General features: G+C 36.0%; 81 protein-coding genes, 1 tRNA gene and 1 pseudogene. 50 read left to right on the top strand and 33 right to left on the bottom strand.

All coding sequences use genetic code 11. The features are described from left to right. The first annotated feature begins 235 nt into the window (after positions 1-235). Positions 236-961 (top strand): DUF4184 family protein, encoded by a 726-nt coding sequence (locus ACGH47_RS08370; RefSeq protein ID WP_411623191.1) that lies wholly within the window; start codon positions 236-238, stop codon positions 959-961. Positions 962-993: 32 nt separating this feature from the next. Here ACGH47_RS08370 and gmhB read toward each other — a convergent pair whose 3' ends face one another. After that, the gene (gene gmhB / locus ACGH47_RS08375) at positions 994-1,530 is read right to left on the bottom strand and encodes a D-glycero-beta-D-manno-heptose 1,7-bisphosphate 7-phosphatase (RefSeq protein WP_220216046.1); all 537 of its coding nucleotides are present in this window, start codon (positions 1,528-1,530) and stop codon (positions 994-996) included. Positions 1,531-1,647: 117 nt separating this feature from the next. On the opposite strand from gmhB, the gene metN reads away from it, so the two are divergent. The 4 genes from metN (at position 1,648) to tsaA (ending at position 5,191) form a co-directional block, all read left to right on the top strand. Then, positions 1,648-2,679 carry a methionine ABC transporter ATP-binding protein MetN gene (gene metN / locus ACGH47_RS08380; protein WP_220216047.1) on the top strand — a complete coding sequence of 344 codons (1,032 nt, stop codon included), beginning with the start codon at positions 1,648-1,650 and terminating at the stop codon, positions 2,677-2,679. A 112-nt stretch (positions 2,680-2,791) separates the two neighbouring features. Next, the gene (locus ACGH47_RS08385; protein WP_411623235.1) at positions 2,792-3,433 is read left to right on the top strand and encodes a methionine ABC transporter permease; all 642 of its coding nucleotides are present in this window, start codon (positions 2,792-2,794) and stop codon (positions 3,431-3,433) included. A 14-nt stretch (positions 3,434-3,447) separates the two neighbouring features. Beyond that, positions 3,448-4,350 carry a methionine ABC transporter substrate-binding lipoprotein MetQ gene (metQ, locus tag ACGH47_RS08390; RefSeq protein WP_411623192.1) on the top strand — a complete coding sequence of 301 codons (903 nt, stop codon included), beginning with the start codon at positions 3,448-3,450 and terminating at the stop codon, positions 4,348-4,350. 136 nt (positions 4,351-4,486) lie between these two features. Further along, positions 4,487-5,191, top strand: coding sequence for a tRNA (N6-threonylcarbamoyladenosine(37)-N6)-methyltransferase TrmO (tsaA, locus tag ACGH47_RS08395; protein WP_267378910.1), 705 nt, complete (start codon positions 4,487-4,489; stop codon positions 5,189-5,191). 214 nt (positions 5,192-5,405) lie between these two features. On the opposite strand, the gene hslO is transcribed toward tsaA, so the two are convergent. From hslO to ACGH47_RS08410, 3 genes are all read right to left on the bottom strand, one after another. Next, positions 5,406-6,269, bottom strand: coding sequence for an Hsp33 family molecular chaperone HslO (hslO, locus tag ACGH47_RS08400; protein WP_411623193.1), 864 nt, complete (start codon positions 6,267-6,269; stop codon positions 5,406-5,408). 1 nt (position 6,270) lies between these two features. After that, complete coding sequence (hslR, locus tag ACGH47_RS08405) at positions 6,271-6,669, bottom strand: ribosome-associated heat shock protein Hsp15 (RefSeq protein ID WP_411623194.1); 399 nt, start codon at positions 6,667-6,669, stop codon at positions 6,271-6,273. A gap of 91 nt (positions 6,670-6,760) precedes the next feature. Further along, a complete protein-coding gene (locus ACGH47_RS08410; protein ID WP_411623195.1) occupies positions 6,761-8,365 on the bottom strand; it encodes a hypothetical protein in 1,605 nt (534 codons plus the stop codon). 237 nt (positions 8,366-8,602) lie between these two features. Between ACGH47_RS08410 and greA the strand changes: the two genes are divergently transcribed. Continuing rightward, a complete protein-coding gene (greA, locus tag ACGH47_RS08415; RefSeq protein WP_065559646.1) occupies positions 8,603-9,079 on the top strand; it encodes a transcription elongation factor GreA in 477 nt (158 codons plus the stop codon). A 65-nt stretch (positions 9,080-9,144) separates the two neighbouring features. Here the strand turns inward: greA and yhbY are convergent, their stop codons facing one another. Next, on the bottom strand, positions 9,145-9,438 hold the full coding sequence (gene yhbY, locus ACGH47_RS08420; protein WP_065559637.1) for a ribosome assembly RNA-binding protein YhbY: 294 nt from the start codon (positions 9,436-9,438) through the stop codon (positions 9,145-9,147). Between the two features lie 98 nt (positions 9,439-9,536). Here yhbY and rlmE point away from each other — a divergent pair, with 98 nt between their 5' ends. The 3 genes from rlmE (at position 9,537) to folP (ending at position 13,122) form a co-directional block, all read left to right on the top strand. Next, entirely contained in the window at positions 9,537-10,163 is a 627-nt protein-coding gene (gene rlmE, locus ACGH47_RS08425) for a 23S rRNA (uridine(2552)-2'-O)-methyltransferase RlmE (RefSeq protein ID WP_220216054.1), read from the top strand. Between the two features lie 85 nt (positions 10,164-10,248). Further along, on the top strand, positions 10,249-12,117 hold the full coding sequence (gene ftsH / locus ACGH47_RS08430) for an ATP-dependent zinc metalloprotease FtsH (RefSeq protein WP_267351154.1): 1,869 nt from the start codon (positions 10,249-10,251) through the stop codon (positions 12,115-12,117). 168 nt (positions 12,118-12,285) lie between these two features. Beyond that, the gene (gene folP, locus ACGH47_RS08435; protein WP_065559634.1) at positions 12,286-13,122 is read left to right on the top strand and encodes a dihydropteroate synthase; all 837 of its coding nucleotides are present in this window, start codon (positions 12,286-12,288) and stop codon (positions 13,120-13,122) included. A gap of 132 nt (positions 13,123-13,254) precedes the next feature. Here the strand turns inward: folP and ubiA are convergent, their stop codons facing one another. The 5 genes from ubiA to ACGH47_RS08460 all read right to left on the bottom strand — a co-directional run bounded on the left by ubiA (position 13,255) and on the right by ACGH47_RS08460 (position 18,739). Beyond that, positions 13,255-14,085, bottom strand: a complete 831-nt coding sequence (ubiA, locus tag ACGH47_RS08440; RefSeq protein ID WP_411623196.1) for a 4-hydroxybenzoate octaprenyltransferase — start codon at positions 14,083-14,085, stop codon at positions 13,255-13,257. 108 nt (positions 14,086-14,193) lie between these two features. Beyond that, complete coding sequence (locus ACGH47_RS08445) at positions 14,194-14,754, bottom strand: molecular chaperone TorD family protein (protein WP_411623197.1); 561 nt, start codon at positions 14,752-14,754, stop codon at positions 14,194-14,196. Positions 14,755-14,815: 61 nt separating this feature from the next. Next, positions 14,816-15,655, bottom strand: a complete 840-nt coding sequence (locus ACGH47_RS08450) for a dimethyl sulfoxide reductase anchor subunit family protein (RefSeq protein WP_411623198.1) — start codon at positions 15,653-15,655, stop codon at positions 14,816-14,818. A gap of 1 nt (position 15,656) precedes the next feature. Further along, a complete protein-coding gene (locus tag ACGH47_RS08455) occupies positions 15,657-16,277 on the bottom strand; it encodes a DMSO/selenate family reductase complex B subunit (protein ID WP_267360597.1) in 621 nt (206 codons plus the stop codon). 14 nt (positions 16,278-16,291) lie between these two features. Further along, positions 16,292-18,739 carry a DMSO/selenate family reductase complex A subunit gene (locus tag ACGH47_RS08460; protein ID WP_267360599.1) on the bottom strand — a complete coding sequence of 816 codons (2,448 nt, stop codon included), beginning with the start codon at positions 18,737-18,739 and terminating at the stop codon, positions 16,292-16,294. A gap of 234 nt (positions 18,740-18,973) precedes the next feature. On the opposite strand from ACGH47_RS08460, the gene parE reads away from it, so the two are divergent. From parE to tuf, 10 genes are all read left to right on the top strand, one after another. Then, complete coding sequence (gene parE, locus ACGH47_RS08465; RefSeq protein WP_411623199.1) at positions 18,974-20,863, top strand: DNA topoisomerase 4 subunit B; 1,890 nt, start codon at positions 18,974-18,976, stop codon at positions 20,861-20,863. A 27-nt stretch (positions 20,864-20,890) separates the two neighbouring features. Continuing rightward, on the top strand, positions 20,891-23,119 hold the full coding sequence (gene parC, locus ACGH47_RS08470; RefSeq protein WP_411623200.1) for a DNA topoisomerase IV subunit A: 2,229 nt from the start codon (positions 20,891-20,893) through the stop codon (positions 23,117-23,119). Between the two features lies 1 nt (position 23,120). After that, positions 23,121-23,972 (top strand): co-chaperone DjlA, encoded by an 852-nt coding sequence (gene djlA / locus ACGH47_RS08475; RefSeq protein WP_411623201.1) that lies wholly within the window; start codon positions 23,121-23,123, stop codon positions 23,970-23,972. Between the two features lie 14 nt (positions 23,973-23,986). Beyond that, positions 23,987-25,429 carry a TrkH family potassium uptake protein gene (locus ACGH47_RS08480; RefSeq protein ID WP_411623236.1) on the top strand — a complete coding sequence of 481 codons (1,443 nt, stop codon included), beginning with the start codon at positions 23,987-23,989 and terminating at the stop codon, positions 25,427-25,429. A 142-nt stretch (positions 25,430-25,571) separates the two neighbouring features. Then, positions 25,572-27,140 (top strand): TerC family protein, encoded by a 1,569-nt coding sequence (locus ACGH47_RS08485; RefSeq protein WP_065559625.1) that lies wholly within the window; start codon positions 25,572-25,574, stop codon positions 27,138-27,140. A 543-nt stretch (positions 27,141-27,683) separates the two neighbouring features. Further along, the gene (locus tag ACGH47_RS08490; protein ID WP_411599797.1) at positions 27,684-28,994 is read left to right on the top strand and encodes an NCS2 family permease; all 1,311 of its coding nucleotides are present in this window, start codon (positions 27,684-27,686) and stop codon (positions 28,992-28,994) included. Between the two features lie 301 nt (positions 28,995-29,295). Beyond that, positions 29,296-29,670, top strand: a complete 375-nt coding sequence (rpsL, locus tag ACGH47_RS08495) for a 30S ribosomal protein S12 (protein ID WP_025316630.1) — start codon at positions 29,296-29,298, stop codon at positions 29,668-29,670. Positions 29,671-29,769: 99 nt separating this feature from the next. After that, positions 29,770-30,240, top strand: coding sequence for a 30S ribosomal protein S7 (gene rpsG, locus ACGH47_RS08500; RefSeq protein ID WP_065559623.1), 471 nt, complete (start codon positions 29,770-29,772; stop codon positions 30,238-30,240). Between the two features lie 109 nt (positions 30,241-30,349). Beyond that, a complete protein-coding gene (gene fusA / locus ACGH47_RS08505) occupies positions 30,350-32,455 on the top strand; it encodes an elongation factor G (protein ID WP_065559622.1) in 2,106 nt (701 codons plus the stop codon). A 68-nt stretch (positions 32,456-32,523) separates the two neighbouring features. Next, the gene (gene tuf / locus ACGH47_RS08510) at positions 32,524-33,708 is read left to right on the top strand and encodes an elongation factor Tu (protein WP_065558713.1); all 1,185 of its coding nucleotides are present in this window, start codon (positions 32,524-32,526) and stop codon (positions 33,706-33,708) included. Positions 33,709-33,909: 201 nt separating this feature from the next. Here the strand turns inward: tuf and ACGH47_RS08515 are convergent, their stop codons facing one another. The 5 genes from ACGH47_RS08515 to ACGH47_RS08535 all read right to left on the bottom strand — a co-directional run bounded on the left by ACGH47_RS08515 (position 33,910) and on the right by ACGH47_RS08535 (position 38,405). Then, a complete protein-coding gene (locus ACGH47_RS08515) occupies positions 33,910-35,049 on the bottom strand; it encodes a hypothetical protein (RefSeq protein WP_411623202.1) in 1,140 nt (379 codons plus the stop codon). Positions 35,050-35,051: 2 nt separating this feature from the next. Continuing rightward, positions 35,052-36,623: a DUF3696 domain-containing protein gene (locus tag ACGH47_RS08520; protein ID WP_411623203.1), complete on the bottom strand. Its 1,572-nt coding sequence runs from the start codon at positions 36,621-36,623 to the stop codon at positions 35,052-35,054. Between the two features lie 31 nt (positions 36,624-36,654). Next, complete coding sequence (locus ACGH47_RS08525; RefSeq protein WP_411623204.1) at positions 36,655-37,359, bottom strand: JAB domain-containing protein; 705 nt, start codon at positions 37,357-37,359, stop codon at positions 36,655-36,657. 290 nt (positions 37,360-37,649) lie between these two features. Further along, on the bottom strand, positions 37,650-38,087 hold the full coding sequence (locus tag ACGH47_RS08530; protein WP_411599490.1) for a hypothetical protein: 438 nt from the start codon (positions 38,085-38,087) through the stop codon (positions 37,650-37,652). Between the two features lie 192 nt (positions 38,088-38,279). Then, positions 38,280-38,405 carry a hypothetical protein gene (locus tag ACGH47_RS08535; protein ID WP_255556773.1) on the bottom strand — a complete coding sequence of 42 codons (126 nt, stop codon included), beginning with the start codon at positions 38,403-38,405 and terminating at the stop codon, positions 38,280-38,282. A 631-nt stretch (positions 38,406-39,036) separates the two neighbouring features. On the opposite strand from ACGH47_RS08535, the gene hsdR reads away from it, so the two are divergent. The 4 genes from hsdR (at position 39,037) to ACGH47_RS08555 (ending at position 46,514) form a co-directional block, all read left to right on the top strand. Next, positions 39,037-42,558: a type I restriction-modification system endonuclease gene (gene hsdR, locus ACGH47_RS08540; protein WP_411623205.1), complete on the top strand. Its 3,522-nt coding sequence runs from the start codon at positions 39,037-39,039 to the stop codon at positions 42,556-42,558. A gap of 111 nt (positions 42,559-42,669) precedes the next feature. Beyond that, positions 42,670-44,271, top strand: coding sequence for an N-6 DNA methylase (locus ACGH47_RS08545; RefSeq protein ID WP_411623206.1), 1,602 nt, complete (start codon positions 42,670-42,672; stop codon positions 44,269-44,271). Next, positions 44,271-45,653 (top strand): restriction endonuclease subunit S, encoded by a 1,383-nt coding sequence (locus ACGH47_RS08550; RefSeq protein WP_411623207.1) that lies wholly within the window; start codon positions 44,271-44,273, stop codon positions 45,651-45,653. Before ACGH47_RS08545 ends, ACGH47_RS08550 begins: the two co-directional genes overlap by 1 nt. 3 nt (positions 45,654-45,656) lie before the next feature. Continuing rightward, positions 45,657-46,514: a hypothetical protein gene (locus ACGH47_RS08555; RefSeq protein WP_411623208.1), complete on the top strand. Its 858-nt coding sequence runs from the start codon at positions 45,657-45,659 to the stop codon at positions 46,512-46,514. Here ACGH47_RS08555 and rtcR read toward each other — a convergent pair. Then, positions 46,501-48,114: an RNA repair transcriptional activator RtcR gene (gene rtcR, locus ACGH47_RS08560; RefSeq protein WP_411623209.1), complete on the bottom strand. Its 1,614-nt coding sequence runs from the start codon at positions 48,112-48,114 to the stop codon at positions 46,501-46,503. The two genes, ACGH47_RS08555 and rtcR, sit on opposite strands and share 14 nt — an antisense overlap. A 318-nt stretch (positions 48,115-48,432) precedes the next feature. On the opposite strand from rtcR, the gene ACGH47_RS08565 reads away from it, so the two are divergent. The 5 genes from ACGH47_RS08565 to ACGH47_RS08585 all read left to right on the top strand — a co-directional run bounded on the left by ACGH47_RS08565 (position 48,433) and on the right by ACGH47_RS08585 (position 53,788). Further along, positions 48,433-48,505 (top strand) — tRNA-Pro (locus ACGH47_RS08565). Between the two features lie 720 nt (positions 48,506-49,225). Further along, on the top strand, positions 49,226-50,368 hold the full coding sequence (locus ACGH47_RS08570; protein ID WP_411597057.1) for a slipin family protein: 1,143 nt from the start codon (positions 49,226-49,228) through the stop codon (positions 50,366-50,368). 56 nt (positions 50,369-50,424) lie between these two features. Then, positions 50,425-51,645 (top strand): RtcB family protein, encoded by a 1,221-nt coding sequence (locus ACGH47_RS08575; RefSeq protein WP_411623210.1) that lies wholly within the window; start codon positions 50,425-50,427, stop codon positions 51,643-51,645. A 42-nt stretch (positions 51,646-51,687) separates the two neighbouring features. Beyond that, positions 51,688-52,146, top strand: coding sequence for a hypothetical protein (locus ACGH47_RS08580; RefSeq protein ID WP_411597031.1), 459 nt, complete (start codon positions 51,688-51,690; stop codon positions 52,144-52,146). 40 nt (positions 52,147-52,186) lie between these two features. Then, positions 52,187-53,788, top strand: coding sequence for a hypothetical protein (locus ACGH47_RS08585; protein ID WP_411623211.1), 1,602 nt, complete (start codon positions 52,187-52,189; stop codon positions 53,786-53,788). 398 nt (positions 53,789-54,186) lie between these two features. Here ACGH47_RS08585 and ACGH47_RS08590 read toward each other — a convergent pair whose 3' ends face one another. The 4 genes from ACGH47_RS08590 to ACGH47_RS08605 all read right to left on the bottom strand — a co-directional run bounded on the left by ACGH47_RS08590 (position 54,187) and on the right by ACGH47_RS08605 (position 58,875). Continuing rightward, positions 54,187-54,648 (bottom strand): hypothetical protein, encoded by a 462-nt coding sequence (locus ACGH47_RS08590; RefSeq protein WP_411623212.1) that lies wholly within the window; start codon positions 54,646-54,648, stop codon positions 54,187-54,189. A gap of 2 nt (positions 54,649-54,650) precedes the next feature. After that, the gene (locus ACGH47_RS08595) at positions 54,651-56,366 is read right to left on the bottom strand and encodes a hypothetical protein (RefSeq protein WP_411623213.1); all 1,716 of its coding nucleotides are present in this window, start codon (positions 56,364-56,366) and stop codon (positions 54,651-54,653) included. Beyond that, complete coding sequence (locus ACGH47_RS08600) at positions 56,363-58,090, bottom strand: hypothetical protein (RefSeq protein ID WP_411623214.1); 1,728 nt, start codon at positions 58,088-58,090, stop codon at positions 56,363-56,365. The genes ACGH47_RS08595 and ACGH47_RS08600 overlap by 4 nt, the downstream gene beginning before the upstream one ends. Positions 58,091-58,179: 89 nt before the next feature. After that, positions 58,180-58,875: a JAB domain-containing protein gene (locus ACGH47_RS08605; protein ID WP_411623215.1), complete on the bottom strand. Its 696-nt coding sequence runs from the start codon at positions 58,873-58,875 to the stop codon at positions 58,180-58,182. Positions 58,876-59,144: 269 nt separating this feature from the next. On the opposite strand from ACGH47_RS08605, the gene ACGH47_RS08610 reads away from it, so the two are divergent. Further along, positions 59,145-59,900, top strand: a complete 756-nt coding sequence (locus ACGH47_RS08610) for a nucleotidyltransferase domain-containing protein (protein ID WP_294827599.1) — start codon at positions 59,145-59,147, stop codon at positions 59,898-59,900. Positions 59,901-59,915: 15 nt separating this feature from the next. Next, positions 59,916-60,977, top strand: a complete 1,062-nt coding sequence (locus tag ACGH47_RS08615; protein ID WP_267378560.1) for a DNA polymerase beta superfamily protein — start codon at positions 59,916-59,918, stop codon at positions 60,975-60,977. Between the two features lie 319 nt (positions 60,978-61,296). Here ACGH47_RS08615 and ACGH47_RS08620 read toward each other — a convergent pair whose 3' ends face one another. The 4 genes from ACGH47_RS08620 to treR form a co-directional block, all read right to left on the bottom strand. Continuing rightward, positions 61,297-61,848: a hypothetical protein gene (locus ACGH47_RS08620; protein ID WP_411599467.1), complete on the bottom strand. Its 552-nt coding sequence runs from the start codon at positions 61,846-61,848 to the stop codon at positions 61,297-61,299. A 578-nt stretch (positions 61,849-62,426) separates the two neighbouring features. Further along, on the bottom strand, positions 62,427-64,100 hold the full coding sequence (gene treC / locus ACGH47_RS08625) for an alpha,alpha-phosphotrehalase (protein WP_411623216.1): 1,674 nt from the start codon (positions 64,098-64,100) through the stop codon (positions 62,427-62,429). Between the two features lie 75 nt (positions 64,101-64,175). After that, positions 64,176-65,603 (bottom strand): PTS trehalose transporter subunit IIBC, encoded by a 1,428-nt coding sequence (gene treB, locus ACGH47_RS08630; RefSeq protein ID WP_411623217.1) that lies wholly within the window; start codon positions 65,601-65,603, stop codon positions 64,176-64,178. Positions 65,604-65,776: 173 nt separating this feature from the next. Further along, positions 65,777-66,745, bottom strand: a complete 969-nt coding sequence (treR, locus tag ACGH47_RS08635) for a trehalose operon repressor TreR (RefSeq protein WP_411623218.1) — start codon at positions 66,743-66,745, stop codon at positions 65,777-65,779. Between the two features lie 206 nt (positions 66,746-66,951). Between treR and ACGH47_RS08640 the strand changes: the two genes are divergently transcribed. Next, the gene (locus tag ACGH47_RS08640) at positions 66,952-67,500 is read left to right on the top strand and encodes a hypothetical protein (RefSeq protein WP_411623219.1); all 549 of its coding nucleotides are present in this window, start codon (positions 66,952-66,954) and stop codon (positions 67,498-67,500) included. Positions 67,501-67,648: 148 nt separating this feature from the next. Here the strand turns inward: ACGH47_RS08640 and ACGH47_RS08645 are convergent, their stop codons facing one another. The 4 genes from ACGH47_RS08645 to ACGH47_RS08660 all read right to left on the bottom strand — a co-directional run bounded on the left by ACGH47_RS08645 (position 67,649) and on the right by ACGH47_RS08660 (position 71,691). Beyond that, complete coding sequence (locus tag ACGH47_RS08645; protein ID WP_411623220.1) at positions 67,649-68,740, bottom strand: 5-methylcytosine restriction system specificity protein McrC; 1,092 nt, start codon at positions 68,738-68,740, stop codon at positions 67,649-67,651. A gap of 5 nt (positions 68,741-68,745) precedes the next feature. Beyond that, positions 68,746-69,552, bottom strand: coding sequence for an McrB family protein (locus ACGH47_RS08650; RefSeq protein ID WP_411623221.1), 807 nt, complete (start codon positions 69,550-69,552; stop codon positions 68,746-68,748). A 34-nt stretch (positions 69,553-69,586) separates the two neighbouring features. Continuing rightward, positions 69,587-71,152 carry a hypothetical protein gene (locus tag ACGH47_RS08655; RefSeq protein WP_411623222.1) on the bottom strand — a complete coding sequence of 522 codons (1,566 nt, stop codon included), beginning with the start codon at positions 71,150-71,152 and terminating at the stop codon, positions 69,587-69,589. Positions 71,153-71,355: 203 nt separating this feature from the next. Next, the gene (locus ACGH47_RS08660) at positions 71,356-71,691 is read right to left on the bottom strand and encodes a winged helix-turn-helix transcriptional regulator (protein ID WP_267349910.1); all 336 of its coding nucleotides are present in this window, start codon (positions 71,689-71,691) and stop codon (positions 71,356-71,358) included. 189 nt (positions 71,692-71,880) lie between these two features. Between ACGH47_RS08660 and ACGH47_RS08665 the strand changes: the two genes are divergently transcribed. Further along, entirely contained in the window at positions 71,881-72,516 is a 636-nt protein-coding gene (locus ACGH47_RS08665) for an NAD(P)-dependent oxidoreductase (protein WP_411599454.1), read from the top strand. Between the two features lie 107 nt (positions 72,517-72,623). Here the strand turns inward: ACGH47_RS08665 and flhA are convergent, their stop codons facing one another. The 5 genes from flhA to flgA form a co-directional block, all read right to left on the bottom strand. Next, positions 72,624-74,711 carry a flagellar biosynthesis protein FlhA gene (gene flhA, locus ACGH47_RS08670; RefSeq protein ID WP_411623223.1) on the bottom strand — a complete coding sequence of 696 codons (2,088 nt, stop codon included), beginning with the start codon at positions 74,709-74,711 and terminating at the stop codon, positions 72,624-72,626. A gap of 8 nt (positions 74,712-74,719) precedes the next feature. After that, on the bottom strand, positions 74,720-75,859 hold the full coding sequence (gene flhB / locus ACGH47_RS08675) for a flagellar biosynthesis protein FlhB (RefSeq protein ID WP_411623224.1): 1,140 nt from the start codon (positions 75,857-75,859) through the stop codon (positions 74,720-74,722). 142 nt (positions 75,860-76,001) lie between these two features. Next, the gene (locus tag ACGH47_RS08680; RefSeq protein WP_294827565.1) at positions 76,002-76,436 is read right to left on the bottom strand and encodes a flagella synthesis protein FlgN; all 435 of its coding nucleotides are present in this window, start codon (positions 76,434-76,436) and stop codon (positions 76,002-76,004) included. A gap of 26 nt (positions 76,437-76,462) precedes the next feature. After that, positions 76,463-76,759 carry a flagellar biosynthesis anti-sigma factor FlgM gene (gene flgM, locus ACGH47_RS08685; protein ID WP_220216098.1) on the bottom strand — a complete coding sequence of 99 codons (297 nt, stop codon included), beginning with the start codon at positions 76,757-76,759 and terminating at the stop codon, positions 76,463-76,465. Positions 76,760-76,831: 72 nt separating this feature from the next. Continuing rightward, positions 76,832-77,491: a flagellar basal body P-ring formation chaperone FlgA gene (gene flgA, locus ACGH47_RS08690; RefSeq protein ID WP_267349918.1), complete on the bottom strand. Its 660-nt coding sequence runs from the start codon at positions 77,489-77,491 to the stop codon at positions 76,832-76,834. Between the two features lie 153 nt (positions 77,492-77,644). Here flgA and flgB point away from each other — a divergent pair, with 153 nt between their 5' ends. From flgB to ACGH47_RS08780, 18 genes and pseudogenes are all read left to right on the top strand, one after another. Further along, a complete protein-coding gene (flgB, locus tag ACGH47_RS08695; protein WP_267349920.1) occupies positions 77,645-78,055 on the top strand; it encodes a flagellar basal body rod protein FlgB in 411 nt (136 codons plus the stop codon). A 5-nt stretch (positions 78,056-78,060) separates the two neighbouring features. Beyond that, complete coding sequence (gene flgC / locus ACGH47_RS08700) at positions 78,061-78,465, top strand: flagellar basal body rod protein FlgC (protein WP_220216101.1); 405 nt, start codon at positions 78,061-78,063, stop codon at positions 78,463-78,465. A gap of 13 nt (positions 78,466-78,478) precedes the next feature. After that, positions 78,479-79,198, top strand: a complete 720-nt coding sequence (locus tag ACGH47_RS08705; protein ID WP_220216102.1) for a flagellar hook assembly protein FlgD — start codon at positions 78,479-78,481, stop codon at positions 79,196-79,198. A 16-nt stretch (positions 79,199-79,214) separates the two neighbouring features. Continuing rightward, the gene (gene flgE, locus ACGH47_RS08710) at positions 79,215-80,426 is read left to right on the top strand and encodes a flagellar hook protein FlgE (protein WP_411623225.1); all 1,212 of its coding nucleotides are present in this window, start codon (positions 79,215-79,217) and stop codon (positions 80,424-80,426) included. Positions 80,427-80,440: 14 nt separating this feature from the next. Then, a complete protein-coding gene (locus ACGH47_RS08715) occupies positions 80,441-81,196 on the top strand; it encodes a flagellar basal body rod protein FlgF (protein WP_267378595.1) in 756 nt (251 codons plus the stop codon). Between the two features lie 15 nt (positions 81,197-81,211). Beyond that, on the top strand, positions 81,212-81,994 hold the full coding sequence (gene flgG / locus ACGH47_RS08720; RefSeq protein ID WP_267361001.1) for a flagellar basal-body rod protein FlgG: 783 nt from the start codon (positions 81,212-81,214) through the stop codon (positions 81,992-81,994). Positions 81,995-82,015: 21 nt separating this feature from the next. Then, positions 82,016-82,696, top strand: coding sequence for a flagellar basal body L-ring protein FlgH (locus ACGH47_RS08725; protein ID WP_267349928.1), 681 nt, complete (start codon positions 82,016-82,018; stop codon positions 82,694-82,696). Between the two features lie 11 nt (positions 82,697-82,707). Beyond that, on the top strand, positions 82,708-83,817 hold the full coding sequence (locus ACGH47_RS08730; RefSeq protein ID WP_267360999.1) for a flagellar basal body P-ring protein FlgI: 1,110 nt from the start codon (positions 82,708-82,710) through the stop codon (positions 83,815-83,817). A gap of 16 nt (positions 83,818-83,833) precedes the next feature. Next, positions 83,834-84,877: a flagellar assembly peptidoglycan hydrolase FlgJ gene (gene flgJ / locus ACGH47_RS08735; protein ID WP_411623226.1), complete on the top strand. Its 1,044-nt coding sequence runs from the start codon at positions 83,834-83,836 to the stop codon at positions 84,875-84,877. Positions 84,878-85,554: 677 nt separating this feature from the next. Then, complete coding sequence (locus tag ACGH47_RS08740; RefSeq protein ID WP_411623227.1) at positions 85,555-88,125, top strand: hypothetical protein; 2,571 nt, start codon at positions 85,555-85,557, stop codon at positions 88,123-88,125. Next, positions 88,122-88,877: a hypothetical protein gene (locus tag ACGH47_RS08745; protein WP_411623228.1), complete on the top strand. Its 756-nt coding sequence runs from the start codon at positions 88,122-88,124 to the stop codon at positions 88,875-88,877. Before ACGH47_RS08740 ends, ACGH47_RS08745 begins: the two co-directional genes overlap by 4 nt. Continuing rightward, positions 88,874-89,743 carry a hypothetical protein gene (locus tag ACGH47_RS08750; RefSeq protein ID WP_411623229.1) on the top strand — a complete coding sequence of 290 codons (870 nt, stop codon included), beginning with the start codon at positions 88,874-88,876 and terminating at the stop codon, positions 89,741-89,743. Before ACGH47_RS08745 ends, ACGH47_RS08750 begins: the two co-directional genes overlap by 4 nt. A 250-nt stretch (positions 89,744-89,993) precedes the next feature. Continuing rightward, positions 89,994-90,863 (top strand): hypothetical protein, encoded by an 870-nt coding sequence (locus tag ACGH47_RS08755; RefSeq protein ID WP_411623230.1) that lies wholly within the window; start codon positions 89,994-89,996, stop codon positions 90,861-90,863. Positions 90,864-91,099: 236 nt separating this feature from the next. After that, on the top strand, positions 91,100-91,354 hold the full coding sequence (locus ACGH47_RS08760; RefSeq protein ID WP_411623231.1) for a hypothetical protein: 255 nt from the start codon (positions 91,100-91,102) through the stop codon (positions 91,352-91,354). Positions 91,355-91,475: 121 nt separating this feature from the next. Then, a complete protein-coding gene (locus tag ACGH47_RS08765) occupies positions 91,476-94,073 on the top strand; it encodes a hypothetical protein (RefSeq protein ID WP_411623232.1) in 2,598 nt (865 codons plus the stop codon). A 1-nt stretch (position 94,074) separates the two neighbouring features. Continuing rightward, entirely contained in the window at positions 94,075-94,815 is a 741-nt protein-coding gene (locus tag ACGH47_RS08770; protein ID WP_411623233.1) for a hypothetical protein, read from the top strand. An 11-nt stretch (positions 94,816-94,826) separates the two neighbouring features. Then, positions 94,827-95,696 carry a hypothetical protein gene (locus tag ACGH47_RS08775; protein ID WP_411623234.1) on the top strand — a complete coding sequence of 290 codons (870 nt, stop codon included), beginning with the start codon at positions 94,827-94,829 and terminating at the stop codon, positions 95,694-95,696. 2 nt (positions 95,697-95,698) lie between these two features. Next, positions 95,699-96,204, top strand: a pseudogene (locus ACGH47_RS08780) (hypothetical protein); the annotation flags it as partial.

Raw genomic sequence — 96,204 nt, forward strand, 5'->3', positions numbered from 1 at the left:
ACCTCTTGTTCCGCCTGCTTTCGCTGACGCCGTGTCAGTGGATGCGCATTATAGAGCCTTAAAAAAATCATGCAAGCGTTTATTGCAATTTTATTTCTGTTTGTGTTTTTTTTACCCATGCCGTATTGAAAACAAACTGATCCTATACAAATTTTACAAACTTTCTTTATTATTATTTATCATGTCAGTTATGATATGTTTGCTTTAGGCTAATTTTTTAAGATGGATTTTTCATATGCCTTTTACTTTCGCACACCCAGCAATTGTTTTACCTTTTAATAAAAAGCCTCAATTTTTTTCCATGACAGCCTTAATTATAGGTAGCATGTCCCCTGACTTTGAATATTTTCTTAGAATGAAAATAAAAAGTGATATGAGCCATACTTTATTTGGTATTGTTTATTTTGATCTGCCAATAACATTAATGGTTGCTTTTATCTTTCATTCCATCATTCGTAATGAACTAATCAAAAATTTGCCTCATTTCCTTTATAAACGATTTGCTCATTATCTTACTTTTAATTGGAATCAGTATTGCTTGCATCATTGGTTTATTGTTTTGACATCAGCAGTAATAGGTATATTGTCTCATATTGGTTGGGACAGTTTTACTCACTTAACGGGTTTTGTAGTTAAACACATTCCTTTTTTACAACAGTCAATTTCCCTAAACAATATTGATATTCCTATCTACCAATTACTACAGCATGGCAGTACTTTGGTCGGAATGAGTTTAATATGCCTCTTTATTCTTAGATTACCGATCATGACTGATAAAAGGAATACGGTTAGTTTTCTATATTGGGGTTTGCTGATGATGATCGTTATAAGTGGTTTCTCTCTTTTTTTCGCCAATACTATCCATACTTTTGGTCAAAATGTGGTGAACTTTATTGATGCACTATTTTTAGGATTAATATTAGCACCACTTGTCATGAGAATTATACGGCGTTTATTTTAAACACCGTAATAGAATAGTATTGTTTTAGAACGTTAAGATTCTGCTTTTATTTTATTAGGTAAATCCGCCAAACTATCGATTACCCAATCGGCTTGAGCAACGACTTCTTCAGTGATTGGGTCGCCCGTTTTCACTAAAACGGTTTTTTTGACCCCAGCCCTTTTACCTGATAATAGATCTGAAAGCTTATCGCCCACCATATAGGAATTAGCAATATCAATGCCTAACTCTTTCGCTGCGGTTTGAATCATACCTGGGCTTGGTTTTCGGCATTCACAATGATCGACTAGTGGATCATGCGGACAATAATAGATACCATCTAAGTCAACACCTCTGTCTTGTAACGACCAATCCATCCATTCAGTTAAAGTATGAAATTGCTCTTCAGAAAATTTGTTTCTGGCAATTCCAGATTGATTGGTGGTAATAACTAATAAGAAACCCATTTTTTTGAGCTCTTGCATTGCCTCAATAACTCCGTCAATAAAGTGGAATTTATCAATTGTATGCACATAGTTATAATCGATGTTTATTGTACCATCACGATCTAAAAAAATAGCAGGCTTCATATTTACTCATTTTCCTTTTATTTAGGTATTTATCCTAATTTGCATAATATATTATTGATTGACTTAGATGTCTAGACGTCTTAATATTCAACTATTCGCATTTTGCTTTTATATATTATGATACAATTACAACATATTTCGAAAACTTTTGAACATAATAATACGTTAATCCACGCATTAAAGGATATTACTATTAATGTACCCAAAGGTAAAATTTATGGGGTTATCGGTAAATCAGGCGCTGGAAAAAGTACATTGATTCGCTGTGTCAATCTGTTAGAAAAGCCAACAAGTGGTAAAATTTTTTTAGATAATCAAGAGATAACTAATCTATCTAATCGACAATTAATTCCTGTTCGTCGAAAAATCAGCATGATTTTTCAACATTTTAATCTTCTCTCATCACGTACCGTATTTGATAATATTGCTTTTCCTCTTGAACTTAATCGGACACCCAAAGCTAAGATTAAGCAAAAAGTCGATGAACTAATCGCGTTAGTTGGTTTGACTGAAAAAGCAAATGTCTATCCAGCCAATTTATCTGGCGGACAAAAACAACGTGTTGCTATTGCACGAGCCTTGGCAAGTGACCCAAAAGTATTATTGTGTGATGAAGCTACCAGTGCCCTTGATCCAGAAACAACGCGTTCGATTTTAACTTTATTAAAAGAAATCAACCAGAAACTTGAATTAACAATCTTATTAATTACCCATGAAATGGATGTCGTTAAACAGATTTGCGATCAAGTTGCCGTTATTAGCAATGGAGAGTTAATTGAACAATCATCAGTAGGTGAAATGTTTTCCCATGCTAAAACCGATATTGCCCGTCAATTTATTCAATCTACTTTACATTTAAACATTCCTGATGACTATTTAACTAAGCTATCAAAAAAGTATAGAGAAGGACTTAATCCCCTAGTACGCCTAGAGTTTTCAGGTGTTTCGGTTGATTTACCGCTGTTATCGCAAATTGCTCAACAATTCAATATCGAAAGCAATATTATTAGCGCTCAGATGGATTACGCCGGTGGCGTTAAATTTGGTTTAATGCTAGCGGAAATGAAGGGAGAGACGAAAAGTATTGAATCCGCAATTGAATTTTTAGAAAAAAATAACACCAACGTAGAGGTGCTTGGTTATGTTTAGTTTTATTCCTTCTTTTAAACCTTTCGAAACCTTATTTCGATATTTAGCACACTACAATTTTTGGGGTGATTTCGTCGCTTTTTGCTCTTCTTTTAATGGTTTTAATGAAGCCATGTTATTTAAAATGGCACAAGCAACAGATGAAACACTTTATATGGTTATCTTATCTGGATTTTGGGGAACCGTTATTGGATTACCGATTGGTATACTTCTTTATACCACTCGTAAAGGACAAATTTTAGATTGTTATATCGCTAATAGTGTTATTTCATTTATAACGAATATATTTCGTTCAATACCTTTTATTATATTGATTGTTTGGATTATTCCTTGTACAACTTTCTTAATGGGAACGTTTATTGGTAAACAAGCTGCTGTTGTGCCACTAAGTATAGGTGTTTCACCATTAATCGCTCGCATGATTGAAAATGCATTATTAGATGTCCCAAAAGGTTTGATTGAAGCCGCTCGCTCAATGGGCGCAACGCCTTTTCAAATCATTTATAAAGTCTTATTACCTGAATCCTTACCGGTCATTGTTAATAGTATGACGATTACTTTAATTACGCTAACGGGTTATATTGCCATGGCAGGCGCTGTTGGTGCAGGTGGTCTTGGTCAATTGGCAATTCAATATGGTTACAATGGATACAAGCCTGCTATAATGAATACAGTTTTAGTTATCTTAATCATTATTGTATTTATTATTCAGTTTATAGGAAATGCCATTGTAAAACGCGTAACTCATCATTAAATTTGGAGAAACTTATGTCAATTAAACAGCTAGCATTAATTACCACCTTAGTAAGTGCCTTTTTTTTAACGGGTTGTGATAATAGTAAACAAACAGTATCGGAAAATAACAATTCAAATCAATCAGATAACATGACTACACTTAAAGTCGGTGTTATTTCAGGGCCCGAACAAGAAGTAGCCGAAGTGGTAAAACAACAAGCTAAGGAGCTTTATCATTTAGATGTTGAGTTGGTTATTTTCAATGATTATGTCACCCCTAATCAAGCATTAAATGATGGATTAATTGACGTTAATGCCTTCCAACATAAACCTTATTTAGATGAGCAAATGAAAGAGCGTGGTTACAAATTAGCTGTTGTCGGTAATTCATTTGTTTACCCAATTGCAAGTTATTCTCATAAACTTAAACCAATCGACAATGCTACGCCAACGGGTGAAGGCGTGAAAGTAACATCTCCACGTGGCGAAACTTTCTTTATTCCAGCTAACTCAACCATTGCGATTCCAAATGATCCAACTAATTTAGGTCGTGCACTACTGTTATTACAACATGAAGGATTAATTACCGTTGATAAATCAAAAGGTTTATTACCGACAGTTTTAGATATCACCAGTAATCCTAATAATTATAAAATTGTTGAGCTTGAAGCGCCTATGTTGCCACGCTCTTTAGACGATGCACAAGTTGACCTTGCTATTATCAATAATGCATTTGCCGGACAAGCAAATTTAACGCCAAGTAAAGATGGCATTTTTGTTGAAGATAAAGAATCCCCTTACGTTAATATTATCGTTGCCCGTGAAGCCGATAAAGATAACGAGAATATCAAAAATTTTGTGAAAGCTTACCAAACTGATGCTGTAGCGCAAAAGGCAGATCAAATTTTTAATGGTGGTGCTATTCGTGGTTGGTAATAACTTACCAAAAACATTAATAAATCAAAATTCCGCCGATTTAAGGTCGGCGGAAACAATTAAAGACAAAATAGATAGAGTTATTGAGTGATATACTGCAGACCATACATTAATTCAGCAAAGCATAATTAAGAGCATGACCTGGCAAATAGATCCCATTGGTATTATACATTCCCCTTATAGCGAAAAATTTGCTGTACCCAGACAACCGAATTTAGTTCCTGCTGGACATGGAGAACTTCATTTATTGGCACCTTATAACGATCCTAATAGTGTTAAAGGATTAGGGCAGTTTTCACATTTATGGTTGCTATTTCAATTCCACCATATAGATCAGAACAAGTGGCGCTTAACCGTTCGTCCTCCTCGTTTAGGTGGAAATAAAACGTTAGGCGTATTTGCAACTCGTTCCCCATTTAGACCCAATCATATCGGGCTTTCAGCAGTAGAATTAAAAGATATAGTCATTAAAAATAAACAAGTTATTTTAAAATTAGGAAGTTTAGATTTAGTTGATGGCACACCTATAATCGATATAAAACCCTATCTACCTTATTGTGATAGTTATCCAGATGCCACTGCTGGCTATGCACAAACGTCTCCAGAAAAAAAATTACACGTCGTGTTTTCAGATGAAGCTCAACTTTTTTTAACATCGCAAAAACAGAATTATCCAGAGTTAGCAGATTTAATTGCTCAAGTCATTTCACAAGATCCTAGACCTGCTTATAAACAAAATAACATCGCTGAACAAACATATGGATTAACGCTATACCATTTTAACATAAAATGGAAAATCAAAAATGAATGCGCAATAGTCGGCGATATCGAGGTTATCTAAAAAAATTTACTTAACTGAAAAGTAAATAATTTTCTTTTTCCAATAGGATAAAATAGCTTTGTAAATTTTCTTAACAAAATTATGGCAAAAAATTAATAAAAAAGGTTGGTGTATTTATACGATTCTGATACATTATGTACGGGTTTAATTCCCTATATTTCACTTTGCCACTAAAATTAGTTAATAATCTTAGTGGTATTTTTATGCCTAAAAATCAATGGATATTTGTTTTGTGTTTGCTTCGCATTTCATTGATATCTATCTCATCAAATATATAATGTTTACCACAATAATCACAAAGAATATCAATCTTTCCACCATCCTCTTTGAGGATTTCATCAATTTCATTTTGCGGTATTGTTGCTAAACTATCCTCAAAACGTTGCCGAGAACAACCACATTTAAATGTAACATTCTCAGTTTCAAACAATCGAACTTGTTCTTGATTATAAAGGCGATATAAAATTTCATCACTGGTGAGTTTAAATAATTCATCGTTCGTGATTGTTTCGGTTAAAGCGCATAGATGATCAAAAGACTCTTCAGTATTTTCATTAGCTGGTAACACTTGCAATAATATGCCGGCAGCCATTGGTTTATTATTGTAAACACCTGTTTTAACGAATAATCTAGTTGGCAACTGTTCAGACTGTATGAAGTAATTTTCAATACATCCTATTAGCGTCTCTTTTTCAAGTCCGACAATACCTTGATAGCGTTCTCCATTTTTGGGCGTAATGGTAATTACAATATAGCCATTACCCACCATATCTTTCAATGACGCATTATCAGCAATATCTCCATTAACTCGAGCAACCCCACGTAATTGTAGAAGATGATTGCCATTAACAACCGCTAAACGCAGAGGACCATCACCTTGTAATTGAACCGCAATATCGCCTTCAAATTTTAAGGTTGCGGTTAATAAACTCGTCGCAACCAGTAATTCACCCAATAAATTTTGTACTGCTATAGGATAATTATGGTTATCTAAAATTGCTTGGTAAGTTTGTTCTAAACGAGTTATTTCACCACGAACAGGGTGATTATCAAAGATAAATCGATTTAAAGTATCCATATCAATTATTGTCGCCTTGTTGTCTATCATATTTAAATTTTATTAAGTTACGCCGCTCTTTTTTATCCGGCTTTCTATCAGGATGTGGCATGGTTAATGCATTAAGCTTGCGTGCTTCAGCAATTTTTTCGCGTTTATCAATGCTCTCTTGTGTTTCTTGATAAAGTAATTGAGCTTCTTGCGCTGATCTCCGTTGTCCATTAATCGCCAGAATTTTAATTGTTTTTTGATCTGAACCTTGACGAAGAGTCAAAATTGCACCGACTTCCACCAATTTACTCGGTTTAATTCGTTGACCATTATAGTGAACTTTTCCCCCCTCAACCATTTCACGAGCAAGTGAACGCGTTTTATAAAATCGGGCAGCCCACAACCATTTATCTAGTCTGATTTGATCCATTTCACTCTCATATTAATTAATCAAAAACGTTATTTAAACACGAACAGGAGTTTTAGCATTTTAATAATATATAAGGCTAACTAAACCAATATCAATTGTCTGATTGAAGAAAATGATTGATCGCATTGACTTGTATTGTGCCAGCTAAACTAAATGGTGCAATTTTACCAACTAAATTAACGGTATAATTAGTTGACTCAGGATCGTAATTAACTAATTTCCAATCTTTTAATAAAGAACTTGGGATATTAGCAGCACCTAATTGAAAAGAGGTAAATTCTGTTTGATTAGCATTAAGCTTTGCTTTTATTTCAACAACACCCTTGTTAATTAAACTACTAAAGTTTAATAATGCATGCTGTTGTGAATCATATTTTAAGGTCAAATCTGGATAATTAATCTCAATTCCAATAATAGATCCTCTTTCAGCTTTAAAAAATAGGTTTCCGGCATCAAATCCTAAATATTTATCTTTGACTATAACAATATCTGAGCCCAGTGCTTCAAAATTAGTAAAAGCAAATGGATAGTTAGCATCAACATTAATTAATAGACTTGGTAAAATCGATAATTGAGTAATTTCAATTCGACTAAATTGTGTTGGTAATACTAATTGCTCTAAATGTTGAGGTAATTGATAAATGACACTAGCTATCGTGACTTGTTCTAACTGTAAAGTACTATCATGCCAGCTACCTGTAAGATTTACATTACCTTTATTCCAAGTGGCTATCGCTTTTTCAATTTCAATATTATTATCATTAAGATTGAGTTGAAGTAATACTGAGGAAAATAGATTATCTAACCATACAACGTTATCGGCATTGAAAACAAGAGAGCTTTCATCAAAATACCATCCATTATCAAAACAAATATTTTTGACTTCAAGATTCCCTTTTTCAACGAGAAAAGAGGGTAACTGTATACTACTTTCAAATATCGACAATTGTCGTAAAGAGAATTTCGGTAAATAGGAAATATATTTTTCCCAAAAATCGTCTGTTTGAGATTGTAGATGAATATTGCTTAATTTAAGTTGTTCAATATCCCAACTTTTATCAGCTAATATCTTTAACTTACTTACAAAAAATCCATTTTCAATATTCCCACCTAAATTGGTTAAGTAGGTAATATTATCACGGTGAAATCCTTGAACGATTACTGATTTTATAGCAACCTCATTGATCAATACTTCGTTAGAAGTGAAATCAAACTGGGCATTATTTAAACTTGATGAAGAATAAGATTTAATTCCGCCATTTACCTGTTTAAATAGAATTTTATCTTCATTATTATTTATTGAAACAGTAATGGTAGAATTAATGAATTTTAACGTATCAGTCGAAAAATCATAATGTTTAATTTTGCTATCAGCCAATATTCCATCAATCACAGTAACATAGCTAAAATGATTGAATTGCCACAGTTCATGTTTATCTAGCCCTATAACCATTTTAGGAATATTAGCTATCTGTTGCTGACCATCGCTGATGACAACATCATCCAAGACAACTTCATAAACATTTGAAAAAGAATGGTGAACATGCCCAATTGAGATAGTATAGGGACTTAATTTTGATAATTGCTCACTTACAAATTTTGCCCCAAACGCCGTCTGTACTATAAAATAAGAGAGTAACACTAACAACCAAGCAATTGCTAAAAGAGTAAGTAAGTAGAATCGTATCCGTCGCATAAAAGAATAAAATTGTTATAATAAGCCGTTCACAATGACATTACGATAAACGATTTTAAATGAAATAGCATCTTATTTTACTATAAATGATTTGTCGTTAAGTCAGTTTTACAGTTAATATATAGAAATACACAATCATATCTTTGAAATACCAAATGGAATCGATCACTCTTCCTTTATTTAAAGTAAGATGAGGGATTGTTTTTATTTAATTTAAATAAAGCGGGAGACACACAAATGAAACAAATCCCAATGACAGTAAAGGGAGCTGAATTATTACGTGCTGAACTTGAAGAGCTAAAAAATGTCAAAAGACCTCAAATTACAGCAGCGATAGCCGAAGCAAGAGCACACGGTGATTTAAAAGAAAATGCAGAGTATCATGCAGCAAGAGAACAACAAGGTTTTTGTGAAGGTCGTATTCAAGAAATTGAAGGAAAGTTATCACAAGCACAAATTATAGACATTACCAAAGTCAAAAACACTGGCAGAATTATTTTTGGTGCCACCGTCACTGTTATCAATGTGGATACTGATGAAGAAACCACTTATCGAATTGTAGGTGATGATGAAGCTGACTATCGACAAAATCTCATTTCGGTTAATTCCCCTATTGCCAGAGGATTAATTGGTAAAGAAGATGGCGACACAGTACAAATCAAAACGCCTGGTGGCGATGTAGAGTTTGATATTGTTAAAGTAGAATATATTTAAAAGGTGAATTCTACTTGGTCATTTGATAATGATAAACAGGGCGAATACCCTGTTTATTAATCGTATTATTTAGGTAAAGTGATTTTTTTCTCTTCACTTGGTCTAAAAATGGTAAAAATAGAACCAACTTGTTGTACTGCAAGGGCATGCGTTTCACGTATAATAGCCTCACAAATAAGCTTTTTTGTCTCTCTATCTTCAGCAGACACCTTGATCTTAATTAACTCATGAAAGTTTAACGCATTTTCAATCTCTGCAAGCACACCTTCAGTAAACCCATTAGCGCCGATCATGACAATCGGTTTTAAATGATGAGCTTCACCTTTTAAATACTGTTTTTGTTTATTTGATAAATTCATTATTTTTTTATCACATTAAGTTGCAATTTTGTTATTCTACCCTTATATATATTTGTAATCAATTGAAGTGAACTCTTTACTATAAGGATTTATTCCCTGTGAGTAACAAAAAACGCTCAGCAAGCTCGACTCGTTGGCTTAATGAACATTTTAATGATCGCTTTGTGCAACAAGCACAAAAAAAAGGTTTACGATCGCGAGCATGGTTCAAATTAGAAGAAATTCAAAAAAGTGACAAATTATTTAAACCCGGCATAACCGTTGTTGATCTAGGCGCAGCGCCTGGTGGATGGTCACAATATGTGGCGTCTGTTATTGGTAGCAAAGGACGAATTATCGCTTGCGATTTATTACCAATGGATCCGATTGTCGGTGTTGATTTTCTACAAGGTGATTTCCGAGACGAAGCCGTGCTTAAAGCATTACTTGACCGTGTTGGTGAAGAAAAAGTACAAGTCGTCATGTCAGATATGGCTCCTAACATGAGTGGTCAACCTGCTGTTGATATTCCCAGAGCAATGTATTTAGTTGAACTTGCTTTAGATATGTGTCGAGATGTCCTTGCCCCAAATGGCAATTTTATTGTCAAAGTATTTCAAGGTGAGGGATTTGAAGATTATTTAAAACAAGTTAGAACGATGTTTAAAACGGTCAAAATTCGCAAACCTGAAGCATCCAGATCGCGATCGAGAGAAGTTTATATCGTTGCAATGGGTATGAAGTAGCCAGTAGCACAATTTTGTAGTACCATTACTTCCTAATTTTAGTCGTAACTGTTAATTTTTATGAGAGGTTTTTCTTTTGAACGACATGGTAAAGAATTTACTGATCTGGGGAATTATTGCCGTAGTATTGATAGCTGTATTTAATCAATTCAGCTCAATATCAAATAGCGGTCCTCAAATCAATTATACTCAATTTAATTCCGATATCACCAGTGGTAAAATCCAAGAAGTGCATATTAATGGGCGCGAAATTATTGCCACGACAAAAGATAATCGTAACTATGTAACTTACATCCCTTATTTTGATGAAAAATTAATGGATGACTTAGTTTTAAATAAAGTTGCCGTTTATGGTAGTCCAGATGAAAAACCAAGTTTGTTAGCAAGTATTTTAATCTCTTGGTTCCCCATTATTTTATTAATCGGATTTTGGATCTTTGTCATGCGTCAAATGCAAGGCGGTGGTAAAGGCGGACCAATGTCGGTGGGTAAAAGTAAAGCTAGGATGTTAGCGCCAGATCAAGTAAAAACTAAATTTACCGATGTCGCAGGCAGTGAAGAAGCCAAGCAAGAAGTAACAGAAGTAGTCGATTTTTTACGTGATCCGGGGAAATACCAAAAATTAGGTGGACGCATACCAAAAGGTATTTTGATGGTTGGGCCACCGGGTACCGGTAAAACATTATTAGCTAGAGCGATTGCCGGTGAAGCCAATGTGCCTTTCTTTAGTATTTCAGGTTCCGACTTTGTTGAAATGTTTGTTGGTGTTGGCGCATCACGTGTACGTGATCTCTTTGAACAAGCCCGTAAACATTCACCTTGTATTATCTTTATTGATGAAATTGATGCTGTTGGTCGCAAACGTGGAGCGGGTTCAATGGGCGGTCATGACGAACGCGAACAAACCCTAAACCAAATGTTAGTTGAAATGGATGGTTTTGAAGCTAACAGTGGCATTATTATGATTGCAGCAACAAACCGTGCTGATATTCTCGATCCTGCATTACTTCGTCCAGGTCGTTTTGACCGTCAAGTTCAAATTGATTTACCTGACTTAAAAAGTCGTGAGCAAATTCTGGCAGTACATGTACGTAAAGTGCCTTTAGGGTCTGATGTTAATCTAGCAGTGCTAGCCCGCGGAACACCAAATTATTCGGGTGCTCAATTAGCTAATTTAGTTAACGAAGCAGCGCTATTTGCCGCTCGCCGTAATAAACGTTTAGTCACGATGGATGAGTTTGAAGAAGCCAAAGATAAAATCGATATGGGTACTCAACGTCGTTCATTATCCATGACAAAAGAGCAATTAACCAATACGGCTTATCATGAAGCGGGACACGCAATTGTGGGTTATTTAATGCCAGATCATGATCCGCTCCATAAAGTCACGATTATTCCTCGTGGAGGGGCGTTAGGTGTCGCCTTCTTCTTACCGGAAGGTGATCAAATTAGTCAAACTCGTACTCAGTTAGAATCAAAAATTTCAACAGCTTATGCAGGACGAATTGCCGAAGGCTTAATTTATGGCGAAGATAAAATTACCTCTGGTGCTTCAAGTGATATACGATACGCTTCAAATGTAGCCAGAGCAATGGTGACACAATGGGGCTTCTCAGATCGTTTACCACCTGCATTGTTTGAATATGAAGAGTCTTCTTATGGAGTCATGAAGAAAATATCTGATGGTACAGCTAAAATTATTGATGAAGAAGTTGATGCAATCCTTCAACGAAACTATCAACGAGCTAAAACAACACTAACTGAAAATATTGATATTCTTCATGCAATGAAAGATGCTTTACTCAAGTATGAAACAATTGATAAAAAACAGATTGATGAACTGATGAATCGCCAGCCAGTCACGCCACCAGAGGGTTGGACAGCCAGTGATGAAAAAGCAGCACAAGAAGTTCCGAATGAAGGTCGTGATACACCACCTGAATCGGATAATTAATCTGTTTTAATTTCTATAACGCGCTACGGCGCGTTTTTTATCGGATAATTTAAATAAATCTAAAATAAAAACAGGTAACAAGCTTAAATGATTTTGCTATTGTTTAGCTTATAACTAAGTTTAACGATAGCAAAATTGAGTAGCAGATGACTTAAATAAGGCATAATCATGGAAATTCGTTTCAACAATCAAATTATGGATCTCTCTTTTCCTCAAGTAATGGGTATCGTAAACATGACGCCGGATTCGTTTTCTGATGGCGGTAATTATAACAATCTTGATGATGCCATGCGTCGAGTTGATAATATGATACAAGCAGGCGCAACATTTATTGATATAGGCGGCGAATCAACACGCCCTGGTGCAGCCATTGTATCAGTTGAAGAAGAGCTAGATAGAGTGGTGCCTTTAGTTGAAAAAGTGGCTCGCTATTTTGATGTTTGGATTTCTGTTGATACCTCTAAACCTCAAGTCATGATAGAGTCGGCAAAAGCAGGAGCCCATTTAATTAATGATATTCGTGCATTAACAGAGTCTGGTGCAGTCGAAGCCGCAGCCCAAACAGGATTACCAGTTTGCATTATGCATATGCAAGGCGATCCTCAAACTATGCAAAATGCGCCACATTATCAGCAAGACATCTATCAAGAAGTCGATCAATTTTTTGCCCAACATATCAATCGTTGCATCAATGCAGGGATTGAGCGAGAAAAAATTATTCTTGATCCGGGTTTTGGCTTTGGTAAAACATTAGCACACAATTATCGATTACTAGCAACACTTGAAAAATTTCATCACTTTCATTTACCGCTATTAGTTGGCATGTCTCGAAAATCCATGATTGGACAAGTATTAAATGTTCCGCCTAAAGAACGTATGTTAGGTAGTGTTTCTTGTGCAGTAATTGCAGCGATGAAGGGTGCACAGATTATTCGAGTACATGATGTAAAAGAAACCTTTGATGCACTGCGAATTGTTCAAGCTACTTTAGCTGAACAGGAATAAACGGGGTTTAACTTCAACAAAATAAGCCGTTATTTTGTTAAAAAGGGAATTTTTAGACAAATAAGATAAAAATCCCTTTTTGTTTTATTCTTAAGAATTTTCAACTTTTGGTATTACTGTTTCTAATAATTATTAAGCAATAACAACACTTAAAAACATCACTAAACCAACATAATTATTATTTTGAAAAGCTTTGAAGCATCGAGTTCTATCACGATCGTTTATTAACCATTGTTGATAAAGAAACAGTAACGACATGATCGATATTCCACTATAGTAAATAAAAGACAGATGATGATTCAAACCAATAATTATCAAGCAAATCACCGTTATTATCTGTAAAATGCCAATTATCAATTTATCATAATGCCCAAACAAAACAGCCGTTGATTTAATGCCAATTTTGATATCATCATTGCGATCAACCATGGCATATTCCGTATCATAAGCAACTGTCCAACAAATATTTGCCAAACACAATAACCAACAGGTTAACGGGAACTGTTCAATTGTGGCCGCATAGACCATTGGAATGCTCCAACTAAATGCAATCCCTAATACTATTTGCGGAAAGTAGGTATAACGCTTCATAAACGGGTAAATCATTGCAGTTAACAATGCACAGCCAGCAATCATCCACGACAAAGTATTTAAAAAGAATAATAAACAAGCAGCCATTAACAACAATATCAATAATGTCCATAAAGCATTCTTTGCGGTTAATATGCCTTGCGCTAACGGACGGTGTTGGGTTCGCTCCACATGCGCATCAAAATGGCGATCGGCATAATCATTTACCACACATCCTGCCGCTCGCATCACAACAACACCTATCACAAAGATAACAATAAGTTCAACGGGCGGATGAGGATTGGCAAGCCAAATTGCCGTTATAGTTGGCCAAAGCAATAGCAAGATTCCAATTGGTTTATCTAACCGCATAAGTTGTAAATAAGCTAACATATCTGATTTCTATCTTATATAACAATGGGTAAATTATACCTTTTCCTTCAAAAACTGTAACGCTCTCAATAATTGAGTCAAATTAATTGCTACAATTAACAAGCAGGCTCATTTAAGCATCTCTAAATATTGTTCTGCAATAACGGCAAGAGCAGCATAAAATGGACTAATTTGATTATGTTTTAATTGGTTTAAATAGTAAGTAGACCACGTAAATAAATGTTCATTTAATAATTGTTTTGCTGTTTGTGGCTGATTTTTTTCCAGCAGTAATGCAAATGCCATTAACATTAATCCAAACTGATCTTCAGGCTCATTCATACCAGTAGACAGCATTAACCCTTGTTGCTGTAAAAATTCACGATAACGTTCTTGTGATTCCCCCATTAATAACTTTTCTTGATCCAAATAGACCGATCCCCAAGGTGGGGCAAGCATTTCACCTTGTCCTTCAAATAACAGTGAAAATTGATAATCAAGATCTTGATGGGATAATTCTGCCGCCAATCTTTGACATTGCTGACAAATTAATTTGGGATTTTGCCAATTAGCAAGCTGATCGATATGGAGTAAAGCCTCAATCAACGGTTTGACGGTTTCACTTCGAGGAGAATAGTAAAAAAATGCCCCAATGATTTTTGCTAAGGTGGCGGTAGTTAGATTATCCAATCTTATCTCTCTTATTCATTATAAAATGACTTAATTTGCTATGAGTTATTAGCTTCAATGATTATAGCGGTATTGTCCATAAATTATAAAATGCAATGCGTCCACAAACCTCCCCCAAAAAAGTACAAGCAAAGGCTGTAGTACAAAGTATCGTCATATGTTTTGTTCGCCAACAACTAAAAATAATCAACATTAGCGCCACGATTAACAAAATACACTCGATTATCATCCAACTCAATTGCGCATTAGCCAGCGCCGGACTGATTGAAGTCATTAAATTAAAATAAGGTACTTTTGACAGCACAATTAATAAAACGCCAATAATAAAAGCACCTATTCCTAATCGATATAGCCCAACCCTAGCACTAGCAATACCACCTAATGCCAGCATCGTTAGATACATTTGAATCGATGTATAAACAGTATCCCACGTTTTCACTGTGGGTAATCTATACGTTAAAACAATCGTCCAAACAAACACTAAACTTAGTATCATCAACACGATCGCTAATAGTTGATTTATATAAGGGATGCGATTTATCTTTAAACAAAGCGGCTTAATCATATCAAGTTTTTCACTATTGGGATTAAGAGCAAAATAATTGAGTAACAAGGATACAAGCGTAACTCCAAACAATACACTAAAGGTAAAAATTTCATTACTCATTGGCGAACGACCGATACCCAAAATCACATTGAAGGCACGCATAGGATGCCCCAAATGGAATGAGGCAATAAGCATACCAAGAGCCATAAAAAGCAGTGCTAACCCATTAATTTTTTGTCTAATAACTTGTTTAGCTTGTGAATGATTGATGAAACAAGACAAGCTACTCAGCAATACCATTCCCGCAGATAATTGCCCCAATACCGTAAAAAAAACGAGTGGTAATTCATGCATATTAAACCTCCTCTGGATTGAGCACTTTACCCAATGTATCACCCGAACTCTTAGCTTGTGCATGGGGTTTAATCACAATATTGGGTTTAGTTAGCTCAGCATTAGGCAAAGGGGCAATATTACGTTCATTACCATAACGTTCACGTAATTTGCCTATCTCGTCAAAATCTAAAGCATGTTGCGGACAAGATTCGACACACACGGGCTTTAATCCTTCGGCGACACGTTCATAACAGCCATCGCATTTTGACATGACACGCTTTTGATGATCATACTGTGGTGCACCATAAGGACAACGCATTTCACAATACCGACACCCGATACACACATCTTGATTGACAACCACTAAGCCATCTTGCTTGCGTTTGTGCATTGCCCCCGTAGGGCAGCCTTGTACGCAAGTCGGCTCATCACAATGGTTACAGGCGATCGACAAATAATAAGTAAATGTATCATTCTGCCAAATTCCAGCTACTTGCTGCCATGTGCCACCACCATATTCATAGACTCGTCGAAAATGCACCCCAAGGGCATTATCTTTCTCGTCTTTACAGCTGACTTGGCAGGTTTTACATCCGGTACATTTGGAAGAATCAATAAAGAATCCATATTGCATTTTCATCATCTCCCTGTGACTTATGATGCCGAAGACATACTGGATATTGGTTTAATATCAACCAAATTGGTATGTTGTGAATTTGATTTTGCCAATACCGAAGGACGCAATGAAGTTAATCGATTGACGCACCCCCCAATATCGATACCCACTGCATTGGTTTTTGCCCACAACCCTTGTGGAATGGCAATCACCCCGGGTAATATACGTGGCGTTACTTTTGCAGGTATATATAATCGACCGCGATCGTTAAAAACTTCGACTAATTGACCATGCTTTATGTGTCTCTGCTGAGCATCAATAGGATTGATCCACAGACTACTGGCAACAGCCTCACGCAATTGAGGGAGATTGCTATAAGACGAGTGGCAATGTCCTTTAATATGAAATCCAATTAACTGTAACGGGTATTTTTCTTGTTTCAGCTTATCTTCGCTTCCTTCAATTGCGGGTAAATAAGCTGGGATAGGATAAAGTTTATCGTCCTGCTCAAATTCCCATTCACGAGCAATTTTTGCTAAAGCTTCAGAATAAATTTCAATTTTGCCCGATGGGGTATTTAACGGATGATTAACGGGATCATCGCGAAATGCTTTTAAAGCAATGTGATTATCACTATCGGCTAATTTACGATCAATAACCCCCATACCGTCTGTTTCGGCAAAAGACGGTAAATCAGGATTTTGTTTGCGCATTCTTTCATAACTATACGCTATCCACTCCTCTTGTGTTCGTCCTTCCGTAAATTTATCTTTAACGCCCATTTTTTCAGACAATTCGGTTAGCACATCATAAGCCGGACGATTTTCCCAAAGTGGCTTAATGGCTTGTTGCATACGAATCACATAGTGATAAGCGCCCGATGCATAGGAATTATTGATTAAATCATGACTTTCCACTGACGACACATCAGGTAATAACAAATCGGCATACCTTGCTGAAGCGGTCATATGCGTATCCCAAACCAAGATAAATTCGCATTTTGATTCATCTTGTAAAATCTGATGGGTTCGATTGAGATCGGCATGCTGATTACCAATTACATTACTGGCATAGCTCCAGATAAACTTGATACCAACATCCAATTTATCTTTACCCAGTATATAAGCATTTTTAGCTGTCATGTTCTGCGGTTCTTCAATCGCTTTTGTCCATAAAAAAAATGGAATACTGGTTTTAATCGGATTTAACAGATTCAGACCAGGAACCGGATAAGTCACGCTTCCGCCCCAAGTTCCGATATTAGTACCTTGTTTACCAAACTGACCCGTGATAATTGGCAGTATCATAATTGCACGGGTAGTATGCTCACCATTTTGCCAACGCTGAGCCCCCCAACCTTGAGAAATCCATGCTGCTTTAGCATTGACAATATCTAATGCAAGCTGACGAATTTGTTTAGCTGGAATACCGGTCTTTTTAGCTGCCCATTCAGGGGTTTTAGGCGTTCTGTCATCACCTAATCCAAGAATATAAGATTTAAAATCACTAAAAGGCGGTGCACTGTCGGGTAATGAGTCAGCATTCCAGCCTACACAATATTGATTGAGCATTGCATCATCAATTCTATCTTCTTCTAGTAAAGCATAACCGATTGCAGCAACTAAAGCGGCATCCGTTCCAGGAATTATTGGAATCCACTCAGCATTGTAACCCACAACACTTTCACTACGCCTTGGATCAATAATAATCACCCTTGCTTTACTTTGTGATAATGCATTGAATAGCTCGGTCACCTGCCCTCCACCCGACATTCTGGTTTCAGCAATATTTTGTCCAAACATTACCACTAGATCAGAGTGTTTAATTTGGTCTATTAACGACTCTTTTGCATTGCCATAAATATAAGGTTGAATAGCGGTTATTTGACCACTTGAATAATCACCATGATAATTAAGGTAACCACCAATCGTACTCAAGAATCGCTTACAAGCACTACGCCCAGAAATATTTGCACCTGTAGTACCTGTACCATATTGATAATAAATAGACTCGTTGCCATATTGATTAATGGTATACTTGAGTTTATTTGCCAATAAAGCGATTGCTTCATTCCATGAAATACGTTTGAATTTACCTTCACCACGCTTACCCACTCGCACCATAGGATATTTTAAACGCTCAGGATCGTAAGTTCGCCAACGTACCGCTCTTCCTCGCAAGCAAGGACGAATTTGATGTAGGCCAAAGACAGGATCATTAATGCCGTCTTCCGAAGAAATTTTAGTAATAATATCATTCTTCACATGGACTTTTAGAGGACAGCGACTACCACAGTTAACTAAACAAGCACTATAGACGATTTTTTCCTCATTATCCGAACTGGCAAGACTATCATTGTCATTAACGTTAGGTTCTGCGTACACAAATGGGGATTGAATGGTATTGGCTAATGCCGCAACGCTCCCAATTGCTAACGATTTTTGTAAAAAATCTCGTCGGGTTATCTTATTATCTGACTTGCTCATTTTGTTCCCTTATGTCTATTTGGGATTTATTTATCATAATACTTTAGATGGGCTGATAAAATAGAAAACGGCATAAACCGTCTTTTAACTATCAATAAATTAAGGTAATAACAATTATTCTCAATAAATACTTGGTAAAAATACTGAATTTGCTTTTCATTATAAATTTAATTTCATGCATCTTAAAGAAAGATTGGTATAATAAGGTCATTTATTCGAATAAATAGAAAAACTATGTCACAATCTACTTATAACGCTGTTGATATTGAAGTCTTAAAAGGGCTCGATCCTGTTCGTCATCGTCCAGGCATGTATACTGACACGGCTCGCCCAAATCATTTAGGGCAAGAGGTTATCGATAATAGTGTCGATGAAGCAATAGCCGGTCATGCTCGTCAAGTTAAAGTCACGCTTTATGAAAATAATTCATTAGAAGTCATTGATGATGGGCGAGGTATGCCTGTTGATATTCATCCCGAAGAGGGAGTACCAGCTATTGAATTATTACTTTGCCGTTTACACGCTGGCGGTAAATTTTCTAATAAAAATTATCAATTCTCTGGTGGACTTCATGGTGTGGGTATCTCAGTTGTTAATGCGCTATCTAAACGGGTAGAAGTGACCGTTAACCGAGATGGTCAAGTATACCAAATTGCGTTTGAAAATGGCGAAAAAGTCGAAGATCTTCATGTAACTGGTACGTGTGGACGTCGTAACACGGGCACAAAAGTTCACTTTTGGCCAGACGAAAAATATTTTGATTCACCAAGATTTTCAGTACCCCGTTTATCTCATCTACTCAAAGCAAAAGCGGTACTTTGTCCTGGTCTTGAAATTATCTTTAAAGATAAAATTAATAACACCGAACAACGCTGGTGTTATCAAGATGGCTTAAAAGATTACTTAATGGAATCCGTCAGTGGTTACTCACTACTACCGGAAGAGCCATTTACTGGCAGCCATACCGGTGATACAGAAGCCGTTGAATGGGCACTCTTGTGGATGCCGGAAGGTGGCGAACTGTTAACAGAAAGCTATGTTAACTTAATTCCTACTGTGCAAGGTGGTACCCATGTCAATGGTTTACGCCAAGGACTGCTTGATGCAATGCGCGAATTTTGTGAATTTCGTAATTTGTTACCACGTGGCATAAAATTGACGGCTGATGATATTTGGGAACGCTGTGCTTATGTGTTATCAGTAAAAATGCAAGAGCCACAATTTGCAGGACAAACCAAAGAGCGCTTATCATCCAGACAAAGTGCTGCATTTGTATCTGCCATTGTTAAAGATGCCTTTAGCTTGTGGTTAAATCAGCATGTACAAACCGCTGAATTACTAGCGGAAATGGTGATTTCCAGTGCACAACGACGATTAAGAGCTTCAAAAAAAGTTATTCGTAAAAAATTAACTAGCGGTCCGGCATTACCGGGCAAGCTAGCGGACTGTTCATCACAAGACTTAAGTCGAACTGAACTTTTTTTAGTGGAAGGCGATTCCGCAGGTGGCTCAGCTAAACAGGCTCGAGATCGGGAATATCAAGCGATAATGCCATTAAAAGGTAAAATTCTAAACACTTGGGAAGTCTCATCGGATGAAGTCCTTGGTTCTCAAGAAATCCACGATATTTCGGTCGCGATTGGTATTGATCCTGATAGTGATGATTTAAGCCAATTACGATATGGTAAAATCTGTATTTTAGCCGATGCCGATTCTGACGGTTTACACATTGCCACCCTACTTTGTGCGCTATTTGTTCGTCACTTTCGTGCAATGGTCGAACACGGACATGTTTTTGTTGCTATGCCACCATTATATCGTATCGATCTTGGTAAAGAAGTCCATTACGCCTTAGATGAAGAAGAGAAAGAAGGAATTTTAGATCAACTTAAACGGAAAAAAGGCAAACCAAATGTACAACGTTTTAAAGGTCTCGGTGAAATGAATCCACTGCAACTGCGTGAAACAACGATGGATCCGAATACTCGCCGTCTAGTTCAGTTATCATTAGATAATTCAGAAGAAACAATAGCGTTAATGGATATGCTACTTGCTAAAAAACGTTCGGAAGATCGCCGTGAATGGTTGCAAGAAAAAGGTGACCAAGTCCAACTTGATGTCTAACATAAAGAATGATTTAGAGGAACAATAATGAGTGAGATAACTCATGACGGAGTAGAAGTTCAGTCGCTACGTACCTTTACAGAAAGCGCTTATTTAAACTACTCTATGTATGTCATTATGGATCGTGCACTACCTTTTATTGGTGACGGTTTAAAACCAGTGCAACGCCGTATTGTTTATGCCATGTCAGAACTAGGGCTTAACGCTCAGGCTAAATTTAAAAAATCAGCGCGTACTGTCGGTGACGTTTTAGGTAAATATCATCCACATGGTGATAGCGCCTGTTATGAAGCAATGGTATTGATGGCACAACCGTTTTCTTACCGCTATCCATTAGTTGACGGACAAGGTAACTGGGGGGCGCCAGATGATCCAAAATCCTTTGCTGCAATGCGTTATACCGAATCACGCCTTTCCAAATATGCCGAACTACTATTAGGCGAGTTAGGACAAGGTACGGTCGATTATACTCCTAATTTTGACGGTACATTACAAGAACCGAAAATGTTACCGGCCAGATTACCGAATATTCTATTAAATGGTACTACAGGTATTGCTGTTGGGATGGCGACCGACATCCCACCCCATAATATTCGTGAAGTGGCCAATGCAGCGATTATGCTGGCAGATAATCCGAAAGCCACGCTAAGCGAAGTAATGGCTCACATACAAGGGCCTGACTTTCCAACTGAAGCAGAAATCATCACCCCACCACAAGATATAGAAAAAATCTATAAGACGGGACGTGGCTCAATTCGTATGCGTGCTGTATGGAAAAAAGAAGAAGGCGATATCGTTATCACTGATCTGCCACATCAAGTTTCTGGTGCGAAAATTTTAGAACAAATTGCCTCGCAAATGCGTGCCAAAAAACTACCATTAATTGAAGATTTACGTGATGAATCTGATCATGAGAATCCAACACGACTCGTCATTGTACCTCGCTCTAATCGTGTTGACTTAGAACAGGTCATGAATCACCTGTTTGCCACAACCGATCTGGAAAAAAGCTATCGGGTCAATATGAATATGATTGGGCTAGACAATCGCCCATCCGTCAAAGGGTTAGTTGAGATTTTAACTGAATGGTTAGAATATCGTCGTAATACGGTAACCAGACGTTTAAACTATCGTTTAGACAAAGTATTAAAACGCCTTCATATTTTAGATGGTTTACTTATCGCCTTTTTGAATATCGATGAAGTCATTGAGATTATTCGCTATGAAGATGATCCTAAAACAGAGTTAATGCAACGGTTTAATTTAACTGAAATCCAATCTGAAGCGATTTTAGAGTTAAAACTTCGCCATTTAGCTAAACTTGAAGAGATGCGTATCAAAGGTGAGCAAAGTGATCTCGCTAAAGAGCGTGATCAGCTGCAAACATTACTTGGTTCGCCTAGAAAATTAAATAGTTTAATAAAAAAAGAGCTTCAACAAGACGCTGATAAATACGGGGATGAACGCCGTTCTCCAATTGTTGAACGCAGTGAAGCAAAAGCCATTACCGAACAAGAACTAATACCATCAGAACCGGTGACCATTGTCTTATCTGAAATGGGTTGGGTAAGAGCGGCTAAAGGTCATGATATTGATCCAACTGGACTGAGTTACAAAGCTGGCGATAGTTTTAAAGCGGCCGCAAAAGGAAAAAGTAATCAACCTGTGGTATTTATTGACTCTACGGGCCGTAGCTATGCTATTGAACCCAATACATTACCTTCAGCGCGAGGACAAGGCGAACCACTTACGGGTAAATTAGCATTACCTGCTGGTGCAAATGTTGAGCATGTGTTGATGTCAGCGAATGACAATCAAAAATTTTTACTTGCCTCAAGTGCGGGGTATGGATTTATATGTCAATTTAATGATTTAGTCGCACGTAACCGAAACGGTAAAGCTATAATTAATCTACCGAATAATGCGAAAGTACTCACGCCTATTGAAATTCCAAATGATGAAAGCTTACTTTTATCCATTACCCAAGCAGGACGGATGCTTATTTTCCCTGTAAAAGATCTCCCCGAATTGGCAAAAGGCAAAGGAAACAAAATAATCTCATTATCCAATGCAGATGACAGCCTTGCTTATATGATTTTAATTACACCGGAAACATCCATCACCTTATATGTTGGCAAACGCAAACTTACCCTAAATCCTGTTGATTTACAAAAATTTAGGGCAGAACGTGCTCGTAAAGGTAGCGCTTTACCACGTGGGCTACAAAAAATAGATCGAATTGAGGTAAACAAATAGTATGTCTTTTATTTGGGCGATTATTACAGGCTTTGTATTAAGCATTGTATTAAAATCGGGATGGGGTTATGTACTTGGATTTTTTGTTGGTCCAATGCTCTATCAAACCTTTTGTAACAAGCTAAACCAACAAAGAAGTCAAACCAATCCAACATTATATTTAACCATTGTTTTTGAAGTACTTGGTCATCTCAGTAAAGCAAAAGGTGTGGTCACACAAGATGATATCAATCTTGCACGCCATTTTATGGATAGACTACAACTTGATAGCAACAGTCGACGACTTGCGCAAGACTCATTTAATCGAGGTAAAGCTGCGGATTATCCTCTTCGAGCTCGTTTAAAAGAGATATATATTCAATACCGCTTTCGACGTAATGTGTTAAATATTTTTTGTGAACAACTCATTCAAGCGGCACTGGTTGATGGTCATTTAGATGAAAAAGAGTCACAAATATTGTATATTGTGGCAGAAGAATTTAATATTCCTCGTCAACAAATGACCATGTATATTAAAATGATGATGGGAAGCTACCATTTTCGTCAAAATGGTCATCACCAAAATCAATACCAAGATCAGCATTACCAATATCAACAAAATCATCAACATCAGGGCTATCAAGGTCGTTCAGCACAATCAGATCTACAAAATGCATACAAAATTTTAGGTATCGAATCATCAGCCGAAATTACAGAAATAAAAAAAGCATATCGAAAACTAATGAATGAGCATCATCCCGATAAGTTAGTGTCAAAAGGCTTACCTAAAGAGATGCTTGAAGCTGCCAAAAAACGCGCTCAAGAGATTCAAGCTGCTTATGATCTCATAAAAGTATCGCGCGGATTCAAATAGAGACAACAACGATGATGCATTGGCGTTCAATTATTCGAATTGTAGGATTATTAATAACATTATTATCTGTTTTCATGTTATTACCTGCTCTAGTCGCATTAATTTATCGTGATGGCGCTGGTGCGATATTTCTTCGTTCTTTTTTTGCTGCCTTGATTTTAGGCGGCTTGTTGTGGTTACCAAATCGACACCAACGTCACGAACTTAACACCCGTGAAGGCTTTTTTATTGTGGTACTTTTTTGGGTCGTATTAGGCACAATTGGCGCTTTTCCATTTATTTTTGATAATCACATTAATTTAAATTTAACAACAGCATTTTTCGAATCCTTTTCTGGTCTAACAACAACGGGGGCAACCACCATTGTCAAGTTAGACCATTTACCTAAAGCATTACTGTTTTATCGACAATTACTGCAATGGCTTGGCGGAATGGGGATAATCGTGTTAGCGGTTGCTATCCTACCATTACTAGGTGTCGGGGGGATGCAACTTTATCGTGCTGAAATTCCCGGCCCACAAAAAGACAGTAAAATGCGCCCACGTATTGCGGAAACAGCAAAAACCCTTTGGTCAATCTATATTCTACTTACCACACTATGCGCAATCTGCTTGTGGTGTGCAGGCATGAATGTATTTGATGCTATCTCTCACAGCTTTTCAACGATTTCAATGGGGGGATTTTCCACCCATGATGATAATCTGGCTTACTTTAATAGCCCGGCAATCAACTATATTGTTACCCTATTTTTAATCTTATCTGGCTGTAACTTTGCGCTCCATTTTGCCGCATTAAGCGGTTTTTCAATAAAAGTTTACTGGCGAGACCAAGAGTTTAGAACATTTATTTTCATTCTATTGATACTGATCGCCATATGCGCAGTGGTTATCTTTTTCTATAAACCTCATCGCCTTAGTATTGATAAAATCATATTACAAGTCGTGTCCATATCATCGACAGCAGGATTTTCTGTAGATGATATTAATACTTGGCCTTCATCATTACCTATTTTTCTACTTTGTGCCTCGTTCATTGGTGGTTGTGCCGGTTCGACAGGAGGTGGCTTAAAAGTGGTCAGAGTACTACTTTTATTTATGCAAGGTTCGCGTGAGCTAAAACGATTAATCCATCCAAACGCTATCTATACCTTAAAACTAAATCATCGAGTTGTACCTGAACGAATTATCGAATCAGTTTGGGGATTCTTTTCTGCTTATGCTTTAGTTTTTCTAATTAGTTTATTTATCATCATGGCAACAGGCGTTGATGCAACCGACTCATTTTATATTGTTGCCTCTTCACTGAATAATTTAGGTGTTGGGCTTGGTAGTGTCAGTGATAATTTTGCCCATGTCAGTGATGTTGTGAGATGGGTGATGGTGGTCGATATGCTATTTGGACGACTAGAAATATTTACATTATTAGTCCTTTTTACACCAACATTTTGGCGAAGTTAACCTTAAACTCAACCACCCATAAAAATAAAACTTTTTGCCAAATTATGCAAAATTCATAAATATTTTATTGATTATTTAGTCAATTACATAGAAAATTAGAACGCAGCATGTGCTGTGTTTATTAGAGGTAATCACCTGACATATGGAATGGATCATGGATCCTACGATCTGGATTGGTTTATCCACCCTGATTGTACTTGAAATCGTCCTTGGTATTGATAACATTGTTTTTATTGCCATTCTTGCCGAGAAGCTTCCACCACACCAACGCGATAAAGCACGCATCACTGGTCTTGCTTTTGCATTAATTACTCGCATTATTTTATTAATGTTCACCGGTTGGTTAGTCACACTCACGACACCACTATTTACAGCGTTTGGTATTAGTTTCAATGCCCGCCAACTTATTATGTTAGTGGGAGGCATATTTTTACTGTTTAAAGCCACCATGGAACTCAATGAACGTCTTGAAGGTGCAGCTCACGAAGAAGGAAAATCGAAAAAAACCTCACACTTTTGGACTGTCGTTGTTCAAATCGTTATTTTAGATGCCGTGTTTTCTCTCGATTCTGTGATTACGGCAGTCGGTATGGTTGAAAATATTCCAGTCATGATTATTGCCGTTTGTGTGGCAATTTGCATTATGATGGTCGCAAGTAAACCGTTAGCCTATTTTGTCAATTCGCATCCCACCATTGTTATTCTTTGCTTGAGCTTTTTATTAATGATCGGCTTTAGTTTAGTTGCGGAAGGATTTGGTTTTGCCATTCCAAAAGGCTACTTATATGCCGCTATTGGTTTTTCAATCATGATTGAGTTTTTTAATCAGTTAGCCATATTCAATCGTCGTAAAGCATTGAATAAAAAACCATTGCGAGAACGGACTGCCGAAGCGATCTTACATCTACTGAAAGGCGATGTTGAAGAAGATCCGGATACTCACACAATTGATACGGTGTCAGATAACAATAAAAAAGAATCTGTCTTTAACCATCAAGAACTCAACATGGTTGAACGCGTCCTTGGACTGGCACAGCGATCGGTCAGCAGTATTATGACTGCAAGGTTAGATGTTGATATGGTCAATATCAATGACGACCGTGAAACAATTTTGAAAGAGATTTTTGAAAATCCTCATTCACGATTAGTCGTGACTGATAATGCGTCGATTGATGAACCTTTAGGCATTATTCAAGTTAACGACCTGTTAAAAGATGTTTTGCAAAATAAAGAGCCAATCGATATTAACTCGTTAATTAAGCAACCGCTAATCTTTCCCGAGACGGTATCGTTACTTGTTGCGTTAGAACAATTTAAAAAAGCCAAAACCCATTTTGCTTTTGTGGTTGATGAATTTGGTTCCATGCAAGGCGTGGTTTCAGTCACCGACATCATCGAAACTATCGCTGGCGATTTTCCAACCGAAGAGGAAGAAATTGACGCCAAACATGATATTCAATGTCTGGATGATAATACGTGGATTGCCAATGGCTATATTCCGGTTGAAGAGTTGGTTCGATTTGTCCCAATCCCAATTGATGATAAACGTGAATACCATACTCTTGCAGGATTATTGATGGAAAAGGCACAGCATTTGCTTGAAGTCGGTGAGACCATGCAAATAGGTGATTACCTATTTGAAATAGCTGAAATTGAAAGCCATCGTATTTTAAAAGTTAAAATTACTTTGAACAAACTTGATTCAATTTAATGAACCAAGGGCATACACAATCGTAACTCATTATTAATGCGTTACGATATCTTAAAAAAACATTCAATATTCTTTATCCTCTTTAAAAATCCAACATTATATGTTGAACAATTGGTTTTAAGGATTATTTTCGTTTTCTAACAAAACAATAACAAGTGATTAGATTTGTCTCCATTACGCTATAAACAGATGAGTTAGCCCAAAACAGGGAAATACTTATCCTACTATCTATTTAAAGTTGCTATAAAATACGCAGATAAATTATGATTAATTTAATCAGGATTTACTATTTCATCATCGCAACTTAATGACTATATGAAATTTACTATTAAAGTCAGTTTTTAATACGGATATTTATCAATAAAGGCTGAGCAGAATAATGCTTGACCTGTTAAAAGAACCAGTAATAATAATGCAGTGAATTTTGTACTGTATAAGCAAGCAAATCACCACAATTATCACGCTTGACTAATGATAAGCAAAAGTGTGGTTATGGCATTATACAAATATTCATTATTATTAACCTAAACTAGGCCTTAACTTATGAATTCAATATTCGAAAAAATATTTCAATTGAAAGCAAAAAAATCCACCATTGGTACTGAAGTGATTGCAGGATGTACGACATTTCTTACTATGGTCTATATCATCTTTGTTAATCCTTCCATTTTGTCAGCAACAGGCATGGACACCTCAGCAGTATTTGTATTAACCTGTTTAGTAACAGCCTTTGCATCGATTTTAATGGGCATGTTTGCTAATTTACCGATAGCGTTGGCACCTGCTATGGGACTCAATGTATTTTTTGCCTATGGCATGTGTGGCGCAATGGGCTATTCTTGGCAAGTGGGAATGGGCGCAATATTTTGGGGATCGTTAATCTTTTTTGCACTATCCCTTTTTAAAGTTCGCCATTGGCTAATAGAACATATTCCACAATGTTTACGTGTTGGTATCAGTGCGGGTATTGGACTGTTTATTGCGTTTATGGGTTTTCAAAATATGGGGATTGTGATTAGTTCTCCATCAACATTATTAACCTTAGGCAATATTCTATCTCTTAAAGTCTTATTAGGTTCTCTGGGTTTTTTCATTATTATTATTTTAGCTGCGCGCAACTTCCATGCAGCGGTTTTAATTTCTATTCTCGTGGTCACATTGCTTGCTCTGTGGCTGGATCCTAATATTCATTATGAAGGCGTCGCCTCTATTCCACCAAGTGTTTCAAGCGTTGTCGGTCATGTTGATTTAGCCGGTTCGCTTAATATCGGTATAATGGGCGTGATATTTTCCGTCATGATCGTCAGCTTATTTGATTCATCAGGTACGATTTTAGCCTTGACCGACAAAGCTGGCATTTCAGACGAAAAAGGACGCTTTCCTAAAATGCGTCAAGCATTATTAATTGATAGTTTCAGCTCTTCACTTGGTGGGCTTTTTGGGACTTCATCAGTTCTCACTTACATTGAAAGTTCAGCGGGTATTTCCGTAGGTGGTCGCACCGGTTTAACTGCTGTTGTCGTTGGGATTTTATTTTTAATGATGACATTCTTATCACCTTTAGCGCATTTAGTTCCGACTTATGCAACATCTGGCGCACTAATATTTGTGGGAATCTTAATGGTATCAAGTTTAGTGAAAGTTAACTGGTCTGATTTAACTGACGCAACACCTGCCTTTATTACTGCCTTAATGATGCCTTTTGCTTTCGCCATTACTGAAGGGGTTGCACTTGGTTTTATCTCTTATGTGGTATTAAAAACCTTTACCGGTAAATTTAAAGAACTCAATCTTTGTGTCATCATTTTTGCTGTACTATTTGCACTTAAATTTATCTTTATCGATCATCATTAATCGTCATTCCTCATCAATGCTATTGGTGAGGAACCCCTCAATCTTTAACTAATATATCCCCCTTTCAGTTGGCGTACACTTAAAAAGTGAAACTTTTTATTACTCATTTATTGGGCATTTTCTTACCAATGAATAAAGTCTATGTTCGATAGTTAAATGCGAGCAAAAACTTGACATTATCCTTGTTGAGGTCTAGAATCTTGCGACCCAAAACTTATATATTTAGGTTTTGGTCTACAGTTATTAATTACGTATCTAAAATGCAATTTTAAATTTATTTTAATTAATCAGGAGCTTATTAATGGCAACAATTAATCAGCTGGTACGCAAACCAAGAGCACTTAAGGAAGTTAAAAGTAACGTTCCTGCACTTGAAGCATGCCCGCAAAAACGCGGTGTTTGTACTCGTGTTTACACGACTACACCGAAAAAACCTAACTCAGCATTACGTAAAGTATGCCGTGTACGTTTAACCAACGGTTTTGAAGTTACTTCTTACATCGGTGGTGAAGGTCATAACTTGCAAGAACATAGCGTGATTTTAATCCGCGGTGGTCGTGTTAAAGATTTACCTGGTGTTCGTTATCACACTGTTCGTGGTGCATTAGACTGCGCAGGTGTTAAAGATCGCAAACAAAGCCGTTCTAAATACGGTGTAAAACGACCTAAAGCTTAATGGAACTCCGTTAAGTAAGGCCAAACTATATAATTCCATTTAACTCATTTGAGTTTTGGGTAAACCTGAAAATTTATAACATATAAACGGAGTATTCCAATGCCACGTCGTCATGTTGTCGGTCAAAGAAAAATTCTACCTGATCCGAAATTCGGTTCAGATTTGCTGGCGAAATTTGTAAATATTTTAATGATAGATGGTAAAAAATCTATCGCAGAATCAATCGTATATTCAGCTCTTGATAAATTAGCTGAGCGTAGTGGAAAAGACCACTTAGCAGCTTTCGAAGTTGCACTAGATAACGTAAGACCAACTGTAGAAGTTAAGTCTCGTCGCGTTGGTGGTTCTACATACCAAGTTCCTGTTGAAGTGCGCCCTGTTCGTCGTAATGCACTTGCAATGCGTTGGATTGTAGAAGCTGCTCGTAAACGTGGCGATAAATCAATGGCTCTACGCCTTGCGAATGAACTTATGGATGCTTTTGAAAACAAAGGCACTGCTGTGAAAAAACGCGAAGATGTTCATCGTATGGCTGAGGCTAATAGAGCGTTTGCACACTATCGTTGGTAATTTTTCCACTCGTATTAAGTGGCTTGAAATTAGACTGACAGCACATATCTACTGTCAGTCAACCTAAATGATATTTTATTAAGCAAACGATTCTAAATAGAGGATTAATATGGCTCGTACAACCCCTATAGCACGCTACCGTAATATCGGTATCAGTGCACATATTGACGCAGGTAAAACGACAACTACTGAACGTATTTTGTTTTACACTGGCGTAAGTCACAAAATTGGTGAGGTTCATGATGGCGCAGCTACCATGGACTGGATGGAACAAGAACAAGAACGTGGTATTACTATCACGTCTGCGGCTACAACTGCATTCTGGTCTGGTATGGGACAACAATTTGAACCACACCGTATCAACATCATCGACACCCCGGGACACGTTGACTTCACCATCGAAGTAGAACGTTCTATGCGTGTTCTTGATGGTGCAGTAATGGTTTACTGTGCGGTTGGTGGTGTTCAACCTCAATCAGAAACAGTATGGCGCCAAGCTAACAAATATAAAGTTCCGCGTATCGCATTTGTAAACAAAATGGACCGTATGGGTGCTAACTTCTTACGTGTGGTTGAGCAAATCAAAACACGTTTAGCGGCAGTGCCTGTTCCATTAGTATTACCAATCGGTGCTGAAGAAGGCTTTACTGGTGTTGTTGATTTACTTAAACGTAAAGCAATTAACTGGAATGATGCAGACCAAGGTACAACCTTTACTTATGAAGATGTACCAGCGGATATGGTTGAGCAAGTTGAAGAATGGCGTGCAAACTTAATCGAAGCTGCAGCAGAAGCTAACGAAGAGTTAATGGAAAAATACCTAGGTGGTGATGAGTTAACTGAAGAAGAAGTTAAAAAAGCACTACGTGAACGCGTACTTGCTAACGAAATCATCTTGGTAACATGTGGTAGTGCATTTAAAAATAAAGGCGTTCAGTTCATGCTAGACGCAGTTATTGAGTATTTACCTGCACCAACCGATGTTCCTGCGATTAAAGGTGAATTACAAAATGGTGAACCAGCAGAACGTCATTCAAGTGATGATGAACCATTTGCTGCACTTGCATTTAAAATTGCAACTGACCCATTTGTTGGTAACTTAACCTTCTTCCGCGTTTACTCTGGTGTAGTTAACTCTGGTGACTCAGTGCTTAACTCAGTTAAAGATCGTAAAGAACGCTTTGGTCGTATCGTACAGATGCATGCGAACAAACGTGAAGAAATCAAAGAAGTTCGTGCAGGTGACATTGCAGCAGCAATCGGTCTTAAAGATGTCACAACTGGTGATACGCTTTGTGCTGAAAATTCACCAATTATTCTTGAAAGAATGGAATTCCCTGAGCCGGTTATCTCGGTTGCAGTTGAACCAAAAACTAAAGCTGACCAAGAAAAAATGGGTATCGCTTTAGGTCGTTTGGCAAAAGAAGATCCATCATTCCGTGTCTGGACTGATGAAGAATCAAACCAAACTATCATTGCTGGTATGGGTGAATTACATCTTGAAATCATCGTAGACCGTATGAAACGTGAATTTAACGTTGAAGCGAATGTCGGTAAACCTCAAGTTGCTTACCGTGAAACAATTCGTACAACAGTTAAAGACATCGAAGGAAAACATGCAAAACAATCTGGTGGTCGTGGTCAATACGGTCATGTTGTTATCGACATGTATCCATTAGAAGCGGGTGGTGCTGGTTACGAATTTGTTAACGAAATCAAAGGTGGGGTAATTCCGGGTGAATTTATTCCTGCAGTAGATAAAGGTATCCAAGAGCAATTGAAATCAGGGCCTTTAGCTGGCTATCCTGTTGTGGATCTCGGTGTGCGTTTACATTTTGGTTCTTACCATGATGTCGACTCATCTGAAATTGCCTTTAAACTTGCCGCATCAATGGCATTTAAAGAAGGCTTCATGAAAGCTAAACCTGTGCTTTTAGAACCAATTATGAAAGTAGAAGTTGAAACCCCTGAAGATTATATGGGTGACGTTATCGGTGACTTAAACCGTCGTCGTGGTATGATCGAAGGCATGGATGATACTGCAACAGGTAAAACTGTTCGTGCGCAAGTACCTCTTTCAGAAATGTTTGGCTATGCAACAGACCTTCGTTCACAAACACAAGGTCGTGCTTCTTACTCTATGGAGTTCTTGAAGTATAACGAAGCACCTTCAAACATCGTAACAGCAATTATTGAAGCTCGTAAAGCGAAATAATTATTTATATAAATAAAGTAACACTTCCCTACAAAATGAGGGAAGTGATTTAATAAAGGAACATTAAGATGTCTAAAGAAAAATTTGAACGTACAAAACCCCACGTTAACGTTGGTACAATCGGCCACGTTGACCATGGTAAAACAACTTTAACTGCTGCAATTACGTCTGTTCTTGCTAAAAAATACGGCGGACAAGCTCGTGCATTCGATCAAATCGATAACGCACCAGAAGAAAAAGCACGTGGTATTACCATCAATACTTCACACGTTGAATACGACACACCAACTCGTCACTACGCACACGTAGACTGCCCAGGCCATGCTGACTATGTTAAAAACATGATCACTGGTGCAGCGCAAATGGACGGTGCTATCTTAGTAGTAGCAGCAACTGATGGTCCAATGCCACAAACTCGTGAGCACATCCTTTTAGGTCGTCAAGTAGGTGTTCCTTACATCATCGTATTCTTAAACAAATGTGATATGGTTGATGATGAAGAGTTATTAGAATTAGTTGAAATGGAAGTACGTGAACTTCTATCTCAATACGACTTCCCGGGTGATGATACACCAGTTATTCGTGGTTCAGCGTTAAAAGCGTTAGAAGGCGATGCAGCATGGGAAGACAAAATTGTTGAATTAGCGGAAGCGTTAGACACTTATATCCCAGAGCCACAACGTGACATCGACAAACCATTCCTATTACCAATTGAAGACGTGTTCTCAATTTCAGGTCGTGGTACAGTGGTAACAGGTCGTGTAGAAAGCGGTATTATCAAAGTTGGTGAAGATGTTGAAATCGTTGGTATCAAGCCAACAGCAAAAACAACTTGTACTGGTGTTGAAATGTTCCGTAAATTACTAGACGAAGGTCGTGCTGGTGAAAACGTAGGTGTATTACTTCGTGGTACTAAACGTGAAGAAATCGAACGTGGTCAAGTATTAGCAAAACCAGGTTCAATCACCCCACATACAGATTTCGAATCAGAAGTGTATATCTTAAGTAAAGATGAAGGTGGTCGTCACACTCCATTCTTCAAAGGTTACCGTCCACAGTTCTACTTCCGTACAACTGACGTGACAGGTACAATCGAATTACCGGAAGGCGTAGAAATGGTAATGCCAGGCGATAACATCAAAATGTCTGTATCATTAATTCACCCAATCGCGATGGCAGAAGGTTTACGTTTTGCGATTCGTGAAGGTGGTCGTACTGTTGGTGCGGGTGTTGTTGCTAAGGTTATTAAATAATTTAAAACCTTTATCGCATCACCGATGCAAACAAGTAAGAAAGGCGTACATTGTGCGCCTTTTTTTATTTATTAATAATATGTAATAAAAAAACAAAAAAATTTAGATTATTACCATCCCCAAATAGCACATTTGAAAATTATCTTACCTGATCCTTTTATATTTTTAACGAGAAAAAGATATACAATTCAAAAACCATGTTTAGCTAACTTTCATCGGAAATTTAAAGCAACAGCACCAACTAAAAATTTCTTTTCCTATCAATTCCCAGTAGGGAAGTGTAATTTTATCGATTTCATTTTTATCAATAGTTTTTTCTTTTAAAATTTCTAAAGAGTTAGTTAATAGTTTATTACCCATTGGTGCAAAACTGTAACAATTATCATCACAATTAATGTTTTCATCATCTTCGTGCATAAAACATTTGTTATTTTTACCCAGAAGTTTATTTAATTCAGGTATATAATATTTATTATATTTTTTATCTAATTCTTGAGCTTTTTGTTTTGTTAAGCCTTTTTTATGATCAAGATATTTTCTTATATCACTACCTTTTTCGATCATTCTATACAAACGTTGTATTGTCTTTATTTGAGCTTCTCCTCTTTCTCTATCTTCAACTATTTTAACTAATATATTGAATGGAATAATGGATTCGACTTCATGAACATCTAATATTCTAACTTGTCCAAATTGATGAAAAAGTGTCTCTTTAAATTCGCCTGCCTTCTTAAAAAATGCTTTACATGTTTCTCCTCTGTGAGAATTAATGTAAGAATGTTTTTTATCACTATCAACAATACAGTAACATAACCTTTTTTGCTGCAAAATATCATTATATACTTTAGCCGTTTGGCAACCTCCTCCATTAGAAGAGCAATAATTTAATGCAAATTTATTTAAAATAGGATTATTTCTAATATAAAAATCACCAATTTGAACATAAAACTTCGAATCATCCAAAGCTTCGCCAATTAGAGATGTATTCTGAGTCACAAAAGAATCAGTAAAAAAACCAAATCCCGATTCTAAAACTTTTTTACCATTGTCTTCTAATTCTTTAAAATAATTTTTTTTGGATAAATCAATTCGTATGAACGAATTAACATAATTATTTTTAATTAGTGCGTTAAAGTCTCTACTATATTGTTTCGCAACTGATGCTGTATTCCGTATTTTTTCAGAGAATTTTTGATTTCCTTTTACATTATCAAATAAAAAAGATGAGGCTAATACAATATGTTTTTTTTCAGAAAATGCTCTTAAAATATTTTCTATAGCGTCAATTAGGGAGCTATCATTCCAATTTGCTTGTTGTTCGTTTACTAATTGTAAGATCACTACTATTCTCCTGAAAAAAAACCTATCGGCCAGTTTTCAAGAGTACCTTCTTCATCAAAATACGCTTCTTGAATTTCTGTTTCTTTATCTTTTTTATTAAAAACGACGATGGATATCTCATCTTTTGAAATTTGCTTTTGTTCTACACTTTCCCCTAAAGCATTAATAAAATATTGACTATGTGTTTCTACTATGATTTTTATATTAAACCGACTGGCTTTAGATATAATTTTTGAGAATAATTTTGCAAGCTGAGCTTGATAAGCTGGATGTAAATGTAATTCAGGTTGTTCAATAACAAAAAAAAGATCATTATTTCGTTGATTTTTTTTAGTTTCCTTTTTTTGCATTTCTAACCATAAACTCATTATTATTGGTAATAATTGTGAGTATCCAAAGCCCATATCACTAATATTATATTTAATATCATTCCCATCAATTATATTAATTGTATAATGTGATCCTGACTCATCTACCTCAACAGAGAAATTAAAATTCTTTTTAACCCAATCTCCAAATAATTTTTTATCTTTTGAACTTAATGAATTTAATAACATTGCCATATTTGATCCAGTATGATCCATTTCATCAATTTGTAAATCTTGGAAACGATAAAATCTTTCCGTAATAGCTCTTATTGGAGCAATATATCTAATATTTGAAAAGGTTATGTTCAAATCTTCGTCAATATTTAGTAATAATGGATTTAAATTAGCTAATAATAATTTAGGAGCAATTGCTTCATATATCTTTGAATAATTCTCGTTTAAATCATAAATAAAATCTTTGTTATTTTTTAAAATATTTTTTAAGGAATCATATAATCCCTTTTCATTAATTTCTTTTATAGTAATATCTGATAGAACCGGTAACACCTTGGATTCATGAACTTTATTAGATAGATATTTATTTAATTCTTTATACGAACTATATAAATAATCAAAACTTCGAAAATCACGGTAAAACAAATTTTCAAGATATTTATTTGAAAAAAATTCTGAATTTTCACCCCATTTTGTTTCGTATTGTAATACAGGTAGAAGATAGGATAATCCGGACTTTTTAATATATGCTTTACTTATGTTAAACTCTTCTTTTTTATTGAAATTTTCAATTAAAACTTTTATTGTATTTTGAGGTTGTTGGTTTATAAATATTTTAAAATTATCGGAAAAAATGTTTAAGTTTTTATATTTAGTCTTTTGGTTATCTGGCTCTATAGTTAGTTCTACTGTAAAATCTGTTAATTTTCTTTTTCCTTTTTTATTATTAAAAAAATCATCATAATCTTTTATATAATGGGAACATTTTATTTTAAAATAAAATGTTATTTCCTTTTCTTCAGCACCTTTAAATAAAACATTATTAAAATCTCCAAAATCCACATAACGACCAAACCATAAAATAGGGCCTGTGGTATGAGCCTCAATTGATTGTCTAAAAAGTGGGAATAATCTTAAAAATGAACTTTTTCCACAACTATTTCTTCCAACAAAAACAGTTATTGGTTTTAGTTTTATATCTGTTTTCTTTTTAAAACTTCTAAAGTTTTCAACTCCTAAAGAAACTAACATATTTATCCCTCTTAATTATTTTATATACAAGCTACTTTATTTTAGTGATTATTTTCTCAACTTTTGTCTTAGTGATTCCCAAAATCTTAGCAATATCCTCAACCGAAACTCCTTTATCCAACAAAGCATTAATCAATATTTTCTTTTCAGTCTCTGATTTTTCCCGACGTTCCTTTTCCGCTTTTACTTTTTGTTGAGCTGTTTTTGTCTTATCCTTCTCTACCGCCAACTTCTCTTTAGCAATCAATTTTTCTTCCTTACGGATGCGTTCAACCACTTGATAAGTTGGGACGTATTTTAGGCTTTGCTCTAACTCGTCCATAAGTTTGGTACTGCGGAAGCTGATATAGGATTTAGGGGTGATGATTAGGTGGTCGATTAGGTCGATATTTAAAATACGGCCGACTTGAATTAGGCGATTGGTGATATCTTTATCCGCCTCGGACGGTGTCAGCGATCCTGACGGATGATTGTGAACTAATATCACCCTTGAGGCGTTTTTCATTACCGCAACACGAAATACATTCATCGGTTCAACATCGACCGATTTATAACTGCCAAGCGCAATCAGTTCGATATACAGGATATAACCAGCTTGGTTCATGCCAATCATCCAAAGATGTTCTTTTTCTTGGTCGATTTGGTTATCACGCAATAACACACGTTGCATAATGCTGTAGACATCGTCTGTGCCTTCAATATAGCGTTTGTCATGCTTGGTTAATTTAATATCCATTTTATCACCTTGTAAAATTACTTAAAAAATAATATAGCATATTTTTCTTAGACTTAGCAGTAGTTAATTAATCTTGGTCATACCTATGATAACTATTTTATGTTTGCCTGATAGGTTCATCATAAACTGCAATAAAAATCATTTAGCATTTTAGTTTGGATTCTAATTTTACTAATTTTTATTAGGAAACACCTAAAATAACAGCAGATAATTCAATATCAACAATCCAATCTAATAAGTTCAACAGTTTAAAATAGTTGGGCGATTTCTTGACTAGTTCGGACAAATGATTATTGCTTTAAAGCAAGCTTACTTGATATTTTTTGTATCCCACCAATAGAATAATGACAGCATAATAATATTGCTGGATAGATTATAAAATTAAGGGTTATCATTGATGTGATACCTAACATCCCCATAATAAAATCTAGATTAAAAATCGAGTTATAATCATCTCCCATAATTAACATGAAGAAAATTGGTGACATTAAGGTAATGATAAAACCAATTGGCACTCCGCAAATCACTAAATCTATCGGTCGTTTTATTTTATTTAAAAGAAAGATTGAAATCAGAATAAAACAGAAATAACACAAACCATAACATATCAAATAATATAATTCTGGTGTGCGATGTTTTGCGATAATCATTCGATAACACCATTGATAACTTAGATAGGCACCGATAAAATTAAATAAAACGATAATGACTAAATTAATTATTTTCATTAGATAGTCCTTTTTTATCTTCAATCTCTTTTACCGCTTCATCCAAAGAACCAGGTAACAAATAAAGTTCTTGTAGACCATATTCATATAAAACAAATGAAACGGCATATGCACAATACGGTAAATAAAAAGGGGCAATTGCATAATTTCCATTAATAATTCTTTTTTCAATATTCAGCGCTTGATCTCGTGTTAAAGTGATTTCACGTTGAGAAACATAATCACCATTTTCCGCATGGTATTTATAAATTGTTCAATTGAAAAAGGGATATCTCCATCATCATAAAAAGCTTCTGCTTGTCCTCGATATTGTCGCATGTAATCGCCATTAGGATCAAAAAGTAAGGTATTTTGCTTTTAATAAGGATGTATAGTGCAGGATGAGTTCCATATCCTAAAATGTCATTTCTTACAGTAAATTAGCTTCTACATTTTGCTGACTTTTTTTTCCACTTTATTGCTTAAATTCTTATACCTGTAATTTTTTTCACCAATAAAATGGCACTTTTTATTTTTATAATTTTATTATAACCAATTGGTGAAGATTTACATGCAGATGTTTTAAAATTATTAGCCTTTTAAAAAGATAAAATTGACTATCACTAGCAAAACAACGTTCGTAATAAATAACTGAATATTGATGTTGAACTTAACGAACGATGCGATAACTAAAACTTAGTCGTTAATATTTCGCATGTGATAAATTTAACTGCTATTTACTAATATTATGTTTTTTTATATAAAAGATAAGTTTTTAAGTGCTAGGTTAAATGCTGAGTGTCGAATGATAAAAATAAATTTATCAACAAAAAAAATTAATTAACGAATCACCATCTTAAATAGCCTACCGAAGAAATGCTTAGAAAATAAAAAAATAGCTATAAAATTATACAAAATTTGAGATAATAAAAAAGGATAAAGGATATAACTTCAATGGAGATAGTGCTTAATGATAATAATTAAAGAGCAATCAAATTTTGGTTTTCTAGTTGAACACGATCCACTGTTTGTCGAATTAGCGTGTACAGCTGAGCGAGCATTTAGCAGTGATCCTAATACCACATTAATAAAATTACGGCAATTAGCTGAAGCAATGGCACAACATATTGCTGCCAAGGCTGGTATTGAATTTAATGAACGCACTTCGCAGTCTGATTTGTTGTATAAGATTAGTAATGAACTCAAATTAGAACCCATTATCCGAAATCTTTTTCATACATTACGTATTGAAGGAAATAAAGCTACTCATCAATTTAAAACCAAGCACAAAGAAGCAAAAGATGGACTTTTAGTTGCTTACAAATTAGCGATATGGTTTCACCAATCTTTTAGTCAAGCTGGTGTGCTATTTAAACCAGGACCTTTTAAACCACTTGTTGACCCCAGCGAGCATTTGCGCAGTTTACAGTCAGAAATCAGTAAACTTAAAATAGAACTAGAACAAGCCAATATTGAACTCAATTCAAGTCAACAATTTAATGAATTACTCGCTAAAGAAAAGACTGAATTTGAAACCTTAGCTTTAAAAATGGATGAAGAGGCGCGATCCCTATCTCAACAGGCCCAAGAAAATGAGGCAATGTTACTCAAACAACAGAAAGAATATGAAATAAAGATTAAGGATTTACAACAAGCACTTGCTCTACAAGACGTAAAAGCTCAAAAAGTATCTCGTAATACAATAAGTAAGAAAGCTAAGAAAGCAAGTCAACAAATAGAATTAAGCGAAGAACTCACACGAATTTTAATTGATATGCAGCTTATTGAAGCGGGTTGGCAAGCTGACACCGAACAGTTAAATTATAAAAAGGGTACTCGCCCAGAAAAAAATAAATATTTAGCCATTGCCGAATGGCCGACAGAACATAAAAGCGAAAAAGGATGGGCTGATTATGTTTTATTTGCGGGATTAACACCAATTGCAGTTGTTGAAGCTAAGAAAAAGAATAAAAATGTTTCCGGAAAAATCGGTCAAGCTGAACGTTATAGTAAAGGCTTCCAAGTATTACCACCATTGATTGGTGCATGGGAACTTGAAAAAAGAACGATTGCTTGGCCTGATGAATCAGATTGCCACTACAAAATTCCTTTTGTTTATTCTTGTAATGGTCGTCCATACATTAAGCAATTAGCTGAACAGTCAGGAACATGGTTTCGTGATGTTCGTGATGGCGCCAATTTAAAGCGTCCCTTATTATCCTTTCATTCACCACAAGGACTCTTAGATCTACTTAATCGTAGTCGAGAAAACGCTGAACAACAACTAAAACAAGAACCATTTGCCTATTTGCAATTAAGGGATTATCAAGAGAAAGCAATTGTTGCGACAGAAAATACCCTTTCCAAAGGGATACGAACAGTTTTAATTGCGATGGCAACAGGAACAGGTAAAACTCGAACAATTATAGGTTTGATGTACCGCTTTTTAAAAACTGAACGATTTAAACGAATTCTATTTTTAGTTGATCGTACCGCTTTAGGAGAACAGGCAATAGATTCTTTTAATGAAGCCACGTTAGAACAAAATCTCACTTTATCTAAAATCTATAACTTAGCCGAGCTTGGTTCTATGGTGACTGAAGCTGAAACACGAATACAAGTGGCAACCGTGCAAGCAATGGTCAAACGCATTTTTATGAGCGATAATCCACCTTTAATCGATCAGTTTGATTGTATTATAATTGACGAGGCGCACCGTGGTTATACATTAGATCAAGAAATGACAGAAGGTGAGATGGTAATACGTGACGCCACGCAATATTTATCAAGTTATCGTCGAGTATTAGATTATTTTGATGCGGTTAAAATTGCGCTAACGGCAACACCCGCAAAACATACTAGCGATATTTTTGGTAAGCCTGTTTATATTTATTCATATCGAGAAGCTGTTGCCGATGACTGGTTAATTGATCATGAACCACCAATACGTTACCAAACGTTATTAACACAAAATGGGATTACGTTTACCAAAGGTGAAAAAGTCAGTGCCATCAATACGCAAACCGGTGAAGTTGAAACTGCTGAATTAGAAGATGAGCTTAATTTTGAAGTCGACGCGTTTAATCGTCGGGTTATAAATGAAAACTTTAACCGAGTAATTTGCGAACAATTGGTGAATGAACTCGATCCGTTTGGTGAAGAAAAAACATTAATCTTCTGTGCTACCGATCTGCATGCAGATATGGTTAAACGCTTATTAGATGATGCATTTAAGAATCTCTATAATGGTGAATATAATCAAGCTGCTGTCGCTAAGATTACCGGGCAGAGTGATAAAGTTGATCAATTAATCAAACAATATAAAAATGAACGCTATCCAAATATAGCTATCACTGTTGATTTATTAACAACCGGTATTGATGTGCCTAAAATTTGTAATTTAGTCTTTATGCGCCGAGTCAAATCCCGTATCTTATATGAACAAATGATTGGTCGTGCAACAAGACGATGTGATAGCATAGGTAAAACGGTATTTCGAATATATGATCCGGTTGATATTTATGTCGCATTAAAAGACGTCAACACTATGCAACCGTTAGTTAAAGATCCTAATATCCCCCTTGAACAATTAATTGAGGAACTAAGTGATCCTAAATTATTGGCTAAAGCATTACAAACACCAGGCGATATGGCGGGTGAAACTTATGCTGATGTAATTTTAAATCAATTAAATCAAAAATTAATGCGAATCTTGCGTAAGGCCGAGCAAAAAGCAGAAAATAAACCTGAATTAAGACAAAAGTTAGATGAATTACAAACCTTATGGGATGTTGAACCGAAAAAACTACATAATTATTTACATGAAATTGGTCCTGAATCTGCTGCGAATTTTATCAAACAACATCATGGGTTAATTAATCAATTAAATGAAGTCAATCGATTGCTAGGTAGTGAACGTTTACCACTCATTTCTCAACATAAAGATCATCTTCTAGAACGCTCGCAAAGTTATGGTTCTCACCAAAGACCCGAGGATTATTTAGACAGTTTTAATCATTTCATTCATAATCAATTAAATGAAAGTGCTGCGTTGTCTGTGGTTGTTAACCGCCCACGTGATTTAACCCGTGCGCAATTGAAAGAAGTTAAACTGTTATTGGATGGTGCAGGTTATTCCGAAGCTAATTTACGCACTGCCTTACGCAATCAAACTAATCAAGATATTGCAGCGAGTATTATTGGTTATATCCGACGTGCTGCTTTGGGCGAACCATTAATTCCTTTTGAACAACGCGTTAATCAAGCCATGCAACGAATCTACCAAAATCATAATTGGACACCGGCTCAACGCAATTGGTTAGATCGTTTAGCCAAACAAATTATCTTTGAGATCGTTATTGATAAAGAATTTATTAATCATCGCTTTACTGATAGTGGTGGCGCTAAGCAGCTTGATAAAATATTGGGCAATCAACTTGATACGGTCTTAGATGAATTAAGCGAGGCTATTTGGCCAGCACTTACCGCATAATATAGCAAAGTCACTTGAAGTTACTAAAATATACATTTACTCTAATTCATAATGGCGACGAAAATACTAGTCTTGCCTATTAAGTATACGAGTATAAACTTGGGATAAAAAATGACTAATAACAATATTGTACAAAAACTGTGGAATTTATGTGATGTATTGCGTGATGATGGTATTAACTATTCAGATTATGTAACTGAATTAGTACTTTTATTATTTATTAAAATGGTACATGAAAATACCGAAGCAGGGATTTTGCAAAAACATCCTTTACCTGTTGGGTGTCGTTGGACTAATCTCAATGATAAATCAGGTATTACCCTATTAAATGATTATAAAGCCATGTTATTAGCCTTATCAACAGGTAAGCGTCAAGAAATCGATCCTGAAAATCCAGAACAATACATTGAAGTGACAGTACATAATGACCCATTAATAAGCGCCATTTATGACGATGCACAAACTCGATTACGAGAACCGCGCCATTTGGAACAACTGATCAAAACATTAGATCAAATTGATTGGTTTAGTATTCAAAAGGATGGGCTGGGTGATCTTTATGAAGGATTATTAGAAAAAAATGCCAATGAAACAAAATCCGGTGCTGGTCAGTATTTTACGCCAAGACCACTGATTAATTGTATGGTGCGGTGTATTAAACCACAAATAAAACATATCATCCAAGATCCTGCTGTCGGAACGGCAGGATTTCTTGTCGCAGCAGATCAGTATTTACGGCAACAAACCAACGATTATTATGATCTTGATGCTAAAGATGCTGATTTTCAAAAAAACGAAGCGTTTATTGGTGTTGAATTAGTACCAAATACTCGTCGACTTGCCTTAATGAATTGTTTATTACACGGTATAGAAGGCGGTAATGATGGTGCAATTTTATTAGGCAATTCACTTGGTCAAGTTGGGCAAGACCTAAAACCTGCGGATATTATTCTCGCTAATCCACCATTTGGTACCAGTAAAGGTGGCGATGCCAGTATTACTCGTAAAGATTTAACTTATGAGACCACCAACAAGCAATTAGCTTTTTTACAACATATTTACCGTAATTTAAAACCCGGTGGTCGCGCTGCCGTGGTATTGCCTGATAATGTATTGTTTGAAGCGGGTAAAGGGACTGATATTCGTCGCGATTTAATGAATAAATGTAATTTACATACAATACTACGCTTACCGACCGGGATTTTTTATGCCCAAGGTGTAAAAACAAATGTGCTATTTTTCACTAAGGGCTCAGTAACAGACAAACTGCAACAAGAAAACTGTACGCAAAATGTTTGGGTTTATGATTTACGTACCAACATGCCTAGCTTTGGTAAACGTACACCATTCACTGAGCAATATTTACAACCATTTGAAACCGTTTATGGTATCAATCCCGACGGCACCAGCCCAAGACAGGAAGGTGAATGGTCATTCAGTTCAGACGGTATCGAAGCAGGCTCGTCAGCCAGTCAAGAAAACATAGAAGTTAATGATCAACTAGCGCAATCAAGATGGCGCTGTTTTAGCCGCGATTGGATTGCTGACATAAAACAGGATTCACTCGATATCAGTTGGTTAAAAGATAAAAATAGTGTGGATGCAACCAAACTCCCAGAACCAGCCATACTCGCCAAGCAAGCTAAAGATGAGTTAATAGTTGCTTTGGATAAGTTGGAGGGTTTGTTGAGTGCTTTGGGAGAAACTGAATAATGGGCGATATTTTGTTACCTAAAGGTTGGGTTCTGGCTCCTATTGCACAACTAATTTCTATTGACGGATTGATTTCAGATGGCGATTGGGTTGAATCAAAAGATCAGGATATTAACGGTTCTGTACGACTTATTCAGTTAGCTGATGTTGGTGATGGATATTTCCAAAATAAGTCTAATAGGTTCATGTCAATAGAAAAAGCAAAAGCATTAAATTGTACTTTTTTAAAACAAGGGGACTTATTAATAGCAAGATTACCCGCTCCTTTAGGGCGTACGTGTATTTTCCCTGAAATAGGACAAAAATCTGTAACTGTAGTTGATATTTGTATAATTAGAACAAGTAATAATTCAGCTATCACTAATAGTGTTTTGACTTATTGGTTAAATTCACCTTTTATGAGGAATGAAATTGAAGTAAATTCATCTGGAACTACACGTAAAAGAATTACTCGGAAAAAATTAGAACAATTTGTTATTCCTTTACCTCCTATGCCAGAACAAAAAATCATAGCTGAAAAACTTGATTTATTACTAGCCCAAGTACAAGAAACAAAATCACGCCTTGAACAAATTCCCGAACTTCTAAAACAGTTTCGGCAGTCAGTGTTATCGGATGCTTGTTTTTGCGACTTTTCTACAAATTCTGATAAGTATCAATTTTGGAAAAAAAGCTCGTTGAAAGAACTTACCACCAAAATTGGTTCGGGTTCTACCCCTAAAGGTGGTAACAATGTATATAAAAATAAAGGGATACCATTAGTTAGATCAATGAATATTTATTCAAATTATATTAAATATGATGATTTAGCATATATTGATGATGAACAAGCTAAAAAATTAGCTAATGTTGAAATACAACCTGATGATATACTTTTGAATATAACTGGAGCATCTATAGGTAGAGTAAACATAGCTCCACAATTATTTGTTGGAGGTAGAGTTAATCAACATGTTTCTATCATAAGATGTAAAAAACAAAAATTACTCCCTAAATTTTTACAGATATATCTGGCATCTCCAGAAATCCAAAAATGGATAGTGAAAGAAAATTATGGCGCAACGAGACAAGCCCTAACTAAATCAATGATTGAAAAACTTATTATTAGCTACCCCCCAATACAAGAACAAATCGAAATCGTCCGTCATGTAGAACAATTATTTGCCTATGCTGATAAAATTGAACAACAGGTTAATACAGCTTTAGAAAAAGTGAATCATTTACCTCAATCAATTTTAGCCAAAGCGTTTCGTGGTGAATTAACCACACAATGGCGCGCTGAAAATGTTGATTTAATTACGGGTGAAAATTCAGCTGCATCCTTACTTGAAAAAATTCAAGTAGAACGCGAACAAAACAATAAAAACAAAAAGAAAAAATAATAAATGCGTCAAGAACAAATTGATTTGCTGGAAATAATCACCAATAAACAAAATAGTGACCCTGAAATCAACACAATGTTTAAAGGGTTATTATATTCACCTTGGCAATGCTCTAATAAATTAATCGATAAATATGTTAGTAAATCATTAGCAAAAATAGTAAAACTATATAAACAGTCTGTGTTACATTTTGTTTTTAATACAACTAAATTTAATTGCTACCAAACTTATATTTGTGGGATTTTTTTTGAGCTTAGCAATAGTAACACTGGTGAAGAAGCAGATTTCTTAGCGCAATTAAATTTGTACAAAGAAATAATTTCGGAAGATCTCGAAAAAGCTAACCTTAACTTTGATGAATTATCATCACAAGGGCAAGATACATTAGTCGGTTTTTATATTTATACGACCATCGCAGTATATGAGGTGGCGGGAATTATACAACCTATCGATAATTCACAAAACTTCCATCTCAAAATTAAAGAATGTTATTTAGATGCTTATTTAATAAAACAGTTTAGAACTTTTTGCAATCAATATAGTTGTATATCAGATTATTTAACTCTCTATGAATTAACCACGAATTTAGGACTATCTCAATTACAAAAAAATAGTGAACCACTGAAAAATATTACTAACTATTTAATCGATAAAACCTTATCCATAAATATCAAATATCTTGATACGCCGCTTTCTTATTCCTTCCAACAACTTTTTAATCGAGCTCAGCTGTTAACTTTTTTATATTGCTATTTAGTTCATCATTGTTCAACACCAAATAAAATCGAATTAAAACCAGTCAAAATTCATAATATAGAAAAAAAGTTCTCTAATGCTATTCATTTAGTTATACCTGTTTAATCTCATCCCAACTCAGCCCAAACTTCGCCAAATATTTTTTCAACCTGTCGGCATCATTACTCTTCTGTTTTTTGGTTCTCGAAACAGCAAAAAGCTTTCGACCAGCTTCTGATAAACTGGCACTTTTTTGACATATCTCGATAACTTTTTCTAACTGGTAGCGATCGAATTCATCAATTTCTTGTGGAATTAATGAATTATTTGGCTGATCGCATTGCCAGTTTTTTTTTAAACGTTTAATCTCTTGTTCGACTTGCTCAATCGTAATATTTCCTTGTGGTGCCAGCGTTGCCATGCGTGTAATAGATGCGGTGAGTTCACGAAAGTTTCCTTGCCATAATGCTTCATTCGAGGTGGCAAACTGTAAATAGGCACTGCGCGACTCACGATTAAAACGTGGCATCAAGCCATATTCTTTGGCGTAACGCGCCATTTCATAATCAATATTCGGTTCGATATCCTCTTTACGCTCGGCTAGCCCTGGCAATGTATAATTCCACAGATTAATACGGGCGTACAGATCTTCGCGAAACTCACCTTGGCTAATTGCCAGTTTAAGGTCTTTATTGGTGCCGGCAATCAGCTGAAAATCACTCTTAATTGGTTTATCACTACCAAATGGATAAAATTGCTTTTCTTCAATCGCTTTTAATAACATTGCTTGCTCGTCTAGTCCAAGCTCCCCGATCTCATCTAAAAACAGCAATCCACCATCGGCACTTTTTAACAATCCAGTCCGCGCCAGATTTGCCCCCGTAAACGCGCCTTTGACATGACCAAATAAGGTAGACATAGCACTATCGCCACGTAAGGTGGCGCAGTTAATCTCAACAAATTGACCACTGATTTGATGGTTACTTTGTTTAAGTAAATAGATCTGCTTTGCTAAAAATGATTTTCCTGCACCAGTTGGCCCACATAATAACATAGGGGCATAAGAACGGCTGGCCACTTGTTCGATTTCAGCAATTAACTGGTTAAACAGTTGATTACGCGTGGCGATGCCCGATTTTAAAAGCTCGGTAGCTTCACTGGCATACTGCTGAAAGCGGTTAAGAATTTGATCATAACGATTAAGATTCAAATCAATGGTGTTAGCTTTTCCTTTAGGACTATTGGCAATCAGTTCCGCCTCATTATTATAAATTCTTTCTTCAACTTTATTTGATTTTACTGGTGGTGAAGTTTGCAATAACTTAGCGGGGTAGTAACGTGATTCAGCTAATAAGAACCAACAAATTTGCGCCACATGGGTTCCGGTTGTGATATGCAAATAGTAATCTTCTTTATCTGGATCAAAAGAATATCGTTTAGCAATATCAAATAAACAAGTATAAACCTGCTCAAAATCCCATGGATCAGCAATATTAATGACAATGGGTTTAATTTCGGTATTGGGGGATAGAATTTTTATATCATTAACAATATCACAAAGTAGCTGCTCATCATTGGCAAAATAAAGCAGTTCCAAACGAGAAATAGCTAAATCAGTTTGTCGGCACAAATCAATCGTTGGTCGCCAACGCGCCCAGCGTTTTTTACCTCTACCTCGGTTATCCAGCACATTACCCAAAAAACCAAATATCACATTCTTTTTCATGATTAAATTTATAATATTATATAAATAGCTAGATTGAATTATAAGATTTATAGTCATTAAAATCTATTTGAATATCATATATATTATATGATATTTATTTTTTATATATATAAATCAAATATTTAAAAAATATTTTTATTACTTTTTATTTTTTGGCACGCTTTTCGCAATATTAAATATACCTAAGCAAGCAAATGCTGTTTTTATCACAGCAAGGTACATCGCGAATCCTTTACGGGTTTATCTACGGGATAAAAGGACGGAAGATTATCAACATGTATTCCTTATTGTGTGATTAGGTGACTGTAGAAAAGTCAATTTTGAATAGTTCATCTGGTAGAACAATCGACTAGGGATCGATATGTAGTGGGTTCGAATCCCACTTCAAAAACCGTAAAACAAAAGTAGAAAAACAAACACAGTCAGTGATCGTCGTTAGATAAGCTAAGTGACAAAGCACCTTAACAAGCTTATCCGCAAAAAAAACCGGTTAACTTGTCAGGTCACCACGACTTTCAAGGTAAACAAACTGGATAATAGGCAGAATGTTAAATACCAATAAGTGGCGCACTATTTTTCTTATTGCTTTTAGCCTTCACCCTGCTATTTCGTTACTTAACCCGTTTCAATTGTGCAAACTCGGTTGCTGATTGTGCTAAAAAGGAAATGTAAAATGATAAAAACTATTAAAGTCAAAAAATATGAAATTGCAATTTTATTTAAAAATAATGAGATTGAAAAAGTATTAACTGCGGGGGTACACCGAATTTTTGATCTATTAAATATATTAAGTTATCAATTGATTAATTTAGCAGAGACAAAAATTGCAGCCGACATAGCAGAACAGTTAATCAACTTCTATCCAAATATTATTAACCAACACTGTTATTTAGTGGATGTGGCTGAAAACGAAATTGCCTTACGTTATGAAGAGCAAAAATTGGTTGAAGTCATTTTACCAACAAACAAAGCTTTATATTGGAAAAGCTACAAAGCACATGCGATTAAAAAAGTGGCATTACAAGACGGTTATGCACTGCCAACCGATATCGCACAAGAATTGATTGAAGCTAAAAATAGCAATAACGCCATTGTGAATATCGAAAAACTAGTGCTACATCACTTTATTCATGAACAAATTGGGACTTTATTTGTTGATAACCAGCTAATACAGATTATTGCGCCAGAATCAATCGTCGGTTATTGCCAATTTAAACATACGATTGTACTGGGTAAATTTAACTTAAGGGACAACCGCATTGATGATCGTATCGCTGATGCCATAGAACAACGTACACCACAACAACTATCACAATACTGTATCGCAATGGAAGTCGGTGCAAATCAGGCTGGTTTGCGTTATGAAAACGATCTATTGGTTGAAATTTTATCCCCGGGTACTAAACGCCTATATTGGCAAAATAGCCATAAACAGCATATGGTGACAGTGGATTTAAACCAAGGGTATACCTTAAGTGATGAAATGGTACAGCAATTACTACAACCAAAGTTACGCCAAAAAGAAGTACTCGGTGATAACAGCGTATTAATTGCACAAGTGCCGGCTTATCATGTCGGGGTATTAAAAGTGAACGGTAAAATTGAGCAGTTATTAACAGCTAGCATTACCGCTTATTGGCGTTTTAACCGGGAAATCTCGGTTGATATGGTGGATACTCGCCTGCAAGCCTTAGAAGTGGCAGGACAAGAGATTTTAACCAAAGATAAAGTCAATTTGCGGGTAAACTTAGTGGCTAACTGGCACTATACTGACGTATTAACCGCGTTTGAAAAAACTGCGCAGCCGGTTGATTTATTGTATCGTGAATTACAATTTGGATTACGCGAAGCGATTGGTATGCGTACGTTGGATGAGTTACTTGAGAACAAAAATATTATTGATGAAGTGGTAACCCAACATATCAAAATGCGTTTAGATGGCTATGGTTTACAAACTGTTTCACTAGGGGTAAAAGACATTATTTTACCAGGCGATATGAAAGCGATTCTATCACAAGTGGTCGAGGCGGAAAAAGTGGCGCAAGCCAATGTGATTCGTCGCCGCGAGGAAACATCAGCAACCCGTTCATTATTGAACACCGCCAAAGTAATGGAAAATAACCCAGTAGCCTTGCGGTTAAAAGAGATGGAAACTTTAGAACGCATTGCTGAACGTATCGATAAAATCTCGGTAGTAGGCGGACTTGATCAAGTGTTACATGGCTTGGTAAATATCCAACCTAAAAGCGCGTGATAAAAAGAAAATATTAAGCCGCCATGTACAATCGCAGGGCGGTGTGAGGAATAAAAATGACACAATATAATTTATTAAAGGCAGAAAACGCCAAGCCAATCAAAATGTGGACTAAAGGGGTACCGGTCGAACCCGAGGCTAAAGAACAACTAACTAAAACGGCAAAACTACCATTTATTTTTAAACATATCGCCGTGATGCCCGATGTGCATGTAGGTAAAGGTTCGACTATTGGTAGTGTCATTCCAACCATGGGAGCTATTATTCCAGCAACCGTTGGGGTAGATATTGGCTGCGGTATGATTGCGGTACAAACCTCGTTGATGGCGGCTGATTTGCCAGATAATTTATTACCATTACGTACTGAAATTGAAAAAGCGGTGCCGCATGGAATTACCCCAAAACACCGAGGACGGGATTATGGTAGCTGGCATGACGCCCCTGCTATTGTCGAACAGTACTGGCAACAGCTAGCGCCAGGTTTTAATAAGCTGACGGAAAAATACCCGCGCTTTTTAAAAACCAATAACTACCGTCATTTAGGCACATTAGGTACCGGCAACCACTTTATCGAAATCTGTTTAGATGAGGCCGATCGTGTTTGGATTATGTTGCACAGTGGTTCACGTGGCGTGGGTAATGCCATTGGCAGTTTTTTTATTGAAATTGCTAAAAAAGACATGGAAGTGCATATCCAAAACTTACCGGATAAAGATTTAGCCTATTTGGAAGAAGGTACAGAGCACTTTCACGATTATGTCGAGGCTGTCCATTGGGCGCAAGAGTTTGCAAGGCTAAATCGAGAGGCAATGATGCATAATGTGATTTTGGCAATGCGGAAAATTATCACTAAACCATTTACTACCCATATGTCGGCAGTAAATTGTCACCATAACTATGTTCAAAAAGAACAACATTTTGGTGAAGAAATTTTTATCACACGTAAAGGTGCAGTATCCGCACGTAAAGGAGAATTAGGCATTATTCCCGGCTCAATGGGGGCTAAAAGCTATATTGTGCGAGGACTGGGAAATGAAGAAAGTTTTTGTTCCTGTTCACATGGTGCCGGCCGCGTAATGAGCCGAACAGCAGCCAAAAAGCAATTTACCATTGAGGATCAAATCAAAGCAACTGCACATGTTGAATGTCGAAAAGATGCTAATGTGATTGATGAAATCCCAATGGCATACAAAGATATTGATGCAGTGATGACCGCGCAAAATGAATTGGTTGAGATAGTGCATCAATTAAGGCAAGTGGTGTGTGTGAAGGGATAAAACTATCGAGGAGCGATCCTCGATATTGATGGAGATTAAGGTATGATAAATCTTGATTACATAAATGGATATCTAAATGCAATGTGTTGTTTGAATGCTGGACTTAACCATTATTGCGATTATTCAATGAAATTACTGAATAATAAAGGGAATTTTACTGACACATTAGCCCATCACTTTCAATCCATTACTGATGGACAAGGACAATGTTTCGACGCTAAGTTATGGCATATAAACCCTAAACCGCTCACGGTTGATGAATTTATACAGCAAATTGATACATGGTTTTTTCAGCAGTATTATTCACCGACAGTGCACAAAGAAAACGGAAATTGGGGCATTGCCGGTTTTATTGATATACTGTTGCCGATAAAGCTAAATCAATGTTATTTATATGAAATTCAAACGAAACCACCTATCTGGTATGCAACACGTTGGTGTGATTTAGTTATTGCATATCAAAATGATTATTACTTATTGCATCTTGATTTAGATGATTAGGTTTTAGCATAAAATACAAAATAATAAGTAGAGAAAACAAATGAAAAATTGGTTAAAAAACTTGTTTACAAGCAAAAAAAGAATACAAGACGATAACGGGCTTCCGATTGTTTGGGATAATTCATTGATAAGTATTTATCAGTTTCTATTACCTTATAAAGATGCGGATAAACTTCCTGACATAGCGCAAAATTTACCCGACGAATCAGATGATAACTCAAAAATAAAGTGGGCAGCAGGCGCGATGGATGGTGTAATGAATCATCATTCATCAACAACTGAACAAACATGTGTTGAACAAATTTTGTCATTACTTAGTGCTGTTTCAGTACAACCCAATAATCAAGACATTGCTAAACTGTATACCTTAATTAAAGAGCAAGGCACTTTAAGTTATATTGATGAATTAACGGGTAAAATGACAAATGCTGAGATTAACTTCAATAAATTATATGAATTTGCTTATTGGTTATTACTCAATAGCCCAGATCGCGAAGTAATTAAATTTAGTATTGCCATACTGGGGCGTTTTAATACCCCGCAGACAGAATTATTTTTGCTATTTGGTATGCATGAAGAGTTTACGTTGTACTCAGCGGTGGCGTTACAAAATACATTATCATCGCCGATCGAAGCTGAAAATGCTTTACTTACATTAGCAAAAAGAGTGACTGGTTGGGGGCGCATTCACTTAGTGGAACGATTAGCCAAAAATCCTTCTCAGGAAGTCAAAAACTGGTTATTAAGAGAAGGGTATAAAAATAGCGTGATGTATGAATACCTTGCCTATACCTGCGCAACTGCCGGTGATTTGCAAACCGCATTAGCACAACCATCTGTTGATATAGCATTACTGGTGGCAACGGGTGAGATGATTGAAGCGTTGATAATGGGTGGGCCGGCTGAAGATATGCATGATTATGAAGCAGGTGCCAACGTTTGTTTATGTTACTTAGCTCAATTAGCACAGCATCAATTAACCGATATCAATACTTTAAGAATACTCCAGATTATGCAAGATTTTGTGGTTAATCAAATTGATGATAGTTACCCTAATTGGAATGATGACATTAAAGCGAAATTAAAAACAACAATAACAGATCTAATACAACAAGAACACTGGTTACCTTTAGTTGAAGAAAGCTTACAGACTGATGATCAGTCGTTGTTTTGGTTAGCCACTGATGTTTATACCCGTTTGGGTTATGATGCATGGGATGTACGTTTTGAACATCAAAAACGATATCAAAATGAACAATGGTTTTACTTGATGCAAACAGATGATAATCATAGAGTTGAACAAGCTATGGCATTAGCCAAACAACAGAATGATTTTTCCTTAGTGGCGACGGGCCCGGCGTTAGAATATGGATTAGGTATGGAATATCAAGTGCATAATGTACTGGATTTTATTTTGCAAGAACTTAATCGATTTCCGGGTATTGGCGAAGATTTTATATTAATTGGTTTAAACAGCCCTGTGGTACGAAATCGAAATATGGCGTTGAAAGCTATTGAAGGTTGGGATCGGCAGATTTGGTCAACTGAACTTAAAAATGAACTCGAAAAGTTAGCTAAAATTGAACCAGATGTAGAAACAAAACAAAGCGTAATTACGTTATTAAATTCCCTAAATTCTTAAGAAACAATAGTTGGGGCATAGAGCGTTTACAACGATTTACACCAAATCGCCAAACTTTCAAAGCCCCAAAGTTGCTTAATATAATAGCGTCACCATGCCCCGATGATGCCACAATTAATGCCATGCTGGCTGACAATCATGTTATTACTTTTTTTAGCTACCAACAAATCAATATAGGTTAACCACAAATCGACATGAGGTAAGCTCATAATCGGAGTATTACACAATAAACTAAAGCCGTACCAGCAACAATCACAAAGAAAAGTAGCACGTTGATCGATTTTAACGGTGTGAGGCGAAAGGCAATATAAACAAGGGCTGTGATGGCCAAGGCTTTCCAACGAACAGCTCTGGCTTCCCCTTCCACTGCGCTTGGTTTTTAAAGGCAAAAGTTTAGTCTAATGTTTATTAATTCGACTACTTTGTTGTTCTTTAGTTGGATCATGAGGTTGGCATTTTCCATATATTGTTGATTTAAATAATTTTCCACGATTATCAATGAGTTTGCCAATCATAATATAGGGGGCACCAACTGGGTATTTGATGTGATCGTGATGTTTAGTGTAATGGTCAAAATCGATTGTAATGATCGCGCTTTTCAAGCATTGCGAATTGATATCTTTAGCATTCAATAAGCGGTAAAGTTTAGGATTATATTTAGATACGATTGGTTGAAAATATGCCGTGTCTGGTTTAACAACCTGATTTAGTAAATCGAACTTTAATGAGAAAATATGGTTTGTTTTTGCAAATTGATACAATATACCTAAAGCCCAGTAACCTTGAAAGTCATTATTCCGGCTATTAAAGCTACTCGTTATTCCTCGTATTACATCAATAAGTTCTTTGTGCTTGGACATATTTAATTGGTTTCAGTTTTGATTAAAAATTTAAAGTAATCTATTGGAATAGGTAAGCGATAATGCCGACAAGCGGTTAGTATTATCGGGTTAATTCCATATTTTATAGCACTAAGCTCTTTAAAATAAGGTTCACTATCGCAAACATTCAAAACATCCGCCAAAAATTGCTCAGGATCTTGTTTAATGTTTAAAGAGCTTAAAGAACTACCATGAAGATCTTCATTAGTATAAAATAAATCTTCAGATGTTGAATCAGGATACCATAGTTGAAAATTACAATGTTGTATTATCAAGTTTTTGATGTCCTGAATATCTTTATATACGTCTTTTAGATCAAATAAAGAAGCAAATAAAGCAATATAGGGATATAAAATACTGCTAGCTGTTGCTTCTTTTCTGTATTCATCACTCATATTTTTAGGGTGTCTGATGAGTTTTTCATAATCTTTAAATATACAAGGGTATATAAGATGTTGGCCTAGTTGAAACCCAATGGATTTTGTCATTCCAGATAACCAAGTGTGAATAAATTGTTTTGTGTCAGGCAAACTTACAAGAAAAAGCACCGCTAATGAAATATCAATGGCTTGCTCATCTAAACATGGTGAGTACAATATTTGATTGTTGCTGATAAAAAGAATAATTGCATCTCTATAGTAATGTAGTTTTTGAATTAAACTTTGTCCAAAATCACCATCACGTTCCTCTAAAGATAATTTAGTAAATATAAAACTATTCCAAAAGCCGTATAATGCTAATCTTCCTAATATATCAAATAATTTTAGGTTTATATCTATTGGGCAAATTGATTTTATCGCTTTTGATAACCCATAATATTTATTAACGTGAGGAAGAATTTTTGTATCTAAAAAAGTATTATTGATATTTAAGGTTAACATCCAATAGAACCGAAATAACTCTAAAATACCACTAACTTTCTTATTTTTTTTCTTTATATTGTAATATTTTTTTATTTTATCCCATAGAATAAGTAAAGACTGTTCACTACTTAGACATGCACTTTCTAGATTATTTTCACTTTTAGACCAAGATATTAAAATACTTAAACAAAGATATAACTGCCTGACTGCTTTTAGACATTCGTCATCATTTTTGAACTCTTTATTAGTTAATAAATGAGTTAGACGAGAAAAATATTGTTGAGAAGATTCGGGTATATCGATCATTGCTAGAGACTTTCTCAAAAGGCTTTGACATTCATTTGGAAGCAATTGCTCTCTTAAGAAGTGCTTTTCAATTAATGAAGATAAAACTTCACCATTCCATTCAGAAAAAGTGATATTTTCTTCTTGATATTTATCTTCGTAGCTTGTGACATCAACCCTAACATCCTCTTGCAAATCACCACCAAAACATAAACAAATTTCAATCTGTTTATCCTTATATTTAGGAGGGAGATGACAACGAATATAAGTCTCGCGAATTTGATCTAGGGAGGGTCTTAAATCATTTTTATTTCCACTATTCCAGTCCTGATTGCTTAAATTTCCTGCTTTAATGGAAAATAAATAGACTTTTGGCTTTTCCTTTCCAATTTTACCGTATGCAGCGACATCGACGCCATATTGTTTATTCCCCCTTCCGGGCTTGGAAAAAACAGTTAAGCCCATTTGAGATAATAGATTTGGGACTAAAACATCAAGTTCATCTCTTTCGTTTAAGGTTTTTAAATATTCTCTAATAATTAATTTCATAAGATATATTCCTGTACTCGAAAGGTAAACAAAAGATATTCTAAACTACTATTATCAACAACACTTTGTAATGGTAATTCGGATGAGTAGCTATATTTATGCATAGGTGTTTTTTGAAGAGCTTTGCTTCCACCATTTATACCACCACAATAATAAAGAGAATTATTTCCATACAAATTTATAACTGTTGGTATTGCTTCTCCAAACAATGAGTTTTTACGAACATTCTCATTCATTTGATCATTTATATCACATCGATATTTATGGTATTTCTCTTTTTGGGGCAAACTTGGATGAAGTTCAGAAATAGTTTCTTCAATCTCATTAATTTTTAAAAAATCTTTATATTTTTCTAGTAAATTAGAGGTGATTTTTTTTATTTTGGAGGTAAATGATTTTCTATGTTCATCAATGAAATCTTGGAAAGTATTTGGATAGTTAAGAACTACAGTGCTAAAAAGCAAGTTAATAATTTTATCTTTTTCTTTTTTATCTTGAACAATGTCTAATAATGTCAATATAAAACTGATTATTGATGTTGGAGAAAAAAATAACCAACCACAAACTTTCTGAGCGAGGAATAAACAAATGTTTTTTTTGTTCAAATCCAAAAAAAAGGTATCGACAGTTATTGTTTTATCATCTTTATGCCGATGATTAATAATAACAGAACAATTTCTTTGTAATATATATTCAGATGATAGTAACCATTTTGTGATTAGATAATTAGAAAGCTTTTCTGATTCTGAAATTGAATACAAAGTTGATTCAAAAGATGTTAACAAGAATTTATTTCGATCTTTTATTAACAAATTTTCTAGTAAAAAACATGCTTTGATGACATTAGATTCAAAAAGTTTTTCTATGCTTAGATCAATTCTTGTGAGACACTTCTCTAAATTTAAAAGATCTAGCTTAATGATCTGATCTACAATTTTATTGGTTAAATAGTTGGGAATATTTTTGATATTAAAAATAAGGCCTGCTGTTATTTGTATTACATTATCGTCTTGTTTTAACCAAATTTTATCCGCTAAATTAGTTATTATTTTTTCTTTATTTAGGAAATGAACACTTATTATTACAAGCAAATAAAGAATATTACCATGTATTGAACTGTTATCATTTTGATCAATTATCTGTTCTACTTTTTTTAAAATCTGATTAATATCTTTATCTTCAATATTACCAATGAAAGATAATTGGGATAATGTAAACAATAGTTGCTGTTTTATTGAAATATCTATTTTAGGATCTGTAATAATATTTATTAAATTAGTAATTCGATAATTAAAGGTATTTATATCAAATGTGCTTATAGATGTTGAGAGTAAATTACCAAATTCATCCAAATTGGCTAAGACTAAATTAAAAAATTGTTCAGCCTTATTCTGATCTTCACTACATAATCGCCGAATAGCCATAGTTTGTTCAATAATTAATGAGCATTTCATTAATTCAAGCAGATCAATATCTAGCTCCATCAATAAACTATCTAACCAAATATTTAAACAATATAATTGATGATGTTTATTGGTAAAACTGTCTTTATTGTAGTTTAATATTGCATCAATAATATTGATTTTTCCTGAACTATGTAGATCTTTAATAATTAATATCAGTTTTGAATCATCTGAAAGTTTTTTAATCAATAGATCTGCAATTGTAACTAATAAACAATTATTTTGTTGCGCAAGTAAAAGTTCATTTTTTATTGAATCCATATGGATACCATTATTCATATAAAATAGATAAATTAGTGATTATAATACATCAAGAAAAATAATGATTTTGAATATTTACTCAACAAAATTTAAGCGTTTTTACCAACTACCCTCTCTACCGCCTTCACCGTTATCCCCAAAATTTTAGCGATATCATCAACCGAAACACCTTTATCCAACAAAGCATTAATCAATATTTTCTTTTCAGTCTCAGCTTTTTCTTTTATTTCTTTTGCTTTTTGTTGAGCTGTTTTTGTCTTATCCTTTTCAACCGCCAACTTCTCTTTAGCGATCTTTTTTTCTTCCTTACGGATCATATCAATCACTTGATAAGTCGGTACGTATTTTAGGCTTTGTTCTAGCTCGTCCATAAGTTTAGTACTGCGGAAGCTAATATAGGATTTTGGGGTGATGATTAGGTGGTCGATTAGATCGATATTTAAAATACGGCCAACTTGGATTAGGCGATCAGTGATATCTTTATCTGCTTCGGATGGCGTCAGCGATCCTGACGGATGATTATGAACTAATATCACACGTGAGGCGTTTTTCATCACCGCAACACGAAATACATTCATCGGTTCAACATCGACCGATTTATAACTGCCAAGCGCAATCAGTTCGATATACAGGATATAACCAGCTTGATTCATGCCAATCATCCAAAGATGTTCTTTTTCTTGGTCGATTTGGTTATCACGCAATAACACACGTTGCATAATGCTGTACACATCGTCTGTGCCTTCAATATAGCGTTTGTCATGCTTGGTTAGTTTTATATCCATTTTATAGCCTTGTAAAATCACTTAAAAAATAATATAGCATATTTTTCTTAAACTTAGCAGTGATTAACTCAAACCACTACATAATTGATAGGTAGGATGGATTTTATATTAAATGTACAAATTTAATATAAAAAATACTACAGCTTATTTTTTGTTAATTTTTTTCAGATTTGAAGGTTCTAATCATAAATTTTCATTTCTAAATAATTTGTTATCAATGATAATGAGTAAAATGCTTAAATTGTGTCAAAAATTAAGGAATAATAAAAATGGAACAGCGAATAAAACAAAAAATTACCGAATTAGAACAACAATACCGTATCCATATTCTTTATGCCTGCGAATCGGGCAGTCGGGCGTGGGGGTTTCCTTCGCCAAATAGCGATTATGATGTACGTTTTATTTATGTTCATCCGTTGGATAGATATTTAGCCATTGATAATCCTGAATCACATTTTACTTTTCCCGTAGACAACGAACTGGATTTACAAGGTTGGGATTTGAAAAAGACCCTACAGTTAATCCGAAAATCCAATACTACGCCATTTGAGTGGTTGCAATCTCCAATTATTTATCGGCAAAATCAATCAATTGCTCAGCAATTATGGCAATTGTGTGCAGACTTTTTTAATACACGTGGTAACATCTATCACTATTTAGGTATTGCTAAAAGCTCGCTGCAAACTATCGATGGCAAAGAGATTGGTGTTAAAAAATTGTTTTATGTGTTAAGACCTTTATTGTGTGCTAAATGGTGTTTAGAAAAACGGCAAATCGCTCCTATGGCAATAATGCCATTATTAACACTATTACCGGATAATTTAAGACAGCAAATAAATGATATTATTAGATTAAAAGCAACTATAGTGGAATCAGCATCGATAACTATTGCGCCAGAAATCTTATCGTTCATTGAACAATCCATGATTGATATCAGTGCAGAAGTTGAGTCTATCACTGAACAGCATTTTAAGGCAGATAAATTAGATCGCTTTTTTATACAAACGTTAATGAGCTTAAAATAAGGAAAGGAATACGACATGACAATTGATGATTTAAAAGCACAAAATCTCATTTTGTTTGAAGTGATTAGTGGTAGTCGTTCGTTCGGATTAGCTACTGAAACATCGGATACAGATATCAAAGGGGTGTTTTATTTACCTAAAGATAAATTTTATGGACTCGAGTATATTCCGCAAATTAGTAATGAAACCAATGATATCGTCTATTATGAATTAGGTCGTTTTGTAGAGCTTTTACTTAAAAATAACCCGAATATTTTAGAAGTATTGGCTTCTGCACCCGACTGTATTTTATATCAGCATCCAATTATGCAGCAGTTAACCCTTGATCTATTTTTATCCCAACAAACTAAACAAACCTTTGCTCACTATGCCATGTCACAAATTAAAAAAGCCAAGGGATTGAATAAAAAGATTAATAATCCGGTCGAGGTGAAGCGTAAAACGGTCCTTGATTTTTGTTATATTATTCAAGGTCAGCATGCTTATCCTCTCACCAATTGGTTAAATGAAAAGTGTTTTGATCAACACTTATGTGGTTTGGTGAATGTTCCACATAGTAGAGATTTATATGCCCTTTTTTATGATGCATCAGGGGATTGTGGTTATCATGGTATTATTCAACAGGATGATTCGACCGAGCTGTGCTTGTCTTCAGTAAAAGTTGACACCCCAGTAAATGCTTACTTAAGTTTTAATCGTGATGGTTTTTCATCACATTGTCGTGATTATAAGGCTTACTGGCAATGGGTTGCTAAACGTAATGAACAGCGTTATCGCAGTAATATTGAAAATGGTAATGATTTTGATGCTAAAAATATGATGCATACCATTCGCTTATTACAAGTTGCTCATGAAATTATGACCAAAGGCACCATTACCAATAAACGCACTAATCGAAACGAACTGCTCGCAATTAAAAATGGTCAATTAAGCTATGACGAAATTATGAATATGGCCAAATCATTATTTGATGACATTGAAACCGCAACACTAACCACAACCTTACCTGAAATGCCCGATTCAGATGAAATTATTGCTCGGTTAATTAAAATGCGGGAGTGGTTATATAATCGATAGTAAGTAATAAAAAATAATCAGCTAATGAGTAAATTACAATAATTCTTTTTAATCTCTAAACAATAAAATTATAGATGTTTATTCTTAATAAACACTATACTTTCAAACAACATATTTATCACCCAAACCATTTAATTCAAGAGATTTATTTTGAATCATTCACTCTTTTTCGATGTATAAATTATAATAGATACAACTATAAAAATTATTGAATATATACAATTGAGGAAAGAGAAATCAATTACCTAAATGTTCCAAATTATAAAAATGAAATATCCAAATCATTAAGGTTATATGGAAATAAATCTCTAAATTTTTACTAAACAGGTATATGTAAATTTTTGACTTCATAGCGAACACCTGACAAATATAAATTACGTAAAAAATAATCAATTTGGTCATGTGTGTATACCCCACTTATCACGCTTTTTTTTAGTTTTACTTTTTTATTTTTAAAAGTTATAAATAATATATATATAGGATGCCATTTCCCTATCCGTCTTATCCTTTTCCATTGTATCCCTTTAGGTGGATACTTGAAATATTCGACCTTAATGATTTTAACTTCAAGATCTTGGCAAATTGGAATATAAATTTTTGGTCTAATTTTTGGTAAAATAATAATGCTTTTCTTTGTGATATGGAAAGTTGGAGTCATGCATAGCCATACTAAAATAGTAGCAGGAAAAAACCACACACCGTGAATTGAAAATAATAATTCATCAACACCTATAAATAAATTTATAACAGCTAGAAAAATAAAAACTAATAACAAAGGAGACCAAAATAAAACACCAAAAGTCAGTGCTGTTGATATAATATCCATAAAAGATTTTTTTAATGGTTTATTTTGTTTTCTTTTTGTATTCATTTTTACTATGTTTTTTAACGATGATAAATCTATTATTTTCAATGGAATTATAATTTATTATTTTATAATAATTTTTTTTAAATACCAAATTCTAAAAATCAAAATTATCCCAATGAATATGATTGAAGAATATTTTTAGTATAAAACAAATGTGTTATTGCTCTATTTCTCGATAGTTTTACTAATTAGATCATTCATCATGATCTCTATAACACTTTATCTTAAGATAACCCAATATTGATATTCATCACTTATGCTAATTAATTACTGTTCAAGTGAGTATAGTTGACGTTCTGATAACCCGTTTTTTATAACAGGAAAGCTAGATTTACACATAAAGAGAGTATGATTTACCCATTATTTTACATGATTTTGATTAACTATTGATTAACTAACATAACGGAATTGATGACCCATATGGACTATCCACAATTTTTGAGGAACAACATATTATGGCGTTTCAGTCAAGAAGCCAACACAAGTGTTGGCATTTTCTTACTACCTAATTCGCTCAACGATTTTTTAATTCAATAGAACAAAATTATTTAGCGTATATCTTAGTAACCTGATACAACCGTTTAACTATTTAGATTCAACCAATACATTGCCTCATAAGGTTGTAACACCATTTCTGGCTTTAATACAGTTTGGTTTTCATAATTAGCTAGCAATCTTTGCCAATGACGATTTTCAAACCCTTTAGGTAATTGCCATTTAACCGTATTTTCGGTCAGATTGGCTATCACAAGTAACGTTTGATTATTCCAATGTCTGACATAGCACCAGCAATTAGCAACATCAGGCGTTAGATCTTGATAGTCACCGAAAATAAAGATCGGATAAGTTTTGCGTAATTTGATTAAGGTTTGATAGCAATAAAAGATTGAATTGGGATCATTAAGCGCTGCCTTAACATTGATTTTCGGATAATTGTTTGCCACCTCGATCCAAGGTTTACCTTGGCTAAATCCGGCATTGGTAGTATTATCCCATTGCATTGGCGTTCGGCTATTGTCGCGTGACTTACTGGCAAGAATCGCTAACATATCAGACTCTGACACACCTTCGGCAATTTTTTCTTGGTAGATGTTAAGGCTTTCCACATCTTTATATTGCGAAATATGAGTAAAATGGGGATTTGTCATCCCGATCTCTTCACCTTGATAAAGGTATGGCGTGCCTTGTAGTCCATAAAGAATCATCGCCAGCATTTTGGCCGATTCGCTGTGGTATTGGTCTTCATTACCTAAACGTGACACAATGCGAGGTTGATCGTGATTACACCAGAAAATTGCATTCCACGCCTTTTCGTGCATACCCTTTTGCCAATAGCCAAGTATTTTTTTGAGTTCAAGTAAATCGGGCTTAGCCAGCGTCCATTTTTCCCCATTTGGATAATCAATTTTTAAATGATGAAAATTAAACGTCATGGTCAACTCTTTACCATCCAATGCGGCATATTTTTGACAGTTTTCTAATGTAGTGGATGACATTTCGCCCACTGTTTTTAAACCATTAGGTAGGAAAACATCTTGGCTTATCTCTTGCAAAAATTCGTGTATTTTCGGGCCGTCTGTATAATATCTTCGTCCGTCACCATTCACGTCATCCGGAAAATCCTGCTGTTTAGAGACCAAATTAATCACATCAAGCCTTAATGCATCAACCCCTTTATCCGCCCAAAATTGACAGACGTTTTTAATCTCTTGGCGAACAGTTGGATTTTCCCAATTGAGATCAGCTTGCTGTTTTGCGAACAGGTGTAAATAGTATTGTCCTGATTGCTCATGCCACTGCCAAGCATTACCGCCAAATTTTGACCGCCAATTGTTGGGTTCTGAGCCGTTAGCTTTGGCATCTTTCCAAATATAAAACGATCGAAAAGGACTGGTTTTATCTAAGGCGGATTTAAACCATGGATGCTCTGTTGACGTATGATTAAATACCATATCCATCATAATACGGATATCACGTTCATGCGCTTGCTTAACCAATAATTCAAAGTCTTCCATCGTGCCATAAGCCGGATCAATATCATAATAATCCGATACATCATAACCATTATCAACTTGCGGAGAGGGATAAATTGGCGTTAACCAAATCGCACTAATGCCCAGATTTTTAAGATAATCCAATCGGCTGATAATGCCTAATAAATCCCCCGTTGAACCAGTACCACTGGCTTGAAAACTTTTGGGATAGATTTGATAAATAGTTCTATTTTGCCACCAAGGGATTTCGTTCGTATTCATTGTTTGCTCTTAATTATTCATCTGTCATAAATTAACCGTTCCATAATAGAACGGTTAACGGTTATTAAATCATGTTTAGCGAATATCTAACGTACCTTTTTTCAATTTTATTTTATAAACAACTGATGTTAAAACAATAGGTACGACAATTGCCACAACCATGGCTAATGCATAAATTCCCCAATAAATCGGTTTTATGGATAAAATGCCAGGTAATCCACCCACACCTATACCATTAGATAATACACCATGTAAACCACAGATTAACCCAGCACTCGCCGCTCCAATCATGGCGCAGAACATTGGGAATTTATAGCGTAAGTTGATACCGTACATAGCTGGCTCAGTTACACCTAGGTAACCTGATATCGCAGCAGGTATGGAAACTTCGCGCTCATTATGTTTTTTACTGATTAGAATGATACCAACAACGGCTGAAGCTTGAGCAATATTGGATAAGGCAATAATTGGCCAAATCGGTGTACCACCCATACTGTGTGTCATCTGCATATCGATAGCTAATGTAGTATGGTGAATTCCAGTAATAACCAAAGGTGCATAGAAGAATCCAAAAATAGCCGAACCAATGAAGGCATAATCGCCCGTCATTAGGTATTTAACCACATAAGCAATACCATTGCCCAACATTCGTCCGATTGGTCCTAAAAGAAAATGCGCAAGTACAACGGCTAATAATATTGATACAATTGGTACAATCACTAAAGTTAGGTAATTAGGGACAATTCTACGTAATCGAGTTTCAATCCACCCTAACGCTAAACCGGCAAAAATTGACGGTATAACTTGTGCCTGATAACCAACTTTAGCAATAGTAAACCAACCAAAATCCCACACTTCGGGAATCTTTTTCCCTAGATCATAAGCAGTCATCAGTTGTGGGGAAACCAATGTTATCCCTAAAACAATCCCTAACACAGGGGAACCGCCCATTTTTTTGACTGTAGACCAGCATATGGCTACCGGTAGAAAGTTGAAAATCGCTTCACAAGGTAACCAAAGAAAACTATGAATAGGTACCAACCAAGTATAAGTGTCAGTAAGCGGTTTATCGTTTATAGTTGGCATGTCACCAATAACATTACGTAAGCCGAGTAATAATCCCCCTGCAATCAGTGCGGGTAATAATGGCACAAAAATTTCAGCTAAATTTGAAATTAAGCGTTCAAACCATGACATATTTTTTTTAGCTGCGGCTTTTGTTTGCTCTTTAGTCGCTTCATCAATATTTAATCGATCAATCAATAATTTGTAATAACTATCAACATCCGTTCCAATAATAACTTGAAACTGCCCAGCATTATTAAAACAACCTTTTACAAAAGGTAATCCCTCAATGGCTTTTATATCGGCTAATTTGGGATCAGACAGTGCAAATCTTAATCGTGTTAAACAGTGAGTAACACTCGCAATATTTTCTTTTCCACCCACACAATTAATTAATGCGGTTATCGATTCTGAGGCGATATTAGGATCTTTAGCCATCTCCAAGTCTCCCTATCATAAATATTTAGCCGAATTAGCTATTAATACATTGGCTAAGTTTGAATTAGGATTTAGCATAGATTGAAAAAGACAAACAATAAATGGGAACGTTCCCTATTTGTGATTGATCTCACATAATTAATAAAAAATATAATAATTTTAGATTGTTATTGCTATTGATTAACAGCCAGTTGGCAAGGGATCGTCACCGTTTTAAGTTCGACTCCATCGGTTAACATTCGGAGTAATTCATGAGCGGTATAAGTTCCAGCTTTATCAAAACCTAACTCCACAGATAACGTTTGTGGAAAAAGAAAACGGAGCAATTCACTCTGCCCGATACTCGCAACAATGATATTTTTATATTGCTTTTCATGAAGATATTTATGTAAGCCTAAAGCAAGCGTTTCAGTCGCACAAACAATGGCTGAAGGTGATGATTTAATGACTGTTTGAGCAAGATGATAGCCAGATAGATAACTTAATTTTCCTAAACAAGCATTAGGCGTTATTTGATGAAGCTGACAAAAATCCAGATAAGCTTGATAACGTAGCGCACCGGTAGTTTGATCTTGCTGTTCAATACCAATATAAGCAATATTACGCTGTTTTTGCTGATGATATAAATGCTCAAGTAAGCGAGTTACTGCACCAATATCATCATAACAAACACACATATGATTAGGGAATGAACGAGCAATAACCACACTCTTATTTTGCCAGAAAGACAATACTCCCTTATCCAATCCTGTAAAGGCAAAAACTACCACACCGTCAGCCTGCTTATCTTTCAACATGGCTAAATGTTCTTCAACCTTTTCAACATTAAATTGGCTTTCCATAATAATCGGGTCATAGCCATGTTGATAAAATATTGGCAGCATGCTACTGACAGCTTGATTTTCAGACATCGAGTCGAGACGAGTGACAATAATACCAATCACTTTATTACCATAACCTCGCATTGCTCTTGCAGATTTAGACGGCGTAAATTGATATTGTTCAATAATAGCATTGACTTTATTACGTGTTGCTTCTTTCACCATTGGGTCATGGTTAATTACTCTTGAAACCGTTGATTTGCTTACTCCACTAAGTTTGGCAATATCCTTAATGGTTAAGTGGCTCGATGACTTGCTCATAATAATTTTGCTGAATAAAGATCAATAAAATTATAGTAATATAGTTTCAACAAAATTGCGATATGGTAGCTGCTTGGATGATATTAAAAACCATGAAATATTGATATACCTAATTTAATGTTTAATGGTAGAATCAGATTAAAATTTAACAGGTCATTAGTAATACTGTTTAACTCAATATCTCACTTTACGACAAGCTATTAAACATGAAAAAATTATATTTACTGTTAGGTTATATCTTATTTTTTGTCAGTTTATCCGGACACGCATCAAGTGATGTCACCCAAATAGCTACCGTTACAGAACAATTCAAAACTGCTCTATTATGTCAATCAAAGCCTTTTGCCATCGAAGATAAAAAAATTATTGCTGAACTTGAAAAACAAAAAATTACCATAAAAAACAAACAACAAGATAATATCACTGAAATCGAATATCATTTTGAGCAACCTATCAAAATCAAGAATGTATGGGTTAATATGATTCGTTATGAAAGCGATAATTTCGTCACATCTTTTTATGCTAAAGCCAAAGGTGATATGCACAAGTTCGCTAAACTGATTGGTGCTAACGCTATATTGCGTAGCTGTGAAGAACCCATTCCATTGAATGATACAGACATATACCGAAAAGATATTACCCCTATTACGGACAATAAACTTTACCCTGATACCATAATTATTGGTCAGGATAAAGACTCAAAGCCGAATGAATTTTATGTTATTTGTTCTAAAGTTGAGGCTAATGAACCATAATTCTTTGCTTAATCAATATTATCCTATTAATTTATTTATCTTATGTATGGGTAATGTGTGAATTCCATATTAGGTGGTACTTGGTTATAAACTTTTCGAGTGAATGCATCAATGCATTTTAATAGTGTCTAATATTGATGTAAATTGCTCATGTACTTTGAGCCAATAAAGACAGCAAACACTCTCTAATTCTCATGTTTGCTTGACTTAAATCAATCGTACAAAAAAATAGCTGATGATTTTGAATGGTGGTATTTTCATTAATCGATTGATTTGTTGTTGGATATAAAAGCATACCTGATGCAGAATAGGATAATCGGTCATCACTTCTTTCTTGACTTCTTACATAAGCATAAAGTTGGTACAAATGATCTGTCTTAAAAGAAAAACTGTTATGATTAAAAATTGAGGTACATTTAGTATCCACAATTAAGCGAGAATTTGTTTTGTTATTTTCTATAATTAAATCGGTAATCATTTCTGGCATAAACTGTCCAATGTTGTCCGTCGATTGGGTACATTGCCATTTAAACCTTTTTCCCGACTCGATTTGCCATTCATTTGGATTGAGATTAACCCGATAAAAACCAATTACCGCTTTCTCAAATAATGCTCTTAACCACTGATCAGTTTTCTCCAACGTATTAAGTGTTTCTTTACTGAATAATTCTGTTGGAATAGACAAACTATGAACCAATTTAGCCACCGAAACTAATAGATTATCATGAGGATTTGATCGATTGAACTGATCGATAACAGGGTTGTAATAGTTAGATTTACCGATTTTTAACTCTTTAAAACGATTGGTTATTTGTTTGCATTGCTTAATCAATTTATCATTATTTAATTGCCTTAATAAAACATGAGCAGCACCATGAATATATTGATTTTTTGGTGTATTATTTGTTAATCCATCATATCGACAATGGATTTTACCTTTTTCAAGTAATAATTTACGTGCGGTTATTAAATAATCAATTTTTCCTCTAACACGTGTTAAAACCTGCTTTTTAGATTGATAACTGTTAGATAATGAATAACGCAATCCTTTGTGTACTGCCTTGCAATAAATCTCAGCAGCCAGCTCAACAATTTTTTCAGGATTTTCTTCAAAATTTATTCGCTGCTGTTTATCAAGCTCTTTATAATAATCTGATGCATACAATAAAAGTAACCATATGTTTCTAATAGGTATTTTATTTAATGTGGTATTTTGTTTTGCTGTCGATTCAGTATTCATTGAGATTATTTATATGCAATCGTAATAAGTTTCATTGCTTTGTTAAGTTTATCTTTTTCATCAAACCAATACTCTTCCAATAATGGTTTAACTTCTGTATCAATAATATTTTGATACCACACTAAACCTTCACTTTTCGGTATAGCTCTATGATGAGTTAAATAACTATGACCAATAGCAAAAGCACTTCCTAACATTCTATCTTGAGCAATGAATTCATTTAATTCATTCATTCTTTCTCTTATTTCTTCTAAAAGCTTACTATTGAGCCCTGTTTTTTTAATCATATAGCTTAACCATTTTTCTGAAAAATTAGGATCTAAAGTAAAAAACGCAAAACGTCGACGTAGTGCAAAATCGACTAATGCTAAAGAACGATCCGCTATATTCATCGTACCAATGACATATAAGTTATCGGGAATATATATTCCATTTTCTTGTTCACGGCGATAGGTCAATTCTAATGCTTCACTCGGTGTTCGCTTATCAGCTTCAAGCAGTGTTAGCATTTCACCAAAAATCTGTGCGGGATTACCTCGATTAATCTCTTCAATAACCATAACATATTTAGATTGAGGATCATTTCTGGCTTGATGAATTATCTCCAAAAAAGGACCATCGATCAGCGCTAACTTACCATCACTAGCGGGACGAAAACCACGAATAAAATCTTCATAAGATAGATTAGGATGAAATTGAATTGCTCGAATATTATTTGAATCTTTATAGCCAATTACAATATTAGCCAATCTTTTAGCTAACCAAGTTTTACCCGTACCTGGGGGACCTTGTAAAATGATATTCTTTCTCATTTTTAAGCTTGCTAACATCTGTTGTAATTGTTGTTCATCGACAAAACAACTTTCTTGAATTAAACATTTCTAATGTATAAGGTTGTTTAACTAATAATTGTTCAACGATATCATCATCACTTTCAATAATTTCTTCATTTTGCTCATCAATATTATCACTGCATAATCGATATTTTCCATTTCCCAAAAATTGCAAGAAATCCTTATCTCTTAATCTTTGCAATGTATTGCTGACCGATTCTCCTATTACACTATTATTAGGAAATTCTTCTTCAAGCTGTTCTCGATATTTATTAAGAAACTCTTTACGTTGAAAAACATCAGTTCCATTTTTTTGACATAGCTCCTTAATCAGTTGTAATAATTTAAATTGCCATTGATTATTTGATATTAAACTTTCATTATGTGATATGCTACTTTGATATTTACGTAATGCGGTTAAATAAAGCTCAGGAAAAGAGTGAATAGGAAAGTAATCTTCGTTAAATCTCACGGCTAAATTATCAAGTAACTTAAGATAATCATTACCGTTAAAATGTTCTTTGGATAATCGCTTATTTTTTATCAAACCCAATTCATCTGTAAGATAAGTTTTTGAAACTTTATCCAATACGACATAAGCATGAGGGCGAATCCAAAATAAACCATTGGTTAATTGCCATGAGCAATAAGGTTGTGACATGACTAAGTCAAATTTTTGTTTAAACTCATCTTGATAGTTTTTATCAGCATTAGAAAATTTCAGTGCAATATCATAAAATTCCCACAAATTATCAATCTCTTGTTGTTGATTTTCGGAGTTGGTAAAAAACCAAGATAGTTGATTATTAAGTAATGGTATGCCCTCAAAAGAGTTAGGGACAGATTCTTCAATATTAAGAAATTCAGCCCACTTTTTAGCGATTTCTATTCTTGTCGTTTCTTTAATATGACGATTAAATGTTCCTAATACAGTAAATGGACAAATATCCTGTAAACCTTTATCGAGTAAATAAGACAGCTTAAACTCGGTGGCCAGCTGATTGACAAATTCCATTAATATTGAACGTTTGCTTTTGTCTAGATAAATTAATAAATTATCTGCAATAGCCTCATAAAAACGTACCCAACTGAACAATTGGGTACGATTGGCAACATCACCATAACGAGATCGCCAATAAGGCGCATTCCGAAAATAGTCAATATCCTGTGGTTCATTATAGAAAGTAAAATTGATTAATTGTTTTGATAACCATTCATCATCTTTAACACTCCAAATAGTAGCCATATTGGTATAAAAAAACCATTTTTTATTCAAATTCTTTTTTTGCCAATTAACTTCTAATAACTTTCCATCACCATAATTTTTTGTCACAATACCGGTCGCTTTAATCTCCATGACCGAAACAGCTTGACCTTTATTATCAAAGGGTAAATTCTTTTTTAAATTATAAGTGGATTTGATCGCAACTCGATCACCAACTGAAATGGTTCGTACGGTATTTAAGTATTTATTATCGTAACCATTTTCCCAAATACCTAATTTAACAAAACGTTCTGTTTGGTCTTCACTACCATTAAATTTAGCGCTTAAAAACCAATATGTTTTTATTGCTTCCAATGTTTTTCCTTTCAAAAGTAGATAATCTATTGTAAAGATAAATTTTTGAAACGAAGTTTAACTTAAAATAAGATAAAAAAGTGAACAAATCTAATTAAATGTGTGATATAGGTCAAATTTTCAAAAAAATTCTTAAATAATTATTAACAAAAAGATCATTGAATATAATTGGCAAAAAATAGCTTTTTATTCATGTTAAAAACCTATTTCTTAACACATTGCCTTAACTTATAAGCACTTCCCCACTCTAACATAGCATCATGAACCTGTTTTAAACTTTGTCCGACTTCGGTCAGTGTATATTCCACTTTAGGTGGTACTTGGGCATAGACTTTGCGATGAATTAATCCGTTTTTTTCCATTGCACGTAGGTGCTGGGTTAAGACTTTTTGCGATATTCCGTCTAAGGATTTTTTTAATTCACCAAAACGTTTTGTACCTGTTAATAAATCACGAACAATTAAGACTTTCCATTTATCGCCCATGAGCATAAGCGTAGTTTCGACGGGACAAGGGGGTAAATTTTCATTGAGAGACATAATAAAAATCCTTTAAATTCAATTATAGTATTAATTTGGTAACTATATTACTGTTTAGTACCTACTTTACAATAGATACTTTGAATATTAATCTAAAAATATTCATTACTTAACGATTTTTGTTTACAGAACCTAAAACCAGAATCCAACAATATTATTAAATTAATAAAGAATAAAGGAGTCAAAAAGATGAAAATAGCTGTTATTGGTGCAAGTGGTAAATCAGGCAGTCTGATAGTTAAAGAAGCAATTGCGCGTGGGCATGACGTGACAGCGATTGTTCGTCATCAAAATGCGCATGTCGATCCCAAGGCAAAAGTTTTAGTGAAAGATTTGTTTGATCTGACTTATGAGGATTTGAAACCTTTTGATGTGATTGTCGATGCATTTGCGACATGGAGCCTTGAATCACTGCCTCAACATCAAACAAGTTTAAAACATTTAACTGACATTTTAAAAGGTAAACCTAACCGTTTATTAGTTGTTGGTGGTGCAGGTAGTTTATATGTCAATCCTGAACATACTGTTCGTTTAGTTGATACACCCGAGTTTCCGGAAGAATTCAAACCATTAGCTAATAATATGGCTAAAGCACTTGATGAATTAAAAAAATGTCAGGATGTGAACTGGACTTACTTAAGCCCAGCTATTGAGTTTATTGCCGATGGCGCAAGAACAGGTCACTACAAAGCAGGCGGTGAACAGGTTTTATTCAACACTCAAGGAAAAAGCCAAATTAGCTATGCTGATTATGCCATTGCCATGGTTGATGAAGCAGAAAATGCCAAACACATTAAACAACGTTTTACAGTAGTGACAGAATAAGATAACAACCTATTTTATAGAGTGAACGGCTAATGCCTGTTCACTATATGATAGCGCTTTTTATTGCTGAACTATCAATTTAAGTTCTATTAATAAGATTTCTGGTACTATTCTGCACCAATTTGACAAGTCATTTTAATTTCTCGATTATCCGTGATTTCTAAGTTTGACAATACCACTAGCTGTGGAAAATGGGGTCTTAAAAATTGTGATAGCATCGGTCTTAATGTGTGGTTAACCAAGAGTACAGGCGGTGCACCAATGGCATCTTGCTGATTTAAAGCCTGCTTAACTTGTTGAATAATATGATCCGCTAGTCCCGGTTCAACATTACTGGTATTTTGGAGTGCTTGTAGCAACAATCGTTCCAAATTCACATTTAAACCAATGACATTAATTGCCCCATTCCCCGGAAACCATTGTTGTGTTATCACTCTTCCTAAAGCTATTCGCACTAAGCTAAGCAATTGATAAGCATCGTTTTGATTCGGTGCATGTTCGCTTATAGTTTCGATAATTGTGCGCATATCACGTATTGACACTTTTTCGGCGATTAAATTTTGGAGTATTTTATGAAACGTCGTTAACGTAATGACGCCCGGTATAAAGTCCTCCACCAATTTAGGAATATCTTGTTTAACATGATCCAATAACTCTTGTGTTTCCACTCGTCCTAATAAATCACTGGCGAACTGTTGTAATAGGTGATTAAAATGGGTCGCAATCATGGTGCTGGTATCAACAACGGTATAACCTAAGATTTGAGCATTTTCTTTATTACTTGCGTCTATCCATACCGCAGGCAAACCAAACGCAGGCTCGGTAGTGGGTATTCCGTCAATGGTTTCTGCCACATTCCCCGGATTAATCGCTAACCATTTGTTATTAACAATTTCACCTTTTCCTATTTCCCCACCTTTAATAAATAATTTATATTGATAAGGTGCGAGCGATAAATTATCTCGGATATGAACTTGAGGCGGTAAAAAACCAAACGTTTGAGCAAACTTTTTCCGTAAACTGCGTATCCGACCCAATAATTCACCATTCTGAGTCTGATCTACCATAGGGATTAACCCATACCCCACTTCCATTGCTAAAATATCTTCAATACTGACGTCCGACCAAGATGCTTCAATATTACTCGGTGTCGTTGCTTGCGTATCAACTTGCTTAGTGCTGGCAGTCGTATCATTTTTCTTCTGCTTATTAAGCCACCAAGACAACAAAACTAATATCGCAGTAAACAGTAAAAATACTAGATTTGGCATACCCGGAATCAAACCCAATAATCCAATGACTACCGCAGTCAAGATTAATACTTGTGGATTTTTAAACAACTGGTTTAGCATCTGTTCACTGATGTTTTCTTGTGATGTCACTCTTGTCACGATCACGCCAGCAGCCGTTGAAATAATTAAAGAAGGGATTTGAGCAACCAGACCATCACCAATAGTTAATAATACATACGTCTGACTCGCATCCGCTAGTGCCATACCATGTTGTACGACCCCAACTAACAGCCCACCGATAATGGTAATTGCCATTATCAATAAGCCAGCAATCGCATCCCCCCGAACAAATTTACTTGCTCCGTCCATTGAACCATAAAAATCGGCTTCTTGGGTGACTTCGGCTCGGCGTGCTTTGGCTTCGTCTTCACCAATTAATCCAGCATTTAGATCCGCATCAATTGCCATTTGCTTACCGGGCATACCATCTAATGCAAAACGAGCACCGACTTCGGCTATTCGCCCAGCCCCTTTAGTGATAACCATAAAATTAATAATCACCAAAATGATAAAAACCACAATACCTATCGCAAAATTGCCACCTACCAGAAAATGACCAAAAGCTTCAATCACCCGACCTGCGGCATGACTGCCAGTATGACCTTTTAACAGAACAACCCGCGTCGAGGCAACATTTAATGACAAGCGTAGTAAAGTCGCAAACAATAACACGGTTGGGAAAGCAGCAAAATCAAGTACACGCTTAGTAAACAATGCCACAATCAAAATAATAATTGATAACGCAATATTGAAGGTAAAAAACAGGTCTAAAATAAACGCAGGTAACGGTAATACCATCATTGAAAGAATCAATAAAATTAGCAGTGGACCTGCTAAAATTTGATAATGCCCTTTTTTAAGCCCATTGGTTGATAAAAACGAAACTATTTTATTTTTAATCATGTAATTAATTACCGCCTTGGTTGATTTTCTGCTAATGACTCAGGTACCGGCAAATTGTTAGGTGTAATCGGTTTATCACCGCCAAATTTATGCCACCGTTTTAATTGATAAACCCAAGCAAGAATTTGCGCAACAGCTGTATATAATTCGGTTGGAATGGTCTCGCCAATTTCACCATAACGATATAAAGCCCTAGCCAGTGGTGGCGCTTCTAATTGTGGAATATGATGTTGATTGCCGATCTCCCTAATTCGTAAAGCGATTTGATCGGTTCCTTTTGCCAATACTTTAGGGGCTATCATGGTTTTTTCATCATAATGTAAAGCAACCGCATAATGAGTCGGGTTGGTTACAATGACATTTGCTTTAGCGACGTCTTTCATCATGCGACGCCTTGCCATGGCTTGCTGCATCTGCCGAATACGACCTTTTATTTGAGGATTCCCCTCTTGCTCTTTAAACTCATCTTTAATTTCCTGTTTTGACATCATCAATTTTTTTAAATTACTCCAAATCTGATAAAAGATATCAAAACCGACCATCGGAATAAGTGACAACACCATGAATAATCCACAAATCAAAATAAGATCTATTGCTTTTGTTAATGCGCTATTTAAATACATTTTTGGAAGAGAAAGCAGATTTGGAAATAAGTCGAATAATAACAATGAAGCAGCTATCGTGATTAATATGACTTTTAGCATACTTTTAAATAATTCCGCTAAAATTCGGCGACTAAACATCCGCCCAAAACCAGAAATCGGATTCAACTTTTTAAAATTGGGTTTAATTGATTGCCAACTAAATAACAAGCCACCCACACAAAGCGGTGCCACAATAGCAAAGATAGCCAAGGCAAAAAACAGAGGAACAATAGCCCAAAAACCTGCAGTCATTAACTCAATCAAATTAGTCAGAATACGAGATTCATCATTTACACGAAAAGAGACCTGCATCGCTGTTTTTATTATGATGATTAACTTCTGGACTAATGCAGAACCCATTAACCAAAAAAGCATAATGCCCACCAACAAAATAATGACGGAAGTCAATTCTCGTGAACGGGGTATCTGTCCCTTCTCTTTAGCTTTTTTTAGTTTGCTATCGGTGGGGCGTTCGCTTTTATCTACATCACTTTCATTAGCCATGATAGGGGTTAATAGTATCTAACTGTCTAAATAGAAATAAAATAGTCACAGTATGTACTTAACACACTAAAGTTATTGGCTTGATTAAACGACAAATTAAGGTGTATTTAACGCGTTTACACTGAACACACCGCAATTATCATTAAACTTTTGCTCGTTTTGATGAGATTGTTTCAGTTTGTTGATAACCATTATTGGTATAAACAACCGGATTATGAATACTTTTTAAATGATCGATAGTTTGCTGAGTACGATGCATACGATTTTGAATAATCAAACCATTATCACGATTGATATTCGCTAATAACCGCGTAGTGGTTGTAATGGATTGCCATTGCTCTGCCAGTTCTGGATTTTCACTATAAGGGGAAGATAGATTGAGTTGTTTACTAATATTTATTCGTTTTTCATCTAATAATTTTAATTCAATAAGTAATTGACTCTTTTTATTGATGATTTCATTAAGTTGATTGATAGAACTGTTTTCAATAAGCACTTGTTGCTCGGTCTGCAAAATGTCTGAAAGTGTTTGTAACATGACGGTTATTTTATTTAAGATGTCATTTAATTCTAACATTTTTATTTCCTTTCAAACTTTACTAACTATTCAATATTTTCAATCATCTGTTTGATAAGTTCATCAGCTATTTTTGTGGTGTTTATCACTAATTTACCTTCAGTAATAGCCTGTTTTATGTTATCAACTTTTTCCATATCAATGTCATTATGCGTAGACTGTAAAAGCGATAAGGTATTTTGACTTAATGTCACATTAGCACTGCTGGTCAGGCTATTTTCTGTCTGCTGAGATGATCGTGGGCTTTTTTGTTGCTCATTGATAACATCACGATTAAGTAATCCTGCTATTGTCGTTACCGATTTAGTCGCTTCTATACTCATAAAATACCTTTGATCAAAAATTTAATGATTTGTTTAGTCTAATTATCGGCAAAAATAAAAAAATCATTAATTTTATTTATCGAAAATTGTCACACCTTCTTGCGTAACAATACCTTCAACAATATTGCCAGAATTAAGCTTTACACTAATATGATCATCTAAGGCGCCGTTATTAAGAGATTTACCTTTTGTTGCAATCACATACCCCTCTCCATTAATCAAGACTTTCACCATTTGACCGGCCTTGATGTGCCAATTTTGTTGCAGCATTGAAGTTCGAATTGGCTCATCAAGCTCAATGTTACGTAATGCAATATGATTAATAATATGCTGCTTATTTAAAATTACCGAATTGGCTAGAAGATCAAGTCGCCCCAATTTTGACCGTATCAGTGCATCAGTAATGATCGTTCCTGCACTTATAGGTTTATCAGCGACAAAATAACGTCCCTCAGCACTGACTTTTATTTGCAAATACTGCGTTTTATTACCACATTTAACGCCAATGGTCATCGTACCCCACTGTTTTTTATTATTCAGTAGCGTAATTTTGGGCTCATCACACATTAACTGCGGTTTAGGCGATATATAAGATATCGAAATATTATCGACAGGAACCGTTATATGTTTTGAAACTAAATCATTCACCGCTCTTTCAAATGAATCAGCCATCGCCATATTGGTCACCAATAACAGTGAAATAAGCTGTATTAATCTAATAACCTTAATCATATTTGCTTGTTTTAAAATTATTTGTAAGCCGATTTTACTGTATGAACAATTTTATTGAATGTTGAAATAAGGACAATTTTTGTTGTTATTTATACGATGAGTTTTTTTTGATTCACATAAAATTTTAAATATCAAACAAAGTGAGACGATTTTATGCTGAATAAATTAGACACCTTTATTAATTTTCATCAACAAGCATTAAATGTACGTGAAAAAAGACAAACTATCTTAGCATCAAATATTGCTAATAGTGATACACCGAATTATCAAGCGCGTGATATTGATTTTAATGCCGAATTGAAAAAAGCACTAACTCATCAGAATAGTCGCCATCACCTACAACTTAACGTAACGTCGAATCAACATATACAGATCAATGCACCTGCTATGACAAATGTAAATATGCTTTATCGTATTCCTTATCAAGCATCAGCGGACGGTAATACGGTCGAAATGGATCAAGAACGCACAGCATTTATGGATAACAGTATCCACTATCAAAGCAATTTAACTTTTTTAGGTGAACAATTTAAAAATGTAATGTCTGTATTACAGCAAGGATAATCAATATGAGTTTTTCAATTTTTGCAATTTCTGGCTCGGCCTTAATGGCACAAACTCAGCGAATGAATGTCAGCGCCAGTAATTTAGCGAATGCTGACAGCATCACCAGCACATCAGGAAAAGCATACCAAGCAAAACAAGTTATTTTTCAGGTGGATAATAACGGTGAGCAAAATAGTATTGCTGGCGTTAAAGTCGCCCAAGTGATTGAAGACCCGTCACCCATGAACTTAGTTTATGAGCCACATCATCCATTAGCCGATGAGAAAGGTTACATCCAAAAACCCAATGTCGATGTTGTTGCCGAAATGGTCAACACCATATCAGCATCACGCAGCTATCAAGCAAATGTCGAAGTCATTAATACCGCCAAAAGCCTAATGTTAAAAACATTGACATTAGGTCAATAGCAAGGAGTGATAGATGGGTGTAACAAATGTGTCTGTATCCGAATCGGTAGGCGTAAATGGTGTTCAAACCAAACAAAAAAGTACAACTGATGGCAATTCGAGTAAAGAATTACAAGATAACTTTTTAACGCTACTGATTGCCCAGATGAAGAATCAAGATCCAACCAATCCAATGGATAATAGCCAATTAACCTCGCAACTTGCTCAAATTAACACATTAGCGGGGATTGAAAGATTAAACACCACGCTAGGCATGGTGTCTGGGCAAATTGACGATAGTTTATCGGTCAATGCCAGCAACATGATTGGTAAAGGGGTAATGGTACCTGGCAATAAAATTTTAGTGGCGACCTCTGAGCTTGAAGGTACTGATAACGAAACCGAAACCATTACCACACCATTTGGTTTTGAGCTAATGCGTGATGCTGATTCAGTCATCATTACGATTTTAGATGAAAATGGTAATGTCGTACGTGAAGTCGATTTAGGTTCGATTCCTGCTGGGGTTAGCTCCTTCACTTGGGACGGTCAGTTAAACGATGGCACCACCGCACCCGATGGTAGTTATACCTTTTCGGTCAATGCCAGTTACGATGGACAAAAAGTATCCTCAACGTCACTTGGCTATTCGGTTGTCTATGGTGTGATAAACAGTAAAGTTAATAATAAAGTATTACTCGATTTAGGAATACTTGGTTCAATTAGTATTGACGAAGTACGTCAAATTCTTTAAGGGAGATGAAATTCAAATGGGATTTTCTCAAGCAATTAGCGGCATGAATGCTGCATCAAAACAATTAGACGTCATTGGTAATAATATTGCCAATTCTGCAACCGTTGGCTTTAAAAGTGCGAGTATCTCATTTGCCGACATGTATGCCGGATCAAAAGTTGGTATGGGTGTGAAAGTTGCAGCCGTCATGCAAAATTTTGGTGACGGAACAACAACCGCCACTAACAATAGTTTAGATGTTGCTATTTCTGGCAATGGTTTTTTTCGCTTAGTGGATAGTAGTGGACAAATTTATTATAGCCGTAATGGTCAATTTCAATTAGATGCCGAGCGCAACATCATTTCGGCAGATGGTTTACAACTCACTGGCTACTTAGCCACCGGCACACCGCCACAAATTGCACAAGGTGCAGCACCGGGGCCTCTTAAAATTTCGCAAGAAATGTTAAATGCTGCCGCTACAACAAAAGCATCATTACAAACTAACTTAAACTCAAATAGTACGGTACCTGAAAAACAGCCTATTAATGCACTTGATGCCGATACGTTCAACTACTCAACAACGCTGACAACTTACGATTCGCTCGGTAATCAACGTAATGTACAACTGTTTTATGTCAAAACAGCCGATAATCAATGGGATGTGCATTATCTTGACAGCAGCGACCAGAATGCAACATTACAAAAAATGGGGCAAATGGAATTTGATTCATCCGGTAAATTAATCAGTGATCCAGAAATGACCGTAAATATTAACGGTATTAATGGCTCTGCTGACAACACGTTTACACTATCACTGGCTAATAGCTCTCAGCAAAATATGGGCAAAGAAGTGGGCAGTATCAAAACACCTGTCGTTGATGGTTATGCACCGGGGGATTTAGTCGGGTACAACATCAATAATGACGGATCGATTTACGGTATCTATTCTAACCAACAAACCATGTTGTTAGGTCAAATTGCGATGGCGGATTTTGCCAATGTTAACGGACTAGAGTCAGCAGGCAATAACAATTGGCGTTCAACACTTCAATCCGGCGCTGAAGTATTAGGTATCGCAAACTCAGGCACGATGGGCGCATTGACCAGCGGTGCAGTGGAATCATCCAATGTGGATATGAGTCAAGAATTAGTCAACATGATTGTTGCCCAGCGCAATTATCAATCTAATTCACAAACCATAAAAACGCAGGATCAGATACTTAACACATTGGTTAACTTGCGTTAATTAAGGAATAAATTATGGATCGCGTTATTTATACAGCCATGTCGGCAGCAAGTCAGACTCTTCATCGGCAAGCAATAACCAGTAATAACCTAGCCAATGTTTCAACATCAGGCTTTCGTGCCCAATTAGCTGCAATGAAAGCGGTACCTATTGTTGGCAGCACTATGCCAACCCGAACAATGGTCACGGCAACCACCCCCACATTTGATGCCAGTATGGGGGCATTTAATTATACTGGTCGAGAATTAGATGTTGCTTTAGCCGAAGATAACTGGTTAGCGGTACAACTTGCCGATGGTAGTGAGGCTTATACCCGTAATGGTGCGATCCAAATTGATGAAGAAGGTACATTGCGTGTGCAAGGATACCCTTTAATGGGTGATGGCGGTGTACTAACTGTTCCGCAACAATCAAAAGTCAGTATCAGTTCAGACGGGACTTTATCAGCTTTAGGCGCAGGCGATAAACCGACCACCATAGCCCAAGTGGGTAAAATTAAAAAAGTCCAACTTAAACCCAACGAAATAACTCGCGGTGATAATGGCTTGTTTCAATTGACTGAACAGACACGCAATGCCCGTGGCGCCGTATTACCCGATAATCCCAATGCCAAATTGATGTCGGGCGTATTGGAAGGCAGTAATGTTAATCCCGTTGTCGCAATGGTTGATTTAATCAGCCATTCTCGCCATTTTGAAATGCAAATGAAAGGGATCACAACCGCTGACGAAAATGCCCAAAAAGCGAATCAAATATTATCACTGACTTAATTAGGAGTATCACCAATGATTAAATCACTCTGGATTGCCAAAACCGGTTTAACCGCACAACAAATGAATATGGATATTATTTCCAACAATCTAGCCAATGTCAGTACCAGTGGTTTTAAACGGCAAAGAGCAGTATTTGAAGATCTGCTATATCAAACTGTTCGCCAACCGGGCGCACAATCTTCAGAACAAACTACCTTACCGTCAGGCTTACAAATTGGCACAGGGGTAAGACCGGTTGCCACCGAACGAATTCACAGCCAAGGTAATTTAGAATTAACCGACAACAGTAGTGATATTGCCATTAATGGACAAGGCTTTTTCCAAGTGCTATTACCAGACGGAACCCAAGCTTATACCCGTAGTGGCGCATTTCAAGTTAACCAAAATGGACAACTCGTCACCGCCAACGGTTATGAAATTCAACCAACCATTAATATTCCCGCAAATGCGATTAAAATGACGGTCGCGCGTGATGGTATTGTCAATGTCACCCTTGCCAATCAATCCTCGCAAGTGCAAGTAGGTCAACTGACATTACACACCTTTATTAATGATGCAGGACTTGAAAGCATGGGGGAAAATCTTTACTTAGAAACCGAAAGTTCTGGTGCGCCGACTGAAAACACCCCCGGCCTAAATGGTGCAGGATTGCTATACCAAGGTTATACCGAAACATCGAATGTCAATGTTGCCGAAGAGCTGGTAAATATGATTCAAGTACAACGTGCTTATGAAATTAACAGTAAAGCGATTTCGGCATCCGATCAGATGCTACAACGATTAAATCAGTTATAAATTAATACCATGATAAACGTGATGAAATCCCTGTATATCGTGATCGCTGCGCTGTGCTTAGTGAATTGCGCACAGTTACCGAAAAAACCATTAGTCAAAGGTGAAACGAGTATCGTTCCGCAAATGCCAGAAATTGTTAACACCAGCGGGTCTATCTATCAAGCAGCACAACCAAGTAATTTTGGTTACCAACCCATGTTTGAAGATCGCCGTCCACGCAATATTGGCGATGTGCTAACCATAGTATTACAAGAAAACGTCAGTGCCAGCAAAAGCTCATCAATCAATGCCGGACGTAACAGTTCACTGAATTTAGGGGTAAAAGCTGTGCCCACTTTTTTAGATGGACTGGTTGGACGTGGAAAAGTCGAAACAGACATGTCTGGCGGTAATGATTTTAAAGGATCTGGAGGAGCAAACGCTAAAAATACCTTTAGCGGTACTATTACTGTCACCGTACAAGATGTAATGATAAACGGCAATTTAAAAGTCATTGGTGAAAAACAAATTGCGATAAATCAAGGAACGGAATTTATACGATTTTCAGGTGTAGTTAACCCTCGAACAATTAGCGGCAATAATACCGTTATCTCAACACAAGTAGCCGATGCCCGTATTGAATATGTCGGAAATGGTTACATCGATGAAGCACAAACTATGGGTTGGCTACAGCGTTTATTTCTCAATCTTTCACCGTTTTAACGAGTCTTAGCATGATAAAAAAATTACCTACTCTTATCTGTTTTATCTTAATGATGATTTTAGCGATACCTTATAGTTACGCTGAGCGCATCCGTGATCTAGTCACCATACAAGGGGTACGTGATAATGCGTTAGTAGGTTATGGCATTGTGGTGGGACTTGATGGAACAGGCGACCAAACCTCGCAAACACCGTTTACGATTCAAAGTATCACCAATATGTTATCTCAATTAGGCATTACTGTTCCAACAGGCAGCAATATGCAACTTAAAAATGTTGCCGCCGTTATGGTCACAGCAAAATTACCCGCTTATTCACGAGTAGGACAACAAATAGATGTCGTGGTATCCTCACTGGGTAATGCCAAAAGTTTACGAGGAGGCACATTAATTATGACGCCGTTAAAAGGCGCAGATAACCAAGTATATGCGATTGCTCAAGGTAATCTTTTTCTGGGCGGAATGGGCGCAAGTAGTGGCGGAAGTAGTGTAAGTGTCAATCAATTAGCTGGCGCGACAATCCCGAATGGTGCAACGATAGAACGTGAATTAGACATGCGATTAGATGAACAAGACATTATTCACCTACATCTGAATCAATTCGATTTTACTCGTGCCTTAAAAATCTCCGAAGCAATTAATAAATTACAAAAAAACACCGCAGTGGCACAAGACGGTACGACGGTGACAGTCAAAATGCCTGTTACCAGCCAAGAACGAGTTAAATTATTATCACGAATACAAAATCTTGAAATTGGTGCAACGCCGATCTCAGCCAAAGTCGTCATTAATACTCGTACTGGGGTTGTGGTCATGAATCAAAAAGTCCAGTTGGATAACTGCGCTGTCGCCCATGGTAACTTATCGGTTGTCGTCAATAATAGACTCAAAGTTAACCAACCCAATACACCTTTAGCGGGTGGGGAAACAGCGGTCACACCTGAAACACAAATTGCAGTTGAAGAGCAAGGTGGTGCATTGCAAAAAGTCACTGCAGGGGTGAATTTAAATAGTGTAATTAAATCGCTCAACTTACTGGGTGCCAATCCGACCGAATTAATGTCAATCCTTGAAGCACTTAAAAAAGCCGGTTGCTTACATGCTTCGTTAGAAACCATTTAGATATAAAAAATAGAATATGAATAATCTGATTAATCAATCTGTTCACCGTTTTGCCTATGATGTAAATGGACTAAATCAATTAAAACGCAATGTGGCAAAAGGAACTAACCAAAGCATTAAACAAGTTGCTGAACAATTTGAAACGCTATTTATTAATATGATGATGCAATCAATGCGTAAAGCAGTGCCGGACAGTGGATTATTCAATCAACCTGCAACACAACTCTTTACCTCGATGTTTGATCAGCAAATTGCTCAGCAAGCAGCAGGTAAAGGGTTGGGGCTTGCTAATATCATTACCAAGCAACTCACGCATGGCAAACCTTTGTCACCCAATGTATCATCGTCGGGCACTATTCCTATTCAACCCCAAAAATCGTCGCAACAACCTAACCTTAAACTTGCACAATCTTTATTTAGCAACGCATCAGCGACTGTTACGCCTGAAGCATTAGGACAAATGCTTTATCATAGCCATAAAATCGATAATGCTTCAAAAATAAATGCATCAGAAATCACATCGTTAAAACCTGCCGATAAAGCAAATCAAGATCATGTAACCGCATTTATCAAAGAATGGCTTATTCCTGCTCAACAAGCTTCTAAAAGTTCAGGTATACCTTACGAAGTTATCATAGCGCAAGCTGCACTAGAAACAGGTTGGGGACAAAAACTGATTAAAACCACAGATAACCAATCAAGCCATAATTACTTTGGCATCAAAGCCACGCCAACATGGCAAGGTAATGCGACCCGCTTAACAACACAAGAATTTATCAATAACCAAATGATAAAAATCCAAGATAATTTTAAAGTCTATACCAGTAAACAACATGCATTAACCGACTATATTAATCTATTAACCCAAAGCCCTCGCTATCAAGCGGTGGTCAAAGCACCCGATGCAAGAACCGCTGCCAAGGCATTACAAGCAGCCAAATACGCAACCGATCCCAACTACAGTGACAAGCTCATACAAATTATTGCGCGTATAGAACAAATTGCTCAAACACACCCCACCACCCATATAACAAGTTTTAAACCAATTATGTTTAATTGATTGACTAAAAGAACCAATCTAACGGGTAACATTTTACAATTAACAACCTTTTTTAAAACACAATATGGGTTGTTTATAAATGCAATAATCACATAGTCATAAATGCCTTATATTGTTAGTGATCACCTTGATTGCTAACAAGCTGCTCACCATGTTTAATCACTTATCTCGATAATTTTAATCAAAAAAAAGTTGCATTGTTGAAAAAAAAGACGTATTTTAACTAGACTAATTTTTATACTGATAGTGATATGATTCGGTAAAAAATTATCACTATCGAACACCAAAGGAATGCACAATGAACACAAGGAAATCGACAATAAACAAGCAAAATTTTTTAATCGACGTTTTGTCGCTTAATCACAATTTGTTCACCATTGTTAATTTTAAGCAATTGTCGATTTTAATCATGTCTGTCATTAACCATAACAGGTTACCCCTAAAACTAACCACCTTTCGCGTTTTATCAATCAATCATGTTAAAACAACCCTTTTTAAAAATTGGTTGAAAAAACTCAATAAAAATACCAATAGTCTTAAACAATCCACTCAATGGCATTACGTATTTTATCAATGGTATAGAACATCAGCTCATGGATTAAATAGTGAAAAAATCAAAATTAACAATAACAAAAAGAACTCAATTATAGTAAAAAGATTACCCAAGGAGTTAATTTATGACGGATAAAAATAGCTATGATGATGTCATTGCCACTGTTGAAGGCGTAATTGGAGTACCGGAAAAATCGACTGATGTCATGAAAACCCACGTCGTTGATGTACCTGCACCATTGCCATGTATTGTTATTTTAATTCACGGCGTTAACGATGTAGGCGAAGCATTTCCTAATTTAGATAAAGGAATTTGTGCGGGGTTAAACAAACGGTTAGGACGTAACGATTTAAAACCCAATAAATGGAAATGGACGCAAACCGACCATGAAAATTTTTCGCCCAGAATGCAAATGTTTACAGAATGGACAGAACCCAAGATAATTAAGGTGCCATTAAAACCGCGTGAGGAAAAACACAAAGGTAACTCGCCAATTATCCCTTTTTACTGGGGGTATCGACCGGTTGATATTGATAGTTATTACGCTGAACAAGAGGCGTACGAAGAACGACTAAAAAAAGATAAAAAAGCCGAACTACCCTATGATGCTTATTGGGTTGAACGTGAAACCAAAGAACTAAAAGACATGTTTGGTTTTTCCAAATTAAGCAGTGATCAATTTGGTAACTGGATCGATCACCTTTTTACCCGTAATGGTGGACCGTTTTCTGACGCCACCACCTGCATACCCGATATGTACGGTCCCGGTTTAACGTCTATGACAAATTTCGTGGCTACATTAGGGTCACCAAAAGGGTCAAAAGCTTATGAAAATCCGCACCGAATTTATATGGTATTCGCTGCTTATCGATTAGCTAAATTAATAAAAGATATTAGGGATGATGACAAATTAAAACATGCGCCAATAAATATTGTTGCCCACAGCCAAGGCACCATTATTACTATGTTAGCTAATCTTATGCTTAAAGACGAGGATTACTTACCGGCAGACTGCGTGATTATGGCTCACTCACCGTATGCGTTTGATGGCACATTTTTAGAAGGGCAATCAAAAGAACTGGGCATGGCGGTACAAACCAACAAAGCACGGGAACAAACCTTTATCAATTTTGTAGATGCTATCGAACAAGGACAGAATTTACGAAAAAAGAAATTCGACAATCCTGAAGTATTAATTGAAAAATACGTGGCATCGCCCCCAACAAAACCCGATTTACTTAATCCTGCCACGCCTGATTACGATTTTACCAATCCGCTGTATTGGCGTTACAATTTCGGTAAAGTGTATAACTACTTTAGTCCTAATGATCAGGTCGTTTCGTTAAGAAGCATTCAAGGAATGGGTTGGCAAGGCATACCTAACCACGTCTTTAAACAGTGTGGGGACAACTTAAGGCAACGCGCTTTTGGGCATGGTTTTCCGGTGGGTGAAAATCCTGATAAGTTTATTTTTTTTAGACCCAGTGGAACATTCAAGATTGATTTGCCCACATATATCGATAGAAAAGCTTTGCACAACAGATATTTAGAAATTGTTAAAGGTAATACAACTACAACGAGAGTCTTTTTAACCCAAGATGAAATTTCGCTAATTAATCAACATAATCCGGTTAAAAACGGTCGTTATCATAACGGCTATTACGATATACTCAAAAGTAAACTCATTATTCAATACAAAATAAATGACGAAGACTTAGAACGATTAAAACAAGATCAACAATCCGGGATTTATTCGCCAACAGAAACAGGGTCAGATAGTGTTTTTGATGCTAACCGATACAGTAATGCTAGCTACGCAGTAGAGGAGCAGTTAAAAGTAAATGGCGAACAAGTACCTATCCCCATTACCTACACCGGCTGTGGAAAAAGCCCTCAAACTGAGTTAGCCAAAGCAATTTATTATCATGATCTGTTTATCCAACAAGATAAATATAGACATTACGAAAATGATTATAAGAAATCGGAACATTATAAGCCTTATCCGAAATATACATTTGAATATCGGGGACCTAATCGCCCCAAAAAGTCAGTGATAGGATCGATGGTTTATAAAAACGCCATCGATAATCATCACCAATGGAAAAGAGATCGAGAAGCAGAACACCCTGAATGGAAAAACGTTGCCCACTACCGATTTACCGACGACCCTTATAAATTCGAAGTTTGGTGTTTTCCTGATGAAGACGAAATCAGACAAAGGATTTATGAAGACGTAAAAACCAAAGCATCTACACCCGTGGATAGCAGCCACCACTCTGGCATAACCCTACACGAACAGGTACCATCGCATATTATGGCGTATGACCTTGCCCTTGGCGAAGTTAGTATTGCAAGTAAAGCCAATCAGCGAACTTGGCATCGGCTAATTAATAATGCCGACTGGCGGTCGCGTCAAAATGAAGAGAAAGAAACAATAATCTATCAAATTTCGGGTATTTTACCTGATGGAATTAAGAAGAGTATGAATCTTTTAAAAGGCACTGTACCTAATAGCGTAGTGAATGAATTTAGGTTTGTTTTTTCGTTAGAAGGGACTTACTCGCTAATGAAAGATGCTGTCACCAGCTCACGAACTAAAATCCCTGATATTGCTAGAAAACACTACCCATATATGTTTGATAAAGATATACAATGGCCAATGCCTGAACCTATCACCAAAAGGAGAAATAAATGATTATTTTAGCAATATTGCTAACCTTAATTGGAGGAATAAGCTTTTCTTGGTTATTCATTAAGCGACATCATTTGGGCTGGCAAGTACTCAGCTATCTTATCTATATTTTTAGCATACTCGCTATTTCACCCATTACCGATTTGCAAGAGCAAAAATATGTTTGGCCTTCGCAAATTGTCTATCGGTTTGACGAAAACCGTTATCTGTTATTAACCGGCTACCGTTGTAATGGACAAGTCTATTTTATTGATGATAAAGAGCAAGTCTATTATCGTTTAGCGGCTCACTCACAACGAATTTATACCGAACCCTATCGTCACCCCGCTAAAAACTATATTTCTGTTCCTTTATCAGATCTGTCTGCTATTGATATTTCTATTGACGGTGGGCGTTCCTTTAGAAGCATTCATTTAGCGAATAGGTACTGGTTAGGCAATCATGATTCTCCCCAATACGATGTGGTCAATGACCAAGCCTTTATTTTAGCTAAAGATGGCAATTTACATGCCTCGGAACGCCCTTTTGGCACGAAAGCGCCACATATGTTATCTAAATGGGATCAACATAAAAAAATATTAGGTCGCAGTCAAATCATTCCCGACACCATTCCCCCGATTCCCGATGATTACACCGGATGGGACAAAATGCAGTGCGATTTTGATGCCGATGACGTTAAATTACCCAATAATCTGTCTTTATTGACGGTCTTTCAACAATGGCTAGGTACTGCCAAATCAGGAACTTATCAATGAAACAGACATTCGTTAAATTATGTATTATGTTATTTGCTGTGCCAGTTGTACTGATTGGTATTTTATCAATCATTGCCCCTTTTCCAAGTTCAGAGCCAATGCCACTGCGACCACCTAAACCCGAACCGCGCGACGGGTATCAACTTTTTTATAGCATTGCCCGAAACGATGAAGTGCTGGATAATTCATTCTATTATGTCAGCACCAAACGGCAGGTGATTTACCGCTATGATGCTGACCGCTACCTTGAACTGCAAGGCGAAAATTGCAGTGGGCATATTTGGTTTCATGACGATAAAAATAATATTCACACCTTAATTCAAAAACGGTTTTATACCGCCTATGACTTACCTAAATATCACTATTACAACCCCGGTAAGCAGTATATTGCCATTCCTACTCAAAATTTAACCGATTTTGCCATGTCCGTTGATGGTGGGCGGCATTTTATTATTGCCAGAGTATCCCCCATGGCAGCGGTACCCGGTGATGAAGTGGATTTCTTTATTGGTGTGGATGATTCGCCTATTCAAGGAATTTATAGCAAATCGGGAAACAGAAACACGCCTATTACGATTTCGGGCAATACCGGCTATTTTGTGTTAAAAAACGGCGAAGTAATATTTGGTGCATCCTATGATTATCAGTATATTAATTATGGGCAAGGTTTAAGATATAACCAATTTTATTATCCTTCCGCCGCTTTTTCTGATGAACGGATTAGAGACGGCTCTAATTTTGGTGCCTATGATACACTTATTGACAATCAAGAATATAAAAATCGGGTTGAGTCAATTAAACATATCCAGCCCGAACCTTACCAAGGGTGGGATAAAATTCGTTGCGAAGTCGGGGCGGAAAAATAGTCATGTTAAGTATTGCCCTTATGTCCCCCCTTACAGGGGGCAGGATTTTTGCTAACACCCTGTTTAAACCACGTCTTAAACTTGTGCAAGCAACACGTATTGGCTGTTGTTATTGGGCTATAAACAATTTTACCGGTGAATAATCAATGCAGTGCCATTTTGATGCCGATGACGTTAAATTACCCAATAATCTGTCTTTATTGACGGTCTTTCAACAATGGCTAGGTACTGCCAAATCAGGAACTTTTCAATGAAACAGACACTCGTTAAATTATGTATTTTGTTATTTGCTGTGCCAGTTGTACTGATTGGTATTTTATCAATCATTGCCCCTTTTCCAAGTTCAGAGCCAATGCCACTGCGGCCACCTAAACCCGAACCGCGCGACGGGTATCAACTTTTTTATAGCATTGCCCGAAACGATGAAGTGCTGGATGATTCATTCTATTATGTCAGCACCAAACGGCAAGTGATTTACCGCTATGATGCTGACCGCTATCTTGAACTACAAGGCGAAAATTGCAGTGGGCATATTTGGTTTCATGACGATAAAAATAATATTCACACCTTAATTCAAAAACGGTTTTATACCGCCTATGACTTACCTAAATATCACTATTACAATCCCGGCAAGCAGTATATTGCCATTCCCACTCAAAATTTAACCGACTTTGCCGTTTCGGTTGATGGCGGGCAGCATTTTATTATTGCCGTGGTATCCCCCATGGCAGCGGTACCCGGTGATGAAGTCGATTTTTTTATTGGTGTGGATGATTCGCCTATTCAAGGAATTTATGACAAACCAAGAAAATATAATACTCCCATTCCCATTTCGGGCAATACCGGCTATTTTGTGTTAAAAAACGGCGAGGTAATATTTGGTGCATCCTATGATTATCAGTATATTAATTATGGACAAGGTTTAAGATATAACCAATTTTATTATCCTTCCGCCGCTTTTTCTGATGAACGGATTAGAGATGGATCAAAGTTTGGTGCTTATAAAAGACTTCTAGATAATCAGGAATATAAAAATCGGGTTGAGTCAATTAAACATATCCAACCCGAACCTTACCAAGGGTGGGATAAAATTCGTTGCGAAGTCGGGGCGGAAAAATAGTCATGTTAAGTATTGCCCTTATGTCCCCCCTTACAGGGGGCAGGATTTTTGCTTGGTTATTAGCATCATTTTTGGATAATGACCAACATTTCTTAATCGCTTATCTCGATAATTTTAATCAAAAAAAGTTGCATTGTTGAAAAAAAAAACGTATTTTAGTTAGGCTAATTTTCATACCAATAATAAGTTTTTTATTCGGTAAAAAATTGTCACTATTAACACCAAAGGAATGCACAATGAACACAAGGGAATCGACAATAAACAAGCAAAATTTTTTAATCGATATTTTGTCGCTTAATGATCATCTCTTCACCCTTGTTAACGTTAATCAATTGTCGATATCATGCCTTTCTGTCATTAATCGTGACAGGTTATACCTAAAACTCACCTTCTTTAACGCTTTATTAATCAATCAATTTATAGTAACCCACTTTAAAAATTGGCTGAAAACCACCAATAGCGATACCAATAATTTCAAACAATCAATCTAATGGCATTGAGCATTTAGTAAATAGTATAGAAAAAAAGCGTATGGATGAAACAGTAAAATAGCAAAACTAACAATAACAAAATGAAAACAATTATAGAAAAGATTACTCAAGGATTTAATTTATGATGGATAAAAATAATGCTGATGAAGCCGTTGCCTCGATTGAGGGCATAATTGGTGTACCTGAACAATCAACTGATGTCATGAAAACCTGCGTCGTTGATGTACCTGCGCCACTGCCATGTATTGTTATTTTAATTCATGGTGTTAACGATGTAGGCGAAGCATTCCCCAATTTAGATAAAGGCATTTGTGCGGGATTAAACAAACGGTTAGGACGTAACGATTTGAAACCCAATAAATGGGAATGGACACAAACCGACGATGAAAATTTTTCGCCCAGAATGCAAATGTTTACAGAATGGACAGAATCCAAGATAACTAAGCCGCCGTTAAAACCGAGTGAAGTAAAACATAAGGGTAACTCACCTGTTATACCTTTTTATTGGGGGTATCGACCGGTTGATATCGATACTTATTACGCTGAACAAAAAGCGTATGAAGAACGATTAAAAAAAGAAAAAAAAGCCGAACTACCCTATGATGCTTATTGGATTGAACGTGAAACCAAAGAACTGAAAGACATGTATGGGTTTTCTAAATTAAATCATGACAATTTTGGCAACTGGATCGATAACCTGTTTACGCGCAATGGGGGACCGTTTTCTGACGCCACCACTTGTATACCCGATATGTATGGTCCTGGTTTTACATCGTTTTCTAATTATATTGCCCAATTAGGGTCAGAAACGGGTTCAAAAGCGTATTATAATCCGCACCGGATTTATATGGTTTTTGCTGCCCACCGCTTAGCCAAGCTAATCAAAAGTATTCGAGATAATGACAGGTTTAAACATGCGCCAATTAATATTGTTGCCCACAGCCAAGGTACCATTATTACCATGTTAGCCAATCTGATGTTAAAGGAACAAAAGCTTTTACCGGCAGACTGCGTGATTATGGCTCACTCACCATATGCCTTTAATTACACATATTTTGAAGGACAATCAAAAGAACTGGGCATGGGGGTACAAACCAACAAAGCACGGGAACAGACCTTTATCAATTTTGTGAATGCTATCAAAAAAGGACAGAATTTACGGAAAAAGAAATTTGACGATCCTAATGTGTTAATCGAAAAAGGGGTAGCATCGACCCCAACAAAACCCGATTTACTCAATCCTGATACGCCTTATTACGATTTTACTGATCCGCTGTATGGGCGTGACAATTTTGGCAAAGTGTATAACTATTTTAGCCCTAACGATCAAGTCGTGTCGCTGCGCAGTGTCCAAGGCATGGGGTGGCGCGGCATTCCCAATAAAATATTTGAGCAGTGCGGTGACAACTTAAAACAGCGGGTATTTAGCCACCGCATTAAAGTGGGCGAAGATCCCAGTAAGTTAGTTTGTTTTGAATCCAACGGCACATTTGTCTATGATTTTCCAAAATATTTAGATAGAGAACCCCTCAATCAGCGCTATACGGATACTTATAACCAATATAAAAACGAATTTGATGTCGACGTGGTGACGATCTATGTTGGTCTTACCGATGACGAACTGGCATTAGTCAATCAACACGACAAGATCGAAAATGGTCGCTTTATCCGAGGTAACTGGGATAAAACAACGGATAAAATCATGTTATTTTATCAACTTGATGAAGAAATCTTATTACAGTTAAAGCAAGATAAGCAAAATAACGTTTATTCGCCATTTGAAACAGGATCATTAGGAAATGCTACATTTAATACAACAGAAAAAATCATTATTAATGGCGAACAAGTACCCGAACCCATAATTTATACCGGTTGTGGAAAAAGCCCTCAAACTGAGTTAGCCAAGGCAATTTATTGTCATGATCTGTTTATAAAAAAAGATAAATATGGTCATTACAAAAGTGATTATATGAAATCAGAACTTTATAAGCCTTACCCGAAATATGAATTTTATTATCGGGGGCCGGATCGCCCCAAAAAGTCATGGATAGGATCGGCAATATATAACAATGCTATCGATGGCCATTACCAATGGCGAAAAGATCGAGAAGCAGAACACCCCGAATGGAAAAACGTTGCCCACTTCCGATTTACCGACGATCCTTATAAGTTCGAAGTGTGGTGTTTTCCTGATGAAGACGAAATCAGACAAGGGGTTTATAAAGATGTGCAAACCAGAGCATCTGAACCCGTGGATAGCAGCCACCACTCTGGCATTACCCTACACAAACAGGTTCCGTCGCATATTATGGCGTATGATTTAGCCTTAGGTGAAGTCAACACCGCCAGTATGGCAAGCAAGCGTGAATGGCAACGCTTAATTGACGATGCCGACTGGCGATCGCCACTCAATATGGATAAAGACACGTTAAATTACCAAAGATACGGTATTTTACCTGATCAAATTAAGAAGAGTATGAATCTTTTACAAGGAAAAGTACCTCAAGACGTTGTCAATGAGTATGAGAATGTAAAAACCATTGGTAGAATGATATTAGTCAATGGCAGCAGTGGGGCAGCCAGCCTTATCCCTAATCCGATGGTTAAAGGGGTAGTTAAAACTGCAATTAGAGTGTTAGATAACAAAATTTGTGAGTTTTTTATAGATCCTGAATTACAGTGGCCACAACCTGTGCCTGACACAAAAAAGGAGCGTTAATATGATCGTCATAGCCTTTATTTGTACCCTTATAGGGGGCATTATTTTTGTTATTACCCTATTTAAACCACGTCATAAACTGGTACAAGCAGCAAGTTATCTGCTGTTTTTATTAGGCGTGTGGGCGGTTTCGCCAGTCAATAATTTACGCCAGCCCAAAGTTGTCAGTCCGTCACAAGTTGTCTATCGATTTGACGAAAACCGTTATCTGCTATTAACCGGTTACCGCTGTCAAGGTCAAGTCTATTTTATTGACGATAAAGAACAGGTTTATTACCAATTAGCGGCTCACTCACAACGAGTTTACACCGAACCTTATCGGCATCCCGCTAAAAACTATATTTCTGTTCCTTTAGCTGATCTGTCTGCTATTGATACTTCTATTGATGGTGGGCGTTCATTTAAAAGCATCGAGTTAGGTATTGGAAACTATTTGGGTGATCATGATTCTCCTCAATATGATGTGGTCAATGACCGGGCCTTTATTTTAGCTAAAGATGGTACATTGTTTGCATCAGAACAGCCATTTGGTTACAGAGGATGGGATATGCTAACTAAACGAAATCAAAAAAATAAAATAATAGGTCGCAGTCAAATCATTCCCGACACTATTCCCCCTATTCCTGATGACTACACTGGCTGGGACAAAATGCAATGTGATTACGATGCCGAAGACACTGTTCTGCCCGACAACCACCCCTTGTTAGAAGTCTTTCAACAATGGTTAGGCACCGCCAATTAAGGAATAAACGGATGAAAAAAAAATTAATAACATTATTTATTACGCTGGTTGTGATACCGGTCGGCTCGGTGGTCATTTTGTCGGATATTGCCCCGTTTCCCCCGACCGAACCCATGCCACTTATGCCGCCTAAGCCCGAACCACGCGACGGGTATCAACTTTTTTATAGCTTTGCCCGAAACGGTGATGTACTGAAAAAATCATTCTATTATGTCAGCACCAAACGGCAGGTGATTTACCGCTATGATGCTGACCGCTACCTTGAACTGCAAGGCGAAAATTGCAGTGGGCATATTTGGTTTCATGACGATAAAAATAATATTCATACCTTAATTCAAAAACGGTTTTATACCGCCTATGACTTACCTAAATATCACTATTACAACCCCGGTAAGCAGTATATTGCCATTCCTACTCAAAATTTAACCGATTTTGCCATGTCCGTTGATGGTGGGCGGCATTTTATTACGGCCGAAGTATCGCCCATGGCAGCGGTACCCGGTGATGAAGTCGATTTTTTTATTGGTGTGGATGATTCACCAATTCAAGGAATTTATAGCGAACCAGGAAAAAGAAACGCACCTATTACGATTTCAGGCAATACCGGCTATTTTGTGTTAAAAAATGGCGAGGTAATATTTGGGGCATCCTATAACTATGATGATATTGATTATGGACAAGGATTAAAAATGTACCCCGTCTATTACCCTTCCGCAGCTTTTTCTGATGAACGAATTAGAGATGGCTCTAATTTTGGTGCCTATGATAGGCTTATTGATAATCAGGAATATAAAAATCGGGTTGAGTCAATTAAACATATCCAACCCGAACCTTATCAAGGGTGGGATAAAATTCGTTGCGAAGTCGGGGCGGAAAAATAATCATGTTAATCGTTGCCCTTATCTGTACCCTTATAGGGGGCATTATTTTTGTTATTACCCTATTTAAACCACGTCATAAACTGGTACAAGCAGCAAGTTATCTGCTGTTTTTATTAGGCGTGTGGGCGGTTTCACCGGTGAATAATTTACGCCAGCCCAAAGTTGTCAGTCCGTCACAAGTTGTCTATCGATTTGACGAAAACCGCTATCTGCTATTAACCGGTTACCGCTGTCAAGGTCAAGTCTATTTTATTGACGATAAAGAACAGGTTTATTACCAATTAGCGGCTCACTCACAACGAGTTTACACCGAACCTTATCGGCATCCCGCTAAAAACTATATTTCTGTTCCTTTAGCAGATCTGTCTGCTATTGATACTTCTATTGATGGTGGGCGTTCCTTTAGAAGCATCCATTTAGCGGATGGGTATTGGCTAGGCGATCATGATTCTCCCCAATACGATGTAGTTAATGACCAAGCCTTTATTTTAGCTAAAGATGGCAATTT

Origin of the sequence: Gilliamella sp. CG16 (genome assembly GCF_046635785.1) — a bacterium.
Lineage (GTDB): Bacteria > Pseudomonadota > Gammaproteobacteria > Enterobacterales > Orbaceae > Gilliamella > Gilliamella apicola_I.

Coding starts and splice junctions, on each gene's coding strand:
- ACGH47_RS08370 (WP_411623191.1), top strand. CDS start 236: ATGCCTTTTACTTTCGCACACCCAGCAATTGTTTTACCTTTTAATAAA.
- gmhB (WP_220216046.1), bottom strand. CDS start 1,530: ATGAAGCCTGCTATTTTTTTAGATCGTGATGGTACAATAAACATCGAT.
- metN (WP_220216047.1), top strand. CDS start 1,648: ATGATACAATTACAACATATTTCGAAAACTTTTGAACATAATAATACG.
- ACGH47_RS08385 (WP_411623235.1), top strand. CDS start 2,792: ATGTTATTTAAAATGGCACAAGCAACAGATGAAACACTTTATATGGTT.
- metQ (WP_411623192.1), top strand. CDS start 3,448: ATGTCAATTAAACAGCTAGCATTAATTACCACCTTAGTAAGTGCCTTT.
- tsaA (WP_267378910.1), top strand. CDS start 4,487: ATGACCTGGCAAATAGATCCCATTGGTATTATACATTCCCCTTATAGC.
- hslO (WP_411623193.1), bottom strand. CDS start 6,269: ATGGATACTTTAAATCGATTTATCTTTGATAATCACCCTGTTCGTGGT.
- hslR (WP_411623194.1), bottom strand. CDS start 6,669: ATGGATCAAATCAGACTAGATAAATGGTTGTGGGCTGCCCGATTTTAT.
- ACGH47_RS08410 (WP_411623195.1), bottom strand. CDS start 8,365: ATGCGACGGATACGATTCTACTTACTTACTCTTTTAGCAATTGCTTGG.
- greA (WP_065559646.1), top strand. CDS start 8,603: ATGAAACAAATCCCAATGACAGTAAAGGGAGCTGAATTATTACGTGCT.
- yhbY (WP_065559637.1), bottom strand. CDS start 9,438: ATGAATTTATCAAATAAACAAAAACAGTATTTAAAAGGTGAAGCTCAT.
- ftsH (WP_267351154.1), top strand. CDS start 10,249: ATGGTAAAGAATTTACTGATCTGGGGAATTATTGCCGTAGTATTGATA.
- folP (WP_065559634.1), top strand. CDS start 12,286: ATGGAAATTCGTTTCAACAATCAAATTATGGATCTCTCTTTTCCTCAA.
- ubiA (WP_411623196.1), bottom strand. CDS start 14,085: ATGTTAGCTTATTTACAACTTATGCGGTTAGATAAACCAATTGGAATC.
- ACGH47_RS08450 (WP_411623198.1), bottom strand. CDS start 15,655: ATGCATGAATTACCACTCGTTTTTTTTACGGTATTGGGGCAATTATCT.
- ACGH47_RS08455 (WP_267360597.1), bottom strand. CDS start 16,277: ATGAAAATGCAATATGGATTCTTTATTGATTCTTCCAAATGTACCGGA.
- ACGH47_RS08460 (WP_267360599.1), bottom strand. CDS start 18,739: ATGAGCAAGTCAGATAATAAGATAACCCGACGAGATTTTTTACAAAAA.
- parE (WP_411623199.1), top strand. CDS start 18,974: ATGTCACAATCTACTTATAACGCTGTTGATATTGAAGTCTTAAAAGGG.
- parC (WP_411623200.1), top strand. CDS start 20,891: ATGAGTGAGATAACTCATGACGGAGTAGAAGTTCAGTCGCTACGTACC.
- djlA (WP_411623201.1), top strand. CDS start 23,121: ATGTCTTTTATTTGGGCGATTATTACAGGCTTTGTATTAAGCATTGTA.
- ACGH47_RS08480 (WP_411623236.1), top strand. CDS start 23,987: ATGCATTGGCGTTCAATTATTCGAATTGTAGGATTATTAATAACATTA.
- ACGH47_RS08485 (WP_065559625.1), top strand. CDS start 25,572: ATGGAATGGATCATGGATCCTACGATCTGGATTGGTTTATCCACCCTG.
- ACGH47_RS08490 (WP_411599797.1), top strand. CDS start 27,684: ATGAATTCAATATTCGAAAAAATATTTCAATTGAAAGCAAAAAAATCC.
- rpsL (WP_025316630.1), top strand. CDS start 29,296: ATGGCAACAATTAATCAGCTGGTACGCAAACCAAGAGCACTTAAGGAA.
- rpsG (WP_065559623.1), top strand. CDS start 29,770: ATGCCACGTCGTCATGTTGTCGGTCAAAGAAAAATTCTACCTGATCCG.
- fusA (WP_065559622.1), top strand. CDS start 30,350: ATGGCTCGTACAACCCCTATAGCACGCTACCGTAATATCGGTATCAGT.
- tuf (WP_065558713.1), top strand. CDS start 32,524: ATGTCTAAAGAAAAATTTGAACGTACAAAACCCCACGTTAACGTTGGT.
- ACGH47_RS08520 (WP_411623203.1), bottom strand. CDS start 36,623: ATGTTAGTTTCTTTAGGAGTTGAAAACTTTAGAAGTTTTAAAAAGAAA.
- ACGH47_RS08525 (WP_411623204.1), bottom strand. CDS start 37,359: ATGGATATTAAATTAACCAAGCATGACAAACGCTATATTGAAGGCACA.
- ACGH47_RS08530 (WP_411599490.1), bottom strand. CDS start 38,087: ATGAAAATAATTAATTTAGTCATTATCGTTTTATTTAATTTTATCGGT.
- ACGH47_RS08535 (WP_255556773.1), bottom strand. CDS start 38,405: ATGCGACAATATCGAGGACAAGCAGAAGCTTTTTATGATGATGGAGAT.
- hsdR (WP_411623205.1), top strand. CDS start 39,037: ATGATAATAATTAAAGAGCAATCAAATTTTGGTTTTCTAGTTGAACAC.
- ACGH47_RS08545 (WP_411623206.1), top strand. CDS start 42,670: ATGACTAATAACAATATTGTACAAAAACTGTGGAATTTATGTGATGTA.
- ACGH47_RS08550 (WP_411623207.1), top strand. CDS start 44,271: ATGGGCGATATTTTGTTACCTAAAGGTTGGGTTCTGGCTCCTATTGCA.
- ACGH47_RS08555 (WP_411623208.1), top strand. CDS start 45,657: ATGCGTCAAGAACAAATTGATTTGCTGGAAATAATCACCAATAAACAA.
- rtcR (WP_411623209.1), bottom strand. CDS start 48,114: ATGAAAAAGAATGTGATATTTGGTTTTTTGGGTAATGTGCTGGATAAC.
- ACGH47_RS08575 (WP_411623210.1), top strand. CDS start 50,425: ATGACACAATATAATTTATTAAAGGCAGAAAACGCCAAGCCAATCAAA.
- ACGH47_RS08580 (WP_411597031.1), top strand. CDS start 51,688: ATGATAAATCTTGATTACATAAATGGATATCTAAATGCAATGTGTTGT.
- ACGH47_RS08585 (WP_411623211.1), top strand. CDS start 52,187: ATGAAAAATTGGTTAAAAAACTTGTTTACAAGCAAAAAAAGAATACAA.
- ACGH47_RS08590 (WP_411623212.1), bottom strand. CDS start 54,648: ATGTCCAAGCACAAAGAACTTATTGATGTAATACGAGGAATAACGAGT.
- ACGH47_RS08595 (WP_411623213.1), bottom strand. CDS start 56,366: ATGAAATTAATTATTAGAGAATATTTAAAAACCTTAAACGAAAGAGAT.
- ACGH47_RS08600 (WP_411623214.1), bottom strand. CDS start 58,090: ATGGATTCAATAAAAAATGAACTTTTACTTGCGCAACAAAATAATTGT.
- ACGH47_RS08605 (WP_411623215.1), bottom strand. CDS start 58,875: ATGGATATAAAACTAACCAAGCATGACAAACGCTATATTGAAGGCACA.
- ACGH47_RS08610 (WP_294827599.1), top strand. CDS start 59,145: ATGGAACAGCGAATAAAACAAAAAATTACCGAATTAGAACAACAATAC.
- ACGH47_RS08615 (WP_267378560.1), top strand. CDS start 59,916: ATGACAATTGATGATTTAAAAGCACAAAATCTCATTTTGTTTGAAGTG.
- ACGH47_RS08620 (WP_411599467.1), bottom strand. CDS start 61,848: ATGAATACAAAAAGAAAACAAAATAAACCATTAAAAAAATCTTTTATG.
- treC (WP_411623216.1), bottom strand. CDS start 64,100: ATGAATACGAACGAAATCCCTTGGTGGCAAAATAGAACTATTTATCAA.
- treB (WP_411623217.1), bottom strand. CDS start 65,603: ATGGCTAAAGATCCTAATATCGCCTCAGAATCGATAACCGCATTAATT.
- treR (WP_411623218.1), bottom strand. CDS start 66,745: ATGAGCAAGTCATCGAGCCACTTAACCATTAAGGATATTGCCAAACTT.
- ACGH47_RS08640 (WP_411623219.1), top strand. CDS start 66,952: ATGAAAAAATTATATTTACTGTTAGGTTATATCTTATTTTTTGTCAGT.
- ACGH47_RS08645 (WP_411623220.1), bottom strand. CDS start 68,740: ATGAATACTGAATCGACAGCAAAACAAAATACCACATTAAATAAAATA.
- ACGH47_RS08650 (WP_411623221.1), bottom strand. CDS start 69,552: ATGAGAAAGAATATCATTTTACAAGGTCCCCCAGGTACGGGTAAAACT.
- ACGH47_RS08660 (WP_267349910.1), bottom strand. CDS start 71,691: ATGTCTCTCAATGAAAATTTACCCCCTTGTCCCGTCGAAACTACGCTT.
- ACGH47_RS08665 (WP_411599454.1), top strand. CDS start 71,881: ATGAAAATAGCTGTTATTGGTGCAAGTGGTAAATCAGGCAGTCTGATA.
- flhA (WP_411623223.1), bottom strand. CDS start 74,711: ATGATTAAAAATAAAATAGTTTCGTTTTTATCAACCAATGGGCTTAAA.
- flhB (WP_411623224.1), bottom strand. CDS start 75,859: ATGGCTAATGAAAGTGATGTAGATAAAAGCGAACGCCCCACCGATAGC.
- ACGH47_RS08680 (WP_294827565.1), bottom strand. CDS start 76,436: ATGTTAGAATTAAATGACATCTTAAATAAAATAACCGTCATGTTACAA.
- flgM (WP_220216098.1), bottom strand. CDS start 76,759: ATGAGTATAGAAGCGACTAAATCGGTAACGACAATAGCAGGATTACTT.
- flgA (WP_267349918.1), bottom strand. CDS start 77,491: ATGATTAAGGTTATTAGATTAATACAGCTTATTTCACTGTTATTGGTG.
- flgB (WP_267349920.1), top strand. CDS start 77,645: ATGCTGAATAAATTAGACACCTTTATTAATTTTCATCAACAAGCATTA.
- flgC (WP_220216101.1), top strand. CDS start 78,061: ATGAGTTTTTCAATTTTTGCAATTTCTGGCTCGGCCTTAATGGCACAA.
- ACGH47_RS08705 (WP_220216102.1), top strand. CDS start 78,479: ATGGGTGTAACAAATGTGTCTGTATCCGAATCGGTAGGCGTAAATGGT.
- flgE (WP_411623225.1), top strand. CDS start 79,215: ATGGGATTTTCTCAAGCAATTAGCGGCATGAATGCTGCATCAAAACAA.
- ACGH47_RS08715 (WP_267378595.1), top strand. CDS start 80,441: ATGGATCGCGTTATTTATACAGCCATGTCGGCAGCAAGTCAGACTCTT.
- flgG (WP_267361001.1), top strand. CDS start 81,212: ATGATTAAATCACTCTGGATTGCCAAAACCGGTTTAACCGCACAACAA.
- ACGH47_RS08725 (WP_267349928.1), top strand. CDS start 82,016: ATGAAATCCCTGTATATCGTGATCGCTGCGCTGTGCTTAGTGAATTGC.
- ACGH47_RS08730 (WP_267360999.1), top strand. CDS start 82,708: ATGATAAAAAAATTACCTACTCTTATCTGTTTTATCTTAATGATGATT.
- flgJ (WP_411623226.1), top strand. CDS start 83,834: ATGAATAATCTGATTAATCAATCTGTTCACCGTTTTGCCTATGATGTA.
- ACGH47_RS08740 (WP_411623227.1), top strand. CDS start 85,555: ATGACGGATAAAAATAGCTATGATGATGTCATTGCCACTGTTGAAGGC.
- ACGH47_RS08745 (WP_411623228.1), top strand. CDS start 88,122: ATGATTATTTTAGCAATATTGCTAACCTTAATTGGAGGAATAAGCTTT.
- ACGH47_RS08750 (WP_411623229.1), top strand. CDS start 88,874: ATGAAACAGACATTCGTTAAATTATGTATTATGTTATTTGCTGTGCCA.
- ACGH47_RS08755 (WP_411623230.1), top strand. CDS start 89,994: ATGAAACAGACACTCGTTAAATTATGTATTTTGTTATTTGCTGTGCCA.
- ACGH47_RS08760 (WP_411623231.1), top strand. CDS start 91,100: ATGAACACAAGGGAATCGACAATAAACAAGCAAAATTTTTTAATCGAT.
- ACGH47_RS08765 (WP_411623232.1), top strand. CDS start 91,476: ATGATGGATAAAAATAATGCTGATGAAGCCGTTGCCTCGATTGAGGGC.
- ACGH47_RS08770 (WP_411623233.1), top strand. CDS start 94,075: ATGATCGTCATAGCCTTTATTTGTACCCTTATAGGGGGCATTATTTTT.
- ACGH47_RS08775 (WP_411623234.1), top strand. CDS start 94,827: ATGAAAAAAAAATTAATAACATTATTTATTACGCTGGTTGTGATACCG.